General features: G+C 59.0%; 96 protein-coding genes, 2 tRNA genes, 8 pseudogenes and 1 riboswitch (2 of these 107 only partly in view). Of the genes and pseudogenes, 66 read left to right on the top strand and 40 right to left on the bottom strand.

Annotation, left to right across the window (positions count from 1 at the left end; translation table 11 throughout):
- From H4V98_RS12665 to H4V98_RS12640, 6 genes and pseudogenes are all read left to right on the top strand, one after another.
- Positions 1–1297: the 3' portion of a DUF3772 domain-containing protein gene (locus tag H4V98_RS12665; RefSeq protein WP_196863683.1), read on the top strand. Its footprint begins 1178 nt before the window's first position; only the last 1297 of its 2475 coding nucleotides appear in the window; its start codon lies off the left edge, out of view; the stop codon is at positions 1295–1297.
- Positions 1298–1394: 97 nt separating this feature from the next.
- The gene (locus H4V98_RS12660; RefSeq protein WP_196863682.1) at positions 1395–1697 is read left to right on the top strand and encodes a hypothetical protein; all 303 of its coding nucleotides are present in this window, start codon (positions 1395–1397) and stop codon (positions 1695–1697) included.
- A 71-nt stretch (positions 1698–1768) separates the two neighbouring features.
- A pseudogene (locus H4V98_RS12655) lies at positions 1769–3464 on the top strand (thiamine pyrophosphate-binding protein).
- 189 nt (positions 3465–3653) lie between these two features.
- Entirely contained in the window at positions 3654–5756 is a 2103-nt protein-coding gene (gene ppk1 / locus H4V98_RS12650) for a polyphosphate kinase 1 (protein ID WP_196863680.1), read from the top strand.
- Positions 5757–5762: 6 nt separating this feature from the next.
- Positions 5763–6236, top strand: coding sequence for a histidine phosphatase family protein (locus H4V98_RS12645; protein ID WP_196863679.1), 474 nt, complete (start codon positions 5763–5765; stop codon positions 6234–6236).
- 266 nt (positions 6237–6502) lie between these two features.
- Positions 6503–7204, top strand: a complete 702-nt coding sequence (locus H4V98_RS12640; RefSeq protein WP_196863678.1) for a VIT family protein — start codon at positions 6503–6505, stop codon at positions 7202–7204.
- A 141-nt stretch (positions 7205–7345) separates the two neighbouring features.
- On the opposite strand, the gene H4V98_RS12635 is transcribed toward H4V98_RS12640, so the two are convergent.
- Genes H4V98_RS12635 through H4V98_RS12625 form a run of 3 tightly spaced genes read right to left on the bottom strand, consistent with a single transcriptional unit; the run spans position 7346 to position 11595 of the window.
- Complete coding sequence (locus H4V98_RS12635) at positions 7346–8821, bottom strand: DUF3482 domain-containing protein (RefSeq protein WP_196863677.1); 1476 nt, start codon at positions 8819–8821, stop codon at positions 7346–7348.
- Positions 8818–10296, bottom strand: coding sequence for a DUF2868 domain-containing protein (locus H4V98_RS12630; protein WP_280757527.1), 1479 nt, complete (start codon positions 10294–10296; stop codon positions 8818–8820). The genes H4V98_RS12635 and H4V98_RS12630 overlap by 4 nt, the downstream gene beginning before the upstream one ends.
- Positions 10297–10350: 54 nt before the next feature.
- On the bottom strand, positions 10351–11595 hold the full coding sequence (locus tag H4V98_RS12625) for a nitronate monooxygenase (protein ID WP_196863675.1): 1245 nt from the start codon (positions 11593–11595) through the stop codon (positions 10351–10353).
- A 308-nt stretch (positions 11596–11903) separates the two neighbouring features.
- Here H4V98_RS12625 and H4V98_RS12620 point away from each other — a divergent pair, with 308 nt between their 5' ends.
- A complete protein-coding gene (locus tag H4V98_RS12620; protein ID WP_196863674.1) occupies positions 11904–12452 on the top strand; it encodes an NAD(P)H-dependent oxidoreductase in 549 nt (182 codons plus the stop codon).
- Positions 12453–12536: 84 nt separating this feature from the next.
- Here H4V98_RS12620 and H4V98_RS12615 read toward each other — a convergent pair whose 3' ends face one another.
- Positions 12537–13190 carry an NAD(P)H-dependent oxidoreductase gene (locus H4V98_RS12615; protein WP_196863673.1) on the bottom strand — a complete coding sequence of 218 codons (654 nt, stop codon included), beginning with the start codon at positions 13188–13190 and terminating at the stop codon, positions 12537–12539.
- 154 nt (positions 13191–13344) lie between these two features.
- Between H4V98_RS12615 and H4V98_RS12610 the strand changes: the two genes are divergently transcribed.
- From H4V98_RS12610 to H4V98_RS12580, 7 genes are all read left to right on the top strand, one after another.
- Positions 13345–14274 carry a LysR substrate-binding domain-containing protein gene (locus tag H4V98_RS12610; protein WP_196863672.1) on the top strand — a complete coding sequence of 310 codons (930 nt, stop codon included), beginning with the start codon at positions 13345–13347 and terminating at the stop codon, positions 14272–14274.
- 215 nt (positions 14275–14489) lie between these two features.
- Positions 14490–15131: a peroxiredoxin gene (locus H4V98_RS12605; RefSeq protein ID WP_196863671.1), complete on the top strand. Its 642-nt coding sequence runs from the start codon at positions 14490–14492 to the stop codon at positions 15129–15131.
- A 53-nt stretch (positions 15132–15184) separates the two neighbouring features.
- On the top strand, positions 15185–16177 hold the full coding sequence (locus H4V98_RS12600; protein WP_196863670.1) for a sulfate ABC transporter substrate-binding protein: 993 nt from the start codon (positions 15185–15187) through the stop codon (positions 16175–16177).
- Between the two features lie 2 nt (positions 16178–16179).
- Complete coding sequence (gene cysT, locus H4V98_RS12595; protein ID WP_196863669.1) at positions 16180–17073, top strand: sulfate ABC transporter permease subunit CysT; 894 nt, start codon at positions 16180–16182, stop codon at positions 17071–17073.
- A gap of 83 nt (positions 17074–17156) precedes the next feature.
- On the top strand, positions 17157–18062 hold the full coding sequence (gene cysW, locus H4V98_RS12590) for a sulfate ABC transporter permease subunit CysW (protein WP_196863790.1): 906 nt from the start codon (positions 17157–17159) through the stop codon (positions 18060–18062).
- 22 nt (positions 18063–18084) lie between these two features.
- Positions 18085–19173: a sulfate ABC transporter ATP-binding protein gene (locus tag H4V98_RS12585; RefSeq protein WP_196863668.1), complete on the top strand. Its 1089-nt coding sequence runs from the start codon at positions 18085–18087 to the stop codon at positions 19171–19173.
- 276 nt (positions 19174–19449) lie between these two features.
- Positions 19450–19956 (top strand): disulfide bond formation protein B, encoded by a 507-nt coding sequence (locus H4V98_RS12580; RefSeq protein WP_196863667.1) that lies wholly within the window; start codon positions 19450–19452, stop codon positions 19954–19956.
- A gap of 163 nt (positions 19957–20119) precedes the next feature.
- Here the strand turns inward: H4V98_RS12580 and H4V98_RS12575 are convergent, their stop codons facing one another.
- A complete protein-coding gene (locus H4V98_RS12575) occupies positions 20120–21316 on the bottom strand; it encodes an amino acid aminotransferase (RefSeq protein ID WP_196863666.1) in 1197 nt (398 codons plus the stop codon).
- Positions 21317–21487: 171 nt separating this feature from the next.
- Between H4V98_RS12575 and uvrB the strand changes: the two genes are divergently transcribed.
- The 18 genes from uvrB (at position 21488) to H4V98_RS12485 (ending at position 37384) form a co-directional block, all read left to right on the top strand.
- Positions 21488–23596 (top strand): excinuclease ABC subunit UvrB, encoded by a 2109-nt coding sequence (uvrB, locus tag H4V98_RS12570; RefSeq protein WP_231374760.1) that lies wholly within the window; start codon positions 21488–21490, stop codon positions 23594–23596.
- Between the two features lie 249 nt (positions 23597–23845).
- Complete coding sequence (gene iscR, locus H4V98_RS12565) at positions 23846–24382, top strand: Fe-S cluster assembly transcriptional regulator IscR (RefSeq protein WP_196863665.1); 537 nt, start codon at positions 23846–23848, stop codon at positions 24380–24382.
- A gap of 76 nt (positions 24383–24458) precedes the next feature.
- Positions 24459–25676: an IscS subfamily cysteine desulfurase gene (locus H4V98_RS12560; protein WP_196863664.1), complete on the top strand. Its 1218-nt coding sequence runs from the start codon at positions 24459–24461 to the stop codon at positions 25674–25676.
- Positions 25677–25745: 69 nt separating this feature from the next.
- On the top strand, positions 25746–26150 hold the full coding sequence (gene iscU, locus H4V98_RS12555; protein ID WP_196863663.1) for a Fe-S cluster assembly scaffold IscU: 405 nt from the start codon (positions 25746–25748) through the stop codon (positions 26148–26150).
- Between the two features lie 30 nt (positions 26151–26180).
- Positions 26181–26504: an iron-sulfur cluster assembly protein IscA gene (gene iscA / locus H4V98_RS12550; protein WP_036811265.1), complete on the top strand. Its 324-nt coding sequence runs from the start codon at positions 26181–26183 to the stop codon at positions 26502–26504.
- Positions 26505–26598: 94 nt separating this feature from the next.
- Positions 26599–27138 carry a Fe-S protein assembly co-chaperone HscB gene (gene hscB / locus H4V98_RS12545; protein ID WP_196863662.1) on the top strand — a complete coding sequence of 180 codons (540 nt, stop codon included), beginning with the start codon at positions 26599–26601 and terminating at the stop codon, positions 27136–27138.
- Positions 27139–27149: 11 nt separating this feature from the next.
- On the top strand, positions 27150–29009 hold the full coding sequence (gene hscA, locus H4V98_RS12540; protein ID WP_196863661.1) for a Fe-S protein assembly chaperone HscA: 1860 nt from the start codon (positions 27150–27152) through the stop codon (positions 29007–29009).
- A gap of 38 nt (positions 29010–29047) precedes the next feature.
- Entirely contained in the window at positions 29048–29386 is a 339-nt protein-coding gene (fdx, locus tag H4V98_RS12535) for an ISC system 2Fe-2S type ferredoxin (RefSeq protein ID WP_196863660.1), read from the top strand.
- Between the two features lie 26 nt (positions 29387–29412).
- A complete protein-coding gene (dnaQ, locus tag H4V98_RS12530) occupies positions 29413–30120 on the top strand; it encodes a DNA polymerase III subunit epsilon (protein WP_196863659.1) in 708 nt (235 codons plus the stop codon).
- Between the two features lie 38 nt (positions 30121–30158).
- Positions 30159–30233, top strand: a tRNA-Val gene (locus H4V98_RS12525).
- A 581-nt stretch (positions 30234–30814) separates the two neighbouring features.
- The gene (locus H4V98_RS12520) at positions 30815–31102 is read left to right on the top strand and encodes a hypothetical protein (RefSeq protein WP_196863658.1); all 288 of its coding nucleotides are present in this window, start codon (positions 30815–30817) and stop codon (positions 31100–31102) included.
- Between the two features lie 386 nt (positions 31103–31488).
- Positions 31489–31593: riboswitch (SAM-I-IV-variant riboswitch) on the top strand.
- A gap of 381 nt (positions 31594–31974) precedes the next feature.
- Complete coding sequence (locus H4V98_RS12515) at positions 31975–32733, top strand: hypothetical protein (protein ID WP_280757524.1); 759 nt, start codon at positions 31975–31977, stop codon at positions 32731–32733.
- Positions 32696–33322 carry a hypothetical protein gene (locus tag H4V98_RS12510; protein WP_196863656.1) on the top strand — a complete coding sequence of 209 codons (627 nt, stop codon included), beginning with the start codon at positions 32696–32698 and terminating at the stop codon, positions 33320–33322. Before H4V98_RS12515 ends, H4V98_RS12510 begins: the two co-directional genes overlap by 38 nt.
- Before the next feature lie 28 nt (positions 33323–33350).
- Positions 33351–33701, top strand: coding sequence for a hypothetical protein (locus H4V98_RS12505; protein WP_196863655.1), 351 nt, complete (start codon positions 33351–33353; stop codon positions 33699–33701).
- An 8-nt stretch (positions 33702–33709) separates the two neighbouring features.
- Positions 33710–33967 (top strand): hypothetical protein, encoded by a 258-nt coding sequence (locus tag H4V98_RS12500; protein WP_231376542.1) that lies wholly within the window; start codon positions 33710–33712, stop codon positions 33965–33967.
- A 161-nt stretch (positions 33968–34128) separates the two neighbouring features.
- Positions 34129–35319, top strand: coding sequence for a hypothetical protein (locus tag H4V98_RS12495; protein WP_196863654.1), 1191 nt, complete (start codon positions 34129–34131; stop codon positions 35317–35319).
- A 9-nt stretch (positions 35320–35328) separates the two neighbouring features.
- Positions 35329–36483 carry a serine protease gene (locus H4V98_RS12490; RefSeq protein ID WP_196863653.1) on the top strand — a complete coding sequence of 385 codons (1155 nt, stop codon included), beginning with the start codon at positions 35329–35331 and terminating at the stop codon, positions 36481–36483.
- A gap of 163 nt (positions 36484–36646) precedes the next feature.
- Positions 36647–37384 (top strand): ADP-ribosylglycohydrolase family protein, encoded by a 738-nt coding sequence (locus tag H4V98_RS12485; RefSeq protein ID WP_348535233.1) that lies wholly within the window; start codon positions 36647–36649, stop codon positions 37382–37384.
- Between the two features lie 427 nt (positions 37385–37811).
- Here H4V98_RS12485 and H4V98_RS12480 read toward each other — a convergent pair whose 3' ends face one another.
- The 5 genes and pseudogenes from H4V98_RS12480 to H4V98_RS12460 form a co-directional block, all read right to left on the bottom strand.
- Positions 37812–38684: a DUF3293 domain-containing protein gene (locus H4V98_RS12480; protein WP_280757523.1), complete on the bottom strand. Its 873-nt coding sequence runs from the start codon at positions 38682–38684 to the stop codon at positions 37812–37814.
- Positions 38681–39190, bottom strand: coding sequence for a transposase (locus H4V98_RS12475; protein ID WP_196863651.1), 510 nt, complete (start codon positions 39188–39190; stop codon positions 38681–38683). Before H4V98_RS12475 ends, H4V98_RS12480 begins: the two co-directional genes overlap by 4 nt.
- A gap of 143 nt (positions 39191–39333) precedes the next feature.
- Complete coding sequence (locus H4V98_RS12470) at positions 39334–40023, bottom strand: dihydrofolate reductase family protein (RefSeq protein WP_196863650.1); 690 nt, start codon at positions 40021–40023, stop codon at positions 39334–39336.
- Positions 40024–40475: 452 nt separating this feature from the next.
- A complete protein-coding gene (locus tag H4V98_RS12465) occupies positions 40476–41486 on the bottom strand; it encodes a zinc-binding alcohol dehydrogenase family protein (protein WP_196863649.1) in 1011 nt (336 codons plus the stop codon).
- A gap of 489 nt (positions 41487–41975) precedes the next feature.
- Positions 41976–43122: pseudogene (locus H4V98_RS12460) on the bottom strand (IS3 family transposase).
- Between the two features lie 394 nt (positions 43123–43516).
- Between H4V98_RS12460 and H4V98_RS12455 the strand changes: the two are divergent.
- Together H4V98_RS12455 and H4V98_RS12450 are read left to right on the top strand one after the other, a co-directional pair.
- Positions 43517–44563, top strand: coding sequence for a cyclase family protein (locus H4V98_RS12455; RefSeq protein WP_196865114.1), 1047 nt, complete (start codon positions 43517–43519; stop codon positions 44561–44563).
- 33 nt (positions 44564–44596) lie between these two features.
- Positions 44597–45811 (top strand): ABC transporter substrate-binding protein, encoded by a 1215-nt coding sequence (locus tag H4V98_RS12450; RefSeq protein ID WP_196865115.1) that lies wholly within the window; start codon positions 44597–44599, stop codon positions 45809–45811.
- A 222-nt stretch (positions 45812–46033) separates the two neighbouring features.
- On the opposite strand, the gene H4V98_RS12445 is transcribed toward H4V98_RS12450, so the two are convergent.
- The 8 genes and pseudogenes from H4V98_RS12445 to H4V98_RS12410 all read right to left on the bottom strand — a co-directional run.
- Positions 46034–47017, bottom strand: coding sequence for a tripartite tricarboxylate transporter substrate binding protein (locus tag H4V98_RS12445; RefSeq protein WP_196865116.1), 984 nt, complete (start codon positions 47015–47017; stop codon positions 46034–46036).
- Positions 47018–47073: 56 nt separating this feature from the next.
- A pseudogene (locus H4V98_RS12440) lies at positions 47074–47208 on the bottom strand (electron transfer flavoprotein subunit alpha/FixB family protein); the annotation flags it as partial.
- 7 nt (positions 47209–47215) lie between these two features.
- Positions 47216–48766: a class I adenylate-forming enzyme family protein gene (locus H4V98_RS12435; RefSeq protein WP_196865117.1), complete on the bottom strand. Its 1551-nt coding sequence runs from the start codon at positions 48764–48766 to the stop codon at positions 47216–47218.
- Positions 48767–49150: 384 nt separating this feature from the next.
- A pseudogene (locus tag H4V98_RS12430) lies at positions 49151–49825 on the bottom strand (IS6 family transposase).
- Between the two features lie 116 nt (positions 49826–49941).
- The gene (locus tag H4V98_RS12425) at positions 49942–50598 is read right to left on the bottom strand and encodes an SOS response-associated peptidase (RefSeq protein WP_196865118.1); all 657 of its coding nucleotides are present in this window, start codon (positions 50596–50598) and stop codon (positions 49942–49944) included.
- A gap of 245 nt (positions 50599–50843) precedes the next feature.
- The gene (locus H4V98_RS21600) at positions 50844–51062 is read right to left on the bottom strand and encodes a hypothetical protein (RefSeq protein ID WP_348535226.1); all 219 of its coding nucleotides are present in this window, start codon (positions 51060–51062) and stop codon (positions 50844–50846) included.
- A 230-nt stretch (positions 51063–51292) separates the two neighbouring features.
- Entirely contained in the window at positions 51293–52426 is a 1134-nt protein-coding gene (locus H4V98_RS12415; RefSeq protein WP_196865119.1) for a TauD/TfdA family dioxygenase, read from the bottom strand.
- Between the two features lie 231 nt (positions 52427–52657).
- A pseudogene (locus tag H4V98_RS12410) lies at positions 52658–52953 on the bottom strand (IS3 family transposase); the annotation flags it as partial.
- A 65-nt stretch (positions 52954–53018) separates the two neighbouring features.
- On the opposite strand from H4V98_RS12410, the gene H4V98_RS12405 reads away from it, so the two are divergent.
- From H4V98_RS12405 to H4V98_RS12395, 3 genes and pseudogenes are all read left to right on the top strand, one after another.
- Positions 53019–53399 carry a transposase gene (locus H4V98_RS12405; protein ID WP_231374933.1) on the top strand — a complete coding sequence of 127 codons (381 nt, stop codon included), beginning with the start codon at positions 53019–53021 and terminating at the stop codon, positions 53397–53399.
- Positions 53387–53749, top strand: a complete 363-nt coding sequence (gene tnpB / locus H4V98_RS12400; protein WP_196865133.1) for an IS66 family insertion sequence element accessory protein TnpB — start codon at positions 53387–53389, stop codon at positions 53747–53749. The genes H4V98_RS12405 and tnpB overlap by 13 nt, the downstream gene beginning before the upstream one ends.
- 285 nt (positions 53750–54034) lie before the next feature.
- A pseudogene (locus H4V98_RS12395) lies at positions 54035–54328 on the top strand (IS66 family transposase); the annotation flags it as partial.
- 40 nt (positions 54329–54368) lie between these two features.
- On the opposite strand, the gene H4V98_RS12390 reads toward H4V98_RS12395, so the two are convergent.
- Entirely contained in the window at positions 54369–54836 is a 468-nt protein-coding gene (locus H4V98_RS12390; protein ID WP_280757522.1) for an integrase core domain-containing protein, read from the bottom strand.
- Positions 54826–55218: pseudogene (locus H4V98_RS12385) on the bottom strand (transposase); the annotation flags it as partial. The pseudogene H4V98_RS12385 and the gene H4V98_RS12390, both read right to left, overlap by 11 nt.
- Between H4V98_RS12385 and H4V98_RS21595 the strand changes: the two are divergent.
- The gene (locus H4V98_RS21595; RefSeq protein ID WP_196864610.1) at positions 55209–55322 is read left to right on the top strand and encodes a DUF3024 domain-containing protein; all 114 of its coding nucleotides are present in this window, start codon (positions 55209–55211) and stop codon (positions 55320–55322) included. The pseudogene H4V98_RS12385 and the gene H4V98_RS21595 overlap by 10 nt on opposite strands.
- Positions 55315–55713: pseudogene (locus H4V98_RS12380) on the top strand (DDE-type integrase/transposase/recombinase); the annotation flags it as partial. The gene H4V98_RS21595 and the pseudogene H4V98_RS12380, both read left to right, overlap by 8 nt.
- A 185-nt stretch (positions 55714–55898) precedes the next feature.
- Here H4V98_RS12380 and ppx read toward each other — a convergent pair.
- Entirely contained in the window at positions 55899–57404 is a 1506-nt protein-coding gene (gene ppx / locus H4V98_RS12375; protein ID WP_196864663.1) for an exopolyphosphatase, read from the bottom strand.
- A gap of 644 nt (positions 57405–58048) precedes the next feature.
- Between ppx and pstS the strand changes: the two genes are divergently transcribed.
- The 7 genes from pstS (at position 58049) to phoR (ending at position 64678) form a co-directional block, all read left to right on the top strand.
- Complete coding sequence (pstS, locus tag H4V98_RS12370) at positions 58049–59092, top strand: phosphate ABC transporter substrate-binding protein PstS (protein WP_196864611.1); 1044 nt, start codon at positions 58049–58051, stop codon at positions 59090–59092.
- Positions 59093–59206: 114 nt separating this feature from the next.
- Positions 59207–60172, top strand: coding sequence for a phosphate ABC transporter permease subunit PstC (pstC, locus tag H4V98_RS12365; protein WP_231374866.1), 966 nt, complete (start codon positions 59207–59209; stop codon positions 60170–60172).
- Complete coding sequence (gene pstA, locus H4V98_RS12360; RefSeq protein WP_196864613.1) at positions 60169–61041, top strand: phosphate ABC transporter permease PstA; 873 nt, start codon at positions 60169–60171, stop codon at positions 61039–61041. Before pstC ends, pstA begins: the two co-directional genes overlap by 4 nt.
- A gap of 55 nt (positions 61042–61096) precedes the next feature.
- Positions 61097–61876 (top strand): phosphate ABC transporter ATP-binding protein PstB, encoded by a 780-nt coding sequence (pstB, locus tag H4V98_RS12355; RefSeq protein WP_231374865.1) that lies wholly within the window; start codon positions 61097–61099, stop codon positions 61874–61876.
- Positions 61877–61898: 22 nt separating this feature from the next.
- Positions 61899–62603 (top strand): phosphate signaling complex protein PhoU, encoded by a 705-nt coding sequence (phoU, locus tag H4V98_RS12350; RefSeq protein ID WP_196864615.1) that lies wholly within the window; start codon positions 61899–61901, stop codon positions 62601–62603.
- A 6-nt stretch (positions 62604–62609) separates the two neighbouring features.
- On the top strand, positions 62610–63335 hold the full coding sequence (gene phoB, locus H4V98_RS12345) for a phosphate regulon transcriptional regulator PhoB (RefSeq protein WP_196864616.1): 726 nt from the start codon (positions 62610–62612) through the stop codon (positions 63333–63335).
- Positions 63332–64678 carry a phosphate regulon sensor histidine kinase PhoR gene (gene phoR, locus H4V98_RS12340; protein WP_196864617.1) on the top strand — a complete coding sequence of 449 codons (1347 nt, stop codon included), beginning with the start codon at positions 63332–63334 and terminating at the stop codon, positions 64676–64678. The genes phoB and phoR overlap by 4 nt, the downstream gene beginning before the upstream one ends.
- Here the strand turns inward: phoR and H4V98_RS12335 are convergent.
- The 5 genes from H4V98_RS12335 to trxA form a co-directional block, all read right to left on the bottom strand.
- Entirely contained in the window at positions 64666–66033 is a 1368-nt protein-coding gene (locus H4V98_RS12335) for an MATE family efflux transporter (RefSeq protein ID WP_196864618.1), read from the bottom strand. The genes phoR and H4V98_RS12335 overlap by 13 nt on opposite strands.
- Positions 66030–67796 carry a hypothetical protein gene (locus tag H4V98_RS12330; RefSeq protein WP_196864619.1) on the bottom strand — a complete coding sequence of 589 codons (1767 nt, stop codon included), beginning with the start codon at positions 67794–67796 and terminating at the stop codon, positions 66030–66032. The genes H4V98_RS12335 and H4V98_RS12330 overlap by 4 nt, the downstream gene beginning before the upstream one ends.
- A 132-nt stretch (positions 67797–67928) precedes the next feature.
- A complete protein-coding gene (locus tag H4V98_RS12325) occupies positions 67929–68222 on the bottom strand; it encodes a type B 50S ribosomal protein L31 (protein WP_196864620.1) in 294 nt (97 codons plus the stop codon).
- 93 nt (positions 68223–68315) lie between these two features.
- The gene (gene rho, locus H4V98_RS12320) at positions 68316–69578 is read right to left on the bottom strand and encodes a transcription termination factor Rho (RefSeq protein WP_196864621.1); all 1263 of its coding nucleotides are present in this window, start codon (positions 69576–69578) and stop codon (positions 68316–68318) included.
- A 267-nt stretch (positions 69579–69845) separates the two neighbouring features.
- Positions 69846–70178 (bottom strand): thioredoxin TrxA, encoded by a 333-nt coding sequence (trxA, locus tag H4V98_RS12315; RefSeq protein ID WP_196864622.1) that lies wholly within the window; start codon positions 70176–70178, stop codon positions 69846–69848.
- A gap of 168 nt (positions 70179–70346) precedes the next feature.
- On the opposite strand from trxA, the gene H4V98_RS12310 reads away from it, so the two are divergent.
- The 4 genes from H4V98_RS12310 to H4V98_RS12295 all read left to right on the top strand — a co-directional run bounded on the left by H4V98_RS12310 (position 70347) and on the right by H4V98_RS12295 (position 78709).
- The gene (locus H4V98_RS12310) at positions 70347–72881 is read left to right on the top strand and encodes a PD-(D/E)XK nuclease family protein (RefSeq protein ID WP_196864623.1); all 2535 of its coding nucleotides are present in this window, start codon (positions 70347–70349) and stop codon (positions 72879–72881) included.
- Positions 72882–73156: 275 nt separating this feature from the next.
- Entirely contained in the window at positions 73157–76429 is a 3273-nt protein-coding gene (locus H4V98_RS12305) for a UvrD-helicase domain-containing protein (protein ID WP_196864624.1), read from the top strand.
- A 94-nt stretch (positions 76430–76523) separates the two neighbouring features.
- Positions 76524–77156, top strand: coding sequence for a hypothetical protein (locus tag H4V98_RS12300; RefSeq protein ID WP_196864625.1), 633 nt, complete (start codon positions 76524–76526; stop codon positions 77154–77156).
- 176 nt (positions 77157–77332) lie between these two features.
- Positions 77333–78709: a TIGR03862 family flavoprotein gene (locus H4V98_RS12295; protein WP_255532215.1), complete on the top strand. Its 1377-nt coding sequence runs from the start codon at positions 77333–77335 to the stop codon at positions 78707–78709.
- A 229-nt stretch (positions 78710–78938) separates the two neighbouring features.
- On the opposite strand, the gene H4V98_RS12290 is transcribed toward H4V98_RS12295, so the two are convergent.
- Together H4V98_RS12290 and argA are read right to left on the bottom strand one after the other, a co-directional pair.
- Positions 78939–79643, bottom strand: a complete 705-nt coding sequence (locus H4V98_RS12290; protein WP_196864626.1) for an alpha/beta hydrolase — start codon at positions 79641–79643, stop codon at positions 78939–78941.
- Between the two features lie 236 nt (positions 79644–79879).
- On the bottom strand, positions 79880–81229 hold the full coding sequence (gene argA / locus H4V98_RS12285; RefSeq protein WP_196864627.1) for an amino-acid N-acetyltransferase: 1350 nt from the start codon (positions 81227–81229) through the stop codon (positions 79880–79882).
- Positions 81230–81439: 210 nt separating this feature from the next.
- On the opposite strand from argA, the gene hrpA reads away from it, so the two are divergent.
- Entirely contained in the window at positions 81440–85387 is a 3948-nt protein-coding gene (hrpA, locus tag H4V98_RS12280) for an ATP-dependent RNA helicase HrpA (protein ID WP_231376561.1), read from the top strand.
- Between the two features lie 63 nt (positions 85388–85450).
- Here the strand turns inward: hrpA and H4V98_RS12275 are convergent, their stop codons facing one another.
- From H4V98_RS12275 to lptF, 6 genes are all read right to left on the bottom strand, one after another.
- On the bottom strand, positions 85451–85609 hold the full coding sequence (locus H4V98_RS12275; RefSeq protein ID WP_084181217.1) for a DUF3309 family protein: 159 nt from the start codon (positions 85607–85609) through the stop codon (positions 85451–85453).
- Between the two features lie 89 nt (positions 85610–85698).
- Positions 85699–86898 (bottom strand): pyridoxal phosphate-dependent aminotransferase, encoded by a 1200-nt coding sequence (locus H4V98_RS12270; RefSeq protein WP_231374864.1) that lies wholly within the window; start codon positions 86896–86898, stop codon positions 85699–85701.
- Positions 86899–86900: 2 nt separating this feature from the next.
- On the bottom strand, positions 86901–87845 hold the full coding sequence (locus H4V98_RS12265; protein ID WP_196864628.1) for a CysB family HTH-type transcriptional regulator: 945 nt from the start codon (positions 87843–87845) through the stop codon (positions 86901–86903).
- A gap of 63 nt (positions 87846–87908) precedes the next feature.
- A complete protein-coding gene (locus H4V98_RS12260; protein WP_196864629.1) occupies positions 87909–88325 on the bottom strand; it encodes a CbiX/SirB N-terminal domain-containing protein in 417 nt (138 codons plus the stop codon).
- 35 nt (positions 88326–88360) lie between these two features.
- Positions 88361–89494 carry an LPS export ABC transporter permease LptG gene (gene lptG, locus H4V98_RS12255; protein ID WP_196864630.1) on the bottom strand — a complete coding sequence of 378 codons (1134 nt, stop codon included), beginning with the start codon at positions 89492–89494 and terminating at the stop codon, positions 88361–88363.
- Positions 89491–90612 (bottom strand): LPS export ABC transporter permease LptF, encoded by a 1122-nt coding sequence (gene lptF, locus H4V98_RS12250; RefSeq protein WP_196864631.1) that lies wholly within the window; start codon positions 90610–90612, stop codon positions 89491–89493. Before lptF ends, lptG begins: the two co-directional genes overlap by 4 nt.
- A 66-nt stretch (positions 90613–90678) precedes the next feature.
- Here lptF and H4V98_RS12245 point away from each other — a divergent pair, with 66 nt between their 5' ends.
- The 4 genes from H4V98_RS12245 to H4V98_RS12230 all read left to right on the top strand — a co-directional run bounded on the left by H4V98_RS12245 (position 90679) and on the right by H4V98_RS12230 (position 94315).
- The gene (locus H4V98_RS12245; RefSeq protein WP_196864632.1) at positions 90679–92199 is read left to right on the top strand and encodes a leucyl aminopeptidase; all 1521 of its coding nucleotides are present in this window, start codon (positions 90679–90681) and stop codon (positions 92197–92199) included.
- Positions 92196–92636 (top strand): DNA polymerase III subunit chi, encoded by a 441-nt coding sequence (locus tag H4V98_RS12240; RefSeq protein ID WP_196864633.1) that lies wholly within the window; start codon positions 92196–92198, stop codon positions 92634–92636. Before H4V98_RS12245 ends, H4V98_RS12240 begins: the two co-directional genes overlap by 4 nt.
- The gene (locus tag H4V98_RS12235) at positions 92633–92977 is read left to right on the top strand and encodes a hypothetical protein (RefSeq protein WP_196864634.1); all 345 of its coding nucleotides are present in this window, start codon (positions 92633–92635) and stop codon (positions 92975–92977) included. The genes H4V98_RS12240 and H4V98_RS12235 overlap by 4 nt, the downstream gene beginning before the upstream one ends.
- Before the next feature lie 207 nt (positions 92978–93184).
- On the top strand, positions 93185–94315 hold the full coding sequence (locus tag H4V98_RS12230; protein ID WP_196864635.1) for a branched-chain amino acid ABC transporter substrate-binding protein: 1131 nt from the start codon (positions 93185–93187) through the stop codon (positions 94313–94315).
- A 569-nt stretch (positions 94316–94884) separates the two neighbouring features.
- Here H4V98_RS12230 and H4V98_RS12225 read toward each other — a convergent pair.
- From H4V98_RS12225 to H4V98_RS12210, 4 genes are all read right to left on the bottom strand, one after another.
- Positions 94885–94974: transfer RNA gene (locus H4V98_RS12225), tRNA-Ser, on the bottom strand.
- A gap of 65 nt (positions 94975–95039) precedes the next feature.
- Positions 95040–95414: a DUF2237 domain-containing protein gene (locus H4V98_RS12220; RefSeq protein ID WP_196864636.1), complete on the bottom strand. Its 375-nt coding sequence runs from the start codon at positions 95412–95414 to the stop codon at positions 95040–95042.
- 39 nt (positions 95415–95453) lie between these two features.
- A complete protein-coding gene (locus tag H4V98_RS12215) occupies positions 95454–96365 on the bottom strand; it encodes a stomatin-like protein (RefSeq protein ID WP_196864637.1) in 912 nt (303 codons plus the stop codon).
- A 73-nt stretch (positions 96366–96438) separates the two neighbouring features.
- Positions 96439–96867, bottom strand: coding sequence for an NfeD family protein (locus H4V98_RS12210; RefSeq protein ID WP_196864638.1), 429 nt, complete (start codon positions 96865–96867; stop codon positions 96439–96441).
- A gap of 311 nt (positions 96868–97178) precedes the next feature.
- Here H4V98_RS12210 and H4V98_RS12205 point away from each other — a divergent pair, with 311 nt between their 5' ends.
- The gene (locus tag H4V98_RS12205; RefSeq protein ID WP_196864639.1) at positions 97179–99467 is read left to right on the top strand and encodes an arginine/lysine/ornithine decarboxylase; all 2289 of its coding nucleotides are present in this window, start codon (positions 97179–97181) and stop codon (positions 99465–99467) included.
- 87 nt (positions 99468–99554) lie between these two features.
- Here H4V98_RS12205 and H4V98_RS12200 read toward each other — a convergent pair whose 3' ends face one another.
- Both H4V98_RS12200 and fabI read right to left on the bottom strand, forming a co-directional pair.
- A complete protein-coding gene (locus H4V98_RS12200) occupies positions 99555–100448 on the bottom strand; it encodes a DNA ligase (protein WP_196864640.1) in 894 nt (297 codons plus the stop codon).
- 82 nt (positions 100449–100530) lie between these two features.
- Positions 100531–101328 carry an enoyl-ACP reductase FabI gene (fabI, locus tag H4V98_RS12195; RefSeq protein WP_196864641.1) on the bottom strand — a complete coding sequence of 266 codons (798 nt, stop codon included), beginning with the start codon at positions 101326–101328 and terminating at the stop codon, positions 100531–100533.
- A gap of 112 nt (positions 101329–101440) precedes the next feature.
- Here fabI and H4V98_RS12190 point away from each other — a divergent pair, with 112 nt between their 5' ends.
- From H4V98_RS12190 to typA, 10 genes are all read left to right on the top strand, one after another.
- Positions 101441–103267: an extracellular solute-binding protein gene (locus H4V98_RS12190; protein ID WP_196864642.1), complete on the top strand. Its 1827-nt coding sequence runs from the start codon at positions 101441–101443 to the stop codon at positions 103265–103267.
- A gap of 15 nt (positions 103268–103282) precedes the next feature.
- Positions 103283–104317: an ABC transporter permease subunit gene (locus H4V98_RS12185; RefSeq protein ID WP_196864643.1), complete on the top strand. Its 1035-nt coding sequence runs from the start codon at positions 103283–103285 to the stop codon at positions 104315–104317.
- Between the two features lie 124 nt (positions 104318–104441).
- Complete coding sequence (locus tag H4V98_RS12180) at positions 104442–105479, top strand: ABC transporter permease (RefSeq protein ID WP_196864667.1); 1038 nt, start codon at positions 104442–104444, stop codon at positions 105477–105479.
- Positions 105476–107080, top strand: a complete 1605-nt coding sequence (locus tag H4V98_RS12175) for a dipeptide ABC transporter ATP-binding protein (RefSeq protein ID WP_196864644.1) — start codon at positions 105476–105478, stop codon at positions 107078–107080. The genes H4V98_RS12180 and H4V98_RS12175 overlap by 4 nt, the downstream gene beginning before the upstream one ends.
- A gap of 203 nt (positions 107081–107283) precedes the next feature.
- The gene (rimP, locus tag H4V98_RS12170; protein ID WP_196864645.1) at positions 107284–107892 is read left to right on the top strand and encodes a ribosome maturation factor RimP; all 609 of its coding nucleotides are present in this window, start codon (positions 107284–107286) and stop codon (positions 107890–107892) included.
- Positions 107893–107914: 22 nt separating this feature from the next.
- The gene (gene nusA, locus H4V98_RS12165; protein ID WP_196864646.1) at positions 107915–109435 is read left to right on the top strand and encodes a transcription termination factor NusA; all 1521 of its coding nucleotides are present in this window, start codon (positions 107915–107917) and stop codon (positions 109433–109435) included.
- Positions 109436–109463: 28 nt separating this feature from the next.
- Positions 109464–112454: a translation initiation factor IF-2 gene (gene infB, locus H4V98_RS12160; RefSeq protein WP_196864647.1), complete on the top strand. Its 2991-nt coding sequence runs from the start codon at positions 109464–109466 to the stop codon at positions 112452–112454.
- A gap of 78 nt (positions 112455–112532) precedes the next feature.
- Positions 112533–112898: a 30S ribosome-binding factor RbfA gene (gene rbfA, locus H4V98_RS12155; RefSeq protein WP_196864648.1), complete on the top strand. Its 366-nt coding sequence runs from the start codon at positions 112533–112535 to the stop codon at positions 112896–112898.
- A gap of 87 nt (positions 112899–112985) precedes the next feature.
- Positions 112986–114026 (top strand): tRNA pseudouridine(55) synthase TruB, encoded by a 1041-nt coding sequence (gene truB / locus H4V98_RS12150; protein WP_196864649.1) that lies wholly within the window; start codon positions 112986–112988, stop codon positions 114024–114026.
- A gap of 35 nt (positions 114027–114061) precedes the next feature.
- Positions 114062–114995 carry the 5' portion of a translational GTPase TypA gene (gene typA / locus H4V98_RS12145; protein WP_196864650.1) on the top strand. The gene runs 890 nt beyond the window's last position, so only the first 934 of its 1824 coding nucleotides appear in the window; it begins with the start codon at positions 114062–114064; the stop codon falls past the right edge of the window.

Here is a 114995-nt window from a genome sequence, read left to right as displayed (position 1 = left end):
CCTGCGCGACCCGAACACGGCTGCGAGCTGGCCGCCAAGTCCGCTGTGGCTGACAACGGTGTTCGGGCTGGCTTGTGTGGGCGTGGCGGGCAGCCTGATGGCGCTGCTGCTTGGCTACGTGGCACTGGGCAGCTTTGTGGTGCACCAGATGGCCTGGATGGCGGTGGTGCTGGGCTCTGCCTATTTGCTGGCGGTGCTTGTCGATGATGGTTTCATGGCGCTGCTGGGACCGAAGACCAGCCCGGCCAGCGACGCCAGCAATGCCAGCTCAACGGCAGACGCCGCTGCAGCCGCCGACATGCCGGCATCACGCTTTCTCAAGATGCGGGCGCAAGCCGCCGTGCTGCTGTCCGGTGTGGGCCGGCTGCTGGTGGTGGCGCTGGCCGTGCTGCTGCTGCTGGCGCCGTTTGGCGAAGGACCGTCCGAGCTGTTTGAACGCGCCGACAAGCTGCACCAGGGGATTTCGATTGGCGAATTTCAAATCTTGCCGGTGGCGGTGCTGCAGGCCGCGCTGGTCATCATCTTGTGCCTGGTCGTGGTGCGTATCCTCAGGCGCTGGCTGAAGGAAGAATTCCTGCCAACCACGTCGCTCGATGCCGGCATGCAGGTCTGGACGTCCACGCTGTTTGCCTATGCCGGCAACCTGCTGGCGCTGTCGATGGGAATGGCGGCCGTCGGCATCGGACTGGAACGCATTGCGTGGGTGGCCAGCGCCTTGTCGGTGGGCATCGGCTTTGGCTTGCAGGCGGTGGTGCAGAACTTTGTCTCGGGCATCATCATGCTGGCCGAAAAGCCGGTCAAGGTCGGCGACTGGGTGTCGCTGGGCGGTATTGAGGGCGACATCCGCCGCATCAATGTGCGGGCCACTGAAATCCAGATGGGTGACCGCTCGACAGTGATAGTGCCGAATTCGGAGTTCATCACCAAGACCGTGCGCAACGTCACCCACGCCAATCCGCTCGGGCTGGTCAAGATCCTGCTGCCGGTGCCGCTGGACGCCGACGCTGACCAGGTTCGCAGCCTGATCCTGGAGCTGTTTGCAGCGCATGCCGACGTGCTGAAGACGCCCGAGCCCAGCGTGCAACTCGATGCCATCGACAGCGCCGGCATGGTGTTCAACGCGACCGCCTTCGTCGACTCGCCGCGCATGGCTTACGGTGTTCGCAGCGCCTTGCTGTTCGACGTGCTCAGGCGGCTGCGCGAGGCCGATATTTCACTGGTCAAGCCGGCCGGACTGGTGCTGCGTGAAGCGCAGGACAAGGCACTCGATCAGCCTTTGCCGCCACCGCTGGCTTGAGGCGAAACGCTTACGGTTGCGCGGGCGGAGTTGCTGGCGTACATTGGCATTTTCTGACCACGCGACTGCTACCATGGCCTAACTTCAGGAGAATTTAATGACAGCTTCACAGACCCCTCCCGCTAACGACTTTGTCCGCTGGGTAGAAGAAAAATCAGACACTGTCATGGCCGACCTCGGCGACAAATTTCCGCCCGCCACCAGCGGGCTTGATGCGCTTCACGCCGAAACCTATACCCAGCGCATCGAGGAAGTGCTGCTTGGCCACGAGCCGCCTGACGAAGCGCTGCTCGAAGAGCTCGCCGCGCTGGAAGACGCGCCACCGCTGAGTGACGAGGAACTGGACCGCCAGGCGCTGGAAAGCGGTGGCGCAGACGCCGACCCGGCCACGCCGGAATAAGCCGGGCGCCGCCGCGTTTCGAGACGGCCGCGGCGGTTTGGTGCCGCATTCGCCAAGGCACAATAAAGCGCATGACCCAACAACTTGCCGGCCACCTTCTTGTCGACTGCCTTCTGGCCCAGGGCGTCACCCATGCATTCGGCGTTCCCGGAGAAAGCTACCTTGCCGTGCTCGACGGCTTGCATGCGCGCCAGGACCGGATCCGTTTCATCACCTGTCGCCAGGAAGGCGGCGCTTCTTTCATGGCCGAAGCGCATGGCAAGCTCACCGGCCGTCCCGGCGTGTGCATGGTCACGCGCGGGCCGGGCGCCACCAACGCTTCGATTGGCGTGCACACGGCGTTCCAGGATTCGACGCCCATGGTGCTGCTGGTCGGCGACGTGGCCAGCGATTGCCGCGACCGCGAAGCTTTCCAGGAAGTGGACTATTCCAGCTTTTTCGGCCCAAGCACGAAGGGCTTCGCCAAGCGCGTCGAGCGCATCGACGACGCCGACCGCATTCCGGAATACGTCGCGCGCGCCTTTGCCACGGCCATGAACGGCCGTCCCGGCCCGGTGGTGCTGGTGCTGCCCGAAGACATGCTGACGCGCATGACCGCTGCCCAGCCCTTGCCGCGTGTGGAGGCGACGCAAGCCTGGAGCGACCCCGGCGCTTTGCGCACTTTGCGCGAGATGCTGCTGGCGTCGAAGCAGCCGCTCATCATTGCAGGCGGCGGCGGCTGGACGCCGCAGTCGGCGCAGGCCTTGCAGCGCTTTGCCGAGAACTGGAAGCTGCCGGTCGGCAACGCCTTTCGTTTTCAGGACACCTTTGACAACCACCACCCGCTGTATGCCGGCGATGTCGGCATTGGCCTGAGCCCGAAACTGGCCGCGCGCGTCAAGGCCAGCGACCTGATCATCGCCATCGGCCCGCGCCTGGGTGAAATGACGACCGGCAACTACACGCTGATCGAAGCGCCGTGCCCCAAGCAAAAGCTGGTGCACATCCACGCCAGTGCCGAGGAACTGAACCGCGTGTTCCAGGCCGACCTAGCGATCAATGCCACGATGAATGCCGCCGCGCGTTCGCTCGAAGTGCTGACCGCGCCGGTTAACGTGCCATGGGAAGCTTGGACTGCTTCGGCCAACGAAGACTATCTGGCCAACCTGGTGCCGCAAGCTTTGCCCGGCGACATCGACATGCCGGCCATCGTCGGCCTGCTGCAGCAGCATTTGCCGGCAGACGCGGTGCTGACCAACGGCGCAGGCAATTTCGCCAGCTGGATTCACCGCTTCTTCAAGCACCACGGGCTGGTCAAGGGCCACAAGACGCAACTCGCGCCCACCGTTGGCGCGATGGGCTATGGCGTTCCGGCCGGCATTGCCGCAGCCATCACGACCGGACGCGTGGCGTTCACGATTGCCGGCGACGGCGACTTCCTGATGAACGGCCAGGAACTGGCCACGGCCGTGCAGCATGGCGCCAAAAGCATCATCGTGCTGCTGAACAACGGCATGTTCGGCACCATCCGCCATGCACCAGGAAAAAACCTATCCGCAGCACGAAAGCGGCTCGCGTCTGAACAACCCGGACTTTGCTGCCCTGGCCCGCGCCTACGGCTATGCCGGCGTGCGCATCACCCGCACCGGCGAATTCGAGGCCGAACTGCTGGCTGCGCTGGCCCGGCCCGAAGGCACGCTGATCGAGGTCATGCTCGACCCCGAAGTCATCACCACGCGCGCCACGCTGTCATCGATCACGCAGGCCGCACTGCAAAAGGGATTGTGAAAATGATAGCTGCTTGCGCCCGTGGGTATTGCGCAAACGGCTTTTTTTTCTTAAGAAATGATGTGAAATCAGACTTTTCAATTTGTCAGGCGGCGATGACAGTCGCTCCATAAAGGCTGCCAGCTGTCACAAGGCTGTCATCAAAGCAGACAACACTAGGGGCTATTTTTTTGACCACAAAGACCTGTCTTGTTACCTTCAGCCTCGACCTTATCTCCGGTCTCTGTCGCCGTGCCCGTCAAGTTTCTTGACCGCGACCACAGCATCCTCGCCTTCAACGAGCGGGTGCTGGACTGGGCGCGGCGCCCCGACGTGCCCTTGCTCGAGCGCTTGCGGTTTTTGTGCATCGTCTCGTCCAATCTGGACGAATTTTTTGAAGTTCGCGCGGTGGCGCACCTGACAGCGGCTCGCAACAACGAGTTGAAAGGCACTTGTTCGGTCGCGTCGTACAAGACGCTTTCTGCCATGGCGCACGACATGGTGGCACGCCAATATGCGCTTTATAACGACGAGCTGCTGCCAGCGTTTGCCCGGCACCGCATCCGCATCGTCTCGCATGGCGAGCGCAATGCAGTGCAGCGGCGCTGGGTGAGAACTTATTTTGAACGCGCAGTGCGGCCGTTGCTGGTGCCGGTCGGGCTTGATCCGTCGCACCCGTTTCCGCAGGTGGCCAACAAGTCGCTGAACTTCATCGTCCGGCTGGGCGGAAGCGACGCCTTTGGCCGCGAAAATGAAATCGCCATTGTCAAGGTGCCGCGTGTGCTGCCGCGCCTCATCCACATGCCGAGCCGGGGGGCTGAAAAGGGCAACAAGCTGTTCCTGTCGCTGTCCAGCGTGATTCGCGCGCATCTGGCCGATCTGTTTCCCGGCCGCAAAGTCGGCGAGTTCTCGCAATTCCGTGTGACCCGCCATTCCGACCTGGAAGTTGATGAGGACGATGTCAAGAACCTGCGCACTGCGCTGCGCCTGGGGCTGGAGCAGCGTCACTACGGCCAGGCGGTCCGGCTCGAAGTGTCAGCCGGTTGCTCGGAGTATCTGTCGAGCTTTTTGCTTGGACAATTCAGCCTGCCAACGCAGGCGTTGTACCGCGTGCATGGCCCGGTCAACCTGGTGCGGCTGACGCAACTGGTCGATCTGGTCAATGACCCCCAACTGCTGTTTCCACGCTACAAGGCCTGTTATCCGAAGCAACTGGTACCAGGCCAGTCGTTTTTCGATCGGCTTCGCCTGGGCGACGTGTCGATCCACCAGCCTTTTGAAAGCTTTGACGGCGTGCTGGCCTTCTTGCGCGAGGCGGTCAACGACCCGTCGGTGCTGGCGATCCGGCAAACCATTTACCGAACCGGTCCTGATTCAGAGCTGATGCTGCTGTTGCGCGAAGCGGTGCGGCGCGGCAAGGAAGTCATGGTGGTGGTCGAGCTGAAGGCGCGCTTCGACGAAGAGGCCAACATCAACTGGGCCGAGATGCTCGAATCCATCGGTGCGCAAGTGGTGTATGGCGTGATGGGCCTGAAGACACATGCCAAGATGCTGCTCGTCACCCGGCGCGAAGGGCGGCGTCTGGTGCGTTATGCCCACCTGTCCACCGGCAACTACAACCCCGGCACAGCGCGCCTGTACACCGACATCAGCTACCTCACGGCCGACCCGTTGCTGACGGCCGACATCGACCATGTGTTCGTGCACCTGGCGAGCCACAGCCGCCTGCCCAAACTGCACCATCTGCTGCTGGCGCCATTCCAGTTGCAGCGCAAGCTGCTGGAGAAAATCGCTGCGCTTGCCCAGGCAGCGCAGGCTGGCAAGGACGCGCGCATCGTCGTCAAGACCAATGCGCTGACCGACGAGGACCTGATGCGCGCGCTGGTCAAGGCCGGGCAGTGCGGGGTGAAGATCGACCTGATCGTTCGCGGTGCCTGCATGCTGCCAGCGCAGGTAAAGGGCGTGACCGACAACATCCGGGTTCGCTCGGTGATTGGCCGCTTTCTGGAGCACACCCGGGTGTTTTACTTCCGCTCTGGCGACGAAGAAACCTTGTTGCTGTCAAGCGCCGACTGGATGAACCGCAACATGCTGCGCCGCGTGGAACTGGCGTGGCCGGTGAACGACCCGGTGATTCGCCAGCGCATCATCGACGAATGCCTGGTCGCTTACCTTCACGACGGATGCGATGCGTGGGATTTGCAGGCCGATGGCACGTATGTGCTGGTGAACCCGGCAGACCCTGAAAAGCGCCATGGCGCGCAAGCCGCGCTGATGGCGCGCTACTCGGCCTTGAAACCCCGCGAAAGGTAGTCAAGCATGGACCTGATCCTGTGGCGTCATGCAGAAGCACACGCGCTGCCCGAGGGCACATCCGATGCGCGCAGTGACCTGGAACGTAAACTGACTGCGCGCGGCGACAAGCAGGCGGCCAAGATGGCCGAATGGCTGGACCGGCAACTGCCCGGCAGCGCCCGCATCGTGTCGAGTCCGGCGCGGCGCTGCGAGCAAACGGCCCTGGCGCTGGGACGAAAGTTCAAAATCCGGTCCGAGCTGGTGCCCGGCGCCATGCCCGATGCCTTGCTGGAACTGGTGCAATGGCCTCACAGCAAGTCGCTCATTCTGGTGATAGGGCACCAGCCCACGCTGGGCCAAACAATTGCCAGGTTGCTGGGCTTGCATGAAAGCGACTGTGCCATCAAAAAAGGGGCGGTTTGGTGGCTGCGTACCCGGGAACGCGAGGGCCAGATACAGACCGTTGTGGTGACCGTTCAGTCCCCCGAGATGCTTTGATTTCATTTTCAATTCTCAACTGAACTCCGCTGAGAATGCCGCTTCCCGGTAGTGGTGTCAACTTCCATGACCGGCGTGGATGTCGCGGGAAAAAGGATGAAAAAAACGGGTTGCAAAATGCAAAAACTTTCTAAAACTTTTTGCGAATGCCAGGCGAGCTCAAAAAGAGACTGCTTGAATGACTCAAATGCTTCACCCTGGTAAAGCGCTCAATAATTGGGCACCAAATCAGAAATGACTTTACCTATTACCGGAGTGTTGATTCCATGAAACCATTGAATCGCCACCAGGAGCGCCACCGGACCGACCGCATCGGCTGGCTGCGCGCCGCAGTGCTGGGCGCCAATGACGGCATTGTTTCCACCGCCAGCCTGGTGCTGGGCGTGGCGGCCGCCGGAGCCACCCCGCAGGCTGTTTTGGTGGCTGGCATGGCGGGGCTGATGGCCGGGGCCATGTCGATGGCGGCGGGGGAGTATGTCTCGGTGCATTCGCAGGCCGACACCGAAAAGGCCGAACTGGAACGCGAACGCCGGGAAATCGAGCTGCATCCCGAGGCCGAACATGCCGAACTGGCGGGCATTTACGTCAAGCGCGGCCTTACGCCTGAACTGGCGGACCAGGTGGCCGGTCAACTGATGAAACATGACGCATTGGGCGCGCATGTGCGCGATGAACTGGGTATTTCCACCGCCTTGCTTGCCAACCCAATCCAGGCCGCCATCGCATCGGCGGCGAGCTTTGCCGTAGGGGCGGCGCTGCCTTTGGCGGTCACGGCTTTGGCGCCTGTCAATGCCTTGAGCGCCTGGGTGCCCGTCACTTCACTTGGATTTTTGGCCTTGCTCGGGGGCACAGCGGCGCGTGCGGGCGGTGCCGGAATCCTGGGCGGCGCCTGGCGCGTGACTTTCTGGGGCGCGCTGGCCATGGCGATCACCGCTGGGGTGGGCGCGCTGTTCGGGGCTGTGGTTTAGCGCGAAAGCAGAGCGGCTTTCCCCGTGTCGAATCCGTCTATGGCGATTTTGCTATCGAATAAATAGCTGATAAAGCAAGACAGATAAGCGCAAAAGCCATTTTTCATGTCTAAAGTTTGTTTGAACTGAAATCCGTACGCGCTAAGCGCGATGCGGGAATGCAGCGTCCGGATACAGCTGACGCAGCACGGACGAGTTGATGCGCATCAGCAGCGCCTGCGCAGAACTGACCGATGTGTCTGCAGATGAGGCCGGTTGCCGCAGTGTCTGCCACAAGCGGCCCACGGCAGCTTCTTCGGTGGCGACGGCCCGTTCAACTTCAGTTTGCCAGAAAGCCGGGGCTTCGCTTTGTGCAAAATGGCCACGCCCGCGCCCAAAGTGCGCCACGGTCAGGTAGCGCAACACGCTGGTCACCAGCAGCGTGCGCATGAATTCATCAGTAAATTGCACCGTGGTCTGTTCGCGGTCGGTGCTTGAATTGAAACCCCAGGCCGCACCGGCAAATCCCAAGGCACCGACCACGCTGCCCAGCAGGGCACCGGCACCCAGGGTGAGGCCACCCGCCATGAGGTCCGCCGACAAGCCGGTTGCCGCGCCCGACAGCACTGCGCCGAGCATGCCCGCCTGCGCCTTGTCAATAGGCGCACGAACGGCAAAATTCTCGCGCACCCGCTGGTTGATGCGCGTCGCCTCGCCGGGGTCGATCCGGTGCAGGGTCAGCAGCTTGCGTGTGGTTTCGGCAATGCTGTCGTTGAGCCGCTCGACCAGAATGCCCATGGCCTGGTCTTCGCGTTTGAGCTTGAAGCTCTTACGCAAGCCGGTTGCCTGTAATGCTGAATTAAGCAACGACCGGCTCTCGGGATCGACCGCCTGGCGGTCCTGCGCTGCCGTCGCCAGTTGTTGCGCCGCCAGCTGCATTGACGCCTGAAAGCGTGCTTCATGGCTCGCGTCCCAGGCTGCCAGCAGGCGGGCATAACCGGCGGCCTTGTCAGGTTCGACCCACTGGCCGACGGCTTCATAAAACACCCGTTCATGCACCCAGCAGCGGGCAAAGGCGTCGAGCGCCAGCACCTTGCGCACGATGGGAAAGGCTTCCAGGTGACGGCTCCAGCGCATCAGTTCTGCCTGCTCTTCGGGCGCCGGACGCGGCGGTCCTGTCTGGTTGAGCAGCACCATCACCGGCTTGCCCAGCCACTGCAAAATATTCATCTCAGCCGCCAGATAGCCGGCGTCGCCCGGATGCTCGGCCGAATTGACCAGGTACAGCACCACATCGGCCGCATCGCGGGCGGTGCGCAATGCCTGCTGGCTGAGCCAGAACGGCCGGTCACTGTAGCGGTCCAGCACTTCCCGCAAAAACCAGCCAATCGGGTTGTCGGCCATACCGAGCCGCTTGAGCAGCCGCACCGAATCGCCAAAGCCGGGCGTGTCCCACAACAGCAGGGCATCGCCAATGCCTGTCGTCAGCAGCGGATGCGCTTCGGATGTCAGGGTGACATGGGCGGCGTCGCGCACTTCGCCGACATCGGCGCCCAGCAGCGTCCGGGCCAGCGTGGTCTTGCCATTGTTGGTGTGCGACACCAGCGCCAGCTGGATCTGGACCGGGGCGTCGGTCATGTGGTTGCCGACAAGGCAAGGCCAGCGCCGTCGTCCAGCGTATGGGCATCGGGATGGAGCAGGTTGACAAAGGTGGCGGGTGCCTGGTGAAAGCGGCAGAACTGGCGCCACAGGTCAATGCGTTCAGCCATTCTTTCCTTGCCACCGGCTTGCGTGCCGACCCGTTCCAGGTAGCCTGATTCATCAATCAGCACCGCAATGCCGCGCGCCGATGCCCGCACCAAGTGGTCGAGCAGGGCGCCATGGTTTTCCTTTTCAGGCGTGGCTGCCAGGCTGAACAGGACCGCCGTGACGGTGGCTTCGCTGTCGTTCAGCTTGAACTCGCGCAGCGCATCGTGCGGTTCGTCGCCATAGGCCACTGATGGACGAAGCATGAGCCGCGCATGCTCGCCCAGCAGTCGGACCGCCAGCTGGCTCAAACCCTTGTCTCGCGCTTCATCCACCGCAAAACTGTAGGGCAGCACCCGCAGCATGCCGGGCGCACCGCCAAGTGCTTTCAGCAGCTTGCGAAAATAGGGCTGCTCCAGGTTCAGCGGAAAATTCCGGGTTTCTTTATTGACGCGCCATTGGGCAGCGCCGGCCAGCAGCACACGCGGCAGCACAACCAGCAAGAAGAGCGTGGCGGCATACAGATGCACCCAGCGCGCGCCACCCAATGAAGACGAAGGCGTCTGTCCAAAGTGAAGGGCTTCAATGTCGGCCAGCGAAAATCCCTGCAGCGGAAAAATCGCCATGGCGGGCATGAACAGCGCCGACAGCAAGGCATGAACCTGGCCCGCATCCAGAAAAGTGCTTTCCCAGCCTGCCGAATACTGCGCGACATAACCGCGCGCATACAGCGACAGCACCGCACCGATGGCAAACAGGGCCGAACCCAGGTGCAGGGTGCGGGCCAGCCGGTCCAGCGTCAGCCGCCGGCTGAGCTGGCCCCACTCGGCCAAGAAGGCCAGCAAGGCATTTGCCAGCACGGGCGGCAGCTTGCGCGGCAGACGCGTGCGGCCCATGCTGAGCAGGCGCACCAAAGTCGATTCGGAATTCTTCAGCTTGCCAAATGGCAGCCAGCGCCAGACCAGCAGGCTTGCGTAGACCGCCAGGTTCCAGCCGATGATCAGCAGCAATGGCGGCGACAGCAGGTCAACCCGGTGCGCGTCAGTGATCCGGTCCATGAAAATTCCGGCCAGCAGGGCCACGACCGGTAGCCCGGTCCAGAACAGCTTCAGAGCCCCGGACCGACGAAGCATGGCGCCGAACGCCGCATGCCGCTCGGACAGGCGCTGGAGAATCTGTCCGGCGCGCTGCTGCAAAAAGGTGTCTGCCGTCACGGGCAAGCCCGCGTGGGACGCCTGCCACTGCGCCAGTTCCGTGGCGCTGCGGCTTGCATGGCGGCGGTCGTCCTCACTCAAAATTTCGCGCGCGTGGTCAGCCGTTTCAATGGCGCGAACCAGAACCACGTCCCGGGCCGCCTGTTCATTCATGCATTTCTTCCGTGGCGTGCGGCATGGCTGAAGTGGGCGGCGGCATTTGGGCGCTTAGGCGGGCAGCATCACCTGGTGGTCCACGCTGAACTGGTAGTCCCGGAAGATGTGTTCAGCGCTCAGGCCCAGGTAGGTGCCGTCGGACTGAAGGTGTGTTGTGTCCTTCAGGCGGTAGGTGCTGCTGCCACAGGTCCAGACGTTGTAGTTGCGCATGTGGGTGCACAGGCAGGTCTTGTCCATGACCACGATGTTCTTGCCGTCCGGATGCAGGGCAATCTGCTCGTTGTAGGCCGTGATGTAAGCGCAGTTGCCGTTGCCGTCGAGCAGGTAGCCGTAGGACTCGCAATTCGGCCGGATACCCGAGCCAATGGCTGGCGAGCTTTTCAGCATGCGCATCGGGTAGCCGGTCGGCGAAATGGTGTTGACCGTGATGTCCGCTTCGCTGGCGCGAAAGTATTCCTGCTTGTCTTCGGGCGGCAGGCCGCATTCGTTGGACACGGTGAAGCGCGTGGCCACCTGCACACCCGCCGCGCCGTTTTCAAGGAACCCGACCGCGTCACTTCCGGTGAAAATGCCGCCGGCGGCAATCAGGGGAATGTCAAGCTGCTCGATTTTCAGGAAAGCCGAAATCTCACTCACAATGGTGGCCAGGTCATATTTTTCCCAGTCCATGCCAAAGCCCAGGTGGCCGCCGGCCAGCGGACCTTCAACGATCACATAATCCGGCAGCCGGCCCAGGCGGGCGGTCTTGCGCAGGAACAACTGCAAGGCACGCACCGACGACACGATGATGCCCATCTTGGCTTCGCGAAAGCGCGGGTGCTCGGCCATCAGGCCGAACGAGCCTAAATGCAGTCCGGCGCTCAGGGTAATGCCGTCAATGCCTGCGTCCAACGCCGAATTGAGCCGAACCTGCAGCGTGTCGCGCGGCGAATTCATGGTCAGCTTTTCCATCACGTTGACGAACACCATGCCGTCGCCGCGCTTGGCTTCCATGGTCTTGCCGACATGCAGCCGGGTGGCCTCTGCCAGTTCGCCCAGGTCGAACTGGACGCTGCTCTTGTCTGAATTGGTGATGTTGCTCTTGTAGAACTTGGTCTTGCCTTTGACAAACGAGGTGTCAAAACGCCGGTCGGACACGTCATGCACCAGCGCGTCGGAGATATGGCCAATGCCGCCCAGGCGCGCCGCTTCCAGTGCCAACTCGGCAGTGGATATATCAACCCCCATTCCGCCAATCATGATCGGCACCAGTTCCTTTTGGCCGAATTTCAGGCGGAAATCATCAACTCTTTTCATCGGAATCCTTGTAGCTAGGGAGTGACGGCGCTTTCCTGCGCTTCGGCATTTCCTGACGATTTACGTCCCTGGAGGAATGCACTTGTCAATACCCATAATGTTAATGCCTTGGCCGGCCCGAGTTGGGTCAGCAGTGCAGTAAACCGTCACGGGCAACAGGATTTGGATCAATGTCCGTGCATTGCGTGGCCGGGATGCAGGTCGGCCGGCCAAAAAATTTGGCAGAACTTTGCATAATAGGCTGCTCGTGCCGCCTTTTTTTATAAACCGTCTTGCCGGATTGCCGGTGGGTTTTCTGGAGGTATTTCATGGCTCAATACCAAATCGCCGTCGTGGTCGGCAGTCTTCGCAAAGACTCGTTCAACAGGAAACTCGCCGGGGCACTGGAAAAGCTGTTTCCGGCAGATTTCAGTTTCATCCAGGTCCGCATTGACGACTTGCCGCTCTACAACCAGGACGACGACAGCCATCCCTGCGCGCAGGTGACGCGCCTCAAGGGCGAGATTGCGGCCGCGCAGGGCGTGCTGTTTTTCACGCCAGAATACAACCGTTCCATCCCCGGCGTGCTGAAAAACGCGATTGACCATGCCTCGCGTCCGTATGGCAAAAGCAGCTGGAACGGCAAGCCAGCCGCCATCATGGGCGCGTCGGTCGGCCCGATCGGCACGGCCATGGCGCAGCAGCACCTGCGCAATATCCTGGCTTATCTGAACATGCCCACGCTTGGCCAGCCTGAAGCCTTCATCCACAACAAGGAAGGGTTGTATGACGCCGACGGCAACATCGCCGAAGCCAGCCAGAAATTCATGCAGAGCTGGGTGGATGCGTACGTGGCCTGGGTTAAGCGACACGCCTGAAGCCTTGCCTTCACCAATGCAAAAAACCCGCGCCTGCGGGTTTTTTGCATCCAGGCCGAAAGGCCGGCCAGGCCTGTAACCGTTTCAAGCCACCAGGACTGCCTGGGGCTGGTTGTCGGCAAGGCGGGTTTGGGCCAGGATGTCAAGCCCGGCGGAGGCCAGTGCAGCCGACTTGGCGGCTTCTCCCATGGCCAGGCCCTCGGCGCGCACGATGCGTACATCGGTCACACCGAGAAAGCCGAACACTGTCTTCAGATAGCTTTCCTGGTGCTCCATTGCAATGCCGGCATCGCTGGTGGAGTAGATGCCGCCGCGGGTGGACGCCACAATCACCGTCTTGCCGCCTGCCAGGCCGACCGGGCCTTTTTCGGTGTACTTGAAGGTACGGCCAACCTGCGCAATGCGGTCAATCCAGGCCTTGAGCTGGGTGGGAATGGAGAAGTTGTAGAGCGGCGCGCCAATCACCAGCACGTCAGTTTCCAGAAACTGCGCCACCAGGGCTTCAGATAATGCGTTTTCATTCTTTTGCACATCGCTCAACGTGGCTGAACTGGGCGGCAGGCGAAAACCCATGGCATCGGCTGAGAAGTGGCCCGGCGTATCGACCGCCAGGTCAAGGTAGCTGATCTCGGTGGCCGGGTTGGCGGCACGCCAAGAGGCCACGATTTGCGCCGTCAACAGGCGCGAAACGGAGTTGGTTCCAAGGATGCTGGAGTCGATGTGAAGAAGCTTGGTCATGATAAAAAATCCCCGGTTTTGAAGAGTTTGTGAAGGTGACAGTCTGGTGTTGACCATGGATAGATTGTCCAGCTAGGCCAATGCCTTGATAAGACGGCAAAATCGCGATAGATTGTTCTGCATGCAGGACAATGGTCGGTACGGAGGAACCCGCATGGAAGACCTGAACGACATGTTGTACTTTGCCGAAGTGGCCGAGCGGGGCGGTTTTGCCGCTGCCGGGCGGGCGCTTGGCGTGCCCAAGTCCCGGCTGTCGCGCCGGGTCGCCGAACTGGAGGCGCGCCTGGGCGTTCGCCTGTTGCAGCGCACCACGCGCAAGCTCTCGCTGACCGAAGTGGGCGACATCTACTTGCGGCACTGCAGCGCCATGCGCGACGAAGCCATCGCCGCCGCCGATGCCGTGGCGCAGTTGCAGGTCGAGCCGCGCGGCCTGCTGCGCGTGACCTGTCCGGTGACACTGGCCCAAAGCACGCTGGGCTATTTGATTCCCCGTTACCTGGCGATGTTTCCGCGCGTCAAACTGGACCTGCGAGTGACCAACCGGGTGGTTGATCTGGTGGAGGAGGGCGTTGACGTCGCATTGCGCGTCAGGCCAACGCTGGACGACAGCGGCAGCCTGGTCGTCAAGCAGCTTGGTGCGACTTCCGGGCACCTGCTGGCCAGCCCGGTGCAGTTGCGCCGCCAGGGTATGCCGGCTACGCCAGCAGACCTGGCCGGGCTGGACACGCTTGCCATGTCTTCGGCAGACGGCAAAAGCGCCTGGGTGCTGATGGGGCCGGAAGGGCAGGAATTTACCTTTCATCACCAGCCACGCTATGTGGCCGACGACCTGCAAACACTCAAGCTCGCGGTGCTTGCCGGCACAGGCGTCAGTTTTTTGCCGGACAGCATCAGCCAGGCCGAATTGCAGGCGCAATTGCTGGTGCCGGTATTGCCCGGATGGGTGCCCAAGCCCGGCATGGTGCATGCCGTGTTTCCTTCACGGCGTGGCCAGATACCCGCTGTACGCAGTTTTCTTGATTTTCTGGGTCAGCACATGCAGGGCGATCAAGTCATCGGAACGGTCCTGCAAGACGCTGGTTGAAGGAGAATTCCTCATATTGAATTGACATTTTGCGCAATAGATACATGCGCAGAATGCTATTAAAAAATGAGTAATCGACATTGAGAAGCCATTTTTCAATTTTTCAATAGGCTTGTCTTATTCGATTTAATTAATAAATTAAGAAGAATGTATTCTTTTGAGTTTTAAGTTTTTGTGTCCACAATGATTTTTTTGAATAATCCCGGGAGCACACCATGACCACTTTGAGACTCGGCGACACGGCACCTGACTTCACCCAGGACTCGACCGAAGGCCCTATTGCATTTCATGCCTGGGCGGGCGATGCGTGGGTGGTGCTGTTTTCACACCCGGCCGACTTCACACCGGTGTGCACCACCGAACTCGGCAAAACCGCTGCACTCTCCAGCGAATTTGCCAAGCGCCATGTCAAGCCGATTGCCATCAGCATCGACCCGCTTGACTCGCATGGCAAGTGGGTCAGCGACATCAATGCAACCCAGAACACGACGGTGAACTTCCCGATCCTGGCCGATGCCGACAAGACCGTGGCCAACCTGTATGACATGATTCACCCGAACGCCTCGACCACCGCCACGGTGCGCAGCGTGTTCATCATCGACCCGAAAAAAATCATTCGCACCTCCTTCACCTATCCGGCCAGCACCGGCCGCAATTTTGATGAAATCCTGCGCGTGATCGACTCGCTGCAACTGACCGACAGCCACAAGGTGGCAACGCCGGCGAACTGGAAAGACGGCGACGACGTGGTCATCGTTCCCAGTATTCAGGACCCGGCCGAGCTGGCGCAGCGCTTTCCCAAGGGCTTCACCGCCGTGCGTCCTTATCTGCGCATGACGCCCCAGCCCAACAAGTAAGCATTGCATCAGCTATCATTTCCGATTTTTCCCTTTGCTTTTCTGGACCCCGCATGACTTTTAAACTCAAGATTGCCCTGGCAACCCTGGCCCTGGCCGCCAGCGGTATCGCTTCAAGCCAGACCCTGCTGAATGGCTCGTACGACGTGGCACGTGAGTTCTACAAGGACTACAACGCAGCGTTCATCGCCCATTACAAGAAAACCACCGGCAAGGACGTGAAGATCGACCAGTCGCATGCCGGATCCAGCGCCGTGGCGCGATCGGTGGCCGACGGACTGGACGCCGATGTCGTGACCATGAACACCTCGACCGATGTCGAGTTTCTGGCGAATGCCGGCGTGGTGGCCAAGGACTGGGCCAAGCGCTTCCCCGGCAATGCCTCGCCCACCACCTCGACCATGCTGTTTCTGGTGCGCAACGGCAACCCCAAGGGCATCAAGGACTGGGACGACCTGACCAAGCCGGGCATTCAAGTGATTGTGGTTAACCCAAAAACTGGAGGCAACGGCCGCTACACCTACCTGGCGGCCTGGGGCTACGCCAAGAAAAAGGGCGCCACCGACGCGCAGGCTGCCGAGTTTGTTGGCAAGCTGTACAAGAACGTGCCCGTGCTGGGCAAGGGCGGACGCGATGCGACCACGGCCTTCTTGCAGCGCAACATTGGCGACGTGCTGGTAACGTTCGAATCGGAGGTGGTGTCGGTGAACAAGGAGTTTGGCGCAGGCAAGGCGGACGCGGTATACCCGTCCATCAGCATCCTGGCTGAAAACCCGGTGGCAGTGGTGGAACGCACCGTGGCCAAGAAAGGCACGGCGGTTCTGGCCAAGGCTTACCTTGACTACCTGTATTCGGACGAAGGCCAGGAAATTGCAGCCAAGCACGCCATGCGTCCGTATTCGCAAGCCATCCTCAAAAAGTATAGCGACACCTTCAAGCCAATCCAGCTTTTCACGGTGCAGGAAATGTTCGGCTCACTGAGCGAAGCGCAAAAAGTCCACTTTAATGACGGTGGCCAGTTCGACAAGCTCTACACCGTCCGGTAAGCATGCGTGCCTTGACTTCCGGGGCGTCATCCGCTGGGGTGGCGCCCCCTCTTCGTTCCGGCCCCAAAAGAACCCCGCAGCGGGTGTTGCCGGGCTTCAGGCTGACGCTGGGTTACACGATCCTATACCTCAGCCTGATCGTGCTGATTCCGATCACCGCGCTGTTCTTCAAGACCTTCACGCTGACTTGGGAGCAATTCATCTTCGCCGTCACGTCGCCGCGCGTCATGGCGTCTTACCGGCTGACCTTTGGCGCGTCGCTGATTGCCGCGCTGGTGAACCTGGTGTTTGGCCTGCTGCTGGCCTGGGTGCTGGTGCGCTACAAGTTTCCGGGCAAGAAAATCGTCGATGCGCTGGTGGATTTGCCGTTTGCGCTGCCCACGGCAGTCGCCGGCATTTCCCTGACAGCGCTGCTGGCCGGCAATGGCTGGCTTGGCCAGTACCTTGAACCCATGGGCATCAAGCTGGCTTTCACGCCTGCAGGCGTGGTGATTGCGCTGATTTTCGTCGGCATGCCGTTTGTGGTGCGCACGGTGCAGCCGGTGCTCGAAGACGCCGAAAAAGAGCTTGAAGAAGCCGCGACCGCGCTAGGTGCCAACCGCTTGCAGATTTTCACCAAGGTGATCTTCCCGCATATCGCCCCGGCCCTGATGACTGGCTTTGCCATGGCGTTTGCGCGGGCGATTGGCGAATACGGCTCGGTGATCTTCATTGCCGGCAACATGCCGATGATTTCCGAGATCACGCCGCTGATCATCATCGGCAAGCTGGAGCAATACGACTATGCCGGTGCCACAGCCGTGGCGGTGGTGATGCTGGTCATCTCGTTCGTCCTGCTGCTGGTCATCAATGCGCTGCAGACCTGGCAGCGAAAAAACACCGGAGCCTCGTCATGAGCGATAAAAAAGCCCCCATGCTTGTCGCTTCGCGTACTGCGCTGCCCCCCGAGGGGGCGGTGCTTGCTAGGGGCGGCCCGTCGCTGCACACGTCTTCGCAACTTATTCGCCGCGCCAGGGCTGGCACGACCGAAGCGCCGTGGGTCCGCTACCTGCTCATCACGGTGGCGCTGCTGTTCGTGCTGCTGTTTCTGATTTTGCCGCTGGCGGCCGTGTTCACCGAGGCGCTGCGCAAGGGTTTTGGCGCCTATCTGGAAGCGCTTAAAGAGCCCGACGCCTGGTCGGCCATCCAGCTCACCCTGATCGCTGCGGCGATTTCCGTGCCGTTGAACCTGGTGTTTGGCGTAGCCGCCGCCTGGGCGATTGCCAAGTACGAGTTTCGCGGCAAGTCGTTTTTGACGACGCTGGTCGATCTGCCGTTCTCGGTGTCGCCGGTCGTGGCTGGGCTGATGTACGTGCTGCTGTTCGGCGCGCAAGGCTGGTTTGGGCCCTGGCTGCAGGCGCATGACATCAAGATCATCTTTGCCGTGCCGGGCATCGTGCTGGCGACCGTGTTTGTCACCTTTCCCTTCATCGCGCGGGAGCTGATTCCGCTGATGCAGGCGCAGGGCAACGACGAAGAGCAGGCCGCCATCGTATTGGGCGCCACCGGCTGGCAAACGTTTTGGCGCGTCACGCTGCCCAACATCAAGTGGGGCCTGATCTACGGCGTCATTCTGTGCAATGCGCGCGCCATGGGTGAATTTGGCGCAGTGTCGGTGGTGTCGGGCCACATTCGCGGCCAGACCAACACCTTGCCGCTGCACGTGGAAATCCTCTACAACGAATACCAGTCGGTGGCTGCGTTTGCCGTGGCATCGCTTCTGGCTATCCTGGCGCTGGTCACGCTGGCCATCAAGTCGGTCGCCGAATGGCGACACGACTCTGAACTCAAGTCTGCGGCCGAGTTACCGCCCGAGCGGCCGCAGGCGCTGGCTGCCGTTCGCTGAAAACACGCAGGAAAAATAAATCATGGGTATCGAAATACGCAACGTCAGCAAGCAGTTTGGCAACTTCCAGGCCTTGGGAGACGTGAGTCTGGACATTGAAGCCGGTGAACTCGTCGCCTTGCTCGGCCCCTCGGGCTGCGGCAAGACCACGCTGCTGCGCATCATCGCGGGGCTGGAAACGCCCGACCAGGGCAGCATTTTCTTCAGCGGCGAGGACACCACCGACGTGCATGTGCGCGAGCGCGGCGTTGGCTTTGTGTTCCAGCATTACGCGTTGTTCCGGCACATGACGGTGTTCGAGAACGTCGCCTTCGGCCTGCGTGTCAAGCCGCGTGGCCAGCGGCCGAGCGAAGCGCAGATCAAGGAGAAAGTCCATTCACTGCTCGGTTTGGTGCAACTCGACTGGCTGGCCGACCGCTTTCCGTCGCAGCTGTCCGGCGGGCAGCGTCAGCGCATTGCCCTGGCGCGCGCGCTGGCGGTCGAGCCCAAGGTGCTATTGCTCGACGAGCCCTTCGGTGCGCTCGACGCCAAAGTGCGCAAGGAATTGCGCCGCTGGCTGCGGCGCCTGCATGACGACCTGCATGTCACCAGCATTTTCGTCACGCACGATCAGGAAGAAGCGCTGGAAGTCGCCGACCGCGTGGTGTTGATGAACCAGGGCAAGGTTGAGCAGATTGGCTCGCCGCAACAGGTCTGGGACCATCCTGCGAGCCCGTTTGTGTATGGCTTCCTCGGCGACGTGAACCTGTTCCATGGCCGCGCCCATGAAGGCGAGGTGCATCTGGATGGCATGAAGCTGGACTCGCCCGAGCACAGCGGCGCGCAAAACGCCAAGGCCTTTGCCTATGTGCGTCCGCACGATTTTGAGGTGGCGCGTTATGCGCCTGGCGCCGACGGCATTGTCGCGATGCTGGACCGCGCAATTGTCATCGGCCCGATTGCCCGGCTGGAACTGGTTCCGGTCGATTCTGACAAACCGTCGGCGGAATCCCTGATCGAAGTGCAAATGCCGTCGCACCAGTTCAGGGACATGGGTCTGAAGGAAGGCGAAAAGCTGGTGGTCACGCCCCGCAAGGCACGTGTCTTCGTTGAGGCAGGCGAGGGAATTTGACGACAAGCACGGCTAACGCGCGTCAGTTCTGACAAAAAAATAGTGTTTTGTTGCTGAAAAGGGTCTCATGCGCAGGCTGGTTAAGCGCTTGATGCTATTTTTTCAGTAGCAAAAATGCTGATTCTTATTGGTAGTCGTTTCCGGTCACGCGGGTTGCGCTCTTACCCTTGCAGGCCTTCTAAAGCGCGACCAAGTCGATTTTTGCAGGAACTAATCCGGGGCGGTTTCAACGAACCATCGGACAATCCTTAAATTGATCAACCAAGAGGGAATTGAATGTTTTTGACGTATTTCGACACCATGCCGCGCCGCTTGCTGGCATTGACAGCCGCAGTGTGTGTTGCGCTGCTGGCTTTTGGTCTTTATTTGCAGCATGTGGTGGGGCTCGAGCCTTGCCCCATGTGCATCGTGCAGCGCTATGCCCTGGTGCTGGTCGCCATCGTTGCAGGCGTCAGCGCCTTGAGCGCCCGGCGAAATTTCCTGATCACCGGTGCCAGCTTGCTTTTGTTGCTGTCGGGCTTTGGCGCCTTTGTGGCGGCACGGCAGAGTTTTTTACAGTGGTATCCGCCGGAAATCGTCTCGTGCGGCCGTGACTTCTACGGAATGATCGAAACTTTTCCGCTCAAGCGAGCGATTCCCATGATTTTCAAGGGCGGCGGCGACTGCACCGCGATTGACTGGACCTTTCTGGGCGGCTCGATTGCCAACTGGTCTTTTGTCTGCTTTGCGCTGATTGCTGTGATGGCGTTGACACTGGTTGTCAGGCAGTCCCGTCAGCGATGATTCGGTCAAGCGCTGCCATTTGCTTTAATTGCTATTGAAAATATAGCTGTAACTGAATATGAGGCAAGCGCGAAAGGCTGATTTGATGAAAAAAATGCCAGTCAGCGCAGTGCTGACTGGCATGGGTTTGAAGCGGCGTCTTTTCGGCCCGCCCGCGATGGCTTTAGATCACCTTGGCAATCGATGCGCAAACATAATCGATGTTCTTGCTGTTCAGCGCTGCCACGCACATGCGGCCGGTGTCAGTGCCATAGACGCCGAATTCATTGCGCAGGCGAACCATCTGGTCTTTGGAAAGACCTGAGTAGCTGAACATGCCGATCTGCTTCGTGATGAAGCCCATGTCCTCTTTCACGCCAGCGGCCTTCAGGCCATCGACCAGCTTTTGGCGCATGGCCTTGATGCGCACGCGCATCTCGCCTAGTTCTTTTTCCCACAACGTACGCAGCTCGGGCGTGTTCAGCACCGTGGCGACCACCGTGCCGCCATGGATCGGCGGGGTGCTGTAGTTGGTGCGGATGACGATCTTGAGCTGGCTCAACACGCGTCCGGCTTCTTCCTTGCTCTCACACACCACGCTCAGACCGCCAACGCGTTCGCCGTACAGGCTGAAGCTCTTGGAAAAAGAGGTGGAAACAAAAAAGTCCAGGCCGGCAGCGACAAACTTGCCAATGGCAGCGCCGTCTTCTTCAAGACCGTAGCCAAAACCCTGATAGGCCATGTCCAGAAACGCCACCAGCTTGTTGGCCTTGACGGCGGCAACGACTTGGTCCCACTGGGCAGCGGTGATGTCATAGCCGGTTGGGTTATGGCAGCAGGCGTGCAGCACGACGACAGTGCCGGCTGGCGCGGCATTCAGCTCGGCCAGCATGCCGTCGAAATTGATGCCGCGGGTTGCCGCGTCGTAGTAAGGGTAGCTTTCGACGGTAAAGCCCGCGTTGGTGAACAGGGCACGGTGGTTTTCCCAGCTCGGGTCGCTGATCAGCACCTTGGCATTGGGGTTCAGGCGCTTCAAAAAGTCGGCCCCAACTTTCAGCCCGCCGGTGCCGCCGATGCACTGCACCGTGGCAACCCGGCCCGAGGTGACGGGTTCGCTGTCGGCGCCAAACACCAGCCCCTTGACGGCCGAGTCGTAGGCGGCAATCCCGTCGATGGGCAGATAGCCGCGTGCCTTGGGCGTTTCCATCATGTGTTTTTCAGCAATCTGCACGCATTCGAGCAAAGGCAGCTTGCCGTTGTCATCGTAGTAGACGCCTACGCCGAGATTGACCTTGGCGGCATTGGTGTCGGCGCCAAATTGTTCGTTCAGGCCCAGGATCGGGTCACGCGGGGCCATTTCGACGGCGGTAAACAAAGACATGGAATATCCTTAGAAGTGAAAAATTTGCCTTGGGCAAGGCGGATGGCGCCGGGTTATGTCCCGGCAAAAGGTCTGATCAACGGACGGCGGGGATTGCAATTTACGCCTTCGCCCGAATGTCATAGTGTGTTTAGTTGCCCTGGATTTTAACGGGGCTTGAATAGGGTTTTTATGCCAGAAATCATGGAAGTGACGGCCGATGCGACGGATTCCGCCGGCGTCGGCCAGTTTGTCCGTTATCCGGATTCGCCTTTTGAGCTGTTTCAGCCCTACCTGCCAGCGGGCGACCAGCCGCAAGCTATCGACAAGCTGGTCGAAGGGGTCAGGGACGGTGAAGTCTTTCAAACCCTGCTCGGCGTGACCGGCTCGGGCAAAACCTTCACCATGGCCAATGTGATTGCCCGGCTGGGCCGGCCCGCCATCGTGTTTGCGCCGAACAAAACGCTTGCTGCGCAGCTGTACAGCGAATTCCGGGAGTTTTTTCCGAAAAATGCGGTCGAGTATTTTGTCAGCTACTACGACTACTACCAGCCTGAAGCCTATGTGCCGCAACGCGACCTGTTCATTGAAAAGGACTCGGCCATCAACGAGCACATCGAGCAGATGCGGCTGTCGGCGACAAAAAGCGTGCTGGAGCGGCGCGACACGATCATCGTGGCGACCGTGAGTGCGATCTACGGCATTGGCGCCCCGGAGGACTACACCCAGATGCGGTTCATTGCCCGGATTGGCGACAAGATGGGCCAGCGCGATGTGATTGCGCGACTCATCCGCATGCAGTACAGCCGCAATGATGCCGACTTTGCACGCGGCACTTTCCGGGTGCGTGGCGACGTGATTGATGTATTTCCAGCCGAGCATTCGGAACTGGCCATACGCATCGAACTCTTTGACGACGAGATCGAGACGCTTTCGCTGTTTGACCCGCTGACAGGACGTATCCGGCAGAAAATCCCGCGTTTCGTGGTGTATCCGAAAAGCCATTACGTCACACCACGCGACAAGGTGATGACGGCAGTGGAAACCATCAAACTTGAATTGTCCGAGCGGGTAGGGCAGTTCATCGCCGACGGCAAGCTGATTGAAGCCCAGCGCATTGAGCAACGCACCCGGTTTGACCTCGAAATGCTGGGTGAGATCGGCCACTGCAAGGGCATCGAGAACTACACCCGCCACCTGAGCGGCGCGCCACCCGGTTCGGCGCCGTCCACGCTGTGCGATTATTTGCCGAAGGACTCGGTGATGTTCCTGGACGAGAGCCATGTCATGATCGGCCAGCTCAACGCCATGTACAACGGCGACCGGGCACGCAAGACGACGCTGGTTGAATACGGCTTTCGGCTGCCCAGCGCGCTGGACAACAGGCCACTGAAATTCGAGGAGTTTGAAACCAAGATGCGCCAGGCGATTTTCGTCTCCGCCACGCCGGCGGCTTACGAGAATGAGCATGCGGGACAAGTGGTCGAACAAGTCGTGCGGCCGACCGGGCTGGTCGATCCGCAGGTCGAGGTGCGGCCTGCCACGCATCAGGTTGATGATGTGCTGCAGGAAATCCGCATTCGCGTCAATATCAACGAACGGGTCTTGATCACCACGCTGACCAAGCGCATGGCCGAGCAGCTGACCGATTACCTGAGCGAAAACGGCGTGAAGGTGCGCTACCTGCACAGTGACGTGGAAACCGTCGAGCGGGTCGAGATTTTGCGTGATTTGCGACTGGGCGCTTTCGATGTGCTGGTCGGCATCAACCTGTTGCGCGAAGGGCTGGACATTCCGGAGGTGTCATTGGTGGCGATTCTGGATGCCGACAAGGAGGGTTTCCTGCGGTCCGAGCGCAGCCTGATCCAGACGATTGGCCGCGCTGCCCGCAACATCAATGGCCGCGCCATCTTGTATGCCGACCGGATCACCGATTCGATGAAAAAAGCGATGGGCGAAACGGAACGTCGGCGAAACAAGCAGCTGGACTTCAACACCCTGCATGGCATCACGCCGCGCAGCATCGTCAAGCGCATCAAGGACCTGATTGATGGGGTGTACAGCGAAAAATCCGGCAAGGATGCGCAAAAGCTGGAATTGCAAAAAGCGCTGGTCGAGGACATGAGCGAAAAAGATGTCTCGCGTGAAATCAAGCGCCTCGAAAAGCAGATGGTCGAGCATGCGAAAAACCTGGAGTTTGAAAAGGCAGCCCGGGTGCGCGACCAGTTGCATGTACTGAAGGAGCAGGCTTTTGGCGCGCCCGGTAGCGACAATGTGGTGCCAATTTCATCGGCGGCCTGACTGTGACTTTGGTTGCCGCCAGCCTTCGGGATGTTGTTTTGATTGGGGTTATTGCCCTGCTTCACAGAACGCTGACATGCTAAAAATGACCTCGCGTGCTATACTTGACGAAATTAGTCAAGAACCTTGCAATATTAGAAAACTCCTGCTAGCAACATTGATGCTAATCAGAAAACCGAGAAAAAGTTCCCTGATAGTCACAAGCTTTCGGGGTCAAACGACAGTCAAGCACACTTGAAGGAGCTTGTTATGCGTCTTACAACCAAAGGCCGCTTTGCGGTCACCGCGATGATTGATCTGGGGTTACGCCAGAACAACGGCCCGGTCACGCTGGCAGCGATCAGCCAGCGCCAGCAAATTTCCCTTTCCTATCTAGAGCAGTTGTTTGGCAAGCTGCGTCGCCATGAACTGGTCGAGTCGACCCGTGGGCCCGGTGGCGGTTACACGCTGGGTCGCAAGGCGTCTGAAATTACCGTTGCCGACATCATTGTCTCGGTAGACGAGCCCATCGATGCCACTCAGTGCGGTGGCAAGGAAAATTGCCAGGATGACGGCACGCGGTGCATGACACATGACCTCTGGTCTTCTTTAAATACCCGAATGGTCGAGTTTCTTGACTCGGTCAGTTTGCAAAAGCTGGTCGATGATCAACTGGCCAAAGGCGTGATGGTTGAAAGTACGCCGCAGGTTAAAAAAGCTGTTTTTGCATCCCCCATCGTCAAGCCGATGCGTGTGAATGCACCCAATTCGGTTTTTGCACTCGGCAACGCTTTTTCCAAATCTTGACGGGTTTTCGAAACCCATCGCCGCAACGCAATTATTTATCAAGTCGTCCGCCACTAAAAACAAGAGAGCCTTCCCAATGGAAACCCCACACTTCCCGATTTACATGGACTACAGTTCCACCAACCCTTGCGATCCGCGGGTAGTGGACGCAATGATCCCGTGGTTGCGCGAGCATTTCGGCAATCCTGCATCCCGCAGCCATGCATGGGGCTGGGAAGCGGAGGCCGTGGTGGAGAAATCCCGCGAACAGGTGGCTGCATTGATCGGTGCCGACCCGCGCGAGATCGTCTGGACCAGTGGCGCCACCGAGTCAAACAACCTGGCTTTGAAAGGCGCAGCCCATTTCTACAAGACCAAGGGCAAGCACCTCATCACGGTCAAGACCGAGCACAAAGCGGTGCTCGATACCTGCCGCGAATTGGAGCGTCAGGGCTTCGATGTCACCTATCTGGATGTTCAGGCCGATGGTATGCTGGACCTTGAGGTTCTAAAGGCAGCGATTCGCCCGGACACCATCATTGTGAGCGTCATGTTCGTCAACAACGAAATTGGCGTGATTCAGGACATGGTTGCCATTGGTGAGATATGCCGCGAGAAAGGCATTATTTTCCACTCTGATGCAGCGCAGGCCACTGGTCGAGTTGACATCGACTTGGCAACTTTGCCGATCGATTTGATGAGCCTGACCTCGCACAAGACTTATGGTCCCAAAGGTATTGGCGCACTGTATGTACGCCGCAAGCCGCGCGTTCGCCTTGAAGCGCAAATGCACGGTGGTGGCCACGAGCGCGGCATGCGTTCGGGTACTTTGCCGACCCATCAAATCGCTGGCATGGGCGAGGCTTATCGCATCGCCAAGGCCGAGATGCATGAAGAGAACAAGCGCATCCGAATGTTGCATGAGCGCATGCTCAATGGTCTGAAGGACGTGGAAGAAGTCTTTCTCAATGGCCATGCTGAAAAGCGCGTGCCGCACAACCTGAACATGAGCTTCAATTTCGTCGAAGGCGAGTCGTTGATCATGGGCATCAAAGGTTTGGCGGTGTCGAGTGGTTCAGCCTGTACTTCGGCAAGCCTGGAACCCAGCTATGTGCTGCGTGCCTTGGGCCGCAGCGACGAACTGGCGCACAGCAGCCTTCGCATGACGATTGGCCGCTGGACCACCGAAGAAGAAATTGACTACGCCGTGGCCACCATCAAGGAAAACGTGGCCAAACTGCGCGACTTGTCACCTCTTTGGGAAATGTTCAAGGATGGTGTTGATCTGTCCACCATCCAGTGGGCAGAGCATTAATCAAACAGGCATTCAGGTGACTTTGAACCAGTCATCTGCCCTATAACCAGAATTCAAGGAGTTAATTTAATGGCTTACAGTCAAAAAGTGGTCGACCACTATGAAAATCCCCGGAATGTCGGTTCTTTTGAAAAGGGCGACGAAACCGTGGGCACCGGTATGGTCGGTGCGCCGGCTTGCGGCGACGTGATGAAGCTGCAGATCAAGGTAAATCCGCTTACTGGCGTGATTGAGGATGCTCGCTTCAAGACTTACGGCTGCGGCTCGGCCATTGCCTCCAGTTCACTTGTGACTGAATGGGTAAAGGGCAAGACGCTGGACCAGGCGGCTAGCATCAAAAACAGTGCTATTGCCGAGGAACTGGCGTTGCCCCCAGTAAAAATTCATTGCTCTATCTTGGCAGAAGATGCCATTAAGGCAGCAGTGAACGATTACAAGAAAAAGCATCTGACTGCCGCTGCAACTGCACATTGACCAACCATCTGTTTACTTCGAGCGATTGATATGTCCGTTACCCTTACCGACGCTGCCGCCCGCCACGTGACCCGCTATATGAGCAAGCGTGGCCGGGGTGTGGGTGTCCGCCTGGGCGTCAAGACCACCGGCTGCTCAGGACTGGCTTACAAGCTGGAATACGCCGATGAAATCGCGCCTGAAGATGTCGTGTTTGAAGACAACGGCGTGAAGGTGCTGGTCGATCCCAAAAGCATGGCCTACATTGACGGCACCCAGCTTGATTTTGTACGCGAAGGCTTGAATGAAGGCTTCAAGTTCATCAATCCCAATGAACGTGACCGCTGTGGTTGCGGGGAGAGCTTTCGCGTTTGAGCGGCAGGCAGGCGATATTTTGTACGGCGCAATATTGCGTATCGATTTTTTCAAATGCCGCCTTCACTAACCGTGCCGGCGGCTTTTTCATTTCATGAATCTTCAATCCAACGATTTTGAGCTTTTTGGCGTTCCTGTGCAGTTCGCCCAGGACAAGCCGCAACTCGACGCGCGCTGGAAAGAATTACAGCGCGAAGCCCATCCAGACAAGTTTGCCGCGCAGGGGCAAGCCGCTCAGCGTTTGGCCATGCAATGGTCTGTCCGGATTAATGAGGCCTATCAGCGGTTAAAAGATCCACTTAAGCGCGCGAGTTATTTGTGCGAATTGCATGATGCGCCGATCAATGCCGAAAACAATACGGCCATGCCATCCGACTTCCTGATGCAGCAAATGGAATGGCGTGAAGCATTGGAAGATGCCCAAAGTATTAATAGTTTGAATGAAATTTCTCTTCTGGCCAAGGTGGACGGGCATGAACAGCTATTAAAAATTGAGCAAACACTGGATCAGAAAAAAAATTTCCCTGAAGCCGCACAACAGGTCAGAAGCCTCATGTTCATTGAACGCTTTGCCCGTGAGGTCGATGCCCGCATTGATCTGCTGGAACAACAAAACACCCAAGAAACTCAGTAAAGAACCGCGACATGGCACTTTTGCAATTATCCGAACCCGGCCAGACGCCAGATCCGCACCAGCGGCGCATCGCCATTGGCATTGACCTCGGCACCACCCATTCGCTGGTGGCCAGCGTACGCAACGGGTTGTCTGAATGCCTGCCTGATGACGAAGGACGGGTGTTGCTGCCAAGTGTCGTGCGTTATCTCGCAGGCGGAACAAAAATCGGCTTTGATGCCCTTGCGGCCCAGGTCGATGATCCGTACAACACGATTTCTTCGGTCAAACGGCTGATGGGGCGGGGTATCGACGACATTGGCAACCGTCAGCAAATGCCTTATCGCTTCATCGACAAACCGGGTATGGTCACACTGCAAACTGTAGCCGGTGAAAAAAGTCCGGTCGAAATCAGTGCTGAAATTCTGGCGTCACTACGACAGCGTGCCGAAGATACCTTTGATGACGATATCTATGGCGCCGTGATTACCGTGCCTGCTTATTTTGACGATGCCCAGCGCCAGGCAACCAAGGATGCCGCGCAACTGGCCAGGCTGAATGTGCTGCGGTTAATTAACGAACCCACTGCAGCAGCCATTGCCTATGGACTGGACAATGCCAGCGAAGGTGTTTTTGCTGTCTATGACCTTGGAGGCGGAACATTTGATATTTCGATCCTGCGCTTGTCGCAAGGTGTGTTTGAAGTGGTCTCCACAGGTGGAGATTCTGCCCTCGGCGGCGATGATTATGATCGCGCACTGGTTGACTGGATACTGACCAAGTGCGGGGTAACACCGGACAAGCTCAGCGCATCGGACAAAGCTAATTTACAAAAAACTGCACGCGCTTGCAAAGAGGCTCTGTCTGAGGCGTCATCGGTGCCATTTTCTGTTAACTTGTCCAACGCCTACATTGCTTTTGAGGTGACGGCAGCAGATTTTGACGCCGCTTCGGCGAATCTTACCCAGCGTACGCTGACTGCTGCGCGCAAGGCTCTGCGTGACGCTGGGCTCAAACATGAAGAGATTGATGGTGTGGTCATGGTGGGTGGTTCAACGCGCATGCCGCAGGTACGCAAGGCTGTTGCAACTTTTTTCGGACGTGAACCGCTGGTCAATCTCAATCCTGACGAAGTGGTGGCGCTGGGGGCGGCCATTTCTGCCAATCAACTGGCAGGAAACAATACCGGTGACGACCTGTTGCTGCTTGATGTGATTCCGCTGTCGCTGGGTGTGGAAACCATGGGTGGGCTGGTAGAGCGTATCGTCCCGCGCAACCAGACCATTCCCACGGCCATGGCTCAGGACTTCACCACTTATCAGGATGGCCAAACTGCACTGGCGCTGCATGTGGTGCAGGGCGAGCGTGACCTGGTGGCTGACTGCCGCAGCTTGGCGCGTTTCGAGTTGCGCGGAATTCCGCCGATGGTCGCTGGCGCTGCGCGCATTCGTGTGACGTTCACTGTAGATGCCGATGGCCTCCTCAGCGTCAATGCCAAAGAACAGATCAGCGGGGTCGAAACCCAAATTGACGTCAAGCCTTCTTATGGTCTTTCGGATGACGAAATCGCCCGCATGCTGCAGGATAGTTTTGCAACTGCCCATCAAGACATGCAATCGCGTGCATTGGTGGAGGCGCAGGTGGACGCGGATCGCATGATTCTGGCAATTCGAAGTGCGCTGGAAGCTGATGCCGACCTTCTCAGTTCAAGCGAACGTGTGTCGACTGACGGCTTGATGGCTGAGCTGGTTGATGCGCGTACCAAGGGCAATACTGTTTCCATCGAAGCTGCAACGCAGGCGCTTGCCAAAGGCACGGAGGCCTTTGCAGCCCAGCGCATGAACCGTGGAATTCAAAAAGCACTGGCCGGAAAAAACATCGAGTCGGTCTGAACATCTCTCCGCATTTATATTACCTACAGTTCGACACCATGCCCATCATCAAGATTCTTCCCCATCCTGAATACTGCCCACAAGGTGCCGAAATATCGGCCCCTGCAGGTACCTCCATCTGCGAAGCGTTGCTCGACAACAAAATAAATATCGAGCATGCCTGTGACCTGAGCTGCGCTTGTACAACGTGCCATGTCGTCGTTCGTGAGGGGTTCAGGTCACTCAACGAGATGGACGAAAGCGAGGAGGATTTGCTCGACCGTGCCTGGGGTCTGGAGCCCAATTCGCGCCTCAGTTGCCAAGCCTTTCTGGCACAGGCAGATGTCACCGTAGAAATTCCAAAATACTCCATCAACCACGCCAAGGAAAATCATTAAATGTGCCTTGGTCGGAAATTCTGAACATGCGCCAAATTTTTCTGGACACCGAGACAACAGGTCTTTCTGCCGAAAACGGCGACCGCATCATCGAAATCGGATGCGTAGAACTTGTCGCGCGCAAGTTGACCGGAAGAAATAAGCACTTCTATCTCAATCCAGGTCGTGATAGCCATGAAGATGCACTGAAGGTTCACGGCATCAGCAATGAATTCCTAAAAGACAAGCCAAGGTTTTCAGCCGTAGTGGACGAACTGCTCGACTACCTGCAAGGTGCCGAGGTCATCATTCACAACGCACCGTTTGATGTGAGTTTCCTGAACAAGGAACTTGAACTGATTGGCAGGGAACCTGTAATGCGTTGGGTGGACAAGGTCACCGACAGCTTGATAATGGCCAAGGAAATGTTTCCGGGCAAACGAAATTCTCTCAATGCCTTGTGCGATCGGCTTGAAGTCGACAATTCGGGACGAACCCTGCACGGAGCATTATTGGATGCTGAATTGCTGGCAGATGTGTACATCAACCTGACACGCGGCCAGAACAGCCTGATGATGGACATTGCTGGCCCTGTAGAGGCGGACCAAGACGAACCTATCATCGACCTATGCATTTTTGATCTTCCTGTGGTTTCGGCCAATGCCACGGAAATGGATGCACATCAAAAATTCTTGGTAATGCTCGACAAGGCTAGTCGTGGAAAAACTGTCTGGCGATCTGAGCGTACTCAATAATTTCTGAAAAGCAGCATATAATCTAGAGCTAATCAATAGGGCGGTTAGCTCAGGGGTAGAGCACTGCATTCACACTGCAGGGGTCGCAAGTTCGAAACTTGCACCGCCCACCACAATAAATAATAAAATAAAGGACTTAGCTTTGCGGCTAAGTCCTTTATTTATGTCTGTACGGAAATAGTACGGAAAAGCCATATCTGCTTTGCGCACTATTTGTCTCGTCGTTGATTCGAAGAAATAGCGTGAAACGCCTTAGTGCTAGGTTTGTAAAGGACCGCACTGCCATCACTTAAAAGGTCAAGGACGGCGTCCTGACATGATGGGCGACCCGTCGGCAAAACGGGCGCAATGGCCGGCTTTGCTAGCTTAGTCAACTCGAACCTGATCACCGAGTACCTAACCGCGCAGGTTTCCTTAACACAGGCGTACGCCCTGCAAACGGCCATCGGCATGGCTCTGGGACCAGGACTCGGTAGCGCTGGTCGACAAGCGCGCCGGCTCCAGCAACAGCCTTGGTGTGGCTCAAGCAGTTGGTCAGGTCCGACAAGTACGCCAACCAGATCCTGACAGCCATCGAGTCCGTAGCCGTGGGTCTCAGCATCCAGCAACAACATTGATGCCCTGAACTTCACGAACATGACAACCGAGGAGTTGTCAGGCAAAATCAACCACGACATCGACGGCCTGGACTCCGATGCAACCGTCATTTTTGGCGGCGCACAATCAGAACTGGCAGAAAAGGATTCGTATGAAGGGCACATTCAAGGGCTACGACCCGGAGCTGGGCAAGAAGTTTATGGAAGAGTCGAACGGGCTCGTGATCGGGCGCGCGCGATCGTCGCCGAAAAAGTCCGAGGCGGAGGTGATTGAAGCAGAGGCGATCGAGGTGGAGGCCATCGAGGCGCAGGCAATCGAGGAGTACAGCCAAGAGCACGGAAGGGCGCCGGACGTGCAGCAACTGCATGACTGGATAAATAGATGATTAGGTAAATGGATGACAGCAGCATCCAGCGAAGCCTCTCAAGGGATGGGCAACCGGTAACTGCCGGCACCGACGCGCAACCAGTTCAAGAGCCAATAAGAGTCCGAGGAGGACTTGGGCTATTGGCAGGGACACGTCGGCCGTATCAAGGGCCTGGTCGCGAGGGCCGCACTCTCAAACGCTCCCGGCCCGAGTAAACGTCGACGCCATGCCGGTTGACTTTGCCGGCTTCAAGCCTGCGCTGGGCATGTCAGCTGCCTACAGGCCGAGGCTGGCCTGATTGTTCAGTTCACTGATGGCGCGGATACGCATGGCAACCGGACTGTAGTTTTAGGCGTTGAGCTCCATAAATAATTGACCTGCTAGTCCATTGGCCTGCATAATAAGCTTGACATTAAGAGTTGGGCCAACGCCCACGCCAACCTGCTTTCCGGGGCAAGGTGGCCGCCAAGCGCGATGTGGTGCCTTCGGGCGCAACCAAGCCGGCAGCTCACCAATGGTGGGCTTTTTTTTTGCCCACGCGAATCGTTTTGGATATTGATCATGGCCTGGCCGGCCGGCCCTTCGCGGGGTCCACCGCTTGGGGGCTTTGACTGATTGCCGCCCCAGACATCTTTGTCGAAGCGGCTAAACCAGGAGCGCCACATGGCTGCATTCGAGACGACCCCGGTCACTATTTTCAGGGCTGACCCGCCCACCATCGTTCAGCGGTTCCTTGCGACCTCGGAACGTTTTTTGTTCTATCCCCCAGCCGATGCGCTGGTTCAGGTCCGAGCGCCTTTGCGGTGCGCTGGCGTGCTTCATGACGAGGGCAGCTTTTGCTGGCCATCGCCGCGCTGCAGCCAGCCAGGAGAACAAACGAGGGCCGCAGCATGAAATCCTCGCGCAAATCATCGTCCCGCGTGGTCCCCCTGCCCGGGCCTTTGTTCTTTTACGAGGTCGCCGAGTACGGTACCGTTTCAGACCCCAGTGTGCCGGCGCTCAAGCTGCGGGCCGAGGTGTTCCACTGCGTTTCACCGGCGTTTATTCACTCCACGGATGACCTCGTTTCCGAGGTTGAGGGTTGCTCCCCGCTCGCCAGCCATTTCTCGATCCTGGCGGCCGATCATTTGTCTGACATTGAAGACGAACTCGACGCCGATGACGACGCACTCGGTTTTGTCGAGCGTCGCCGCCTTGCATTTTTAGCTGCTGCGCTGCAGGATGACCCGGATACGGGCTGGCGCGACTGGGTGGAGCACGAAGGCGATGCGGGCCTGGCCAACTTCAAGGAGATCATCCAGGACTGGCTGGACGAAGATGTTGACTGGGGCGAAGCCGAGTGGTTTGACAGCGGCTGGAGTGGGCAAAGTGCTGCCTTGGGTTTTTTTCCGATCTGGACGCCAAGGTACTTGATGCGCTGGGCGTGGAGATCATCGAGGGCGAGCATCCCGGCAGCAGCTACTACGCGGCTGAATTGCGCAACGAGATCGCCAGCGCCAACCAGGCCGCCCAGGCACTGGGCTTGGCGTTTCGGTTTCGAGCAGAGGGCGAAGGCGCTGCGGCGGACCCTGCTGCGAGTACTGTCGTCGGACTCTACAAGAAGACCGGCGTATGAGGGAACTTTTTCCCCCATCGCCAGCGGCGGGTAAACGCCTGGATTGGCTGCTGCGCTACGCCAGGCGCTGCCAGGTCAAGCTCGATGCCAGCGAGGTGACGGCCCATGCCATCAAGGGCCGGTTCACCCCGGCCGCCTGGCGATTGCTGTGCCGCAGTAGCCGGGACAGCTTCATCCCCATCCTGCGCAACCGGCGCCTGGCTTTTGACAGCTTGGTCCACTACGCCCAGAGCCTGGTCGAGCACGGTTTTCAGCTCGCCCCGGATCCCAAATTCCTCGACTACTTCATCCAGTCGAGTTATCTCTTTTTTGACCGCATGCCCGGCGTGCCGCATGAAGCCGACGAGATGACCCTGCTGCGCCTGGCAACACGCTGCGGCGGCGTCTCCAGGGCGCAGCTTCGGCGTGTCTATGAATGGCTGACCTGGGGTCACAGCTCGGTCACGACCCGCATGACGTGGCGCGCCGTGCTACGCCGGGCCGACGAGTGGCACCGGCGCCAGCAGGCGGTCGTTGAGCAGGCCAGGACAAACCATGCCAGCGCCCAAGCGCCCCCGTGCTGGGACTTTGCCTGCGGGACTTTGCACTGGGAAGTGCTACGACATCATCCCCCTGGTCAATGACATCGACCTGTGGGATGAGGGGCAGGCTATGTCAAGTTGCCTGTACAAAATCCGCCGGTTCTGCAACAAAAGCACTGAGCCCAGCCGGTTCTTCTCCGTCCGAAAGAACGGCCTGCGCTGCGCCACGCTCGAACTGGTCCAGGGCAAGCCCTGCGAGAGCCGCCATGGGCTGGGGCTGATGGACGGGCTCTGGCAACTGCAGGACTGCCGGCTGTCGCACAACCGGCTGCCAACAGACGAACTGGTCAAGCTGCTGGATGACTTTGGCAGGCATTACGACACCCTGTCCCAGCAGCTGGCAGATGCAGTCCCTGCGGCGGCGCCGATGCAACAAGACCGGCGGCACTGGCCAGCGAAGAATGCGCTTCGGTATCCGTAGGAACAACCATGAAATCCAAGCCGACACAACCCGCAAGTTTGCAGGCCCGACGACTCAGGCAACGCGTCAGCGCTGCGATCGGGGATTACGAGAGCCACCTCGGGCCGATACCGCTCTGGTTTGCAGAGCTCGATTCCGATGCCGCCTTGCGCCTGATGTCTGCCTGCCTGAGGATAGGCCTGAGGCTGCCCCCTGAGGAAACCCTTCAGGCCGACATGATGGAACGTGCGCAAGCTGCGCGTGGTATCAGACGCCCAAGCGCGTAAAACGGAATTGTTGATCATGGACAGATCGGAAATTAGCGATGTCGCGCCGTCCGAGGAAATAGAAGATTGGAAGAATTCAATATTTTTGCCTCGGCCTTCCAACTGCAAGTTCAGAGAAATTCTGATGTCATAGACTGACAAATAATAAAAAAAAACAAACCATGAAAACTCCCGAACCCGAGCGATTCACTACGGCCAGTTCAGAACAAATGACACTGACGCCGGACCATCGAATGGTCTATGCACCCGGGATGAAAGCTTCGAAGCCATGGATCGGTGCGGGGCCGATGATGCTGATCGGTGCCGTCGTGCTGGCGTCGCTGTGGTTCATCTCATCAGACAACCAAAAACCCCTGCTTTCGCCCACGCCCTCCGTTCCCCTGCAGGCTCCCAATGCCTCACCTGTGTTGACATCGCCTTGGGCTGCTATTGCAGAACCATCGCCAGAGTGGAGGACTGCATTCAACGCAGTGATGCAATCGGCCGCCAACTCGGACACGGCTTCAACCATGCTTTCGATGTCCCAGCTCGTTCGACTTCAACCCCGCCGAACGGTCATTGCCGCGCAACAACGCACCGCCGCGCGTGCGCACAATGCCAAAGGATTGGCGGCCATCAAGGCGTCCGATTTTCGGCTCGCCGCCGATCAGTTCCTGGCGGCTTATCAAATTGACGCCTCTGATGCCGAGGTCGCTGAAAACCTGGGCTACGCGCTTTTCAAGGATGGAAAAACCGAGCTTGCCACGCGTGCGTTGCTTCAGTCGCTGGTCGCCGGGCCGCGCAGGGCGACTGCCTGGGGCAACCTGGCCGGCGTGTATGTCCAGGGGGGTGAACCGGTCCAGGCCGCTGCTGCCTTTGGCCTGAGTCTTCGGTATGCCACGTCGCCCAGCCGCGCCCGCCGCCAGCTTGTCGCCCTTTACCAAGAAGATGCCTCGCCCGTCATGCGCTCAGCGGCAGGAAGTGCATTGGCCAGCCATTACACAGAGCTGGTCGATCCGGCGCTGCGCGGCCAGCTCGGCGCGCTTTCTTCGTTTCCTTTTTCTGCGCTCTTGCCTTCGAAAATCCCCCGGATCGGTGACGCGCCGGAGAAGATCGTGCGAGTGCATGCGCTGAACAACGCCGGCTTCCCCCTCAAGGCAGACGCCGCCGAGTACGCCGTCTGGCTGGGCTCGGACAAGGATTGCCGCGTGCAGGCCTGTATCGTGGGTCTCATCGCGGGCATGAAATCGCAGCCGCAGGTCGAAGGGGAGGGTGTTGCCGTGGAACTAGCTGGCGGCGCTCGGGGAGTGCTCTACAAGGCTGCCGAAAACAAACTGGGATTGCTGTTCACTGAACGCGATGGCATCGCCTAGCGCTTTGCGTTGGGCAACGATACCGATCTGGTGTCCATGGCCAACTCGGCCCTGGGTCTTGGTTTCTTTCCGGTTTCTGTCTTCGCTGACAAGAACATCAGCCGCCCAGGTCTGGAAAATGCAGCCTCCCCCGAGAACGCACCGCAGGGAATAGCGTTTTCTGCGGCAAGCGCCCTGGTGGGCTTGCTCAACATCAGTCCCAAGGGGCCTCCACTGAGCTCCGAGCAGATCTACAAGCAGGCGTCTAATTCAATCGTCATGCTCAAGACCCCGGAAGGCTCTGGTAGCGGTGTCGTGGTGGCGCCAGGGATTGTGCTGACCAACTGCCATGTCACCCAGCGAGGACCCGTCGCGGTTTATTACCGTAAAACACAATACGCCGCCGTGGTGGTGGCAGGCGATGAAGAAAAAATGGACTATTGCATCGTCAAAGTGGCGGGCTTGCCAGCGGCGCCGGCGCCGATGGGGCCTCTGGGTGACGTGGCCCCTGGGCAGCGTGTGTATTCGCTGGGATCTCCGCGTGGCTTGGAGTTGACGTTCGCCGAAGGAATGGTGTCTGCGCTTCGGTCAATACCAGGCATGCCTTTGCCGATCATTCAGACGACGGCGCCCATTTCACCGGGATCGAGCGGCGGCGGGCTGTTTGACGAGTTCGGGCGAGTCATTGGCATCACGACAATTTTTCTCACCGAATCGCAAAACCTGAACTTCGCCATGCCCGTGGAGCTTTATCGTCATCTGATTGCAGCGCCTGCGCCTGCGCCTGATCCATCGCCATCGCCGGCAACGCCAGCCGTTTTACCGATCCCTGCATACCCCCCAAGCGCCCGGCAAACGCCAGCCCCGAGCAGTCAGCCTTGGCCGGCTTCAGCTTGCAATATCGATTACGACATTGAGCTGCAAACGTTTGGCGAGCATGTGTCCGTCGAATTGCGAAGCGGCGCGCTCGGCGCCTCCCGTGTCGTCAAAACCCGACCGAGCCAGGGAGGCCGGGTGAGTTTTAGCAGCCTGTGCCCCGGGAACTACTTCGTGGCCATTGGCAATGACGACTATGTCAGCGTCACGCCAGTCCGGCAATTTGTATCAGACCATAGATATACGAGCCAGCTTACCCTGCAGCGGGGCGCGGGCAACGTCTCCAGGCAAAGCCGTAAAACCCTGTAGTCACCACCAGGTAACTGGTATTTTTTGGAAAGCACTTCATGCTCGGAGCCATCGCATGCGACATCGTGGGCTCGTGGTGAGAATTCAGGAACTTCAAGTCCAAGGACTTCCAGCCGTTGTTCCACCAGGGCGCCAAGTTCACGGACGACCTCCTGCCTAGGCGCTGCAGGACTGGGGCCGGCGCTACTGGAGCAACGGTGGCTGGGGGCAGCACTTCAACCTGTGGCTGGCCGATGACGACCCGCAGCCCTACAACTCCTGGGACAACGGCGCGTCCATGCGGGTCAACGCGGCAGTCCTGCTGGCGACATCGCTCGACCACGCCCTGGAGCTTTCCAAGCGAGTAACGGTCATCACGCACAACCACCACGAGGGCATCAAGGGCGCTGCGGAAACGAGCGTGGCCATCTGGCTGGCCCGCCAGCGCACGTCGGCCGCCGACATCCGGCAGGAACTGATGGCATGTTTCGGCTACGACCTGGACCGCACGGTCGACGGGATCCGGCCGGGCTACCGCTTCACCGAGGCCAGCGCCGACTCGGTGCCTCAGGCGCTGGTTTGCGCCCTGGAGGCCATGAGCTACGAGGACGCCCTGCGCAATGTCGTCTCCATCGGTAGCCGAGGCGCGCTTTGGCATTCCGCACGAGATCGCGGCCAAGGCCTGGTCCGACCTGCCGCGCGACATGCGCCAGGTATTGACGGCGCTTTATGCGCAGGAAAATTCTCTCGGTGCCTGAGCCCGATCACATCCACCACCTGCGGGGAATTTAGCTGGGCGATCCTGTTCGATGGGGCAACACGCGGCTGTAGACGGCCGCATGCGAATCCTGCGCCGATGGATAAACAATGCCTATGCCGTCCTGATCAAAGACGGTGGCCAGTTGCGCGGCCAAACCCTTGAACTTTTCTGGTTCCCGGGTGGCGACCTGGAACACCAGGCTGTCTTCGCGCTGTCCCCGTAAATAACCTTCTGCCCTGCTGAACGTGAACGAGGCGAAAATGGCTGCACACAAATGCACGGCCTGCTGGCGGTATTCGTCTGAAATCCGCCCCGAAGCGGGAGACCCAGGATGATGCTGTACATGGGCCCGATCTCTTCAAGCCGATAGGCATGGGGTACTGGCAGACTCATTTTTTGGTGCTCCCTTGACCATCTTTGTAACTCATCCGGCACATGAGGTGCGAAGGGGCGCTGGACGCGCTAGGATCGGTTGTGTTGGCCGCCAAGCGGTCCTGCTGCTGGCTGAGTTGGAAGGGGTATTAGGTGGCGCTGTGGACCAGGTCACCTATGCATTTTCGCCAAACGAGACATGCCATCGATCGACAAATCATCGCAACAAAATCAGTTGTGCCACGGCATCCTTGTCGCACCACACTACGGCATTTTGTTCATACTTGCTCGCCAGTACCCGGGTTGCTTCAAGTGAAAGATTCATGACCAGGAAGCTCGCCTCACCAGGCCACTTGCTCTTGCTATCGAGCCCGACGCCGTTAATAAACTTCAGACTGCGAGCTGTTAATTCGTTTAGAAGTGCGGCTTGGCGAGCCGTATTTTCTGCATCACTCAGGCTGCGGCCCAAAGGATTGCAGGCGGTTATGTAGGCCGCGCAGTCTGACCGGTATTGCGAATAGAGCTGACGCAGCGGCTCGCTGGGCACTCCAACCTTGATGACGAATGGGGGCACGGTGTAAACACCGTAATCCGTATCCAGGTAGTCTAGGTGCTGGGCACGCACCTGAGTGGGCAGGTATGTGATGTCCCAGCAAAAGACCTGATCGGGTCCGGTCGCTGCCAGGGCGCGTGGCTTGCTGCGCTGCTGCGCGGCACGCTCCAGGCGCCGGTGGGTGCGCTGGCCGTACTGCAGCAGCAATCGGTACATGGTCGACTCGGACGCCAGATAGATGCCGCTGTCAGCCAGGCGCGGCACGATCTGGCTGGGTGCCAGATCCTTGAATGCCTCGCTGTTGAGGGTGGCCATCACAACCTGGCGTTCTGCCTCGCCCAGCTTGTTAGGCGGGCACACGTAGCGCCGTCGGCCCGAGGGACGCCTATCTCCGTCGAGTGCATCCGTGCACTGCCAGCGCTGAACCGTGCGGCACGACAGGCCAATCTGGTGACATGCCACGCGCAGGCGTGCCCCGTCAGCACACGCTTTTTGAATCAAACCGAGCAACTTTTGGCGCTGCAGGACGGACGTCATTTGTCCGCGCCCTCCAGCAACGCCTGGAAGTTTTTTTGCAACACCAGCAGCGCAGCCACCTCGGCCAGTGCCTTTTCCTTGCGCTGGAGAAGATCGTGCTGGCGCTGCAGTTCCCGAAACGCGCCCGGTGCTTCGCGTACAGCGGACACGCCTGCAGCGCAGAAGTCGTCGTGCCACTGGCGCAACTGATGCTCGAACAAGCCGTGCTCGCGGCACCATCCTGCCAGGGCTTCACCGCTGAGCGAGTAGCTTTCGTGCAAGGCGCCCATGCGCTGTGCAGACGACCAGGAGGCCACCGGGCCCTCCAGTAACGGGTGCGTTGCCTGTGCCTGCGGACCTGCAGGACCTGCCGGACCAGCAGCCTTAAGCCAGTTCTTCAAAGTGCCATGGGACATGTTCAGATCGCCAGCAACGCTGGCAAGTGAACGCGCTCCGCGACCTCGGGCTTTGAGCAGTGCCTGCTCCTTGAATTCGGGGGAGTGAAGGGAATGAAGTGTTCTGGGCATGAGATGTCCCTCTGATTGCGGTTAACCCGCGAGAAATCGGAGGCGTCAACTAGTCTGACAGCTGGGGCTATGGGGTGCGGACAAAACCGTGTTGGCGCCAACAATCTGGATCTTCGTATGCAGCACTTTCACATTCGGCACCCTCAGCGGGGGTTCGTGTACCGCAGCCACACCCCGCCGCCCTGCTGGATATCTGCCGAAGTCAAGGTAAGGTAGGTCGGCTTGGTCCAAGCATCTTTGGGAATCTCAAACGATGCAGGATGGTCTCCACGCCCGTCGATCACCGGTAAAATGAGAACACTTACCTCATCGACAAGTCCGGCATTTACAAATGATCCGCTTACAGTGGGGCCGCCTTCAACGATGAGACGCTTTGTACCGAGTTCATCCACAAGGATTGCAATAACTTGGCCCAAATCAATCTCTGTCTTGCCACCAAAAATGTAAGACACGTCAATGGATTTCAGATAGGCCAGGTAGTCGTCCGACACCGCTTCTGACACCACTGAAACGACGTGCGAATTGAGCGCTTCGTTGCATGTCCAAGCCACTTTTCCATGGGGATCAATTGAGACGGCGTAGCAGTCCGCATCACGCTTGGCAAAATAATGAATGCGTGGAACCGGCGCTTTGGCCAATCCCCTTGGATAGTCATCGCCGTGCGCGATTTCCTGCATGGTGACCCTGCCGCAGATCCAGGCATCGAACTTAAACTGCTTAGCAAGCTTCTCGTACAGATCCCCGGCGTCCTTCTTGAAGGGGCGGGCCCAGCCATCCGTGAGCGCGTGTCCATCGATAGAGGACATCATGTGGCAGACAACATAGGGTTTCATTGAAAACTTTCCGACATCGTTGATGGTTAATAACTTTTGACCATTTCGGTTCGCCTATAAGCAAGCAATTCCATTAAATTGATACTACTACTACACCTGATTTTCAGCAAAGGCACCATTGCATCTGACAATTTGGCAGATTCAACGGTTTCAAGCAAGAGGCTGTGGTCGCTTGGTGGAGAACGGCTAAAGCACCGCGGCGATGGTATGCACGTTAAGCGTGGTTGGCCAGACACTGATTAATTGGGTTGACCATTAATCCCATTCATAACTACACAAAAGCTGTACGAAAATCGAGTTTGATAGGTTTGATGGCTGAAATTGTCCTTTTCAAGATTTCCCGCCATAAATGGCCGTTGCAGATACGACTGCTCGTTCTACCGCCCACTTGACAACCGATCACTGACACTACCTGGAGCCGCACGAACAGATCTCAACTGCGCCGCGCTGCTTTAGAAGCCTTCGAGTACCACTTTTCCCTGCGCCTTGCCGCTTTCGATGAGCGCATGCGCCCGGCATAGGTTGGCCGCGTCGATGCGGCCGAAGTTGGCATTGAGCGTGGTGCGCAGCCGGCCGGCATCGACCAGCCCGGCCACCTCGGCCAGCAGCCGGCCTTGTGCGGCCATGTCGGGCGTTTCGAACATCGAGCGCGTGAACATCAGCTCCCAGTGGAGGGACAGCGACTTTTGCTTGAGCGGTACGGCGTCGAGAGAAGGCGCGTCGTCGATCACCGCCAGCGCGCCTTGTGGCTTGAGGCTCTCAATGATCTGCGCGTAGTGGTGCTGCGTCTGCGTAAGCGCGGCTACCCAGTCCACTTGGCCGAAGCCGCCGGCTTGCAGCTCGGCGGCCAGTGGCTGGCTGTGGTCGATCACGCCGTGCGCGCCTAGATCCATGCACCACTGGCGTGTCTGAGGCCGCGAGGCTGTGGCCACCACACGCAGCTGCGTGAGCTGGCGCGCTAGCTGGATCAAGATGGAGCCTACGCCGCCGGCACCGCCGACTACTAGCAGCGTCTGACCCGCGCCGCCGCCAGCAGGTACCCCGAGCCGGTCGAACAGCAACTCATATGCAGTGATTGAGGTCAGCGGTAGGGCAGCGGCTTGCGCATCGCTGAGAGAAGCCGGTGCGTGCGAGACAATGCGCTCGTCCACTGCGTGCAGCTCGCTGTTAGCGCCTGGGCGGGTAATGGAGCCGGCATACCAGACGCGCTCGCCGGGCCTGAAGCCGGTGACATCTGCGCCTATCGCCTCGACCGTGCCGACCGCGTCCCAGCCCAGTACCCGGGCTTGGCCGGGCACGGGCACGCCGCTATTGCGTACCTTGGTGTCGACTGGATTAACCGAGATTGCCCGGACGCGTACTAAAAGGTCGCGTGCCCCCGGTAGCGGCGCAGGCAGCTCCAGGTCTTCAAGCGCGTCGGGATGATCAATGGGCAGGGGTTGGCGATAACCGACGGCTTTCATGTATAGAATCCTCTAAAGGGTTAGGAAATTATCAGACCACCGCTGTAAGCTTCGCTTGCAGCACCTGTGAGGATAGGAGCAACACCGCACTTCGCGGATGCCGTGGAATCAAGACGATTACTGGGCGTGGTAAAGATGCGTACCTGCACGACACCGCCGTGAAGACCTGCTGTTCGTTTTCCGTACCCTTACCGTGAAGAGAGTGGAAATTGCCAGAATTGGGCACGCCGGTCACTTGAGCGACCCCATCCCCCTGACGCTGTCGCTTGAGCAGTCGCTGATTTCGTAAATTTTACGCCCTCTTATCGTCAGTCTTTTCTCAATGCGCGGCTGAGGATGCTTTGAACTACTCCGGAATCACATAAAACGGTACCCAGGTTTTCATCCATCTATTCCTGACATGAACCAAAGAGGGGTCGTCACAGAAAATGTACGCGAACTGACCTTGCCCCTGGATTCCGTATCCCATAACCGAGCTCATGAGTTGGCTTACCTGGCAAGCCATTCGCTTTCGAATTGCATCGGGCTGACATATGCCAGCGTTGAATGAAGCCGGACTTTGTTGTACCAGAGCAGCCACGCGATAGTTTCATCCTTGGCTTGGCGCCGGGTCACGAAGCGTTGCCCGTGCAAGCGCTCGACCCGCAGCGAGCCGATCAGCGTTTCGCTGCAGGCATTATCCCAACAGCTGCCACGCCGGCTCATGGAACTTGTGATGCCGTACTCTTTGAGCGCGTCCCTGAAGGCGCCGCTGGCGTACTGGCTGCCCCTGTCACTATGAAACAGCACCCCGGCGTGCTTGCCCGGGTGGCGCTTGAACCAGGCCATGCGCAGCGCGTCGATGACGATGTTCGACGTCATGTCCTCGCGCAGTGACCAGCCCACCACCTGGCGGCTGAACAGGTCAATCACCACGGCCAGAAACAGCCAGCCCTCATCGGTCGCGATATATGTGATGTCGCCGACCCCGACTTTGTCGGGTTCGGCCACGCTGAACTCGCGGTTCAGCAGGTTTGGCGAGATTGGTAACTTGTGATTGCTGTCGGTGGTGACTTTGAAGCGCCGTTTGCCTTTGGCGCGAATGCCGTGCAACTGCATGAGATTTTGCACCCGCTCTTTGCCCATTGACACACCGCGTGCCACCAACTCGCGCCAGATGCGCGGCCCGCCGTAAGCACCACGTGTCTCGGCGTGCAGGGCCTTGATATGCACCAGTGGCGCCTCGGCGCACCGCTGGCACGGCGAAAGAGGTACGCGTGGTAGCCGGCCGCGCTGACCTGCAGCACCCGGCATTGCACCGAGACAGGCCACGCAAACCGGTGACGCTGGATGAAGGCGTACTTCAAATCGATCCTCTTGCGAAGTACGCCGTCGCTTTTTCCAAAATATCGCGCTCCATCTTCACGCGCGCCAGCTCAGCGCGCAGCCGGCTGATCTCCATCTGCTCGGCACTTACCGGCTTGCTTTCTGCGCCTGTGAGCTTGCCTTGGCGATGGGCCTTGACCCAGTTGAACAGCGTCTGGTCAACCACTCTCAGCGTTCTGGCTGCCGCTGCGATGCTTTGGCCACCTTCAACGAGCCTGACCGCCTCTTGCTTGAATTCGAGCGTGTAGCGCGCCCTTGATGTTTTCGTCATTTCAGTTTTCCTTGTCTGAATTGAAGCACTCAGCAAGGGATACGTTTTTCAGGGGCAAGGTCAGATCGTTCATGCCAGCGAAGTTTTGTCGCTTGGCGGTCAGCGAGCCGGCTAATGAAAGTGACAAAAAGGATGCCACAGCGGGGCGACCAATCCATCGCCCCATAAGATACGCGGTATGCAGCGGTCTATTGAACTTTAAGGAAAAAACGACAGCTGATCGCAAATTTGGAGGTGTGTACTTTAAACATTTTGGAGATATTTTTCCATTTCCAATTCATAACTGACCTAATGCACTCTTCAATGAAGTAAATTTTTTTACTAAATTTGTTCTTTATTGGAAAACAACACGTTTTTTGCATAATGTCAGTTCTTAACTATAACGAGACAAAGTATGCGCTGGAAACATAGACCAACCGGCTCCACGTGGGGTGATTTCGGAGTCGACGATCAACTGGGCCGCGTCAACTTAATAACCCCCGAGCAAGTTCTCAAAGGCGTTGCCGAGGTGCGTGCTGGCCGCAGCTTTTGCCTGTCGCTTCCACTGGATTTGCCCGGTGGCAATGCGCTTAATTCACGTCGTTTTCCTCCGCAGTTGTCGCCTACTTATCGCGACCATAAGCCGTTCGTTAATTTTCCTTTGTCACGTCTGGATGCTGACTCCATCGACGTGCTGAGCGATGACCAGGCGCTGATCTCGCTTCAGTATTCAACTCAGTGGGACTCACTGGCACACGTTGGCGCCCGCTTTGATGCCAATGGCGACGGCGAGGCAGAGATGGTTTACTACAACGGTTATCGTGCCGAACTGGATGTGATCGGTCCGGTTGTTTATGGTGACGACGGCAGTGAATGCGCTTGCGAAAAAGCAGGCGGCGGATCGCGTGCATACGCCCTTGGTATTGAGAACATGGCTCATCACAGCATGCAGGGGCGGGCCGTGCTGGTTGACCTCGCTCGTCATTTCGGTCGATCCCGCCAGATGATTGGTCGAACCGAACTACTCGCGGTCATGCAGGCCGATGGCGTGGTGGTCGAATACGGCGACATGCTGGTGATTCGGACCGGTTTTGCCGAGCTCATTGTGGAGATGGCGGGCCAGCCCGACGCAAAACTCCTGGCCGAGAGTTGTGCAGTGCTCGATGGGCGTGACGACGGTTTGCTGCAATGGATCACCGACAGTGGCATCACTGCTCTGTGTGCTGACAACTATGCGGTCGAGGCGTACCCGGCGCGACCGGCCCCTGCGCCTGCATCGTTGCTGCCTTTGCACCATCACTGCCTCTTCAAGCTCGGCCTGCCACTGGCTGAACTTTGGTACCTTGGGGAGCTTGCCGACTGGCTGCACGCAAACGGCCGACACCGCTTTTTGCTTACGGCGCCACCGCTGCGCTTGCCGGGTGCCGTCGGTTCCCCGACCACTCCGATCGCTACCGTCTAATGTGCCACTTGCAACCATCGAAGAAAATAACCTATGAAGCTTAAGCCACTGGCCGCCATTGGTCTGATTACCCTGTCCGGCTCTATTGCTGCTCAGCACTCCGGCGTTTCGGACAATGTTGTAAAGATTGGCTTGATTCTGGACATGTCCAGCCTTTATGCGGATATTACTGGTATGGGCAGCGTCAATGCAGCAAAGATGGCCATCGAGGATTTTGGTGGCAAGGTAGTGGGTAAACCGATTGAGTTAGTCTACGCCGACCATCAAAACAAACCGGACATTGCAGCGAGCAAGGCGCGCGAGTGGTTTGACCGCGAAAAGGTCGATGCCATACTCGACGTCGCTGCGTCGGCCCCCGCACTTGCAGTTGCCGAGGTTGCACGAGAAAAAAACCGTGTCGTGGTCTTCAGCGGACCAGGCTCGGTGCGCCTGACCAATGAAGCCTGTACGCCCAGCACTGTGCATTACGTTTATGACACTTACGCCCTAGCCCATGCCACGGGCCGTGCAGTGGTTGGCAAGGGAGGCGATACCTGGTTTTTCCTCACCGCCGACTATGCCTTCGGTCAGGCACTGGAAAAAGACACTACGGAGGTCGTCAATGCCAACGGTGGCAAAGTGCTCGGGGTCATGCGCCATCCACTCAACACCTCAGATTTCTCGGCTTTCCTGCTGAAGGCGCAGGCCTCTGGCGCTAAGGTAATTGGCTTGGCCAATGCCGGAGGCGACACCATCAATGCAATCAAGGCTGCCAATGAATTCAAACTGACCGCTAGCGGCAAACAAAGCATCGCCGGCTTGCTGGTTTACATCAACGACATCCACAGTCTGGGCCTGCCGCTGACCCAGGGCATGATGCTCACTGAGGGTTTTTACTGGGACCTTAATGATGAAACTCGTGTGTGGTCGCGCCGGTTTTTTGAACGTACCAAGAAAATGCCCAATATGAGCCAGGCGGGTGTGTACTCTTCGGTAATGCATTATTTGAAAGCAGTGCAGGCCATCGGCACCGACGACACGGCCGCCGTGATGAAACAGATGCGCGCGCAGCCGATCAATGACTTTTTTGCTAAAAATGGCCGCATCCGTGAAGACGGGCGCATGGTGCACGACATGTACCTTTTTCAGGTCAAGAAGCCCGCCGAGTCGAATTACCCTTGGGACTACTATAAGCTAGTGGCCACCGTGCCAGGCGACCAGGCTTTCCAGCCGCTGGCGAAATCGGCCTGCCCCTTGGTCAAGAAGTAGATGTAGAAAACCGCCGGTGGAGTGCGGGGAATGTTTGAGTGATCAAAACCCAAAGCATACTTAAAACAGCTACGCACGGGAAGACATGCATGATGGCCGATGCGATTCCCGACCGGGCAGGTGTGGCAGCGACAGCGCAACGGTCTGTGTCACAAAGCTGTTCCCGCGCAGTTCGCTCGTGTGTTTTGAGCGTTATCCAGAGCAAGGTGCTTCTGCGCTTTCTCAGTCGGCGGTGACGCCTGCGTTTTTAATGACCGTGGCCCATTTTGCGGTTTCCGAGGCGATGAAAGCATCGCAGGCTTGCGGCGAGGTGCCTTCGGCAAATGTGCCCATGGCTTCTAACCGGGCTTGGGTTTCTTCGCTGCGGATGATGCGGTTGACCTCGTCCGACATGCGTTGCACCACGTCGCGCGGTGTGCCGGCGGGGGCAATTATGCTGGCCCAGGTGCTGCCGGTGAATCCCTTGAGCCCTTGTTCGATGAAGGTCGGCACATCGGGGGCTGCCGGCAGGCGTTTGTCGCTGGCCACCCCGATCAGGCGCACACGGCCCATTTTGCCGGGCTGGATCAGGTTGGTCGGCGCGTCAAAGAACAGCTGGATATGGCCGCCCAGCAAATCAGTCAACGCAGGTGCTGAGCCCCGGTAGGGAATGTGCACCATGTAGGTGCCGGTCACGGCCTTGAGCAACTCGCTGGTCAGGTGCGCGGCCGACCCATTGCCCGAGGAGCCAAAACTGACTTTGCCGGGATTGGCTTTGGCATAAGCCACCAATTCGGTGACGTTCTTGAACGGCGCGTTATTCGGCACGGCCGCCAGCAGCGGGGACACGCCCAGCAGGGACACCCCGACCAAGTCCTTCGCCGGGTTGTAGGGCAGCTTGGGGTACAGCGTGGTGTTGGCCGCATAGGCTGCAATCACGACGCCGAAGGTGTGCCCGTCCGGGGAGGCTTTTGCCACGGCGTTAACGCCGATGATGCTGTTGGCCCCGGGCATGTTCTCGACGACCACGGGCTGGCCGAGCCGGCTTTGCAGGCCCACCTGCACCAGGCGCGCCATCTGGTCGGTGAAGCCGCCAGCCGTGTATGGCACGATGAGTCGGATCGGGCGATTTGGCCAGGCCGACTGGGCCATCGATGGCAGTGTGGCAGTGGCCAAGCCTGCGCTGGCGGCCTGGATAAGGGTGCGGCGTGAAAGCGAATTGGACATGGTTGTCTCCTGTCTTATGGTTAACATGATTAATAAAAACGATCGAACAAGGCACCTTACAGCGTAACGATTAGTTCTAGCACGGTGCTGGACAGGGCCGCTTCCATACCGTAGTCGGCAACGCTAAAGGTCGCCGCTTCAGCGTACCTGTTGATCGACACGATAACCTTGTAGTCCTTCATGTCCGCCAGATCATGGTCAGTTTGAAATGTTCAAATACAGTACGCGCAGTTCGCGCTTGAGCACTTTGCCAATCGGACTGCGGGGCAATTCTTCAATGAAATGCAGCGCCGTCAGGCGCTGTGTCTTTCCGGCCCGGGTGTTGTACCAAGCCATGATCTGCGCGGCCTCGTCGCACGCGCCAGGCCGCAGCCGCACAAAGGCGACCGGCGTTTCGCCCCACCGTTCGGACGGTACGCCCGTCACTGCCACGTCCTCGACAGCCGGGTGCAAGCGTAGCTCGGCTTCTAGGTCAGACGGGTAGATGTTGAAGCCGCCACTGATGATCATGTCTTTTCGGCGGTCCAGCAGCGTGAGGAATCCCTCGGCGTCAAAGCGGCCCACGTCCCCAGTGCGGATGAAGCGCTTGCCCCCGACGTCAAACCATTCGGCCTCGCGCGTCAGGTCCGGACGGCCGTGGTAGCCCGTCATCATGCCGGGCGAGTGCCCCACCACCTCGCCGGTCGCGCCCAGAGGCAGTTCACGGCCGTCTTCGTCGATCAGCCGTATGTCGCTGGTGGCGGCGGGCTGGCCTACGGTGTGGAGCTTGTCGGGGTGCTCGTGCGCGACAAGAATGCAGGTGCCGCCGCCTTCGGTCATGCCGTAGAACTCGACCAGGCCGCCTGGCCAGCGCGCCAGCACATCTGACTTGAGCACGGCGCTGAACGGTGCGCTGGTGCAGAACTTGTATTGAAACGCCGACAGGTCGTGCTCGCCAAATTGCGGCAGTGCCATGATGCGTTGGTACTGGACCGGCACCAGCATGGTATGCGTCGCACGGCGCTGCTCGGCCAGTTGAAGATAGCGCGCCGCATCGAACTTGGGCATCAGCTCCACGCAGCCGCCAAAGCCGAGCGTGGGAAAGAACACCACCAGCGTGGTGTTCGAATAGAGCGGCGTGGCCAGCAGCGTAGTGCCTTCAGGGCTGTAGCCGTAGGCGCTGCCCCGCTGGACATGCGCCCAGCGCATGCCGTGAGACTGCACAATACCTTTGGGCGTGCCTGTGGTACCCGACGAATAGATGATATTGAAAGGGGCTTCTGGCAATAGGTCGACTGGTTGCGGCTGCACGCCTTCGGCGGCCAGCCAGTCTTCGAAGCGAATGCCCGCCGGTGCCCCGTCGAGGCGCACACAGCGGGTCGCCGCCAGGTCCGGCGGTACCATGTCGTGCGCGGCGCTGTCGAGGAACAGCCACTGTGCCCCGGCGTCCTGCAGCATGGCAGCCAGGCTTTCCTGGCTGGCCGAGGGGGCCAGCGGAGCTACCACGATGCCAGCCCGCAGCGCCCCGAGGAACAGCGCGGCGTAATGCACCGAGGAATGGGCGCAAATCGCAATGCTTTGGCCGGGCCGCACGCCGTCTCGCTGCAGGGCTGCGGCGATGCGGTTCATGAGGGCGTCCAGTTGGGCGTAGCTCAGTTCACCTTGATCGTCACGTAGGGCCGTTCGCTGTGGCTGGTGCTGGGCATGCTTGCGGATCAGCGCGGAAACGGTGCGAAAAGTCGTTTCGGGCAATGTCGTGATGAGGTTCATGAGCGTGTCCGGGCCGCTGCAACAGCGGTGGTGATTTCAATTGAGTGTTGTGGTTGGATCATCGTTAGGTTACCGAAAATAACAGCTATTTGGGTATGCTGGGAGGCTTGAAATTTCCCCCCCCCTTTTTTTCCTTCCAAAAAAGTAAACCTTCGGGGGTGTGCGGACAATAACTTGGACTACTTGAAAGTAGTTCATGTACTCATACTAAGACCGCATTCGAGCTGTCAAGCGCTCTATAAAAATCGGCAAACGCACTGGCGCGACCATTCGACCATTGGGATACCAGACGAAGCACGCGCTCAAGAGTTGGTTCTGTCGCGATGCCGGCTGATGAACGTGCTTGGCGTAGGAACGCATGCCAATTCCTCAAACGGGACGGATTTATTCTTCCAACGCATAAAACTGATCGGCAAAATACAGCTCAGTGCTGCCTTCAAGCACGAGCTGCCCCTTGCGGATCATGTGCATGAGTTCGATGCCGGTCAGGACATTTTTGGCGGCTCGAATGACTTGAAGTTGAGCATCGGTTTGCTGACCCGTTTGACAGCCCAATGGTCCTGTTCCACGATGTTGTTGAGGTACTTCACTTGCCGAACCACGATCGGGGTTTCCTGGCCGGCATTGATGGCATCAATCGCCGCCTTGTTGGCGCCGCTCTTGTCCATCGTGACCTTCTCGGGAACACCGCTGGCCCTCATGGCTTTGTCAAAGAAGCGCAAGGCTGCGGCCCTGTCGCGCTTGGCAGTCAACAAGAAGTCGACCGTTTTACCCTGATTGTCTACCGCGCGGTAGAGATACTTCCAGGCGCCTTGACCTTGATGCAAGTTGCGTCCATTCGCCAGCTGCTGCCCACCGGGCGCTTGTGTCTGCGGAACACTTTTTCAAGCAAGGGCAGAAACCGGATGTCCAGCGGTTGATTGAAGAATGGTCAGCACACACACCGCGTTCTTCCACCATTTCCTCAAGATCACGGTAGCTCAATGGATAGGCCGCGTACCAGCGGATGTAAACCAGAATGACGTCGATTGGGACGCGCATTCCTTTGGTAGTCAGCATCGCGTTTCAAGCCTTTTCAGTCAAATCGTTCAGCATAGACCAGCAGGCGGCTTTACCGCTAACGCGACAGAACCCATGACATTGCGCGAGTATCGCGCACCAGGCGTTCACACCGATCAAAGAATTGGCAGAGCCATCGCCACCAGCGCGTCGGCAGGGTAGGGCACCAGAAACTCGCCAACCCGCTTCAGCGGCGCCTCCAGCCAGTCCTGGTAAGTCCCCTCCGTCAGGATGATGACCATGCGCTTTTTGTCGGTGGGCTTGTGAAACTGGTTCATCAGCCTGTGTTCAGCCGCATTGATAGTCAGCATTGCAAAACTGTGGACGAGCTCGCCCTTGGGTGACTTCCACCAGGACCACAGCCCCGCAATTCCCAAGGGCTCGCCATCGGCGCGGGCAATGCGGGTCGGCACGGCCTTGCCGCTTCGCCAGTCCGGCTCATAAATCGCTTCAGCCGGAATGATGCAGCGCTGGCCGTGTTTCCATGCATCGCGGAAACTCGGTTTGGTCGCAACCGTTTCGCTGCGAGCGTTGTAGGTATGGCGGGCGATGGCGGTGTCGCTCGCCCAATGGGGAATCAGCCCGAACTGGCCGGCCAGGGCTTCGCGCTCCGGCACAGCCTCATCACCCACATCGGCCTCACGCGGACGCCGGATGAAGCTGGCTGCATACATGGGCCAGACATCGAACTTGCCCAGGTCGTCAGGCGGCTCGACGCCAAAGTGGCGCCGGTAGCGCTCCCTGTCCTTCATGGCTTGGTAATGGCTACACATGGCGCAAATGGCCTATTTGCCTGGTTACTGAAATGAAACCCACGACACCTTCCCAGGAGGCATTGCTTTTCTTCCTGCGGGCCATTGAGCCTCCTTCCTTAAGCGGCATACGCCAGTATTTGTTTGAACTCGCCGCTGTCAATCATGGCCTTTAAATCACTGGCGCCCCCAATCAGCGTGCCTTTGACGAAAACCATAGGAAAAGTCGACCAACCAGGCCACATTTTGAGTGCGTTACGTTCGCGTCAAATATTGAAATAGTTGCCGTACTCCAGATACTTGTAAGGCTGGCCAATGGCGTCCAGCGCCTTGCACGCCTGCTTGGGGAAAGGGTTCAAACCCATTCCCACCACCACATCGTTGTCTCTGATTGCTGCAATGGCCCCCTGCACCATCGCCTGCTGATGCCCCGCAACCTTGCTGCGAATGGCTGGATGAATGCACAGCAGAATGATTTCCTTCATCTTCAACATCGCCCGTCCCAACCATTGAATTTCAGGCTGTCACATAACGCCATCCTTGGCTGGGACTGCTAATGCGACAAAACCGCAGAACTCGGGCCAGTACGCAGCGAAAATTTACTTCGAGTCCCCGGCTGACCAATGTCGTAATGCAAACGAATGGCGGCTTTCGGCGCCAAAGGCAAAGGTAATTCATCCGATCTTGAGTGACTTTAGTATGTTTGCTTCGGGAATTACGCCGCGATGGCGACGTCAGTTTCGTGCACCAATAACCGCAGACGCGAAAAGAATTCACCTCGGTCTACATAGCATCCATGAAGATGCCGAAATCCTGTGGAGGGATCAAAGGCCTCCCGTCCGTGCAGAACGCGCCGGTTGTCGAATACGACCATCTCGCCCGCTTTCAATTTCAACGTCAGGCGGTATTTTGGATCTCGTGTTTTGGCCATGTAGGCTCGGTAGGCACGGTAATAGGCCGGCATGATCTCAGCAGACATATCAAAAATACCAGCCAAATGCGCGTTATAGCGGATCTCGATGACTTCGCCTTTGTATCCAAGCGTGATGACTGGTTTGTAAACTCTAATATCCGCGCTTTTGTCATGAAAACGGAAAGGAATGGCGATGTCACACAACAGCTGAAACGCATCTTGATCTTCAATCCTAAGGTCCTCAGCCATCGCGAAACCGTCCGCAAACAGCGATCCACCTCCTACAGCTTCGTTGGCCAAGCAATGTAAGAATTGATAACCTGGAGGCACCTCTTGGTTAGGCAAATCTGTGTGGAGAGGCAAAGCAACCGAGGTGTAAGCAAGGTTATTTGGATCGGGTTTGTTGACGACCTCAAATGTGGAGCCGAAGTTTGTGGCCCGCAAAAAGCCGATCCGCTCAGCAATCTCGACACCTGCATCTGTATGATCTTGTAAGTGGTCAACGATTGTTAGACCAAATGTTGCGGTGTCTTGCATCCAGTTTTTCAGCGCAAAATCGTCTGCAAGAATGGAGTTGGCCGCGTGACGTGAGATGTTTGCCGCACCATGATCTGCACGCCAATGCTGCGCAGATATGTCGCCAGCGTCAAAGCTTGATTGGCCCGGACGATGCGCGCTCAACAGTGAAATAGGCATGTGGCTGATATGGCCATCTGTATAGCTCAGCACGGCTGTTTCGCCGTCAATTGCGGCAGACCTCAGGATTGGTGCTTCGTCAATTGACAACAGATCGAACAAGCGTTCATGGGTTTCTGGATGCAAACCAGAGGGGCAATTATCGCGCAGCCAGATTGTTGGAAAAGGAGTGGTGGTAGTGCTGTCCGTCCAAGTCACGACAAGCGTGTCAGTGCGGACCGTAAGGGTCGCTAAAGTCATAGGGATACATATTCATTTGGTGTTGTAGGAAATTATTCAATGGGGATTAACCGTAGGGCGGCGGCCACCAATCCTGCGTCTTGCCGTAATGCGATCCAGCGGCGTGCCTTCTGGACAACTGATCTTGCCCCTGTTTTCCATACTTCATAGCTGCCTATTATGCGGATTTCCTGTCTTGCTGCTGGGCCGCGATCCAGCGTTGCTCAAACATCATTGGGCTGACGCAGCCCATTTCATGGATGCGGGAGCCTCAGTACCCAGTAATTGATTTTTCCATTGGTACAGCGTCGGCCTGCTCACGGCCAGCTTTTGTGCAATGGCTTGCGCACTTGTCTGCCGGGTGCACAGCTCGATTGAACAGCTGTCTGCTTTAGCGCTTGAGGGCGCGGCACGCTGCGCGCTTTGCCGACAATGCGTTTCCTCGTTTCGGGATGCAGCTCGTTGAGCCAGGCTGCGAGCGTTTTGCGGCACGGGTATCCCAGTGCCTTCAGGGTTCCAGCCAGGCAGCGATCATGGTCCAGGTAGTGCCGGGCGGTATGCGTCCGGCAAACACACATTGAAGGCTTGCTGACATTCAGAGATAGTGTGCGCGATGAACATCATGCACACCATTGCGAGCGAGACTCGCACCCCCCAAGTCCCCAAGCGACGGTTCTACAGTCCCGAACTCAAACTGCAAGTTGTCGGAGCCTGCGCCCAGCCCGGCGCGTCCATTGCCGGGGTGGCAATGCAGCACGGCATCAATGCCAACATCGTGCACCGCTGGTTGCGAGAACACAGCCAGGGCACACTGGTCAATCGGCCACAGACCTTTGTGCCTGTCACATTGAATTGGGCTGCAGAGCCGGCAACCGTGCAGCCCACTGCTGACATCCGCGTTGAGGTCAAACGCGCCAATACCACCATCGTCGTGCACTGGCCACTTGCCGGTGGCGCCGCCTGCGCGCAGTGGCTGCGCGAGTGCTTGAAGTGATTCGCATCGACGCGGTATGGCTGTCCACCGTACCTCTGGACATGCGCGCCGGCACGGACACGGCGCTGGCCCGCGTGGTGGGTGTATTCGGTGCCGCCCACCCCCATACGGCCTACCTGTTTGCCAATCGGCGTGCCAACCGCATGAAGGTGCTGGTGCATGACGGTATCGGCATCTGGCTGGCAGCAAGGCGGCTGCACCAAGGCCACTTTGTCTGGCCCCAGACCCGTGCTGCAAGTGCGCCCGGTGGCGTCAATCGTGTGAGTTTGAGCCGCGCCCAATTGGATGCCTTGGTACTGGGCTTGCCCTGGTCACGCATCGGCGAGGGCGGCATTATCAGCGTGGTGTGATTCTGGATTACGAGGTGCGTTTGCGTCTATTGGGGGATGCGCCAATAGGCAATTTTCGGGGGCACGGGCACACTTGCGTTCATGGTTGTCGCACCCGAATCACTGTCCGGCTTGAACGCAGATCAACTGCGCGAACTCGTCACTGATTTGATCGCACAAGTTGCTCGCAATGATCAGGAGATCGGTGCGCGCAGTCTGCAGATCAATGCACTCGACCAGCAAATCGCCAGCCTGGACCAAACCATCTCCAGCAAAGACCGCGAGATCCTGTACCGCCAGACCAAGATCGACCAGCTCACGCATGAGATGGCAGTGCTCAAGCGCTGGAAGTTTGGTCGCAGCCGCGAACAACTCGACGCTGGCCAGGCTAGTCTGCTTGATGAAACCATCGATGCCGACATCGCCGCTATTGAGCAAGAGCTTCAGGACCTGGCGCCACCGGCCAACGCAGCCAAAGAACCCCGCCAGCAACCTAAGCGCGCAGCCTTGCCGCCAGAGCTGCCCCGCGTTGAGCTGCACCACGAACCCGACAGCACCACCTGCACCTGTGGCTGCCAGTTAAAGCGCATCGGCGAAGACGGTGGCTGTCAAGGAAGTTGTCGCCTAAAGTGAAGTGGAGTCAGGCTGCTTTTTGCGTGTGTTGAGACTCCTTGATTTGCGGGGTTTCTGGGTTCAGGTGCACGACATCGACATACGTCCACTGGCGAGGCTGCCCTGACCAGCGTTGGGGGTTGTTCTGGCGGGCTCGTTCATAGACGAGCTTGCGCTCCTCAAGCAGTGCCAGGTCTAAGCCGGCATGGCGCTGCGCTGGCGTCACGAAGGCAATCGCGCTGTGGCGATGCTGATCGTTGTACCAATGCGCTAGCTCCGTAACCCAGCGCCGCGCAGCCAGCAAATTTTCAAACGGCTTGACGGGTAGCTGGGGGCGGTACTTCAGGGTTCTGAAGGCCGCTTCCACATATGGATTGTCATTGCTCACGGACGGACGGCTGCGCGTGTGGGCCACTCCCAGGCGCTGCATGGTTGCCAGCATGGTTTCGCCCTTCATGGGCGCGCCGTTGACGCCCTTCTGTTTGTCAAGCGGCAATTTGAGATTGCGCAATTTCTTTTGCGCGTTGACGGATCAGGCCAAATACCTCCCGAGCAATGAAGCGTTTGAGGCAACGGATCGCCTCCAGCTTGGAGTGACCTTCAGCGACTCGGCGGGCGACATAGGCCTGCGAACGCGGATCAGTGCGAAGCCGTCCAATGGCAATGATGTGCAATGCGCTGTTCGCGGCTCGATCGCCGCCGCGATTTAGGCGATGACGCGTGACCTTGCCAGACGAGGCCGGCACCGGGCTGACGCCGCACAGCGCGGCGAAGCTCGCTTCAGAGTTGATTCGTTCAGAATTGTCGCCAGCGGTCAGCAGGAGTTGGGCAGCCGACTCCTTTCCAATCGAGTTGCACGCCAGAAGATTTGGGGCCAGCAGACCTGAAGTGGCACCGCTATGGGCCCAATGCTGGGGTCAACACGTTGAAAGAGTTCTTGTGTACTGTTGACCGTGATGAGCACGAATGCTTTTTTTGCTGACCGAGTCGTGGGCTGGCGCAATAGCAGTTCCATGCGAACAGACTTTGTTTTCTGCACGGGCACATTGGAGCAGGCCTTGTATGACCGCCAGCCTGAGCGCGCCGGCGCGCTGATTCACCATAACGACAGGGGTTCGAAATACGTGTCCATTCGGTACAGCGAGCGGCTTGCAGAAGCAGGCATTGTGCCCTCTATGGGCAGCAAAGGCGACAGTCATGACAACGCTTTGGCTGAAACCAGCAACGGCCTGAACAAGACCGTATTAATTCACCTTAGGGCGCCTTGGAAAACCAAGCAATCACTGGAACTTGCCACGCTTGATTGGGTGTCCTGGTTTAATCATCACCGACTACTGGAGCCTATCGGATACATTCCCCCTGCCAAAGCTTAAGAAAACTACTCTCAGCAATTAGCCTGTCAGGCCGTCATGTAGGTCTGAATTACCCCAACGGGCCTTCACGAAACTGAACTGACCCCCAGAAGTTGGACAAACTTCAAAGGGGTTTATGAGGAAGTACAAAACGGAGTTCAAGCTTCAGGTCGTTAATAGCTTTTTGGCCGGTGAAACCGCTCCAATCAACATTGCAATCCGGAAACGAGCAGTGACCAGGGTGTTTTTTGCCACGCCAGAACTTCTTCCTGGAGCAAATACGCAGATTGAGGAAAAGCTTGAACCCAACCTGCGCGGCACGTCAGGCAAAAGCGTCGACCTGGCTCGTCATCCCATTTGAGTTGCAGTCCCTTGAGATCTGGATCTCGCCTGGCATGGCACAAAATCACCGCCAGGCGCAAGCAAAGCAATTGCTGGACGAACAGCCTGTCATCGAAATCAGCTTCCAGCTTGCGCAACTTACCCCGGTGGCCAAGCACCAAAAGGCTCAGGCGGTGCATTTCATGCACTGCAAAGCCTGGTGCATCGGCGTTATCAAGAATGTATGCGCCGTGCTTGTGGTAATAATTGTGCGAAATCTGGCAGCCAACTTCATGCAGTTGCGCCGCCCAGCCCAAGTTGCGCTGGGCATGCTGTAAGTGGACATCAGGCATGCCAGTACTCGCCAGTTTGAACAGGTGCAACGCCACCTTGCTCAAGCGCGCCGACTGCACAGTGTCAGTGCTAAAGTTGTGGGCCAGCCTCTGCACACTCGTGCTGCGCACATCCGCAACGCCTTCATCACGGTCAACCAGGTCATAAAGCACACCATGACGCAGTGCACCTTGCGCAGCTACCATCTGGTCAATGTCCAGCAGGTCGAACACTGCCCTGAGTACACTGATTCCACCGCCTATGACGGGCCGTCGGTCTTCCTTCATGCCTTCAAGTTTCAGACGTTCGGCTGTTTGTGCCTTGATCAAGCGATCCAGCAGCCAATCGAGGCCTGCGCGCGTTACGACACCGGGCGGCCAGCCTGCAGCAGTGAGCATCTCGCAGACCGCGTTTATTGTTCCAGACGAACCATATGCCGTATCCCAAGCGCCTGAATGGTATGTGTTTATGGTTTCATCAAGTACCGCCTTGGCGGCAATTTGAGCCTGTTCGAAGGCGCTTGCAGTGAACTGGCCTTCAGGGAAATAGCGCATCGACCAGGCCACACTGCCTACTTGATATGACTCCAGGATATGGGCTTGCAGGCCCTGACCAAGAATCATTTCGGTCGAGCGTCCGCCAATATCGATCACCATGCGGCGCTCGTCTGACTGGGACAGCAAATGTGCGACACCTTGATAAATTAACCGGGCTTCCTCGCGGCCAGCAATCACGTCGATTGGAAAACCAAGCAGTTTCTGGCCGCGTTTGATGAAGTCGTCGCGGTTGACGGCTTCGCGCAGCGTCTGCGTGGCTACTGCGCGGACCTGATCTTTTTCGAATCCTGCCAGGCGCTCACCAAACCGAGCCAGGCAGTCCCAGCCACGTTGCATGGCGTCTTGTGACAGCCTTCGCTCGGCGTCCAGTCCGTTGCCCTGGCGCACAGTTTCCTTGAGGTATTCAATGCGATGGATACGGCCATGGTCTAACCTGCCGATTTCAAGGCGAAAGCTGTTGGACCCCAAGTCCACAGCGGCAAGCAGTGTTCCGTTTTGCATGTTCAGGTTTTTTGATGAAAAGTCAGCATAGCATTCAGGCGACGGCCATTTTTGCTCCGTCACGCGGGCATGAAGCGGGTTGTCTGCCGATCAGGGGGCCATCCGGTGTCAGGATGCGTCGCATGGCTGCAACCCATTGGCACCGCTTGATGATGCAAGACGGCAGGGGCATGATGATGTCTCAGTGATTGGGAATGCGTATTTATTTGCTATAAATTAAGTAGCTTAAAGTGTAATTCCATTAAGCGCTTAGCCCATAAATCATGATAAAAAGGTGTGTCTAAAACCGCCTCTGCCTGCTACGACTGTTCGTAGTCGTTAGACAAGCATGATGCCATTTGGTCGCCACAATGTCGTGTGTCTGCGTCAGCGCTTTACCGCACGTCACAAAGTTATTCGTCTTGAATATTAATAGCGCAGCTCGACTGCGTGACTTGTCACTGCGGTTTTACATCATTGCCATGAAGCAGGGCAGCCAAAAGTTTAGGCAGAATTCATGACCGCGCGATGACAAAAATTTGACAATTTCAAGATACGTATTTGTTGCGCCAACGCGCGCAAGGCGACTGCACGGCTGTCACAAATTTGTCACACAAGGCTTTTAAAGTGAAGACATCTTTCTTACCAACTGCAAAGGTGTTCTGATGAAATCGACTTTCAAAGCTTCCGTGACCCTGACCATGGGCGCCGCCCTGATGTCATTTGCTGCATTTTCAGCCGCACAGAATGTGACCGGTGCAGGCGCTACCTTCCCGGCGCCCCTGTACTCCAAGTGGGCTGCCGATTACAACAAGGCCACCAATATCAAGATCAATTACCAGTCAGTCGGTTCGGGCGCTGGAATTCGACAGATCGAGGCCAAGACTGTGGATTTTGGTGCGTCGGACATGCCGTTGAAGGACGAAGAACTGGCCAGCAAAGGCCTTATGCAATTTCCTACCGTGATTGGCGGCGTGGTTCCCGTGGTGAACATCAAGGGCATTGCGCCTGGCCAGCTGAAATTGACTGGTCAGGTGCTGGGCGACATCTACCTGGGCAAGATCACCCAATGGAACGATCCGGCCCTGAAGGCGCTGAACCCGGGCCTGGCTTTGCCTGACGCGGCCATTGCACCGGTGCGACGCGCCGACGGTTCTGGTACCAGTTTTATCTTCACCAACTACCTGAGCAAGGTCAATTCCGAGTGGAAGTCCAAGGTGGGCGAGGGCACGGCGGTCAACTGGCCTGTCGGTGCCGGTGGCAAGGGCAACGAGGGCGTTGCCGCTTTCGTTGGCCGTTTGCCGAACTCGATTGGCTACCTGGAATATGCCTACATCAAGCAAAACAAGCTGACGTATGCACTGATGAAAAATGCAGACGGCAATTTTGTGTCACCCGATGATGGCTCGTTCAAGGCCGCCGCCGCGGGTGCCCAGTGGGCCAAGAGCTTTTACCAGATCCTGACCGAGCAGCCTGGCAAGGACGCTTGGCCCCTGACCGGCGCCACGTTCATCTTGATGCACAAGGCGCAGGACAAGCCGGAGCAAGCCGCCTCGTCGCTGAAGTTTTTTGAATGGGCCTATAAAAATGGCGACCAGACCGCTGCCGCGCTTGACTATGTGCCAATGCCTGACAGTGTGAAAAGCGTTATTGCAAAATCCTGGGCCGAGGTGAAGGACACGTCTGGCAAAGCCATTGCCTATAAATAAGTAAAAAAAAAACGGTTTCGCGCCTTTACCAATACAGGGGTTTATTTCGTGTCCTCTACACTTCCGGCACACCGGGCCACTTTGGAGTTTCCGGCAACAGCAACCGGACGCGCCATGACCAATCCTCCCCCTGTCAGACCTTTAAAGCGAAGCCCGCTGCCCGACAAAATTTTTGGCTGGGCAGCGCTGGGCGCCGCATTGATCACGCTTGCTTTGTTGTTTGCCATTCTGTTGTCACTGGTCATTGGCGCCTGGCCGGCCATCAGCAAGTATGGCCTTGGTTTTCTGACCAGCAGCGTCTGGGACCCGGTTAAAAACGAGTACGGCGGGCTGGTGATGATCTATGGCACGCTGGCCACATCCTTCATTGCGCTGTTCATTGCAGTGCCGGTGAGCTTTGGCATTGCACTGTTCCTGACCGAGCTGTCGCCGGCCTGGCTCAAGCGTCCGCTGGGAACGGCCATCGAACTGCTGGCTGCCGTCCCCTCAATTGTCTACGGCATGTGGGGGCTGCTGGTGTTTGGCCCGATCCTGGCGACGTATGTGCAGCAGCCGCTGCAAGCCATGTTCAGCGACGTGCCTTACCTGGGCGCCCTGTTTTCAGGTCCGCCGGTTGGCATTGGCATTTTGTCTGCCGGCATCATCCTGGCGATCATGATCATCCCGTTTATCGCGTCGGTGATGCGTGACGTGTTTGAGGTCACTCCGGTGCTGCTCAAGGAATCAGCTTATGGCCTGGGCGCCACGACTTGGGAAGTGGTGTCCAAGGTCGTGCTTCCCTACACCAAGGCTGGCGTGATGGGCGGCATCATGCTGGGGCTTGGCCGTGCATTGGGCGAAACCATGGCGGTGACGTTTGTCATCGGCAACTTCAACCAGCTCGATTCCCTGAGCCTGTTCCAGGCAGCCAACAGCATCACGTCGGCGCTGGCCAACGAGTTCGCCGAGGCCGGCGAAGGCCTGCACCAGGCGTCATTGATCTATCTGGGGCTGGTGTTGTTCTTCATCACTTTCGTGGTGCTGTCGCTGTCCAAGCTGCTGCTGTCGCAGTTACAGAAAAATGAAGGAGTCAAGACATGAGCGCCGTCATGCAAAACCCTGCGCAGGCCGCGCGCCTGGCGCGGTTTGCCCAGCGCAAGCGCGTCAATCAGGTTGCGCTGGTGCTGTCGTTCGGGGCCATGTGCTTTGGCCTGTTCTGGCTGTTCTGGATACTGTGGGAAACCGTCAGGCTGGGTATCGGCGGCATCACGTTGGCCACCTTTACCCAGATGACGCCGGCGCCGAACGAGGAAGGTGGAATTGCCAATGCGATTTACGGCTCGTTTTTGATGGTGATGCTTTCGACCTTTGTCGGCACACCGATTGGCATCATGGCTGGCATCTACCTGGCCGAGTACAACACCAAGGGCTGGCTTGCGTCGGTGACGCGCTTTGTCAACGATATTTTGCTATCGGCGCCATCCATCGTCATCGGCCTGTTTGTCTATACGGTTGTAGTGTCGCGCTTTCATTCATTTTCAGGCTGGGCTGGCGTCATCGCGCTGGCACTGATCGTGATTCCGGTGGTGATCCGTACCACCGAGAACATGCTGCAGCTGATTCCACCGGGGCTGCGTGAAGCCGCCTACGCGCTGGGCGCGCCGAAGTGGAAAGTGATCACCCAGATCACCTTGCGTGCGGCCCGGGCTGGCGTGGTCACCGGCATCCTGTTGGCCGTGGCGCGCATTGCCGGTGAAACCGCCCCCTTGCTGTTCACCGCGCTGAGCAACCAGTTCTGGACCTCGAACCTGAGCGAGCCGATGGCCAGCCTGCCGGTGACGATCTTCAAGTTCGCGATGAGCCCGTATGAAAACTGGCAAAAACTGGCCTGGGCCGGTGTGTTCATCATCACTATGGCGGTGTTGGGCTTGAATATCCTTGCGCGCGTCCTGACGCGCAAAAAAGACTGATTGTCCGGCCAACCCCGGCCCGGCGTTGAACAAGCTCTCCAAGACTAGGCAAATGATGGAAACCCTGAACGCAATCCGCGAAAAATCAAAAATTTCAGTCAAGAACCTGAATTTTTACTATGGCAAATTTCATGCCCTGAAGAACATCAACCTGGAAATCCCCGAGCACAAGGTCACCGCCTTCATCGGTCCTTCGGGCTGCGGCAAATCGACGCTTCTGAGGGTTTTAAACCGGATGTACGCGCTTTACCCGGAGCAGCGCGCGCAGGGCGAAGTGCTGCTGGACGGCACCAACCTGCTCAGCTCCAAAGAGGACGTGGCACTGCTGCGGGCCAAGGTCGGTATGGTGTTCCAGAAACCCACGCCCTTCCCGATGTCGATCTACGACAACATCGCCTTTGGCGTAAAGCTGTTTGAAAGCCTCAACTCGTCCGACATGGACGAACGGGTCGAATGGGCCTTGCGCAAGGCAGCGCTGTGGAATGAGGTCAAGGACAAGCTCAACCAGAGCGGCTCCAGTCTGTCGGGCGGACAGCAGCAGCGGTTGTGCATTGCCCGGGGCATTGCCATCAAGCCCGAAGTGCTGCTGCTCGACGAGCCGTGTTCGGCACTGGACCCGATTTCCACCGCCAAGATCGAAGAGTTGATTTCCGAACTTAAAAACGACTACACCGTGGTCATCGTGACGCACAACATGCAGCAGGCGGCGCGCTGCAGCGACTACACCGCCTATATGTACCTGGGCGACCTGGTGGAATTCGGCGTTACCGAAGACATTTTCTTCAAGCCAAAGCGTCAGGAAACCGAAGACTACATCACCGGCCGTTTCGGCTGAACACACGCACAGGAACTGCATCATGGTTGACAAACATTTATCCACCCAGTTCGACAGCGAACTCAACGCCGTCTCATCCCGCGTAATGGAACTCGGCGGGTTGGTGGAATCGCAGCTACGGCTGGCGATTCATGCGCTGTCCCAGTACAGCGCCGAATGCGCCAACCAGGTCATCGAGACCGAGCTTCGCGTGAACAGCATGGAACTCGACATCGACCGCGAGCTGTCTTCGATCATCGCCCGGCGCCAGCCAACGGCGCGCGACTTGCGCCTGCTGATCGCGATTTCCAAAACCACTGCCAACCTGGAGCGTGCCGGAGACGAAGCCACCAAAATCGCGCGCATGGTCAAGTCCATCATGCAGAACGGCGCGTCGCGCACGCTCCCGTCGTCGGATTTGAGAGTCGCTGCTGACCTGGCTTCGGGTCTGCTGCGCAAGGCACTGGATGCCTTTGCCCGACTGGACACGACGGCGGCGGTGTCCATCTTGAAGGAAGACGACCTGATCGATGCCGAGTTCGATGGTTTCGTACGCAAGCTCATCACCTACATGATGGAAGACCCGCGTACTATTTCGGCCAGCCTGGACCTGTTGTTCATTGCCAAAGCCATTGAGCGCGTGGGCGACCATGCCAAGAACATCGCAGAATTCATCATCTACATCGTCAAGGGTGCCGATGTGCGGCACAGCCCGATGGAGCAGGTCGAGTCAGTCGTCAAGTCCTGAGCCACCATGAAGCACCTGCCCCGCGTATTGATCGTCGAGGACGAACCTGCCATTGCCGAACTCATCCAGGTCAATCTGAAGCATGGCGGTTTCATACCGGTACTGGCCTACGACAGTGTGGCCGCGCAGCGGGAACTCGACGCCGAATTGCCCGACGTGATCCTGCTCGACTGGATGCTGCCTGGCCAGAGCGGCCTGAGCCTGGCGCGTCACTGGCGCAAGCAGGAGCGCACCAAAAGCATTCCTATCCTGATGCTGACCGCGCGCGGCGATGAACCCGACAAGGTTGCCGGGCTGGACGCCGGCGCCGACGACTACATCACCAAGCCCTTTTCAACGCAGGAACTGCTGGCCCGCATCCGCGCCGTGCTGCGCCGGCGTGCGCCCGAAGCACCAGGCGACCGGGTGACCGTGGGAGCGTTGGTGCTTGACGCTGCCACGCACCGCATCGCCTGGCAAAGCCAGGAGCTCAAGCTGGGGCCGACTGAGTTCAAGCTGCTGCACCACCTGATGAAACATCCGGAGCGGGTTCACAGCCGCGCCAGCCTGCTTGACAAGGTTTGGGGCGACCATGTGTTTATCGAGGAACGCACGGTTGATGTCCATGTCAAGCGCCTGCGTGAAGCGTTGGGACAGGCTGGCGCCATGGTGGAAACCGTCCGGGGGGCGGGCTACCGGCTGACCGGTAGCATGGCCAAACCTTCTGCTGCTCTGGCATCCCCGGAGTCATGATCGGCCGCTGGATTGTCTGGATGGTTTTTGCGCTGGCGGGCGGGACACTGGGCTGGTGGCTGGCGTCGCGCGAAGGTCTGGCCTGGGGATTGCTGCTGGGCGCTGCTGTCTGGCAATTTATGGACAGTTTTTATGCCCGGCGACTGTTGAACTGGCTTCGCTCTGAGCAAAGCAACGAAATGCCAGTGCTGATGGCCGGTCCCCAGCCGCGACTGCCCGGTGTTTGGGGCGAGTCGGCCGACCGGGTACGCCGCCTGCTGAAAAACCGCCACCAACAATACCGCGAAAGCCAGGCCCGTCTGGATGAATTCCTGGCGGCCCTGCAGGCGTCGCCCAATGGCGTGGTGTTGCTGGACGCCGAAGGGCGCATCGAATGGTGTAACCAGACGGCGGCTCAGCATTTCGGTTTTGATGCCCGGCGCGATCTCCAGCAGCATATTGCCAACCTGGTGCGCGACCCGGCTTTCAGTGCCTACATGACGGCTGCCAGTTTCGCGCATGAAGTACAGTTTCCGGGAAACTTCAACACCGCCGGCCGGCCGGTCAGGCTGTCGGTGCATGTGCATCCTTATGGCAAGAACAAGAAACTGCTGGTGTCGCGCGACATTACCGCGCTTGAGCAGGCCGAAGCCATGCGGCGCGATTTCGTTGCCAATGTGTCGCATGAAATCCGCACACCGCTGACGGTGGTAGCCGGTTTCATCGAGACGCTGCAAAACCTGCCACTTAAAAAACCCGAGCGTGACCGTTGCCTGGCGCTGATGGCCCAACAGTCGCAACGCATGCAGACTTTGGTAGATGATTTGCTGACACTGTCGCGGCTGGAGGGTAGTCCGCTGCCTGGTACCCATGAATGGACCGCTGCCCACTTGTTGTTTTCGCAGTGCGAGCAGGAAGCCCGGGCGCTGTCCAGTGTGATGTCGCCGCAGGGGCATCAAATGGTGTTCGATGTCGGTCCAGCTTGCGACCTTGCAGGCATCGGGCGCGAACTCGGCAGCGCCTTGTCGAATCTTGTAAACAATGCCGTTCGCTACACGCCTGAGGCCGGTTTGATCCGCGTCACCTGGACGCTGCTGCCGGATGGACGCGGCAGCTTTTGCGTCAGGGATTCAGGACCGGGTATTGCCGCTGAACACCTGCCGCGGCTGACTGAACGGTTTTACCGCATTGACCGCAGCCGTTCACGAGAGACTGGCGGAACTGGCTTGGGGCTGGCCATTGTCAAGCACGTAGCGCAGCGGCATGGGGCTGAACTGCAAATCGAGAGCCAGGTGGGGCAGGGTTCACGCTTTTGCATCATTTTTCCTGCAGCCCGGGTGCGTCGGCATCTTCAGCCAGTCTGAAGTCTGTCTGGGTAGCTTTGCTGGCTGCGGCTTACCGCCTGCATCAGAATGCCCAGCAATGCCATGGCCACCAGACCAATGGCCACGGTGCTGGCAACCCAGAAACTGCTTGCGGCCTGTGTGGCCGGGTGCCCGGCCAGACCCACGTAAGCCAATTGGTAGCCGCCATACAGGCCGAGTCCCCAGAGGAGCAGCCCGTATAGCGCCAATGGTGCAATGGTGATGCGGTAGCAACGCAGCAAAAAGGCACACAGCGCTTGCAAGGCATCGGCGACATGGTAAAGCGCCACCCACGGCAATAACACGGATGCCAGGGCCACGACTGCAGGACTTGCTGAATACCAACTGGCCAGCGTGGGTGTTGCTATGTAAACAGTAGCTGAAAACGCAAGCGCAACAAGCGCTGTAAGCATAAAACCTATATAAACTGCATGTCTTGCCTGGTCTGGACGGTCCGCGCCCAGCCAGAAGGAAACGCGGGCGCTGCAGGCCACCGCTATGGACAGCGGCATCATGTACAGCACGGTAGCCACGCTGGCCGCAATCTGGTGGCTGGCTGACGCAACAGTACCCAAGCGGGCGATAAACAGAGCCATCAGGGTGAACGAAGTGACTTCCACCAGATAGGCCAGACCCCCGGGCAGGCCGAGCCGCAGAAAGGCGCCGAGTTGTCGCCAGTCGGGTCGTTCCATGCGCTGCCAGAGCTGGAACGGTTGGTAGATATCTTGTGTGCGCAGCATCACCACGGCAAGCACCAGCAGCACGTAGTTGACAACCAGGGTTGCCCAGGCGCAGCCGACCACTCCCATGGCCTCGACGCCAGCGCCGCCCGAGACCCACCAGATTGACAATGGAATCTTGATTGCCAGCGCGCTAATCTGCAGCCACGTCACCAAGCGCGGCTTGCCTAGTGACTGGTTGAACGTGGCGTAGAGCTTGAATAGGAGCGAAGGCGCGAAGGCAAAGGCCAGCACGCCCAAGTAGCGCTGGACTTCGTCCAGCATCGCCACCGGCACCTCAGCCCAGCGCAGCAGCGGTCCTGGAAACAGAAGGGCGGTCATGCCTATAAGGCTGATGACGCCACACAGATAGACGCTTTGGCGCAATGAAGGGCCAACGGCCGCAGGCCGCCGCGACCCCAGCATTTCAGCCCATATGGGGAGCAGCGCCTGCACAATCCCCATCAAGCCGACATACACACTGATGTAAATTGCCGAGCCGACAGAAAGGGCAGCCAACGCTGCTTCGCTGTGTCGCCCGGCAATCAAGGTGTCGGCAACGCCAAAGGCCATCACCGCCAACTGGCCGACCAGGATGGTTCCTGCATGGCGGCCGATGCGCCGCATCTCACTCATGGGCTGCGCGGGACAGCCGCTGTTGCAGGGGCTGCCCCGACGCTGACGCGCTTGTACACCAGCATGTTTTCGGTCTTGTCGGTTGGTTTGCGCACCGTCGCCTGGAACGCCCAGTCGGGCAAGTTGACGGCGCTGCCCAGACGCGCCTGGGCGTTGACGTCCACCACCAGGTAAGGGCAGCTTGCTTGCGGCGTTGCCTGGCGCAGTTCAAGCTTGCCGTGGTATTGCAGGGCCGCCGCTTGGGCGCTTTCGACGCCGAAAATTTCAACACACTCATTTTTGTCGACCAGGCTGGCCACTTGCCGCGACAGCGGCGCAAAGCTGCGCGCATAGTCCAGCAAGGGCATCCAGAGGGTCATCAGCAATAGCCAGCACAGGGTAGTACCGCCGGCAGGCAGCACGAGCGATTTCCAGATGGCGGCCCGATGCGCGCCGGTGCGCCAGCGCACCAGCCAGGCCCAGGCCAGTGTGGCCGCTACCGCGCTGACAAATGCCAGCAGCGAAAAGCTCGGCTCAAAGCCTGGCGCCAGTTTGACGACATTTGCCGCCGGTTGCCGGGGAAAGCCGGTCTGCATGGCAATCCAGATCACCCAGATGGCAATCGCACACGTAGTGAAAAACAGCAATGTGAACCAGTCGATCAGCGAAGCCACACTGCGCTGGAGTGTCGGAAGGGCAAAAGCGGCCAGCGCTGCCAGCGGCGGCAGGCTCAACAGCAGGCTGCGGTCTGAAGCATCAGTGGTGAACGCCGACACCACAGCCATGCCGGCAAACCACATCGGCAGTGCCACATGGCGGCTGGTGAGTTGCCGGCGCCAGCGCCACAGAGTCCACAAGGCCAGCGGTCCGGCGGGCCAGGTAAACCACAGCAGCAGGCGTCCCAGGCTTTCCCAGTCGCTCCAGGTGGACTGGCTGTTGGAGCCTGGCAGTTCGATCCGCCAGCGCCACAGATTCAATCCGGAGCTCATCAGCAAAACGGCCACTGTGATGCCGGCGATCAGCAGCACCCAGTGCCAGGACTGCTGGTCGCTCGCGGCGTCCGAATGCGATGAAGGATTCCATCGCTTGTGCGACCATTCAACCAGCGTGCCACCCACGCCCAGTAGCAGGGCCAGCGTAGGCGCACCACTCAAGGCCAAGCCTGCCAGGCCGATCAGCAGGCCCAGCGCCGGACCGGCAAGCCGTGTGGCGCGGCGGTACGGGCTGGCGGCCATGGCGTAGAACGCCAGCGACGTAAACCCCAATTGCGCCAGGGCAGGTGTGGTTTCGTGTGAAAACTGCGCCAGGCCCAGGCAGGCAATCAACGCCAGCACACCACCGTCGGCAATCGCCCTTGCATAGTCCACTGGATTGGCTTCGCCGCCAAAGGCAAACGCCACGGGTTGCGCCTGCGGGCTTTTGGCCAGGTAATACACCGCATACCAACTGGTCAGCAGTGTCAACGCCAGCAGGAGCATGTAGGGAATGCGCACCGCCATGGCAGGATCAAGAAAAGGCTGCAGTTTGATGGCCAGCGCGCCAAGCCAGTAAGGCAGCAATGCATCAAAGCCGGTGAACTGGCCGAGAAGTTGTGGTTGCAACCAGTTGGCGGCCGAAGAGGCGAGTTCGCGCATCACGCCAAAGGCTGTGATGTCCTCGTTTTTCCACGGGCTGCGTCCAAGGAACCCCGGAAGGATGTAGGCCGCGCAGAACAGCAGCAGTGCCCGCCGCGGCAGGCGCCGCACGGCAGACTGGGCAATGATGGCAGGAGAAGGTTTGTTCAAAACAGCTTGACGATGGAGCTAGACGGTGGAAAAGGGCCGAATTCAACGCGGCCGAAGCAGGAAATTTAGCCGAAAAAAAAGCAGCCTGAACCTCAGGCTGCTTTTTTGCTGGCGGGCAGTAGCTGGAGCAGCTTACTCGGCAGCGGCTGTTGCAGCTTCGGGAGCGGTTTCCTTGGCGGCAGTTTTGCCGAAACGGTTGCGGAAACGCTCGACACGGCCACCCATGTTGTCCACGGATTTTTGCGTGCCGGTGTAAAACGGATGCGATTCGCTGGACGTGTCAAGCTTGTACAGCGGCAACTCGCGGCCGTCTTCCATTTTCACCATTTCTTTGGTGCTGGCGCATGAGCGGGTCACGAACTTGAAGTTGTTGGACATGTCCAGGAAGCAAACTTCGCGGTAATTGGGGTGAATGCCTGTTTTCATGATTTTTCCTTTTTCATTGTTTTGGTAGCCACCCGGACCAGTTCCAGGCACTTTCCATGAAGCCCATTATTATCACATTAAATGGCAACAGAGTCAGCCGCCCCGGCGCATCATGTCGAAGAACTCATGGTTGTTTTTCGTGGCTTTCATGTTTTTCAGCATGAGTTCCATCGATTCGATCTCGTCCATGTTGTACATGAACTGGCGCAGGATGCGTGATTTTTGCAGGATTTCAGGCGCCAGCAGCAACTCTTCCTTGCGGGTGCCGCTGCGGTTGAGGTTGAGCGCCGGGAACACGCGCTTTTCATACAGGCGGCGGTCCAGGTGGATCTCGCAGTTGCCGGTGCCCTTGAATTCTTCAAAGATCACTTCATCCATGCGGCTGCCGGTATCGATCAGCGCGGTGCCGATGATGGTCAGGCTGCCGCCTTCCTCGATCTTGCGGGCGGCGCCAAAAAAGCGCTTGGGGCGCTGCAGTGCATTGGCATCGACGCCCCCGCTCAGCACCTTGCCCGAGGAGGGCAGCACGTTGTTGTAGGCACGCGCCAGACGGGTGATGGAGTCAAGCAAAATCACCACGTCCTTGCCGAGTTCGACCAGGCGCTTGGCGCGCTCAATCACCATTTCGGCCACATGCACGTGGCGCGCGGCGGGCTCGTCAAACGTTGATGAAATCACTTCGGCGCGCACGCTGCGCTGCATTTCGGTCACTTCTTCCGGGCGTTCGTCCACCAGCAGCACCATCATGACCACTTCGGGGTAGTTGGCGACGATGGCGTGGGCGATGTTTTGCATCATCACGGTCTTGCCGGACTTGGGCGGCGCCACCAGCAGGGCGCGCTGGCCTTTGCCGATGGGCGCGATGATGTCGATGATGCGGCTTGTCAGGTTTTCTTCGGCCTTGATGTCGCGCTCAAGCTTGAACTGCTCGCGCGGGAACAGCGGCGTCAGGTTCTCGAACATGACCTTGTGCTTGTTGTCCTCGGGCAGGCCGTCATTGATCTTGTCGAGCTTGTTCAGCGCAAAGTAGCGCTCGCCGTCTTTCGGCGTGCGCACTTCGCCTTCGATCATGTCGCCGGTGTGCAGGTTGAAGCGGCGAATCTGGCTCGGGCTGATATAGATGTCATCGGTGGACGCGGTGTAGCTCGAATCGGGCGCACGCAAGAATCCAAAACCGTCGGGAAGCACTTCCAGCACACCATCTGCGACGATGGTTTCACCAGTTTTCGAGCGCTTTTTGATGATGGCGAACATCAATTCCTGCTTGCGCATACGGCCGACGTTTTCGATCTCAAGGGCTTCGGCCTGCTTGAGGACTTCAGACACGTGCAGCGCCTTGAGTTCGTTTAAGTGCATGGGGGTGACTCCTCGCGGAGTTGATTTGGAAAAACGGGGGAGGTTTGAAAAGAAGCAGCTTCTTGACAAGAAGGCTGACAAACCGGGAACTCGAACCCGCTGGCAGCAACCGGCGGGTGAATAAAACTGATTATGACAGGAAATTTTTGCGCTGATGCCTGGGTTTGCCAACAACGTCAGCAGACAAGGGCAAATGGGATGATAAGAAAGAGTGCCTCATAAAACCGCTGGAGAAAGCCGTCAGGCCTTTTCCAGCGGTGAGAAAGATCAGGCCAGTTGCTGGTCGATGAAGGCGGTCAGTTGCGACTTGCTCAGCGCGCCGACCTTGGTGGCGGCCAGTTCGCCGTCCTTGAAGATCATCAGCGTCGGGATGCCGCGAATGCCGAACTTGGCAGGAATCTCGCGGTTCTCGTCCACATTCATCTTGGCAATCTTCAATTTGCCTTCGTAACCTGTAGCCACGTCGTCAAGAATCGGGGCGATCATTTTGCAGGGACCGCACCACTCGGCCCAGTAGTCAACCAGCACGGGGGTGGTGGACTTGAGCACATCGGCGTCAAAGGTGGCATCGGTGGTATGTTTGATCAGTTCATTGGCCATGATGGCTCCTTGGGTCTGGTTACGATAGGAAAGAGTAGAAAACGTTGCGTTTATTGTGGCAGAAACAAGGGCCAAGGGCGCTGTCCAGCCACTATCGCACCGATAGACTGCCGCTGCGGGGCCGCAGGCGGCTCTTTCGTCGATTGAAAAAACCCGGTTTCCTCTTTTATGACTACTTCACCTTCCCTTTCCGAGCGCTGCTGGTGTCAAGCCATCCAAGGACTGGCCGAGATCATAGCGTCGCGCGGCCTGCATCCTTCCGAGGTTGTTGTGCTGCTCCCTTATGCCCAGTTGATTCAGCAGGCGCGCCAGACCTGGGCTGAAAACGCTGGCGACACGTTTTTCGTGCCTCGCTTTGAAACCACCATGAACTGGGCCAGCGGCCTGGGCGGCACGCTGGGCATGTTCACGCCATCGGGTTTTGATCTGCGGATGGATGTGTCGGTTGACATGCTGACCGCCACATCGCTGCTCGGTCAGGCAGGGCTGGAGGCGCAACAGGATGCGCTTGCCGGCCGGCTGGTCGAGTCCGCCTGGAGCCTGAGCCGCGTGGCCGCCAGCGTGCTGCCCGCCGAACGCCAGGCCTGGAGCGCGTCGCTTTCCGAGGCCCTGGGCGTTGGGCTGGACTCGCCGGTGCTGGCGCTGGAAGCAGCCGTCGGGCGCATTGCGCTGGCCTGGGTGGCGGCTTCGAGTTACGCATCAGACAGGCTTTTCCAGGCCGCGCCGGCCCTGCTGGTGGTGGTCGAGGGTTTCCAGGCCGAGCCGGTGACCGAAGCGCTGCGGCTGCATTTTGGCGAGCGTGCATTGTCAATTGCGCTGTGCCTGCCCGAAGACGAACCCGAGGCCTCGGGCGCGCCGCTGCCCGCACTGCATGCGGCGCTTGACGCCGAAGACGAGGCATGTCGCGCCACGGCCTGCGTCCTGGCGCACCTGGCGCAAGGCCGCTGCCCGGTGGCGCTGATCGCCCAGGACCGGCAGTTGACCCGCCGCGTGGCCGCAATGCTGTCCGAGCGCGGCATATTCATGCGCGATGAAACCGGCTGGAAGCTGTCCACCTCGCGTGCTGCAGCCGGTCTGATGGTGCTGCTGCGCGCCTTGCCCTGGGACGTGTCCACCGACGCCGTGCTCGACTGGCTGAAAAATGCGCCGGCCTTTGCCCCTGCCACTGTCACGCAGGCGGAAGCCGAGGTGCGCAAGTTCGGTGCGCGCGCCTGGCGCGACCTGCCGACGGCGCCGATGGAGGCGCTGGCCATTGCCCAGCCTTTGGTGCGGGAGGTAAACCGGCAGCGCGATGCACTGGCTCGCCCCCGCTTGTTGGCCGCCTGGCTGCGCGACCTGCGCGGCGCGCTGCAATTGGCTGGCCAGTGGGACCTGCTGGCGCGCGATGAGGCCGGCCAGCGGGTGCTGGAAACGCTGCGCCTGCACGAAGGCGCCGACACCGAGTTTGCCGACGCCCCGGTGATGAAGCTCAGGGAATTCACCAGCTGGGTCAACCAAGCGCTCGAAGCGCAAACATTTTCTCCCGAGCACCCAACGCACGAGCAGGTCGTGATTTTGCCACTGGCGCAACTGCTGGGCCGCTCGATGCAGGCGGTTGTACTGCCCGGCTGCGACGAGGTTCGCCTGCCGGTGTCGCCCGACCCGCCAGGCCAGTGGACACCCAGCCAGCGCGAACTGCTTGGCCTGCCGTCACGCGATGCGCTGGCCCGTGTGTCGCGCCGTGCCTGGGCTTATGCCTTGCAGCTGCCGCATGTGGACCTGCTGTGGCGGCGCAGCGAAGCCGGCGAGCACCTGATGCCCAGCGGTTTCGTGCAGGAACTGCTGCTTGGTCGCCGGCTTGTGTCTGACCTGGCAGACGACCCGCGCAGCCTGCGTGCCGTGCCAGTCTGCCCGACGCCCCGGCCGCAGCCCACCGGCGAGGCGCTGCCCGTTACGCGGCTGTCGGCCAGCAGCTATGGCGATTTGCGCGCCTGTCCCTACCGTTTCTTTGCGCTGCGCCAGTTGGGCCTGCATGAATCGGACGAACTGGAAAGCGAGTTGGGCAAGCGCGATTTCGGCAACTGGCTGCACAGCCTGCTTTGCATCTTTCATGAAGCATTAAAAGAGGCTCCTGCGCACGACCAGCTTACACGAATAGCTATGATTAATGTAGCGGCGGAGCAAGCCAGGAAAAAGCTGGGCCTGAGCAGCAGCGAGTTTTTGCCATTTGCCGCCGCCTGGGTGCCGGTGCGCGATGGCTACCTGGCGTGGCTGGCCGCACACGAGGCCACCGGTGCCTGCTTCGACAGTGCCGAGCAGTGGCGCGAGATGCCTCTGGGCGAACTGACGCTGATCGGCCAGATCGACCGCATCGACCAGCCGGCAGGTGGCGGGCTGCTGCTGATCGACTACAAGACCGAGCCGCGCACCACCACCGCCGAGCGAATCAAGCATGGCATGGAAGACACGCAGCTGGCTTTTTATGCGGCCTTGACCGACGACGACACGCTGGCCGCCAGCTATGTCAACCTGGGTGAAAAGGAGCCGACCCGCACCTACGACCAGCCCGATATCGTCGAGTTGCGCGATGCACTGATCGACGGCATTCTGAGCGATATGGCCCGCATTGCCGAGGGCGCGTCGCTGCCAGCGCTTGGGGAAGGCAAGGCCTGCGACTATTGTTCGGCACGCGGCCTGTGCCGAAAAGACTTTTGGAGTGAGTAAGGCCCCCACGCTCCCCACTTCATGTGGTTCGCTGCCCCCCGAGGGGGCCGCCCCGCCTGCGGCCTGGCAGAGCCAGTTCCGCTGCGGGAACTTGCATGGACGGGGAGGATGACGCTCCCACGCTTGTCCTTTCGCATATTGCGCTGCGCCTGCAGCCCGGCGAAGCCGGTTCTGCGGCCCCCGGCTGGTTCGGATACTGTATGACCCACGCTTTGTGACCCGCGTTTTGTTTTTCCGTTTGATGCATGCTTTCCAATGACCAAGAGAGACCTTTCATGACCGCCGCCTACGAATGCAACGGCCAGCCCGTTTCCGCCGATGCCTTTTACGCCATTGCCTGCGATCCGCGCCGCAGTGTGGCGGTCGAGGCTTGCGCGGGTGCGGGCAAGACCTGGATGCTGGTCTCGCGCATCGTGCGGGCGCTGCTCGATGGCGCGAACGCCTCGGACCATGCCGACGGCACGCCGCGCGAGGCGGTGCGGCCACATGAAATCCTGGCCATCACTTTCACCAGGAAGGCGGCTGGCGAGATGCGCGAGCGGCTGGATGAATGGCTGAAAAAGTTCACCCATGCCGACGACGAAACCCTGCGCCAGGAACTGGTGATGCGCGGCGTTTCAAGCCAAAAAAGTTTGCAATCCAATGCCGACATGCGCCGGCAGCTGTCAAACTTGTACCGCTCCATGCTCGCCAATGGCCGTTCGGTGCAGATACGCACCTTTCATGGCTGGTTTGCTGCATTGCTGCGCAGCGCGCCGGTAGCCGTGCTGCACCAACTGGGCATGCCGGTGAATTACCAGTTGCTAGAAGACGATGCGCCTGCCCGGGCGCTGGTATGGCGCCGCTTTTATGCGGCGATGGCCGGCAATCCACCGCTGCAGGCTGACTTCGAGGCGCTGGTGCTGGGCCACGGCCGCTTTCAGGCCCACAAGGCGCTGCACACCGCACTGGACAAGCGGACCGAGTTCGTGCTGGCCGATGAAAAATGCGTGGTCGATGCGTCGGTACAGCCGTTTGCGCTGCAGTTTCCAGAGTTCGCCGAACTCGCCACGCCGCAGGACTGCCTGGCGCCTGCCGGTCGGGGCCACGCCTTGCTGGTCCATGCCGCCACAGCTCTGGGACGCGCCAGCGCGCCGTCGTTTTCCGCCAAGGGCGCCGAACTGGAGCAGGCCTTGAGCCGACTGGACCTGCCCGGCATCTTCAGCGCGCTGCTGACCGACAAGGGAACGCCGCGCAAGTTCGGCGAAAAAATCAACGGCATCGACACGGTGCGCCAGGCTCAGGACCTGGTGCTGCGGGTGCAGGCTGCCTGCCAGCAGCACGAGGCGTGGGTGCATCAGCAGCGCATGGCCCGGCTCAGCCGCTTGTTGATTGCACAGTACAACCAGCTCAAGCGCGAGCAGGGCTGGGTGGACATGAACGATGTCGAGCGCGCTGCGCTGGTCATGCTGGGCGACCCGGTGCTGGCCGGTTGGGTGCAGGAGCGGCTGGATGCGCGCATCAAGCACCTGATGATCGACGAGTTCCAGGACACCAACCCGCTGCAGTGGCAGGCGTTGTCGGCCTGGCTGAGCGGCTACGGCGGCGCGGGCTCGGCCCCCAGCGTGTTTCTGGTCGGTGACCCGAAGCAGAGCATCTACCGCTTTCGCCGCGCCGAGCCGCAGGTGTTTCGTGCCGCGCAGGTTTTCGTGGTCGAGGGGCTGGGCGGTGACTTGCTCAGTTGTGACCACACCCGGCGCAATGCGCTGGCGGTGATCGAGACAGTCAATGCGGTGATGGGCCATGCGCGCACGGCGGACGGCTACGACGGTTTTCGCGACCACAGCACCGATTCGACGAAAGCCGGTGCCACCGGCTGCCTGCCGGCGATTCCCCGGCTGGGGGCGAATGCCGATGCCAGCATGCCGCCCGGCGAAGGCTGGCGCGACAGCTTGACGACGCCGCGCGAATTGCCCGAAGAAACACTGCGAACGCTGGAGGCGCGCCAGGCCGCCGCCTGGATTTCCCGGCAGATTGCCAGTGGCCTGGCACCGTCGGATGTGATGGTGCTGTCGCGCAAGCGGGCCGGCCTGCTGCCGGTGCAGGAGGCCTTGCGGGCACTGCATATTCCCGCGCAGATAGGCGAGAAAACCGACCTGATCGACTGCTGCGAAGTACTGGACATGGTGGCGCTGCTCGACGCACTGGTGTCGCCGCAAAACGATTTGTCGCTGGCCAGAGCCTTGCGTTCGCCGCTGTTCGGCCTGCTCGATGCCAGCCTGGTGAAGATCGCGCTGCTGCAGCGCGAGCACAAGCTGCCGTGGCACGATTTGCTGCAAAAAACAGAGCTGCTGGCGCCTGAGCTGCAAGGGCTGTCGGCCAAATTGTCGCGCTGGAAGGGCTGGCTGGACAGCCTGCCGCCGCACGATGCGCTGCAAGGCATCTACGACGATGGCGATGTGCTGGCACGTTTTGCCGCAGCAGCCCCCGCCGCCCGGCGCCTGTCGGTGCTGGCCAACCTGCGCGCGCTGCTGGCCGTGGCGCTGGGTCGCGATGGCGGCCGCTTTGCCACCCCCTACGGCCTGGTGCGCGCGCTCAAGGCGGGCGGCCTGCTGGCGCCGGTAGCGGCCAACGACGCTGCGGTGCGTCTGTTGACCATCCACGGCGCCAAGGGGCTGGAAGCCGAAGCGGTGCTGCTGCTGGACACCGACACGGCCGAGCGCAACGCCGACAGCATGGGCGTGCTGATCGACTGGCCAGGCGAAGCCACCGAGCCGCACAAGCTGGTGTTCCTGGTCAGTGAAGCCAAGCCGCCGGCCTGCGCGCAGGACACGCTGGCCATCGAACAGGCGGCCCGCAAGCGCGAGGAGCTCAATGCCCTGTATGTCGCCATGACGCGCGCCCGCCACACGCTGGTCATCTCGTCGATCACGCCGCACCGCACGACCACCGACAGCTGGTGGCAGCGGCTGCAGGGCCTGCTGCCGCCGCTGGCCGCGCCTAGCCCCGCCGGCGAGTCCGCCAGCCAGGACACGCCCGGCGTGTTTTACCTGGCCGAGCTGGCGGTATTGCCCGACACACCGTTACCCAAGCCGCTGCCGGAAACACCGGCGGACGAAGACCCGGCGATTGCCCGCATCGGCAAGGCCATGCACCGCCTGCTGGAGTGGGGCGGTCCGACGTCGGCCGAGCATGTCGGCGCGGTGGCGCGCGAGTTCCGGCTCAGTCCGGCGCAGTCGGCCGAGGCGTCTGTCTTGGCCCAGCGCATCATCCAGGGCGACGGGGCCTGGGCCTGGCAAGAGGACATTCTGGCCTGGCAGGGCAATGAAGTGGACCTGGTGTTCCAGGGCCAGGCCTTGCGGCTCGACCGCCTGGTCCAGCGCAAGGACGCCGGCCATGAAGGCCAGTGGTGGGTGCTGGACTACAAGTCAGCGCCAAAGCCCGAACTGCAACCCGAGTTGCTCATCAAAATGCGGATCTACCGTGCCGCCGTGCAGCGAATCTACCCGGGCGCACCGGTGAAAGTGGCCTTCCTCACAGGGCAAGGAACTGTTGTGGCGCTTGACTGATCACAAAACAGCAGCGCTGGATGCAGCGTTGCTGTTGATTTCATGTTGCAACCCAGGCTGGCCAGGCCGGCTTATTTTTGAAAGTACCGGATTTATGTACAAATCGCTTGCTGTTTCGCTGGCGCTGCTGGCCTCGACCACTCTGGCGCTGGCCCAGATGCCTGCGCCTTCAAACCCTTCGGTGCGGTTGCGCGCCACGATCCAGACGGTCGAGGCCGGCAGCCTGACGGTCAAGGATCGCAGCGGCGAAGTCATCACCCTCGCGCGTCCTGCCGACATGGGTGTGTCCGAGGTGTTTGCGATCACCCTGGCCGATATCAAGCCCGGCAGCTATATCGGCACCGCCGCCATGCCGCAGGCCGATGGCAGCCAGCGGGCGCTCGAAGTGCTGGTGTTTCCCGAAGCAGCGCGCGGCACCGGAGAAGGCCACTTTGCGTGGGACCTCCAACCCGAAAGCACGATGACCAACGCCACCGTCGCAGACCTGGTCGAAGCGCCTTCCAGTGTTCCGGGCGGCAAAATGCTCAAGCTTAAATACAAGGACGGCGAAAAAACCGTCATCGTGCCATCTGGCACGCCGGTGGTCAGCTTCAAGCCAGCCAAGGACGATGAAAAAGCGCTGCTGGTGCCGGGGGCCAGAGTGTTGATCACCGCGCAGGAAAAAGAAGGCAAGCCGACAGCGCTGCGCGTGATCGTCGGCCGCAACGGGTTTGCGCCACCGATGTAACTGCAATAATCACTGTCCTCGCAAGCCGGCCTGAAGTCCGCTCCGCACATGAATTCCAGGCTATTGCACGGCCAGCCCAATATTGGCGGGCGTTGCCGGCTATTGATTACAGGGCACAGCTTGCCTGCTTGCCGGTTTTAACTTTTAATTGCACACAGGGTGCAGACGGATTTTTTTTGAACACTACAAGCTCTCCTGTCCAACCGCTACGCATAGCCGTCATTGGCGGCGGTCCCGCCGGCCTGATGGCAGCCGAAACGCTGGCCATCGCCGGCCCGGCGGTTTGCGTACAGGTGTATGACGCCATGCCGTCGGTTGGCCGCAAGTTTCTGCTGGCCGGCAAGGGCGGGCTGAACCTGACGCACTCCGAACCCGCAGAGATTTTCCTCAAGCGCTACGGCGAGCACAGCTTGCCGCTGCAGACGCTGATGGCCGCTTTTGGACCGGCCGAACTGCGCGCCTGGACCGAAGCGCTGGGCATCGAAACCTTTGTCGGCAGTTCGGGGCTGGTGTTTCCCAAAGACATGAAGGCCGCGCCGATGCTGCGCGCCTGGCTGCACCGTCTGCGCCAGTCAGGCGTGAAGTTTTCCATGCGCCATCGCTGGCTGGGCTGGGCCGACGACGGCGCCTTGAAGTTTTCAACGCCCACTGGCGAATTGCTGGTGCAGGCCGATGCCGTGGTGCTGGCGCTTGGCGGTGGCAGCTGGAAACGCCTGGGTTCGGACGGCGCCTGGGTGCCCTGGCTGGCCGAGCGCGGCGTGGCGGTGGCGCCGCTGCAGCCGTCGAACTGCGGCTTTTACGTGACGGCCCGCCCTGCGCTGGAGGCTGCCGGTCACGGCGAAACCCGGCGAGATTTTCTGCGGGAACTGGTCGGCCAGGCGCCGCAGCCGCAACCGGGCTGGAGCGAACACTTTGCCAGCCGCTTTGCCGGCCAGCCCTTCAAGTCGGTGGCGATCCGCTTCACCGACTCGCAAGGCCGCGCCTTCAGCCGCAAGGGCGAATTCGTCGCCACGGCTACTGGCATTGAAGGCAGCCTGGTGTACGCCGCCTCCAGTCTGCTGAGGGAAGAAATCGAAGCCCGAGGCAGCGCCACCTTGTTTCTCGATCTGCTGCCCGACAAGACGCCCGAACAGGTGCTGGTCGAAGTGCGTCATCCGCGCGGCTCTCGCTCGCTGTCGAGTCACCTGAAAAGCCGCCTGAATCTGGACGGCATCAAGGCCGGCATGCTTTACGAACTGCTGGGCAAGGAAGCCATGGCTGACCCGGTGACGCTGGCTGCCGGCATCAAGGCGCTGCCGCTGAAGCTGGTGGCGGTGCGTCCGATTGACGAAGCCATCAGCAGCGCCGGCGGCGTCCGGTTTGCGGGGCTGGATGCGAACCTGCAAATCGCCGTGCCCGCCGACCTCACGCCCCCGCTGTTTTGCGCTGGCGAAATGCTCGACTGGGAAGCGCCCACTGGTGGTTACCTGATGACGGCTTGCTTTGCCACCGGCCGTGCAGCCGGGCAGGGTGTTCTGCGGCATTTCGGCCAAGCGCTGCCGAACGGCGCCTGAACGGCTGGCGCCTTAGGTGCAGCAAAACTTGTTTGACTGGTTCTCACGCTTGCAGGATATTCAAGGTTTTGCTGTCACTGCCCGGTGCCCTTAAAGCAGCTGGGATTCACTTTTGTCACCGCGGACCTGATCTGCAATCCATGACCCTGGGGCAGAAGGCATGGTTCCCGGGTCGAGCCCGGGATGACAAAAAAGGTGAGAAACAGCATGAATTCCTTGATTTCCACCTTCAGGCCTTGACGGGTGGCGCATGTTCCGCTTCCGGTGCGCCCAGATGGGTCGCGAACCACTCAACCGCCAGTTTGACCACGGCTTCCAGTGTCCCTTTTTCTTCAAACAAATGGGTGCTGCCTTCAACGATCGACATGCGCTTTTCTCCGCGCAGGTGCGTCAGGGAATCCTCGTTGAACTGCATGACGCCCTGGTCGGCGCTGTCGGCGATTAACAGCGTTGGCGCGGTGACGGCCGCCAACGCCACCGGGCCGGCCAGGTCGGGCCGCCCGTCAAGCAACACCACGGCGGCAACCTGCCGGCCCAGCCGGGCAGCGGCAATGATGGCGGCGGCACTGCCGGTGCTGTCGCCGAAGTAGCCCAACGGCAACTTCGCCAGTTCGGGTTGCGCCGTGGCCCAAAGCGTGGCATCCTGCAGGCGCCCGGTGAGCAAGGCAATGTCAAAGCGGTGTTGGCGGGTGTGAACGTCGATTTGCTCTTCTTGCGCTGTCAACACGTCAAACAGCAGCGTGGCAATGCCGGCCTGCTGCAATTGTTCGGCTACCAGCCGGTTGCGCGCGCTGTGCCGGCCGCTGCCGCTGCCATGGACAAACAGCACCAGCCCGATGGCGCCGTCCGGCACCGTCAGATCGCCGTAAAGCCTGGTGTCGCCGCAGGGAATGCGGACTTCGAGCGCAGCAGAAACATGAAGAGGAATTTTCATGGAGGCCCTCCATCAAAAGCAAAGCACCAGCCTACAAGAAACCGGCGCGTCGTGGCATCAGACTTTGCCATTTTTCTTGTCATCCAGCACACGCAGGCAGATTTTTAAGTAAAAACCACTGCTTGTGCATGCCCAGCAAGCGCTGAATGCTATAAAAATAGCACCATATCAATACATTAGATCGCTTCGCGGTTTGCCGGGCTGCTCACCCCACACGGCGGTGTAATCGCTCTTGATCAACTCAGTTTCTTTACCAGCACCAGGCTCTTGCGGTCCCAGTTGTATTTGCGCTTGCGGGCGTCGGGCAGCCAGTCGGGCTCCATCTGCACGAAGCCGCGCTTGATGAACCAGTGCATGGTGCGCGTGGTCAGCACAAAAATGCTTTGCAGGCCGGCGGCTTTGGCGCGCTGCTCGATGCGTTTGAGGATTTTCTCGCCGTCGCCCTGACCCTGGCTTTGCGGCGACACCGTGAGGGCCGCCATCTCGGCGGTCCTGGCCTCGGGGTAGGGGTATAGCGCTGCGCAGGCAAAGATCACGCCGTCATGCTCGACGATGGTGTAGTGGTCAGCGTCGCGTTCGATCTCGGTGCGGCTGCGCTTGACCAGCGTGCCGTCTTTTTCAAACGGCTCGATCAACTGCAAAATGCCGCCTACGTCGTCGGCGGTGGCTTCACGCAGCTCTTCGAGCTTTTCATCGACCACCATGGTGCCAATGCCGTCGTGCACATAGATTTCCAGCAACAGTGCGCCATCGACCGCGAACGGGATGATGTGGCTGCGCTCGACGCCCGCCTTGCAGGCCTTAACGCAGTGCTGCAGGTAAAACGCCGTGTCGCTAGGGCGCTGGGCGGCCGGCACCTGGGCCAGCAGACTTTCGGCGGCGGCCAGTGGCAGTTCGGTGTCGATCGGGTTGTCTTCGCTCAGGGGCTCGTCCGGATTGCTGCGGATTCCGGGGATTTCGGTGACAAAAATCAGCTTGTCGGCCTGCAGCGCAATCGACACGCTGGTCGCCACTTCTTCCATGGTCAGGTTGAAGGCTTCGCCGGTCGGCGAGAAACCGAAAGGCGACAGCAGCACCATCGCGCCAAAATCCAGCGTGCGGGAAATGCCGGCCACATCAACCTTGCGCACCAGCCCTGAATGCTGGAAATCCACGCCATCGACAATGCCGACCGGCCGGGCGGTGATGAAGTTGCCCGAGATCACGCGAACCGTCGAGCCGGCCATGGGCGTGTTGGGCAGGCCCTGGCTGAAGGCGGCCTCGATTTCATATCGCAGCTGGCCGGCCGCTTCCTGCGCGCAGTCGAGCGCCACGCCGTCGGTGATGCGCATGCCGTGCGAGTATTTCGCCTCGTGGCCCTTGGCGCTGAGCTGCTCATTGACCTGCGGCCGAAAGCCATGCACCAATACCACCTTCACGCCCATGCTCTGGATCATGGCCAGGTCTTGCGCCAGGTGCGGCAGCTTGCCGGCCGCAATCGCCTCGCCGCAGACGCCGACCACGAAAGTCTGGTTGCGAAACTTGTGGATGTAGGGCGCCACCGAGCGGAACCAGGGGACAAAGGTGAAGTTGAATACCGTGGACATGGCGCGCTTTCGGGTTCGGGCATGGGCCGGTGAAACGCCAGGCAACACGCAAAGTCGACTGTCGCTGCATTTCACCGCAAACAAAAAAATAAGCAGTCAGTGTAAAGGCGTGCCCGGCGTCGACAGGCGCACCGGCGCCTGAAAGCCCGTCAGGCCAGTCCTGAGCGGGCAGAACGCCGATAATCAGCAGCTTTGACTGCTGGGTTCTCCTTGGCTTCCTCTGCTTCCTCTGCTTCCTCTGCTTCCACCTTGTCTCCTCTGGCCATCACCTTTCCCGAGTCGCTGCCGGTTTCCAGCCGGCGCGACGACATTGCCGCAGCGCTCACGGCGCACCAGGTCATCATCGTCTGCGGTGAAACCGGTTCGGGCAAAACCACGCAACTGCCCAAGATCGCCCTGGCGCTGGGGCGCGGCAAGCTCAACTACCCACCCGGCCAGGGCAAGCTGATTGGCCACACGCAGCCGCGCCGCATTGCCGCTTCCAGCGTGGCCAAGCGCATCGCCGAAGAATTGCAGACGACGCTGGGCGACGTGGTCGGCTACAAGGTGCGTTTTCAGGACCGGCTGAGCCGCGATGCGTCGGTCAAGCTGATGACCGACGGCATCTTGCTGGCCGAAACGCAAACCGATCCGCTGCTGCGCGCCTACGACACCATCATCATTGACGAGGCCCACGAGCGCAGCCTGAATATCGATTTTTTGCTGGGCTACCTTCGCCAGTTGCTGCCGCGCCGCCCGGATCTGAAGGTCATCATCACCTCGGCGACCATCGACGCCCAGCGGTTTGCCGATTATTTTGCGTCCAGCCAAGGGCCCGCGCCCGTCATCATGGTGTCGGGCCGGATGTTTCCGGTCGAGCAACGCTACCGGCCGTTCGAAGAGTCGCGCGAGCATGACCTGAATGATGCAATTGCCGATGCGGTCGATGAACTCTGGATGAGTCCGCACAGCGCTGGCGACATCCTTATTTTTCTGCCCGGCGAACGCGAAATCCGCGAAGCCGCTGACCATTTGCGCAAGCACCTGGCGCACCAGCCCCTGACGCGCAATGCCGAGGTGTTGCCGTTGTTTGCGCGACTTTCCCAAGCCGAGCAGGACAAAATTTTTGATGGCCACAGCGGCCGGCGCATCGTGCTGGCGACCAATGTGGCGGAAACGTCGCTGACGGTTCCAGGCATCAGATATGTCATTGACGCCGGCACGGCGAGGGTCAAGCGCTACAGTTTCAGGAACAAGGTCGAGCAGTTGATGGTCGAGCCGATCAGCCAGTCGGCCGCCAACCAGCGCGCCGGGCGCTGCGGCCGGGTGGCTGACGGCATCTGCATCCGGCTGTACGATGAAGCCGATTTTCTCGGCCGGCCGCGCTTTACCGATCCCGAGATTTTGCGCAGTTCGCTGGCCTCGGTGATCTTGCGCATGAAGTCGCTGCATCTGGGAACGATTGAGAGCTTTGCCTTCATTGAGCCGCCCCAGGGCCGCGCGATTGCCGACGGCTACCAGTTGCTGGCCGAACTCGGCGCGGTGAACGACGACAACGAACTCACGCCCGTTGGCTGGACGCTGGCCAAGCTGCCACTGGACCCGCGTGTCGGCCGCATGATCCTGGAGGCGAAAGACCGGCAGGCGCTCGACGAGGTGCTGGTGATTGCCAGTGCCCTGAGTGTGCAGGACGTGCGCGACCGTCCGATGGACAAGCAGACACAGGCCGACCAGGCGCATGCCAAGTTCGACGACGAAAAAAGCGAATTTGTCGGCTTTTTGAAATTGTGGAAATGGCTGGGCGACTCACGCGGCGGCCATGACGCGGTGCACAAGCTGACGAACCGCCAGTACGAAGGCCTGCTGCGCGAGAATTTTGTCAACATTCGACGCGTGCGCGAGTGGCGCGACATCCATTCGCAATTGTTGGCAGTGGTCAAGGAGCAGGGCTGGCATCTCAACACGCAGCCGGCAAGCTACGACCAACTGCATTTGTCACTGCTGTGCGGCTTGCTGGGCAATATCGGCCTGAAAAGCGAAGAAGACGACTGGTACCTGGGCGCGCGCGGCATCCGCTTTTATCGCCACCCCGGCGCACGGCTCAGCAAAAAGCCGGGCCGCTGGATCGTCGCCGCCGAGCTGGTCGAAACCACGCGTCTGTTTGGCCGGGGCATTGCCAATATTGACCCGCAGTGGATTGAGCAAGTCGGCGGGCATTTGCTGAAAAAGCAGTTGCTCGATCCGCACTGGGAGAAAAAAGCCGCGCAGGTCACGGCGCTGGAACGTGCCACGCTCTACGGCTTGGTGGCCTACAACGGGCGGCGCGTCAACTTTGGCCGCATTGATCCGGTCTCGTCGCGAGAAATCTTCATCCGCGAAGCGCTGGTGGCTGGCAATTGGGACACCCGGCTGCCTTTTCTGGCGGCCAACGACAAGATGATCAGGCATGTCCAGGAGCTGGAGCACAAGGCGCGCCGGCAGGACGTGCTGGTCGATGACGAGCTGATCTACGCGTTTTACGACCAGCAGTTGCCGGCCGATATCTGCTCAGGCGCCGGCTTTGAGAGCTGGTTCAAGGCCGAGGTCAAAAAGCAGCCCCAATTGCTGCTCTTGACACAAGACGAGCTGATGCGCCATGAGGCGGCCGGGATCACCACGCAGGCGTTTCCCAAGACGTTGCGGCTGGGCGGCGTCGATTGCATGGCAACCTATTTGCACGAGCCCGGCGACGCGCGCGATGGCGTGACCGTCGAGGTGCCGATTTTTGCGCTGAACCAGGTCAACGAGGAACGCTGCGAATGGCTGGTACCCGGCATGTTGAAAGACAAGATCCAGGCGCTGATCAAGACCTTGCACCAGCGCCCGCGCTCGCGCCTGGTGCCGCTGCCCGACACCGCCGCGCGGATGGCGCAGGAACTGCTCGCAGCAGAGAAATTCGGCGCGCTTTCGCTGACCGAGGCGGTGCTGAAATGGGTGCGCGACGCGACCTCGCTCGACATCAAGCGGGCCGACCTGAAGCTCGACATGCTGGCGCCGCACCTGTTCATGAACTTCCGCGTGGTCGACGAACACGGCCGCCAGCTGGGTGCAGGCCGCAACCTGGCAGCGCTCAAGGGCGAGCTGGGCTCGCAGGCGCGGGGAGCGTTTCAGGCCCTGGCGGGGCTGAAAAACCTGGGCCGGGCGATACCCGCTGCGCTTAATGTGACTCCGGCCAGTGCCTCGGACCGAAATAAAGCATTAAATAAGCCTCTAGCGCAGGCAGGACGGGCGCAAGCAGCTCCTGAAAAGATAGTGGCCAAGGCTGCTGAGCGCTACACCAGCTGGACGTTTGGCGAGCTGCCTGAACTGATGGAAATCGGCAAGGGCGCGCAGACGCTGATTGGGTTTCCGGCGTTGATCGACTTGGGCGATGCGGTGACGATCGAGGTGTTCGATGAGCCCGATACAGCAGCCATCAAGCACCGCGCAGGCCTGAGGCGGTTGTTCTCGCTGCAGATCAGGGATGCGCTGAAATACCTGGAAAAAAATCTTCCCGACCTGCAGAAAACCGCAACGTCGTACATGCTGGTCGGCCGCGCTGCCGACAACTCGGGCGGCGGCACGGTGGACGAGTTGCGCCAGCAGATCATCGAGGTCGCACTGGACCGGGCGTTCTTGCTCGATCCGCTGCCGACGAACGAGGCCGACTTCAAAAAGCGAATCGATGACGGACGTGGACGCCTGACGCTGATTGCCAGCGAAGTGGCGCGCCTGGCGTCCAGCGTCCTGATCGAGTTTGCCGCGGCGCAGCGAAAGATCAAGGACACCAAAAACGCCACCGATGCTGCGGCCGATGCGGCCCAGCAACTGCAGCGCCTGGTGCCCAAGCGTTTCCTGACGACCACGCCTTACGCGCAGCTCCAGCACTTTGCGCGTTATCTGAAAGCCATCACCCTGCGTCTGGAAAAATGGCGCGCCGACCCGGCCAGAGACGCCGCCCGGCTGGCCGAATTGCGCCCGCACGAACAGCGCTACTGGCGGCTGCTCGCCGAGCGCAAGGGTGCGGTTGACCCGCGCATGCAGGAATACCGATGGTTGCTCGAGGAACTGCGGGTGAGCTTTTTTGCGCAGGAACTGCGCACGCCACAGCCGGTCAGCATCAAGCGGCTGGACAAACTCTGGGCGCAACTCAACAGCTGACGCCGACAATAAAAAAAGGACCTTGCCAGGCAAGGTCCTTTTTTCAGGGAAACGGGGCAGGAACTAGATCCGGCCCATCAACAGCAGCACGATCAGAATGATCACCACCAGTCCGATGCCGCCGCTGGGGCCGTAACCCCAGTTGCGACTGTGGCCCCAGCTGGGCAATGCGCCGACCAAAATCAGGATCAAAACGATCAGCAAGATAAGCGACAGGGACATGAAAACTCCTTTTTGTATGTGCCTGTATTCTTGCCCTGCGCTTGCTCGCATCAAGCAGGAAAGTGGCTGATACAGGCGTCAGGAGGCGCCTACAGTCGGGCTAGGCGCTCCAGCGCCAGGTGCAGGGTTTCGTCTTTCTTGGCAAAGCAAAAGCGCACGACACGCTGGTCAAACCCGTCGCCGTAAAACGCCGACAGGGGAATTGCCGCCACGCCGATGTCGCTCGCCAGCCAGTGGCAAAAATCATTCTCGCCCAGGTCGCTGACCTCTGAAATATCGACGCACTGGAAAAAGCTGCCTTCACTGGGCAGCAGCTTGAAGCGCGTGTTTTCCAGACCGCTGCGGAATAAATCGCGTTTTCGCTGGTAAAAAGCCGGCAGTTCCAGGTAAGGCTGGTCGTTGGCCATGTACGTGGCCAGGCCATGCTGCACCGGCGTGTTGACGGTGAACACATTGAACTGGTGCACCTTGCGGAACTCTGCCATCAGGCTGGCGGGCGCCGCGACATAGCCTATCTTCCAGCCTGTGACATGGTAGGTCTTGCCAAAGCTGCTGACGATAAAGGCGCGCGCCGCCAATCCTGCAAAACGTGCGGCGCTCTGGTGAAGGTGGCCCAGGTAGGCGTCGAACACCATGTGCTCATAAACCTCGTCGCTGATCAGCAAGACATCAGTGGGGGCCAGGAGGTCCTGAAGCTGCAGCATTTCGGCCTCGGTCCAGACCGTGGCGCTCGGGTTGTGTGGCGAATTGACGATGATGGCGCGCGTGCGGGTGCTGAAGGCTGCCTTGATCTTGTCAAAATCCGGACGAAACGTTCCGGGCGTCAACGGCACGCGGACGACGGTGCCTCCGGCCAGTTCGATGTTCGGTACATAGCTGTCGTAACACGGCTCCAGCACGATGACCTCGTCGCCCGGATGCACGATGGCCAGAATGATGGTGAGGATGGCCTGGGTGGCGCCCGCCGTGATGGTGATCTCGCTGCCCGCGTCATAGTTGCGGTCGTACAGCGCCGCCAGCTTGGCCGCAACGGCTTCGCGCAGCGCCAGGATGCCGGCCATGGGCGGGTATTGGTTCAAGCCGCGCTGCATGGCGCCGGTGACGGCTTCGACCAGTTGTGGGTCGCAGTCGAAATCCGGAAACCCCTGGCCCAGATTGACCGCGCCTTTTTCAGCGGCCAGCGCCGACATGACGGTGAAAATCGTGGTGCCCACCCTTGGCAGACGGCTGTCAATCGCTGGTGTTCGCGGCATGCTGGCGTGTGAATGAATCGGTGAATTCGGCGTCATGTTCAAACCTCGTCGTCGTTGAGGCGACCTGCCATGGCCCTGGCCACCAGGTCGCGGTTGAGCTTGCCGCTGAGCAGTTCAGTGAACTTGTAGACAAAATTGCGCAAATAGGCGCTGCGCTTGAAGGCCACGCGGGCCACATTGACACCGAACAGATGCCCTGCCGGCAATGCAATCAGGTCGGCATTGGTGCCGTCATCCCTGACAGCCATTTCCGCCACGATGCCCACGCCGAGCCCCAGCCGTACATAGGTCTTGATCACATCGGAGTCGATTGCTTCCAGTGCAATACGCGGATGCAGGTGCCGGGCGGCAAAAGCCAGGTCGATCTTGGTGCGGCCGGTGAACGACGGGTGGTAGGTGATCAGCGGTTCCTGTGCAAGGTCTTCCAGCGTGATGTGTTCCTTGCGCGCCAGCGGATGGTCTTTAGGCATCACCAGCATGTGCTGCCATTCGTAGCAGGGCAGCGTCACCAGGTCGTCGTATTGTGTCAATGATTCAGTGGCAATGCCAATTTCGGCGACTTCTTCAAGCACCATGCGCGCCACCTGGTCGGGCGAGCCCTGGTGCAGGCTGACATTGACTTTGGGAAAGGCCTCGCGCAACCGGGCCACTGGCTGCGGCAATACATAACGGGCCTGCGTATGGGTGGTGGCAATCGACAGCGTTCCACTGTCCTGCGCCGAAAACTGCTCGCCGATGCGCCGCAGGTTGCCGACTTCCCGCATGATCAGCTCAATGCTTTTGAGCACATGTTCGCCGGGCTCTGTCACGCGTTTGAGCCGCTTGCCGTGGCGCGCGAAGATTTCCACGCCCAGTTCCTCCTCCAGCTCAATGATGGCCTTTGAAACACCGGGTTGCGAGGTGTGCAGTGCACGCGCGGTCTCGGTCAGGTTCAGGTTGCGACGGACAGCTTCCTGGACAAAGCGGAATTGGTGCAGATTCATATGAAATTAATACTTGTTTTTGATTTTATGGTGCGTGAAATTTACTAAGACAAGCGGGGCGAATCAAGCGTTTTTCGCCTCCTCAAGTGCTGCGCTTGCGCCGTCGGCCAGGGCAATGTCCGCCATCAATGCGGTCATCTGCGCATATTCCCCAGCCGCTGGCAGCAGTTCAATGGCGATATCGGGATGCGCGGATTTGAGTTGTTCGATGAGCAGCGGCAGGTCTTCACGCGCATGCTTGCCCACACCCAGAAACAGCGGAAAAACTCTCAACTGGCGTGCTCCTGCGGCGACCAGCAAATCGGCTGCTTGCGTCAGGGACGGCTCGCAAATTTCTAGGTAAGCGCAGCGCACCAGAGTACCGGGCTGCCTCTCGCTGATCTGCGCGGCAACCGCTTCGATCGGCAAGCGCCACAGCGGATCGCGCGAACCGTGGGCAAACAGGACAATGCCGCATGGCGCGGGTAGGGTAATGGTCATAGGTCGTTGGAAAAGTGAAAATAACTAACTCGATGTCATCGCCTGAGCACCAGCCAGCCGAAGGCACCCATGGAAATGGCCATGTAGATCAGCCCCGGGGTGGCCGCTGCCAGCCAGGGCTGCCAGTTGCGCAGGTTGCCGATGTAGCCGAACACATTGTTGAGCAGAAAAAAGCTGATGCCGATCATGACGCCGGCAAATACGTAAGCAGTGATGCCCCCGGAGCGGAAATGCAGGTAGGCAAAGGGCAGGGCCAGCATCACCATGACCAGGCAGCTGAGCGGATAAAACACCTTGCGCCAGAACTCGATTTCGTAACGCTGGGATGTCTGGCCGTTGGCTTCCAGATGGCGGATGTAATTGAACAGGTCGATCGTGGCCATCCCGTCGGGCCTCAGCAGCGCGACAGACACCATTTCGGTACTGATTTCTGTAGGCCAGCGAAAACTGGCAACAGTGGTGCGATTCACCCGGGCTTGCTCAGGAACTGCGTTTGCACCACTGGACACGGCGAACTCTGTCCGCATGGCATTGCTCAGCAGCCAAGCGGTGCCTGATGAGAACGCCGCTTTGGGTGCTTCGGTGGTCGAGACGATCAGTCCTTTGTTGTCGAACTCGTATACACGCACGCCACGCATCTCGTTGTCCGGTGACAACTCGCTGACGTTCACGATGAAGCTGCTGCTGGCCTGCTTTTCCTTTAGCCAGGCGCCCGTCTGTCCGACCGTGATCTTGCTCTGGTAACGCGCCTTGAGCAACTGCGCCGCTCGCTCGCTGGCGGGTGAGATGTAGTCGCCCACGACAAAGCTCAGCGCGACGAAAATGGCGCCAAGCCACAACAGTAATTTGAGCGCCCGCCATGGGCCAAGGCCACTGGTGCGCAAGATGGTGTATTCCGAGCTTTGGGCCAGTCGTGCCATGACGAAAATACTGCCAATCAGCACTGAAATGGGCAGAAGTTCATAAAGGTGGTTGGGAATCAGGAGGGTGACATACAACAGGGCATGCCTAATCTGGTAGGTGCTGTCACCCGCCAGCCCGTTGTTTTTCCCCAGATACTGCAGTTCGTCAACCAGGTCGAAGAAAAAGAACAGGGCCAGAAAACCCATGGCCACCAAGGCTATCGATGTCAGGACTTCGCGGTAGATGAGGCGGCGTATGGTCTTCATGCCCGGCCTCCGGCTTGGACTGGAGACGCCGCAACGCGTGCGCGGAGCCTGCGCCCGAAGTGCCAGTTCATGTGCCGCTTGGCCAGCCATGCCAGTGACAACAGAAGAACTCCGCCATGCAGGGCCAGCAAAAGAGGGCCAAAGCCGATCAGTCCGACAAAGATCCAGTTTTGTCCCAGATTGACCAGGTTGTTGTAAACCACAAAAGCCAGCACGACAAAAATCATGTTGATGCTGCGCCCGCCACGCGGGTTGACGTTGGACAGTGCCAGGGCAACGATCACCAGATTGATGGCGGAAAGTGCCAGGCCCAGTCGCCATGCTAACTCGCCCAGATTGCTGCGCGTCGGGTCCTTGATCAGTGCACGGCTGGACATCAGCTTGGCTTCTGGCAGCGTTTCGCCCAGCAGTCCGGAATCACCGGTCTTGACGCCATATTCCTTGAAGTCACTGATTTTGAGCGCTGAACTGCCAATGTCATTCTCAAGTCGCTGGCCATTGGAAAGCATCAGGAACTGCGCATCGCCACGGGTTTCAATGCGGCCGGACTGCGCGGTGGTAATAGAGGTTTTTCCCTTTTCGGTGGCGGCAATGAAAACATTGTTACTGGCCTGCTCGCCGGCCAGGTCACGGTCAATGAAAAACACCCGGTTGCCATTGGAGGACTCCTGAAAAACGCCGGGTGTGATGCGGTCCAGATCGCCGCGCTGCTGGTAGCGGCTTTGCATGTCCTTGGTTTGCTGGTTGGTCCACGGCCAGACAAAAACCGCCATCAGGCTGATGACGATCAGCACCGGCCATGAAAAGTGAAAAAGGGGCCGCAAAAAGCCGGCCAGTCCTTGGCCGCTGGTGAACCACACGACCATTTCGCTGTCGCGGTACATACGGCTCAAGGTGCTTACCAAAGCGATGAACAGCGCAAGCGTCAAGATGGTCGGCAGGCGGCCCAAACCTGAATATGCCATGTAAAGCATCACATCCTGTGGGCTGATGGAGCCGCGCGACGCTTGGCCCAGGGTGCGTATCAGCACGATGGTCATGACGATGGTGACCAGCACCACCAGCGTGGCACCAAAACTGCGCGCCAGTTCCTTGCGTATTGAAGATTGGAATAACATTGACTGAATGGCTGCCTTGCTAGGCTGTATTTTGTGTAAGCTGGTTTATCTACCTAACCCTGAATTATGGACTTTGAACTTAAAACCCTTAACCGCGCCCTTGCCTGCTGTGAAAAAACCGATGCGCTGATTGTGCTTGTCCCTGAAGGCCTTGCGGTCGGAGGCGACGCCTTGTCCGTCCTTGCCGCACTGGCCATCAATTCAGGCGATCTGGAATCCAAGCCAGGCAAGCTGCTGAATGTCTACCGCACGCCCGGCATTGAGGCTACGCGGGTGGTGCTGGTGGGCGCAGGCGATGCCAGCGAAAAAAACGTCCGTACCGCTGTCAATGCCGCCATAGGCGTGTTGAAGACCAGCAATGCCCAACGCGCCGTTCTTTTCCTCGGCTTGCTGGGCAATGTCCAGCCCGAGACGGTACGAGCTGCCGTCGTCGCGTGTGCCGACGCCAGCTATGCATACACCACGACAAAGTCCAAGCCCGTGGCGGCAAAACTGCAGAAGCTGGCAGTTGCTGTCGACAGTCTTGCCCTTGTTCAGGCAGGTTTTGACAAGGCCATCGCACTGGTCAAGGGTATCGAGCTGGCCAAGGAATGGGCCAACCGGCCTGCCAACCATTCCACGCCGATTTTGCTTGCGGGCGCTGCCAAGGAGCTTGGCAAGCTGAAACGCATCAAGACTGAAATCCTGGGCCACAAGGAAGTCGAAAAGCTCGGCATGGGCGCATTTCTGGCAGTGGCGCAGGGCACGGCCGAACCGCTGCGCTTCATCGTGCTGCGTTATGACGGCGGCTCCAAGGACGAAGCGCCCATCGTGCTGATTGGCAAGGGCATCACCTTTGACACCGGCGGCATCTCGATCAAGCCGGCCGCCGAAATGGACGAAATGAAATTCGACATGTGCGGCGCTGCCAGCGTGCTGGGTACATTCCGGGCCCTGGCCGAACTGCAGCCGGCCCTCAACGTGGTGGGGCTCATTCCGGCCTGTGAAAACATGCCCAGCGACAGGGCTGTCAAGCCCGGAGACGTGGTGACCAGCATGAGCGGACAAACCATTGAAATCCTCAACACCGATGCCGAAGGACGGCTGGTGTTATGCGATGCCTTGACCTATGCAGCGCGCTTCAAGCCCAAAGCCGTGGTGGACATTGCCACGCTGACGGGCGCCTGCGTGGTGGCACTCGGCGGCGTGCGCAGCGGGCTTTTTTCAAGCAATGAGCCACTGGCCGAATCGCTGGCCCGGGCTGGTGACACGTCGCTCGACCTGTGCTGGCGCATGCCGCTGGATGACGATTACGCCGATGGCCTGAAAACCAATTTTGCCGACGTCGCCAATGTGGCCGGGCGTGCCGGCGGCGCGGTGACAGCTGCCAAGTTTTTACAGCGATTTGCAGCTGACTTTGCCTGGGCGCACCTGGACATTGCCGGCACCGGCTGGAAAAGCGGCCAAGCAAAAGGCGCCACCGGGCGTCCCGTGCCGCTGCTGCTGGACTTTCTGCTGGCACAGGCAACGCCCGTCGCCACGTCGCCTGCTGCGTCCAAGGCAAAGGTGGCTAAAGCACGCGCAACCGTTGCCAAAACCAGGGCATGACCGACATTGCTTTTCATTTCAACACGGCCGACAAGCTGACCTATGGCTGTCGGCTGTTGCGCAAAATCTATCTGAGCGGCATGAAAGTCGCTGTTACGGCGGAACCAGCCGTGCTGGACGAACTCGATACGCTGCTGTGGACTTTTTCTGGGGCTGATTTCTTACCCCATTGCACGCCGGCGGCATCGCCCGCCACGCTGGCGCTCACCCCGGTCGTGCTGGCGGCTTCGCCAGCTGGTTATTTTCGACAGGGCATTTTGATAAACCTGGGTAATGAACTTCCTGCCGGATTTGAGGGATATGAACGGTTGATCGAAGTAATTTCTCTATCACCGGAAGATGTACAGGCGGGGCGCAGCCGTTGGAAACATTACGCAGCACGCGGCTATGCACTGAAAAGACACGACCTAGCCCACCGGGCAACGCGCGCGTCATGACACGTTTTCACGTGCCGTCCACGAACGTGCCCACGCTGACGGACATCGTGCATCCCGAAGTCGTCCCTTCTACTCTTTCCGGCACAACAAACGATGAAAGCGCAGAGGCCAAAATTGCCGCTGCAACAAACCTGCAAGCGCTGATGGTTCAGCGGGTTGTGGGGCATGCCAGCGGGGTGCTGGAGAAGCGCTTGCCTGAATTCACCGAGCAACTGATCCGCGCGCATGTCCAAGTCCTGATGCCTCTGTTGATCGTTGAAATTGAACGGGTCGTGCGAGAGTCGGTTAGCCAGGCATTTGAGCAAGAGGTGGCTGTGTCTCATGGGCAGAAAGAAACTTAGAAATCTATGTCGTCGCGGACCTTGCATGTATAAATTTCTTACATAAAAGTTACATAAAAGTTACAAAAAGTTAGGGTAAACCCTCTAATCAATCAGAACCTAGGGACGTTGCTATGGTGCAGGCCTAGAAATTGCGTTATGTTCTGCCCAGTTGAGTAAAAAAATGTTCTCAACATTCACAGGTAATTTTCTAACCGGAGTTTTTTTATGCAAATGAAATTGAAATTGACAGCGTTGGCAGCACTTGCGATGGTGGGCGGCTTGGCTTCAGCTCAGGATGCTGTCGTGAAAATTGGCCATGTGGCGCCGATGTCCGGTTCACAGGCGCATTATGGAAAAGACAATGAAAACGGCGCACGCATGGCTGTTGAAGAGTTGAATACCCAGAACATTGTCATTGGCGGCAAGAAAATCAAGTTTGAGCTGGTGGCGGAAGACGATGCTGCTGATCCAAAACAGGGCACAGCAGCTGCACAAAAACTGTGCGACTCCAAGGTTGCCGGCGTGGTTGGACACCTGAATTCGGGCACGACGATTCCTGCATCCAAGGTCTACAACGATTGCGGTATCCCGATGGTGACGGGTGCAGCTACCAACCCCAGCCTCACCAAGCCAGGTTACAAGACAACCTTTCGAATTATTGCGAACGACAACGCCCTGGGTGCGGGTCTGGCCTTTTATGCAGCCGACGCGCTGAAACTGAAAAAAGTTGCCATCATTGACGACCGTACGGCCTACGGCCAAGGCGTTGCCGAAGTGTTCAAGAAGACCGCCTTGGCCAAGGGCATGACCGTGGTCGACGAGCAGTTCACCACCGACAAGGCAACCGACTTCATGGCTATCCTGACGGCTGTGAAATCCAAGAATCCGGATGCTATCTTCTTTGGCGGAATGGACCCACAGGGTGGTCCGATGTTGCGTCAGATGGAACAATTGGGCATGAGCAATGTCAAGTATTTCGGCGGCGACGGTATCTGTACGGCAGAACTGGCTCGTTTGGCTGCAGGCGCAAAAACCATCGGCAATGTGGTATGCGCTGAAGGCGGTGCGTCCTTGGCGAAAATGCCTGGTGGCGAAGCCTGGAAAAAGCGTTATGACGCTAAATATCCCAACCAGTTTCAGGTCTACAGTCCATACACTTATGACGCAACCTTCTTGCTGGTCGATGCTATGAAGCGTGCCGACTCAACCGATCCCAAGGTTTACACGGCCGAGCTGATCAAGTCGAATTTCAAAGGTGTCACGACTACCATCGGCTTCGAGCCAAACGGTGAGTTGAAGAACCCTGCCATCACCTTGTACGTCTACAAAGACGGCAAGAAATCGGCGCTGAACTGACTTTTGTTCTGGCCTCCGGTGGCCAGTTGACCAGGATGAGGCAATAGTTCCGCCTTTCCAACGCCTTGTGCAATATTTTGCGCAAGGCGTTTTCAATTGCCTTTCTGCATATTTCACACTGTCATATGGATAGCTCTTTCTGATCACGTAAGTATCAGAAAAAAAATAATCAAAGATCGTAGACAGCCGCTTAACAAGGCGCCAGCTTTTCCCCATCAAAATGAAAGCTATTTCAAGCGCAGACCGTACCGTTATCAGAATCGCGAAATTTTAAGTGACAGGCAAGGCCAGCTTATTTCCCAAGCCGTCGTCACCAGTCCTTTTTGTCGAGTTCACTGGACCGAATTCCTAAAAAATGGCTCCTCGCTAACGTATATTACCGCTGATAAAAACCAAATTAAAAAGACTGATCCTGCTTGCTGTATATGCTCTAGTAGCTATTAATTAGATAGCAAAAAATGTTGAATTTATTGTGCCGAAATTTGGCGGCGCAGCTTGAAGCGTGAGCAGTTCAAGAATGGACAGGCAAGAAAAAACCCCAAGTAATTCAATTACTTGGGGCTGAATCGTGGCGGAAGAGGCGGGATTCGAACCCGCGGTAGGTATAACCCTACGCACGCTTTCCAGGCGTGTGACTTAAACCGCTCATCCACCCTTCCGCGAAGCTCTAAATTATAGCAGTCGCCCGGAGCGGCTTTGCCGGTCAGGTGCAGGAAATTGCCGGTTAATGCACCGTCCCTTGAAAGCGGTGCTTTTCGAGTTGCGCCATGGTCACGAACTGAAGTGCATTTGCATGCGTGGCATCCAGGATCACAGGCGGTGCCACACCGGCCTCCAGCGCTTCGCGCCAGCGCAGGGCGCACAAGCACCAGCGGTCCCCCGGGTTCAAGCCGGAAAAACGGTACTGGTGCATGGGCGTGACCAGGTCGTTGCCTGCAGCCTTCGAAAAATCCAGGAATTGCGCCGTCACCCGGACGCAGATCAGGTGCGAGCCGTGGTCGCTGGCGTCGGTGTTGCAGCAGCCGTCGCGTAAGTATCCAGTCAGCGGATCGTAAGAGCACGAAGCGAGTTCAGTGCCCAGAACGTTTTTTGCTTTCATCGTTGTTTCCCTTTCCAAAAAAACCTGGCCAGACAGCACTCAGGCCTGGCTGGACTGCACCATTTTCATGGCTGAGGTGATCAGCGTAGAAACTTCGGTCATATTGCTGGGAACGATCAGCGTGGTGGTTGCATCGCTGGCGACCTGCGAATACGCCGCGACTGCTTTTTCTGCCACTTTCAACTGCACAGCCAGCTCGCCGCCGGGTTGACGAATCGCAAGGGCAACGAGTTCGATGGCCCTGGCATTGGCTTCTGCTACAGCAAGGATGGCTGATGCCTCGCCTTGTGCGTTGTTGATGGCGGCCTGTTTTTCACCTTCAGAGCGGGCAATGAAAGCTTCGCGTTCGCCGGTTGCAATGTTGATCTGCTCCTGCTTTCGGCCTTCGGATGCGGCAATCAGTGCGCGTTTTTCACGTTCCGCCGTGATTTGCGACTGCATGGCGTGCAGAATTTCCTTGGGTGGCGTCAGGTCCTTGATCTCGTAGCGCAGCACTTTTACGCCCCAGTTCAATGCTGCCTCGTCAATCGCCGCGACTACCTGCGCATTGATGATGTTGCGTTCCTCGAAAGTCTTGTCCAGCTCCAGCTTGCCGATGACCGAGCGCAGCGAGGTCTGGGCCAGTTGGGTCACGGCCACAAGGTAGTTGGACGAGCCATAGCTGGCCCGCATGGCATCGGTCACTTGGAAATACAGGATACCGTCCACTTGCAACTGCGTGTTGTCGCGGGTGATGCAGACCTGACTGGGCACATCGAGCGGGATTTCCTTCAAGCTGTGCTTGTAGGCCACGCGGTCAACGAAAGGAATCAGAAAGTTCAGGCCAGGCGGCAAGATACTAAGGTATTTACCCAAACGTTCGACGACCCAGGCATTTTGCTGCGGCACCACTTTGATGCTCTGCACGACAAAGATGCCCGCCAGGATGAGAAAGACAATTGCAATTTCCATGAAATACCCTTTACTTTGAATTCAGGTGAGGGGCCTTCCGTGGGTGGCCCTGGATCCGACCCATATGCTTTTTTTACAGTGGTTCGATAACCAGGCGATTGCCGCGCATTTCCTTGATGCGGAAGTTTCCCGGGCTTGATGGCTCTCCGGGATCAGCAGCAATGGCAGTCCACTGTGCTCCGCGGAAATGCACAATGGCCGTGCCGTCTGCATTCCACCGCACCACGTGAACCGTTTCACCAATGTCCAGGTTAACGTCCTGATTGAACCTGGCCGCCAGGGGGGCAGGGCCCTGACGGCGGCTCCAACGCCATGCTGCCACAGCGCCGCCGCCAATGGCGCCCGCTATCAGCATCTGGCCTGTCAAGGCAATGCCCAGCGTTGCCGCCAGCGCACCAGCCACCAGTCCGGCGGCAAGCATCAGAAGATAAAACGTGCCTGTCATAAGTTCCACGGCGACCGCTGCGCCTGCCAACAGCCACCAGATGCCTGCTTCGCCCATGATGTTTCCTTTTTATCAGTTGTTCTCTCTATTTTGAGCCAGATCAACGCGGTGCAACCTGAAGGACACAATACATCCTTACACTTCGCAGTCTGAAAAAAGTCTTTTCATCTTGGAAAATTGACCACTCAAGAGATAAGCGAAAATTCAGCTTCTGCATGCACAAGGAATTGCGCGGCTTTCATTGCTTGCCCGTGTGCGCTTCGTGCTTTTCTCATCCAACCGTTCAGGCTCAACCTGTCTATGCCTTTTGAACGTTTATTTTCATGCCCTCCGACAGGTTCAGGGCACCCTCAACCGCTGCATACGCCATGAAATTTCGCTTTCCGATTGTCATCATTGACGAGGACTTCCGTTCCGAAAACACTTCTGGCCTGGGCATCCGTGCGCTTGCCCAGGCCATTGAAACCGAGGGCTTCGAGGTACTCGGTGTGACCGGCTACGGCGATCTGTCGCAGTTTGCGCAGCAGCAAAGCCGTGCCAGTGCGTTTATCTTGTCGATTGACGATGAAGAATTCACGCCCGGTCCCGACCTGGACCCTGCCGTGCTGGACCTGCGCAAGTTTATTGCCGAAGTGCGCCGTAAAAACCTGGACGTACCCATTTACGTCTATGGTGAAACCAAGACCTCGCGGCACATTCCGAACGACATCTTGCGCGAACTGCACGGCTTTATCCACATGTTCGAGGACACGCCCGAGTTCGTGGCGCGCCACATCATCCGCGAAGCCAAGAGCTACCTGGAAGGCGTGCAGCCGCCGTTTTTCAAGGCGCTGCTGGACTATGCCGAAGACGGATCATATTCGTGGCATTGCCCTGGCCATTCCGGCGGCGTGGCGTTCCTGAAAAGCCCGGTTGGCCAGATGTACCACCAGTTCTACGGCGAAAACATGCTGCGTTCGGACGTTTGCAATGCGGTCGAGGAACTGGGCCAGTTGCTGGACCACAACGGCGCCATTGGTGCCAGCGAGCGCAATGCGGCACGCATCTTCAATGCCGACCACTGCTTTTTCGTGACCAATGGCACTTCGACGTCGAACAAGATGGTCTGGCACCACACGGTGGCACCGGGCGATGTGGTGGTGGTGGACCGCAACTGCCACAAGTCGATTCTGCACGCCATCATCATGACCGGTTCAATCCCGGTGTTTTTGAAGCCAACGCGCAACCATTTCGGCATCATTGGTCCGATCCCGCAAAGCGAATTCGAGCCTGACGCGATTCGCGCCAAGATTGCGGCCAACCCCTTGCTCAAGGGCGTGGACGCGGCCACCGTCAAGCCGCGCGTGTTGACGCTGACGCAATCGACCTATGACGGCGTTCTCTACAACACCGAGACCATCAAGAGCATGATCGACGGCTACATCGACAACCTGCATTTTGACGAAGCCTGGCTGCCGCACGCTGCATTTCATCCGTTCTATGGCACCTACCATTCGATGGGCAAGAACCGCATTCGGCCGAAAAATGCTGTGGTGTACGCGACCCAGTCGATCCACAAGTTGCTGGCCGGTATCAGCCAGGCCAGCCATGTGCTGGTGCAGGACTCGCAAAACGTCAAGCTCGACAGGCACCTTTTCAACGAGGCTTACCTGATGCACACCTCGACGTCGCCGCAGTACAGCATCATCGCCAGTTGCGACGTCGCAGCCGCCATGATGGAGCCGCCCGGCGGCACCGCGCTGGTCGAGGAAAGCATTGCCGAGGCGCTGGACTTTCGCCGCGCCATGCGCAAGATCGCCGAAGAATATGGCAGCGACTGGTGGTTCAAGGTCTGGGGACCGGACAAACTGGTCGAAGAAGGCATTGGCGAGGCGAAGGACTGGATCATCAAGGGCGAGTCGCGCAGCGCCAAGACGGCCAAAAATGGCGCCAACAACTGGCACGGCTTTGGCCAGATGGCCACCGGCTTCAACATGCTGGACCCAATCAAGTCGACCATCGTCACGCCTGGCCTGGACCTGAACGGCAAGTTTTCCAAGACCGGCATTCCGGCCAGCATCGTCACCAAGTTTTTGGCCGAGCACGGCGTGATTGTGGAAAAGACCGGCCTCTACAGCTTTTTCATCCTGTTCACCATCGGCATCACCAAGGGCCGCTGGAACACGCTGCTGACCGCGCTGCAGCAGTTCAAGGACGATTACGACAAGAACCAGCCGATGTGGCGCATCCTGCCCGAGTTCTGCCAAAAGTTTCCCAAGTACGAGCGCATGGGGCTGGCAGACCTGTGTCAGCATATTCACACCCTGTATGCCAAGTACGACATTGCCCGCCTGACAACCGATGTGTACCTGAGCGACCTGGCGCCCGCCATGAAACCGAGCGATGCCTATGCGCACATAGCCCACCGCACGACGGACCGAGTTGAAATTGACCACCTGGAAGGCCGCATTACCGTTGGTCTGGTGACGCCTTACCCGCCGGGCATTCCGCTGTTGATTCCGGGCGAGGTATTCAACAAAAAAATCGTTGACTACCTGAAGTTTTCTCGCGAATTCAATGCGCAGTGCCCCGGTTTCGAGACCGATATCCATGGCCTGGTCGAGCAAACCGATGCCAAGGGCAAGGTCCGTTACTACGCCGACTGCGTCAAGTTGTAGTTAGGAGTGGCCCGCCAGATGCGCGGGTCAGGGGGGAAAGGTCGGTCCAGCGATGGCGCCAGCCTTTTTGTTGCGCGCCGGTTTTTCTTAATCTTCTCGAACCCGCATGAAGCTGGCAAAGCGCGGAATGCCGCTGTCATTGAGACCCCGAAAACGGTAGGTTATGCGTGCGCCGATGGCAGGCGGATTTTGCCGCTGGGCATCGCTGAAACCAGTGCCCAGCTTGAAGCGCTGCGCAGGTTTGTTGCCAGTCGCCGGAATTTCCACCAGCAATGCGCCCAGCTTGCCGGCATGTTTGCCTTGACCAGAAAGATGGGCCACGACACGTGCTTCGCTGTCTTCGTGGGTCTTGAGCTTGAGCAGGTCGTCGCTGCGCATCCCCTTGTAAAGCGAGGTGCCACGGTGCAGCATCAAGCCTTCGCCGCCATTTTTAACCGTTTTGTCCAGCAGCGCGCGAAGTGCCTGCGGGCTGGCCACTTTGGACTGTGCGACTGCCTGCACCCAGAGTTGGTCAATCCGGCTCACAACGCCGTGAAGGACCGGAATCCGTTCGGTGAAGGTGCCGGTTTGCGCGGGGAGGTCGAACACCATGAAACGCAGCTTGTGCCAGGCGGCGTCCTGGGGTGTTTGCTGGCGCACGGTGGAAACGGCTCTGGCGAACTGCCCATGCCCTGCCCAGAGTTCGCCATCCATGGGCTCTTTTGGCCAGCCGGCTGTGAACCAGGCCGGGGCAGCCACATGTTCACCGCCCCGTGTCCAGAGGGCCTGGCCGTCCCAGTAGCCACGAACACCGTCATATTTTTCACTGACCCAGTAATCGGCCAGGACCGTGCCGTCGCGATACACATTGGCCAGCATCAATGACGGCGCCGGTGAATGCACTGCCAAAACCGGGGTGGTTTGGGCAGGGGCCGCCGCAGGATACAGGAGCGACGCGGCAAGGGCCAGACTGATCAAGGACAAAAGGAAACGCCGCTGCATCATGAACCGTTTGATGAATGCTATGTATTAAATAGCTGTAAGCGCAGGCTGGACGTGCGCAAAAGGTCTATTTTATATAAATTCAGGCCACCGACTCGCTGTCGCGGCTGGCGCCTGCCGTGGCGTTAAAGCCGCAGTCCACATAGGTGATCTCGGCAGTCATGCCTGACGCCAGATCGCTCAGCAGGAACGCGGCCACATTGCCTACATCGTCGATCGTGACATTTCGGCGCATTGGCGAAGCCGCTGCCACCATGCCCAGCAACTTGCCAAAGTCCTTGATGCCGCTGGCCGCCAGGGTCTTGATCGGGCCGGCACTCAGGCCGTTGACGCGCATGTCCCGAGGGCCGAGCGATTCAGCCAGGTAACGCACTGATGCTTCCAGGCTGGCCTTTGCCAGGCCCATGGTGTTGTAGTGCGGAATGATCCGGTCTGCGCCCAGGTAGGTCAGCGTCAGCACAGCCGATTTCGGGTTCAGGTAGGGCAGAGCCGCCTTGGTCATGGCTGGAAAGCTGTAGGCGCTGATGTCATGCGCAATGCGGTAGTTCTCGCGCGACAGGCCGTCAAGGAAGTCGCCGGCAATCGCTTCGCGCGGCGCATAGCCGATGCTGTGCACAAAGCCGTCAAAGGTCGGCCAGGTCTTGGTCAGGTCGGCAAAAAGTTTGTCGATCTGCTCGTCTGAGCCAACATCGCAGTCAAAGATCAGGGTGGAGTCAAAATCGGCCGCAAATTCGGTGATGCGGTCCTTGAAACGCTCGCCCACGTAACTGAACGCCAGTTCGGCGCCCTGTGCGTGGCAGGCCTTGGCAATGCCATAGGCGATAGACCGGGTGGACAGCACGCCCGTGATCAACAGTTTTTTGCCAGCGAGAAAACCCATTTTTATGCTCCAGTGTGTGCGTGTGGTTCGGCCACAGTTTTGCGCAGGCTGGCGTTTGGCGCCTGCGCAGGCTGCAAAAAATTGGCCGACTTAAGTAGTGCAGAATTGTCGCATGCGGGATTTGATTTATTTACGGGCCTTGGTTCTGGTCTGCGTGGCTGGCCTTGCCCCGCAAAGCCGGGCCGCCCATGCCTATGCGCAGTTTGGCGACATCAAGTACCCGGCAGGTTTCACGCACTTCGATTACGTGAACCCGGCAGCGCCCAAAGGCGGCGAAATCCGCATGGTGCCGCCGACCCGTCCAACCAATTTCGACAAGTTCAACCCCTTCACTCTGCGCGGGACAGCACCCTATGGACTTGGCATATTGCTAATCGAAAGCCTGCTGACGGGAAATTCGGAAGAACCAACCACCGCCTACGGACTGCTGGCTGATGACGTTGCGGTCGCGCCCGACAAACTCTCGGTGACGTTCCGCCTGAATGGCAAGGCGCGTTTTCATAATGGCGCACCGGTGCTGGCGGCCGATGTGCTGCATTCCTTCACCCAACTGACCAGCAAGCTGGCCGCACCGCAGTACCGCACGATTTATGCACAAGTGAAGGGCGTCACTGTCGTGTCCGACCGGGTGGTGCGGTTTGATTTCCTGACGCCCAATCCGGAACTGCCGCTGGTGGTGGGCGGCATGCCAGTGTTCAGCCGCGACTGGGGAAAGGTCGATGGCCAGGCCAAGCCGTTCGACAAGATCGTGTCCGACATTCCCATCGGCTCGGGCCCTTACAAGATCGCCAACCCCGCCATGGGCCGTGACATCACCTATGTGCGCGACCCGGCTTACTGGGGCGCCGACTTGCCCAGCCGCAAGGGTCAGTTCAACTTCGACCGCATCAGCTTCAAGATATACCTTGACGAAACCTCGCGTTTCGAGGGGCTGAAGGCTGGAGAATTCGATTTCCTGCGCGAATTCATCTCGCGCAACTGGGCACGGCAGTACACCGGCAAGGCGTTCACGTCAGGCGAGTTGGTCAAGCGTGCCTTTGAAAACCGCAACCCCGGCGATTTCCAGGGCTATGTGTTCAACCTGCGAAACCCAAAGTTCCAGGATGTCCGGGTGCGGCGTGCCATTGGACTGGCGATGGATTTCGAGTGGATGAACCGGCAAATGTTCTATGGCCTGTACAAGCGCGTCAACGGTTATTTTCCCAACAGCGAGTTTCATGCTGAAGGCCTGCCCAAGCCTGATGAACTGGCCCTGCTGGAGCCCTTGCGCGCCCAACTCAAGCCTGGCGTCTTCGGCTTGGTTCCGGTTTCGCCGACGACCACGCCACCGGGCAGCCTGAGGGAAAACCTTCGCCAGGCGCAGGCGCTGCTGCGCGAGGCGGGCTGGACCTACCGCGATGGCGCGCTGCGCAATGCACAGGGTGAGGCTTTCACCATGGAATTTTTGAACGACCAGCCTTCGCTGGTGCGCATCGTCGGGCCGTTCCAGAAGGCGCTGGAAAAGCTCGGCATCACCATGACCTACCGCATCGTCGATTTCTCCCTGGGCAAGCAGAAGATGGATGCGTTTGACTTTGAGATCAGCACGCTGCGCCTGCCCGGCAGTACCGCGCCCGGCGGGGAATTGCTGGAATTGTTTGGCTCGAAGGCGGCCAGCACGCCGGGTTCTTCCAATGTTTGGGGCATTGCCGATCCGGCAGTTGATGCGCTGCTGCAAAAGGTCGTGACTGCCAGTACGCGTCCTGAATTGGGTGCGGCAATGCGGGCGCTGGACCGGGTGCTGACACATGGTTATTATTCGGTTCCACAGTATTACGGCGATGCTTTTTTAATCGGCTACCGGCCTCAGCGCTTCGTGTTGCCCGACTCGGTTCCGCCGTATTACCAGCCCGACACCTGGGCCATGAGTGCCTGGTGGGCATCCCCATCCAACAAGTAGGAAGCTAAACCTCCAATGGCCAGCTACATCTTCAAGCGCCTGCTGCTGATGATTCCAACTTTATTCGGGGTTCTGTTGCTGACCTTCGCCATGGTGCAGTTCGTGCCGGGCGGGCCGGTTGAGCAGATGGTTGCGCAACTGCAGGGCCGCGATTCGGGCGGTGAACGCGCTGTCAGCACCGGGGCTGGCTACCGGGGCCGGCAAGGCGTCGATGCCGAGCGCATCGAGGAGATCAAGGCGCTGTATGGATTTGACAAGCCGGTGCTTGAGCGCTTTGTTCAGATGCTGGGCCGCTTTGCCCGGTTTGACCTGGGAAACAGCTTTTACCAGCACAAGGATGTCTGGCAACTGGTCAAGGAAAAGCTGCCGGTGTCGGTAAGCCTGGGGCTGTGGACCTTTTTCCTGAGCTATTTGATTGCTGTTCCTCTGGGCGTCGCCAAGGCGGTGAGGGCAGGCAGCCGCTTCGACTTCTTGACCACGCTGGTGGTGCTGGTTGGCTATGCGATTCCAGGTTTCGTGCTGGGCGTGGCGCTGCTGGTGGTGTTTGGCGGACAACTGCAGTGGTTCCCCCTGCGCGGGCTGACTTCGGCCAATTGGGAAACACTTAGCTGGGGCGCCCGCATCACGGATTACCTGTGGCACATCACGCTGCCGGTCACGGCCATGGTGCTGGGCAGCTTTGCCGTGACAGCGGTGCTGACCAAGAATTCGTTCCTGGAGGAAATCCGCAAGCAGTATGTGCTGACGGCCAGGGCCAAGGGGCTGAGTGAACGCCAGGTGCTGTGGAAGCATGTGTTTCGCAACGCACTGATTCCCATCATCACCGGCTTTCCAGCCGCGTTCATCGGTGCCTTTTTTACCGGCTCATTGCTGATCGAAACCCTGTTTTCACTTGATGGGCTTGGCCTTCTCAGCTATGAAAGTGTTATCCGGCGCGACTATCCCGTGGTGCTGGGCACGCTGTATTTGTTTACCCTGATTGGCCTGGTGACCAAGCTGATCAGCGACCTTTGCTATGTGTGGGTGGACCCTCGTGTCAAATTCGACTGACATGGCCAGTACTTCCCATTCCAATACTGCGGTGGATCCCGCTTTAACCCAGCAGGGACCGCGGAACCGGCACAGCCGGGCCTCAGGCGCAGCAGCCCCCTCGGGGGGCAGCGAAGCACACGCAGTGGGGAGCGTGGGGGCAATATCGCCATCGCGCCGCGCCTGGCAACGCTTTCGGCGCAACCGACTGGGCTACTGGAGCCTGCTGCTGTTTTGCATGCTGGTGGTGCTCAGCCTGTTTGCCGAAGTCCTGTCCAACGACAAGCCGCTGGTGGTGCGCTATGAGGGAACGCTGTATTTTCCGATCGTCAAGGACTATTCCGAAAAAACCTTCAAGGGCGATTTTGAGACGCCAGCCGATTATCTTGACCCTTTCATCCGTGACAAGTTGACACAGAGCGGCAACTGGGCGATCTACCCACCCAATCCCTATGGGCCGCGCACCATCAATTACTTCGCCAAGGAGCCGAATCCTTCGGCACCGTCGCGCGACAACCTGTTCGGCACCGACGACCGGGGGCGAGACCTCCTGGCGCAATTGATCTACGGCTTTCGGCTCAGCGTGCTGTTCGGCTTGGCGTTGACGTTTATTGGTGTGGTGATGGGCGTGATGGCAGGCGCGATTCAAGGCTATGCCGGAGGCAAGACCGACTTGGTCGGCCAGCGCTTTATGGAAATCTGGGGCTCCATGCCCGAGCTTTACCTGCTGATTATTTTTAGCGCCATCTTCGCGCCCAGCGTGGGGTTGCTGCTGCTACTGCTCAGCCTGTTTGGCTGGATGGGGCTGTCAGACTATGTGCGCGCCGAGTTTCTGCGCAATCGCCAGATGGACTATGTGCGGGCGGCCAAAGCGCTGGGCGTAAGTAATCTACAGATTATGAGGCGACACATATTGCCAAACAGCCTGACGCCCGTGGTGACGTTTCTGCCGTTTCGCATGAGTGCGGCCATTTTGGCGCTGACCTCGCTGGATTTTTTGGGGCTGGGCGTGCCTCCCGGAACGCCGTCGCTGGGCGAACTGCTGAGCCAGGGCAAGGCCAACATTGACGCCTGGTGGATTTCGCTGTCGACCTTTGCCGTACTGGTCATCACCTTGCTGCTGCTGACATTCATGGGCGACGCGTTGCGCGATGCCCTGGACCCCAGAAAGGTGGACCAATGAGCCTGCCGCTGCTGGACGTCAAGGGGCTTCGCGTGTCATTTGGTGGCAAAGAGGTGGTGCGCGGCATCGACTTTTCCATCGCGTCCGGAGAAAAACTGGCGCTGGTTGGCGAGTCGGGTTCGGGCAAGACGGTAACAGCGCTCAGCCTGCTGCGGCTGGTTCAGGATGCGGCGATCAGCGGAAAAGCGGTCTTTGAAGCGCCCGGCGGCCAGGGTGATTTGCTGTCCATGCCAGAGCGGGCGCTGCTGGGGATTCGTGGCAGGGACATCGCCATGATTTTTCAGGAACCGATGACCGCGTTGAACCCGCTGTTCACCGTGGGTGAGCAAATTGCCGAGGTTTTGCAGTTAAAAGAGGGTGTTACGCAAGCTGCATCTGCACAGGCTGCTATTGAACTGTTAGCAAGCACCGGTATTCCAGAGCCTGAGCGGCGGGCCAGGTCTTTTCCGCATCAGTTGTCCGGCGGTCAGCGCCAACGCGCCATGATCGCCATGGCATTGGCTTGCCGTCCCAAACTTCTTTTGGCTGATGAGCCGACGACCGCGCTGGATGTCACCCTGCGCGGCCAGATTCTGGACCTGCTCGGTGATTTACAGCGGAAAAACGGCATGGCCGTGCTGCTGATCACCCACGACCTGAATCTGGTGCGACGGTTTGCCGACCGGGTGGCGGTCATGGAAAACGGCCACATCGTCGAGCAGGGCAAGGTTCTCGATGTGTTTGCCCGACCGCAACATGCCTACACCCGCAAGCTGATCGACAGCAAACCCGTGCGCGATGTCAATGAAGGCCGTCCGAAAGCCGAGCAGCTCCCGCCGATCATGCGGGCCAGCCAGTTGCGCGTTGCCTATCCGGTGGCGGTTCCCGGTATCCGGGGCTGGTTCAAGAGCGGCGAGTTTGTCGCCGTCAAGGAGGCAAGCTTTGTCATTGCACCAGGAAAAACGCTCGGTATTGTGGGCGAGTCGGGTTCTGGCAAGTCCACGCTGGCGCTGGCCTGTCTGGGGTTGCTAAAGTTTTCTGGCCAGTTGCAGGCGGCGGGGCAGTCGTGGAGCCGGCAGGCTGCCGGCAATAAAGCCATTCGCAAGGTGGTGCAGGTGGTATTTCAGGACCCGTTTTCCTCGCTGTCGCCGCGCATGACGGTTGAGGCGATCGTCGAAGAAGGCTTGCTGGTGCACGAGCCTTTGCTGAGCCAGGTCGAAAGACGAAAGCGTGTTGAACAATCGCTGGCCGATGTGGGCATGGACGAAGCGCAGTTTTCGGGGCTGCTGCGGCGCTATCCGCATGAATTCTCGGGAGGGCAGCGCCAGCGGCTGGCCATTGCCAGAGTGCTGATCATCAATCCCGGCCTGCTGGTGCTGGATGAACCTACCAGCGCGCTGGATGTGACGATTCAAAAACAGGTGCTGGGGTTGCTTCAGCGGCTGCAGCGGGAGCGCGGCCTGAGCTACCTTTTAATTACACACGACATCGACGTGATTCGCGCCATGGCCCACGATGTCATGGTCATGAAAGACGGGGAAATCGTTGAATCGGGTACTGTGCAGTCGGTGCTGGACCGGCCGCAGCATCCTTACACAAAAATTCTGGTGGCACAGGGTTGACACTTGGCCCGGGGAGCGAAAATTTTCTGAGTTTTGAAGGGGGAGAAGGTACAAAGTTGGTTGCATCACAGCGTCCTTTGCGCTAGAATACGCACTTCACACGACCAAATGGGCGGGTTTTTACCGCCCATTTTTTTTGGGCGTTTGTTTTTGCACAGGGCAGACGAGCAGCTGGCAAATCGCTAAAAGGAACGAAAGACTGAATGGCTTTGCAAGAGACGATTGAGCAAACGGTAACGGGGCTGGGCTACGAACTGGTAGAGATCGAGCGAACCAGCGGCGGCTTGCTGCGTGTCACGATTGACATGCCTTACCTTGCCGGAACGCCGGCCGAGGCCGTGCAGTTCATCAACGCCGAAGACTGCGAGAAGGTGACCCGCCAATTGCAATTCGTGCTTGAAGTCGAAGGCGCAGAGTATTCGCGCCTTGAAGTCAGTTCCCCCGGCATCGACCGGCCGCTGCGCAATGAAAAAGATTTTGACCGTTTTGTGGGGGAGTTGATCGACATTACCCTCAAAGCACCGATTGGCGTGGCTGCAAGTGCGGGTTCGACCGTTTCGGCCACCCGCAAGAAATTCCGCGGAACGCTCGAACAGGCTGAGCCTGTTGGCGCCCAACCGTCATGGCAAATCGTCTGGAGCGATGAGCCTGCCGTGAAGCCTGGGCAGAAGGTCAGCAAGAAACGAATTCCTGCACCCCTTCAGGCGCTGGGGTTCACGCTGGATGAAATCCAGCAGGCGCGTTTGGCGCCCGTGGTTGATTTCAAGGGCCGCAGACCCAAACCTGTTGACGATACATCCATAAAAATATAATTTAGAAAGGCAGGCTTGTGAAATGAATCGCGAACTGTTGATGCTGGTTGATGCCATCTCGCGTGAAAAAAACGTTGAGCGCGACGTGGTGTTCGGTGCTGTCGAGCTTGCGCTCGCTTCGGCGACCAAGAAAGTTTATGCCGATGGCGTGGATATCCGTGTCGTGGTGGATCGCGACAGCGGGACGTACGAAACCTTCCGTCGCTGGCTGGTCGTTGCCGACGAGGCTGGCCTGCAAAACCCCGAAGCCGAAGAGTTGGTGACTGATGCGCGCGACGAAATCGCCGACATCGAAGAGGGTGACTACATTGAGAAGCCGGTGGAAAGCCTGCCGATTGGCCGTATTGGTGCGCAAGCGGCCAAGCAGGTTATTTTGCAGAAAATCCGCGATGCCGAGCGTGAAATGCTGCTCAATGACTTCATGTCACGCGGCGACAAGATATTTGTCGGCACTGTCAAACGCATGGACAAGGGCGACCTGATCGTCGAGTCCGGCCGGGTTGAGGGCCGTCTGCGCCGCAGCGACATGATTCCGAAGGAAAACCTGCGCACCGGTGACCGTGTGCGCGCCATGATCATGGAAGTCGACACCACGCTGCGTGGCGCGCCCATCATCCTGTCGCGAACCTCGCCCGAATACATGATCGAGCTGTTCCGCCAGGAAGTGCCTGAAATTGAGCAGGGTTTGCTCGAAATCAAGACCTGCGCCCGTGACCCGGGTTCACGCGCCAAGATTGCCGTGCTGTCGCATGACAAGCGCGTCGATCCCATTGGAACCTGCGTCGGCGTTCGCGGAACCCGTGTCAATGGCGTGACCAATGAACTGGCTGGCGAGCGCGTTGACATCGTGCTGTGGAGCGAAGACCCTGCCCAGTTTGTGATTGGTGCGCTGGCGCCTGCCAACGTGTCGTCGATCGTGGTCGATGAAGAGCGTCATGCCATGGATGTGGTGGTGGATGAAGAAAATCTTGCAATCGCCATCGGCCGTGGGGGCCAGAACGTTCGCCTGGCGTCCGAGTTGACCGGCTGGAAGATCAACATCATGGATGCCAACGAGTCGGCCCAGAAGCAAGCCAGTGAAACCGACAGCAGTCGCAAGCTGTTCATGGCCAAGCTAGATGTCGACGAAGAAATCGCCGATATCCTGATTGCCGAAGGTTTTACCAGTCTGGAAGAGGTGGCTTATGTGCCACTACAAGAAATGCTCGAGATTGAGTCTTTCGACGAAGACACCGTCAATGAGTTGCGCACGCGCGCCAAAGATGCACTGTTGACGATGGAAATCGCCCAGGAAGAAAATGCCGGCGGTGTTTCGCAAAATCTGCGGGACGTCGAAGGCTTGACGCCCGAGCTGATTGCCAAATTAACCGAAGCGGGTGTTGCCACCCGTGACGACCTGGCCGATCTGGCCGTGGATGAGCTTACCGATATAACCGGCCAGTCTGCGGACGAGGCCAAAGCCCTGATCATGACTGCACGCGCCCATTGGTTTACCGATGACGCTGGCGACGCTGCTGCGCCCGCAGCAGCCCAAGAGCAATGATCATGGAGGCCAGTCAGGAAAACCAAATATGTCCAGTACCACTACCGTCGCTGAATTCGCAGCTGAATTGAATAAATCTCCCGCTACCCTGATCGAGCAATTGACCAGCGCAGGCGTTGCAAAATCGCAGGCCAGCGATCCCTTGTCGGAATCCGACAAGCAAAAGCTGCTCGGCTACTTGCATGCCAGCCATGGCACTGTCGCGGCCGATCGAAAAAAGATCACCTTGATGAAGAAGTCGACTTCGGAAATCAAACAAGCCGATTCCACGGGCAAGGCCCGCACCATCCCCGTTCAAACCATCAAGAAGCGCACCTTCATCAGACGTGAAGACGAAGCCGACCTGCCAGTTGAAAACGCCCAATCAAGCATGTCTGCAAATGCTCCGCAGATTCAGGCTGCCGAAGATGCCGAGCTGGTTCGCCGTGAAGACGAGGCTAACCGTAATGCCGAGCTATGGCGCCTTCAGGAAGAAGAACTGACGGAAAAGCGCCGTGTCCGCGATGAGCAGGCCGCGCAAGACGCAGCTCGCGAACAGGAACGCGAAGCCGCTGCACAGAAAGCTCAAGCCGAGGCGCAAGCCCAGCAGGCTCAGGCGCAAGCGGCGGCCCAAGCCGCTGCTGCTGCCGAAGCGGCAAAAAAGCCCAAGCCGACCATTGGCAAAATATTCAAGCCGGCGCCCGTTGCTCCGGTTGCTCCAACTGTTACCGAGGAAGCACCAAAGACCGTGGACACTGCCGCAGCAGAAAAAATCAGCAAGGCTGCCGAGGCTGCAAGCGCCAAGGCTGCTGAAGCCGCAACCCTCCAGGCGGCTGCCAAAGCCAAGGCCACTGCCGAATTCCAGGCGGATGCGGCCAAGGCCGTGGATCTGCAGGAACGCCGCCGCAAGGCCGAAGCAGAAGCTGCTGGCATTCGCGCCATGCTGTCTGCGCCCAAACGTGTGCTGGTTCCCCATGTCGACCCCAAGGTCGCGATGAAGGGAACGCTGCACAAGCCGGTGGTTGCCCCGGGTGCTGCCAAGCCTGCTGCTACGGGTGCGGCGGGTGCACCAGCTGCGCCAGGCGCCGCCGGGAAGAAGGAAGTCAAGTCAGAAAATTTGTCTTCGACTTGGAAAGACGACGCGGCCAAGAAAAAAGGTATTCCGAGCCGTGGCGCTCCGGTGGTACCGGGTCGCGGCAATTTCCGTCCTGGTGCGCGCGGCCGCCGCAGTGGTGGACGCGAGGTGCGTCCGGAATCGAATTTTGTCGCTCCGACCGAATTCAAGGTGATCGAGGTCCATGTGCCCGAAACCATCACCGTGGGTGAACTGGCGCACAAGATGAGCGTGAAGTCGTCCGAGGTCATCAAGCATTTGATGAAGCTGGGCCAGATGGTCACCATCAACCAGCCGCTGGACCAGGACACCGCCATGATCGTGGTGGAAGAAATGGGCCACAAGGCTCTTACGGCAGCGCTGGACGATCCGGAAGCCTTCACCGACGACGACGTGCAGGGCCAGCAGTCCGAGGCACTTCCGCGCGCACCGGTGGTCACCGTCATGGGTCACGTTGACCATGGCAAGACCTCGCTGCTCGACTACATCCGGCGCGCCAAGGTGGCCTCCGGTGAAGCCGGCGGCATTACCCAACATATCGGTGCCTATCATGTCCAAACACCGCGCGGTATGGTGTCCTTCCTGGATACCCCGGGCCACGAGGCGTTCACCGCCATGCGTGCCCGTGGCGCGCAGGCTACCGACATCGTGATTTTGGTGGTTGCAGCGGACGACGGTGTGATGCCGCAGACCAAGGAAGCCATCAAGCACGCCCGTGCCGCTGGTGTTCCGATCGTTGTGGCAATCAACAAGATTGACAAGCCTGGCATCAACATGGAACGCGTCAAGGGTGAGCTGGTCACCGAAGGCGTCGTCCCCGAAGAGTTTGGCGGCGACTCACCGTTTGTGCCAGTCTCGGCGCATACCGGTGCAGGTATCGATGAACTGCTCGAACAGGTGCTGCTGCAGGCTGAAGTGCTTGAGCTCAAGGCATCGGTGGACTCCCTGGCCAAGGGCCTGGTGATCGAAGCGCGTCTCGACAAGGGCCGTGGTCCGGTTGCCACCGTGCTGGTCCAGTCCGGAACCCTGAAGGCGGGCGACGTGGTGCTGGCGGGCTCGACCTATGGCCGCGTGCGCGCCATGCTCGACGAAAACGGCAAGCCGATCAAGACCGCTGGTCCTTCGATTCCCGTCGAAATCCAGGGCCTGACGGAAGTGCCGCAAGCCGGCGACGACTTCATGGTCATGACCGACGAACGCCGTGTGCGCGAAATCGCCACCTACCGTGCTGGCAAGTTCCGCAACACCAAGCTGGCCAAACAGCAGGCGTCCAAGCTGGAGAACATGTTCTCCGACATCAACGCTGGCGAAGTCAAGTTGCTGCCCATCATCATCAAGGCTGATGTGCAGGGTTCGCAGGAAGCGCTGGCGCAGTCGCTGCTCAAGCTGTCGACTGACGAGGTCAAGGTGCAGCTGGTGTACTCGGGTGTTGGTGGTATTTCCGAATCCGACGTCAACCTGGCGATTGCTTCGAAAGCGGTTCTGATCGGGTTCAATACCCGGGCCGATGCCCAGGCGCGCAAGCAGGCCGAGAACAACGGCGTTGACATTCGCTACTACCAGATCATTTATGACGCGGTGGACGAGCTCAAGGCTGCCATGTCCGGCATGCTGACACCTGACAAGAAGGAAGAAATCATCGGTAATGCCGAGATTCGCAACATCTTCAAGGTCAGCAAGATCGGCTCGATTGCCGGCTGTATGGTCACCGCTGGTGTGGTTCGCCGCACCGCCAGGTTGCGCTTGCTGCGCCAGAACGTGGTCATCTTCACCGGTGAACTCGACTCGCTCAAGCGCTTCAAGGACGATGCCAAGGAAGTCAAGGAAGGCTTCGAGTGCGGCTTGAACCTGAAGAACTACAACGACATCGAAGTCGGCGACATCCTGGAGTTCTTCGAAATCAAGGAAGTGGCCCGGACCTTGTAAGCACATGACCATTCGCCAGCCCAAAGGCTGGCGAATGGCCTGCTCGAAACAAGGACTGCAACTTCAGATTCCCAATACATGCGTAAAAAATCATCTACCCCCAACCGCAGCTTTCGCGTAGCCGACCAGATCCAGCGTGATTTGACGGAACTGATCGCGCGCGAGTTGAAGGACCCGCGCGTCGGCATGGTGACGGTCCAGTCAGTCGAGGTCACGCCCGACTATGCCCATGCCAAGATTTATTTCAGTGTGCTGGTCGGCGACCCGAAGGAGTGCGAAATCGCACTCAACCAAGCGGCAGGTTTCCTGCGCAACGGCTTGTTCAAGCGCTTGATGACCCACACCGTGCCGACGCTGCATTTCCATTACGACCAGACGACTGAACGTGCGGCCGACCTGAACGCCTTGATTGCCAAGGCGGTTTCCTCCCGCGCCCAGGACTAACTCTGCGCCGTTCCCCTTTGACAGGTTCGGGGGCAACGGTGCCACCGAGCGTTCGGGCCAGACCGTACGCCGAGCCTGTCAAAGCTTATGACGCAAACAACTTCTACCCGCCAGAAAATCCAGCGACGTCCCGTACACGGCGTGTTGCTGCTCGACAAGCCGCTGGGCCTGTCGAGCAACCAGGCGCTGCAAAAGGCCAAGTGGCTGCTGCGTGCGGAAAAAGCCGGCCACACCGGAACGCTTGACCCGCTGGCCACTGGCGTGCTGCCGCTGTGTTTTGGCGCGGCCACCAAGTTCAGCCAGATGCAGCTTGAGGCTGATAAAACCTATGAAGCCGTGCTGCTGCTGGGCCAGAAAACCAGCACGGCGGATGCCGAAGGCGAAGTGATTGAAACCCGTCCTGTTCCTGTGATCACGCCCGAACTGCTGGAAACAATCACCAGGCGTTTTACGGGGCCACTGGCGCAGGTGCCGCCGATGTATTCGGCGCTGAAGAAAGATGGCAAGGCGTTGTATGAATATGCCCGCAAAGGCATCGAGGTCGAGCGGGAAGCCCGTCACATCACGATTTTCAAGCTAAATATGGCGCTTGCGCATGACCCACGGGCACAAGCAGCTATTAAAATAATAGTGAGCTGCAGCAAGGGAACGTATATTCGCACGCTCGGTGAAGACATTGGCGAGGCCATTGGTTGCGGTGCCCACCTGGGTTCGCTGCGCCGGATCGAGACCGGCGGTTTTGTGGCTGCGCAATGCGTGACACTGGCTGCGCTCGAAGCGATGAACGAAGCCGAACGTGATGCCTGTTTGTTGCCCCCGCAGTCGCTGGTAGCGGATTACCCTTTTGTCACACTGGACGCCGACAATGCCGGACGTTTCCTGAGCGGCCTGCGTCGCCGGGGTCAGTGGGGTGCCGATGCACCACTCGTACAGGTGTATGGCAACGAGCCGGCTGCATTTCTGGGTTCTGCCCATATTTGTGCCGATGAGCTGATTCCCCAGCGTTTGCTGAGTCCGGTTGAAGTTCAGGACATCCTGCAATCATCCGGTCGCACTTATGAAGTTTTAACGCCAGTTTCCGTGGCCCTAGCCTCCGAACCCACGGAAGCCGGCTTTTTTCAACATTAATTTAATTACCGTTTCAAGTTCCCAGAAAGTCCACCATGAGTCACAAACAAATCCGAAATATCGCCATCATCGCCCACGTCGACCATGGCAAGACCACCATGGTCGACCAGTTGCTGCGCCAGTCCGGCACCTTTGCCGACCATGAAAAGGTCGTCGATACCGTGATGGACAACAACGCCATTGAAAAAGAGCGTGGCATCACCATCCTGGCCAAGAACTGCGCCGTGACCTGGGAAGGCACGCACATCAACATCGTCGATACCCCGGGCCACGCCGACTTTGGCGGCGAAGTCGAGCGCGCGCTGTCCATGGTTGATGGTGTAGTGCTGCTGATCGATGCCCAGGAGGGCCCGATGCCCCAGACGCGCTTCGTCACCAAGAAGGCGCTGGCCCTGGGCCTCAAGCCCATCGTGGTGGTCAACAAGGTGGACAAGCCCGGCGCCAATCCAGACAAGGTCATCAACGCCACGTTCGACTTGTTCGACAAGCTTGGCGCCACCGACGAACAGCTTGATTTCCCCGTGGTCTATGCCTCGGGCATCAACGGCTGGTCGTCGCTGGAAGAAGGCGAGCAGGGCGAACAGTGGGGCCCCGACATGTCGGCCCTGTTCAACACCGTGCTCAAGCACGTGCCTGCCCAGAAAGGTGACCCTGACGCACCACTGCAGCTGCAGATATCCGCGCTTGACTTTTCAACTTTCGTCGGCCGCATCGGTGTGGGCCGCATCAGCCAGGGCACGATTCGCCCGATGATGGACGTGGTCGTGATGGAAGGTCCGGACGGCAAGCCCGTCAAGGGACGCGTCAACCAGGTGCTGACATTCCAGGGTCTGGAGCGTGTGCAGGCGACTGAAGCCGGCCCCGGCGAAATCGTGCTGATCAACGGCCTGACCGACATCGGCATTGGTGTGACTATCACCGACCCGGTCAATCCTATGCCGTTGCCCATGCTCAAAGTTGATGAGCCGA

Source organism: Polaromonas sp. CG_23.6 (assembly GCF_029892315.1).
Taxonomy (GTDB): domain Bacteria; phylum Pseudomonadota; class Gammaproteobacteria; order Burkholderiales; family Burkholderiaceae_C; genus Polaromonas.
This window is presented reverse-complemented; position numbering and strand designations above follow the sequence as displayed.

What these genes read in the sequence shown, in the direction of transcription:
- H4V98_RS12660 (WP_196863682.1), top strand. Translation starts at nt 1,395, where the DNA reads ATGACAGCTTCACAGACCCCTCCCGCTAACGACTTTGTCCGCTGGGTA.
- H4V98_RS12645 (WP_196863679.1), top strand. Translation starts at nt 5,763, where the DNA reads ATGGACCTGATCCTGTGGCGTCATGCAGAAGCACACGCGCTGCCCGAG.
- H4V98_RS12640 (WP_196863678.1), top strand. Translation starts at nt 6,503, where the DNA reads ATGAAACCATTGAATCGCCACCAGGAGCGCCACCGGACCGACCGCATC.
- H4V98_RS12635 (WP_196863677.1), bottom strand. Translation starts at nt 8,821, where the DNA reads ATGACCGACGCCCCGGTCCAGATCCAGCTGGCGCTGGTGTCGCACACC.
- H4V98_RS12630 (WP_280757527.1), bottom strand. Translation starts at nt 10,296, where the DNA reads ATGAATGAACAGGCGGCCCGGGACGTGGTTCTGGTTCGCGCCATTGAA.
- H4V98_RS12625 (WP_196863675.1), bottom strand. Translation starts at nt 11,595, where the DNA reads ATGAAAAGAGTTGATGATTTCCGCCTGAAATTCGGCCAAAAGGAACTG.
- H4V98_RS12620 (WP_196863674.1), top strand. Translation starts at nt 11,904, where the DNA reads ATGGCTCAATACCAAATCGCCGTCGTGGTCGGCAGTCTTCGCAAAGAC.
- H4V98_RS12615 (WP_196863673.1), bottom strand. Translation starts at nt 13,190, where the DNA reads ATGACCAAGCTTCTTCACATCGACTCCAGCATCCTTGGAACCAACTCC.
- H4V98_RS12610 (WP_196863672.1), top strand. Translation starts at nt 13,345, where the DNA reads ATGGAAGACCTGAACGACATGTTGTACTTTGCCGAAGTGGCCGAGCGG.
- H4V98_RS12605 (WP_196863671.1), top strand. Translation starts at nt 14,490, where the DNA reads ATGACCACTTTGAGACTCGGCGACACGGCACCTGACTTCACCCAGGAC.
- H4V98_RS12600 (WP_196863670.1), top strand. Translation starts at nt 15,185, where the DNA reads ATGACTTTTAAACTCAAGATTGCCCTGGCAACCCTGGCCCTGGCCGCC.
- cysT (WP_196863669.1), top strand. Translation starts at nt 16,180, where the DNA reads ATGCGTGCCTTGACTTCCGGGGCGTCATCCGCTGGGGTGGCGCCCCCT.
- H4V98_RS12585 (WP_196863668.1), top strand. Translation starts at nt 18,085, where the DNA reads ATGGGTATCGAAATACGCAACGTCAGCAAGCAGTTTGGCAACTTCCAG.
- H4V98_RS12580 (WP_196863667.1), top strand. Translation starts at nt 19,450, where the DNA reads ATGTTTTTGACGTATTTCGACACCATGCCGCGCCGCTTGCTGGCATTG.
- H4V98_RS12575 (WP_196863666.1), bottom strand. Translation starts at nt 21,316, where the DNA reads ATGTCTTTGTTTACCGCCGTCGAAATGGCCCCGCGTGACCCGATCCTG.
- uvrB (WP_231374760.1), top strand. Translation starts at nt 21,488, where the DNA reads ATGCCAGAAATCATGGAAGTGACGGCCGATGCGACGGATTCCGCCGGC.
- iscR (WP_196863665.1), top strand. Translation starts at nt 23,846, where the DNA reads ATGCGTCTTACAACCAAAGGCCGCTTTGCGGTCACCGCGATGATTGAT.
- H4V98_RS12560 (WP_196863664.1), top strand. Translation starts at nt 24,459, where the DNA reads ATGGAAACCCCACACTTCCCGATTTACATGGACTACAGTTCCACCAAC.
- iscU (WP_196863663.1), top strand. Translation starts at nt 25,746, where the DNA reads ATGGCTTACAGTCAAAAAGTGGTCGACCACTATGAAAATCCCCGGAAT.
- iscA (WP_036811265.1), top strand. Translation starts at nt 26,181, where the DNA reads ATGTCCGTTACCCTTACCGACGCTGCCGCCCGCCACGTGACCCGCTAT.
- hscB (WP_196863662.1), top strand. Translation starts at nt 26,599, where the DNA reads ATGAATCTTCAATCCAACGATTTTGAGCTTTTTGGCGTTCCTGTGCAG.
- hscA (WP_196863661.1), top strand. Translation starts at nt 27,150, where the DNA reads ATGGCACTTTTGCAATTATCCGAACCCGGCCAGACGCCAGATCCGCAC.
- fdx (WP_196863660.1), top strand. Translation starts at nt 29,048, where the DNA reads ATGCCCATCATCAAGATTCTTCCCCATCCTGAATACTGCCCACAAGGT.
- dnaQ (WP_196863659.1), top strand. Translation starts at nt 29,413, where the DNA reads ATGCGCCAAATTTTTCTGGACACCGAGACAACAGGTCTTTCTGCCGAA.
- H4V98_RS12520 (WP_196863658.1), top strand. Translation starts at nt 30,815, where the DNA reads ATGCAACCGTCATTTTTGGCGGCGCACAATCAGAACTGGCAGAAAAGG.
- H4V98_RS12515 (WP_280757524.1), top strand. Translation starts at nt 31,975, where the DNA reads ATGAAATCCTCGCGCAAATCATCGTCCCGCGTGGTCCCCCTGCCCGGG.
- H4V98_RS12510 (WP_196863656.1), top strand. Translation starts at nt 32,696, where the DNA reads ATGAGGGAACTTTTTCCCCCATCGCCAGCGGCGGGTAAACGCCTGGAT.
- H4V98_RS12505 (WP_196863655.1), top strand. Translation starts at nt 33,351, where the DNA reads ATGTCAAGTTGCCTGTACAAAATCCGCCGGTTCTGCAACAAAAGCACT.
- H4V98_RS12500 (WP_231376542.1), top strand. Translation starts at nt 33,710, where the DNA reads ATGAAATCCAAGCCGACACAACCCGCAAGTTTGCAGGCCCGACGACTC.
- H4V98_RS12495 (WP_196863654.1), top strand. Translation starts at nt 34,129, where the DNA reads ATGAAAACTCCCGAACCCGAGCGATTCACTACGGCCAGTTCAGAACAA.
- H4V98_RS12480 (WP_280757523.1), bottom strand. Translation starts at nt 38,684, where the DNA reads ATGACGTCCGTCCTGCAGCGCCAAAAGTTGCTCGGTTTGATTCAAAAA.
- H4V98_RS12475 (WP_196863651.1), bottom strand. Translation starts at nt 39,190, where the DNA reads ATGCCCAGAACACTTCATTCCCTTCACTCCCCCGAATTCAAGGAGCAG.
- H4V98_RS12470 (WP_196863650.1), bottom strand. Translation starts at nt 40,023, where the DNA reads ATGAAACCCTATGTTGTCTGCCACATGATGTCCTCTATCGATGGACAC.
- H4V98_RS12465 (WP_196863649.1), bottom strand. Translation starts at nt 41,486, where the DNA reads ATGAAAGCCGTCGGTTATCGCCAACCCCTGCCCATTGATCATCCCGAC.
- H4V98_RS12455 (WP_196865114.1), top strand. Translation starts at nt 43,517, where the DNA reads ATGCGCTGGAAACATAGACCAACCGGCTCCACGTGGGGTGATTTCGGA.
- H4V98_RS12450 (WP_196865115.1), top strand. Translation starts at nt 44,597, where the DNA reads ATGAAGCTTAAGCCACTGGCCGCCATTGGTCTGATTACCCTGTCCGGC.
- H4V98_RS12445 (WP_196865116.1), bottom strand. Translation starts at nt 47,017, where the DNA reads ATGTCCAATTCGCTTTCACGCCGCACCCTTATCCAGGCCGCCAGCGCA.
- H4V98_RS12435 (WP_196865117.1), bottom strand. Translation starts at nt 48,766, where the DNA reads ATGAACCTCATCACGACATTGCCCGAAACGACTTTTCGCACCGTTTCC.
- H4V98_RS12425 (WP_196865118.1), bottom strand. Translation starts at nt 50,598, where the DNA reads ATGTGTAGCCATTACCAAGCCATGAAGGACAGGGAGCGCTACCGGCGC.
- H4V98_RS21600 (WP_348535226.1), bottom strand. Translation starts at nt 51,062, where the DNA reads ATGAAGGAAATCATTCTGCTGTGCATTCATCCAGCCATTCGCAGCAAG.
- H4V98_RS12415 (WP_196865119.1), bottom strand. Translation starts at nt 52,426, where the DNA reads ATGACTTTAGCGACCCTTACGGTCCGCACTGACACGCTTGTCGTGACT.
- H4V98_RS12405 (WP_231374933.1), top strand. Translation starts at nt 53,019, where the DNA reads ATGAACATCATGCACACCATTGCGAGCGAGACTCGCACCCCCCAAGTC.
- ppx (WP_196864663.1), bottom strand. Translation starts at nt 57,404, where the DNA reads ATGCAAAACGGAACACTGCTTGCCGCTGTGGACTTGGGGTCCAACAGC.
- pstS (WP_196864611.1), top strand. Translation starts at nt 58,049, where the DNA reads ATGAAATCGACTTTCAAAGCTTCCGTGACCCTGACCATGGGCGCCGCC.
- pstC (WP_231374866.1), top strand. Translation starts at nt 59,207, where the DNA reads ATGACCAATCCTCCCCCTGTCAGACCTTTAAAGCGAAGCCCGCTGCCC.
- pstA (WP_196864613.1), top strand. Translation starts at nt 60,169, where the DNA reads ATGAGCGCCGTCATGCAAAACCCTGCGCAGGCCGCGCGCCTGGCGCGG.
- pstB (WP_231374865.1), top strand. Translation starts at nt 61,097, where the DNA reads ATGGAAACCCTGAACGCAATCCGCGAAAAATCAAAAATTTCAGTCAAG.
- phoU (WP_196864615.1), top strand. Translation starts at nt 61,899, where the DNA reads ATGGTTGACAAACATTTATCCACCCAGTTCGACAGCGAACTCAACGCC.
- phoB (WP_196864616.1), top strand. Translation starts at nt 62,610, where the DNA reads ATGAAGCACCTGCCCCGCGTATTGATCGTCGAGGACGAACCTGCCATT.
- phoR (WP_196864617.1), top strand. Translation starts at nt 63,332, where the DNA reads ATGATCGGCCGCTGGATTGTCTGGATGGTTTTTGCGCTGGCGGGCGGG.
- H4V98_RS12335 (WP_196864618.1), bottom strand. Translation starts at nt 66,033, where the DNA reads ATGAGTGAGATGCGGCGCATCGGCCGCCATGCAGGAACCATCCTGGTC.
- H4V98_RS12325 (WP_196864620.1), bottom strand. Translation starts at nt 68,222, where the DNA reads ATGAAAACAGGCATTCACCCCAATTACCGCGAAGTTTGCTTCCTGGAC.
- rho (WP_196864621.1), bottom strand. Translation starts at nt 69,578, where the DNA reads ATGCACTTAAACGAACTCAAGGCGCTGCACGTGTCTGAAGTCCTCAAG.
- trxA (WP_196864622.1), bottom strand. Translation starts at nt 70,178, where the DNA reads ATGGCCAATGAACTGATCAAACATACCACCGATGCCACCTTTGACGCC.
- H4V98_RS12310 (WP_196864623.1), top strand. Translation starts at nt 70,347, where the DNA reads ATGACTACTTCACCTTCCCTTTCCGAGCGCTGCTGGTGTCAAGCCATC.
- H4V98_RS12305 (WP_196864624.1), top strand. Translation starts at nt 73,157, where the DNA reads ATGACCGCCGCCTACGAATGCAACGGCCAGCCCGTTTCCGCCGATGCC.
- H4V98_RS12300 (WP_196864625.1), top strand. Translation starts at nt 76,524, where the DNA reads ATGTACAAATCGCTTGCTGTTTCGCTGGCGCTGCTGGCCTCGACCACT.
- H4V98_RS12290 (WP_196864626.1), bottom strand. Translation starts at nt 79,643, where the DNA reads ATGAAAATTCCTCTTCATGTTTCTGCTGCGCTCGAAGTCCGCATTCCC.
- argA (WP_196864627.1), bottom strand. Translation starts at nt 81,229, where the DNA reads ATGTCCACGGTATTCAACTTCACCTTTGTCCCCTGGTTCCGCTCGGTG.
- H4V98_RS12275 (WP_084181217.1), bottom strand. Translation starts at nt 85,609, where the DNA reads ATGTCCCTGTCGCTTATCTTGCTGATCGTTTTGATCCTGATTTTGGTC.
- H4V98_RS12270 (WP_231374864.1), bottom strand. Translation starts at nt 86,898, where the DNA reads ATGACGCCGAATTCACCGATTCATTCACACGCCAGCATGCCGCGAACA.
- H4V98_RS12265 (WP_196864628.1), bottom strand. Translation starts at nt 87,845, where the DNA reads ATGAATCTGCACCAATTCCGCTTTGTCCAGGAAGCTGTCCGTCGCAAC.
- H4V98_RS12260 (WP_196864629.1), bottom strand. Translation starts at nt 88,325, where the DNA reads ATGACCATTACCCTACCCGCGCCATGCGGCATTGTCCTGTTTGCCCAC.
- lptG (WP_196864630.1), bottom strand. Translation starts at nt 89,494, where the DNA reads ATGAAGACCATACGCCGCCTCATCTACCGCGAAGTCCTGACATCGATA.
- lptF (WP_196864631.1), bottom strand. Translation starts at nt 90,612, where the DNA reads ATGTTATTCCAATCTTCAATACGCAAGGAACTGGCGCGCAGTTTTGGT.
- H4V98_RS12245 (WP_196864632.1), top strand. Translation starts at nt 90,679, where the DNA reads ATGGACTTTGAACTTAAAACCCTTAACCGCGCCCTTGCCTGCTGTGAA.
- H4V98_RS12240 (WP_196864633.1), top strand. Translation starts at nt 92,196, where the DNA reads ATGACCGACATTGCTTTTCATTTCAACACGGCCGACAAGCTGACCTAT.
- H4V98_RS12235 (WP_196864634.1), top strand. Translation starts at nt 92,633, where the DNA reads ATGACACGTTTTCACGTGCCGTCCACGAACGTGCCCACGCTGACGGAC.
- H4V98_RS12230 (WP_196864635.1), top strand. Translation starts at nt 93,185, where the DNA reads ATGCAAATGAAATTGAAATTGACAGCGTTGGCAGCACTTGCGATGGTG.
- H4V98_RS12220 (WP_196864636.1), bottom strand. Translation starts at nt 95,414, where the DNA reads ATGAAAGCAAAAAACGTTCTGGGCACTGAACTCGCTTCGTGCTCTTAC.
- H4V98_RS12215 (WP_196864637.1), bottom strand. Translation starts at nt 96,365, where the DNA reads ATGGAAATTGCAATTGTCTTTCTCATCCTGGCGGGCATCTTTGTCGTG.
- H4V98_RS12210 (WP_196864638.1), bottom strand. Translation starts at nt 96,867, where the DNA reads ATGGGCGAAGCAGGCATCTGGTGGCTGTTGGCAGGCGCAGCGGTCGCC.
- H4V98_RS12205 (WP_196864639.1), top strand. Translation starts at nt 97,179, where the DNA reads ATGAAATTTCGCTTTCCGATTGTCATCATTGACGAGGACTTCCGTTCC.
- H4V98_RS12200 (WP_196864640.1), bottom strand. Translation starts at nt 100,448, where the DNA reads ATGCAGCGGCGTTTCCTTTTGTCCTTGATCAGTCTGGCCCTTGCCGCG.
- fabI (WP_196864641.1), bottom strand. Translation starts at nt 101,328, where the DNA reads ATGGGTTTTCTCGCTGGCAAAAAACTGTTGATCACGGGCGTGCTGTCC.
- H4V98_RS12190 (WP_196864642.1), top strand. Translation starts at nt 101,441, where the DNA reads ATGCGGGATTTGATTTATTTACGGGCCTTGGTTCTGGTCTGCGTGGCT.
- H4V98_RS12185 (WP_196864643.1), top strand. Translation starts at nt 103,283, where the DNA reads ATGGCCAGCTACATCTTCAAGCGCCTGCTGCTGATGATTCCAACTTTA.
- H4V98_RS12175 (WP_196864644.1), top strand. Translation starts at nt 105,476, where the DNA reads ATGAGCCTGCCGCTGCTGGACGTCAAGGGGCTTCGCGTGTCATTTGGT.
- rimP (WP_196864645.1), top strand. Translation starts at nt 107,284, where the DNA reads ATGGCTTTGCAAGAGACGATTGAGCAAACGGTAACGGGGCTGGGCTAC.
- nusA (WP_196864646.1), top strand. Translation starts at nt 107,915, where the DNA reads ATGAATCGCGAACTGTTGATGCTGGTTGATGCCATCTCGCGTGAAAAA.
- infB (WP_196864647.1), top strand. Translation starts at nt 109,464, where the DNA reads ATGTCCAGTACCACTACCGTCGCTGAATTCGCAGCTGAATTGAATAAA.
- rbfA (WP_196864648.1), top strand. Translation starts at nt 112,533, where the DNA reads ATGCGTAAAAAATCATCTACCCCCAACCGCAGCTTTCGCGTAGCCGAC.
- truB (WP_196864649.1), top strand. Translation starts at nt 112,986, where the DNA reads ATGACGCAAACAACTTCTACCCGCCAGAAAATCCAGCGACGTCCCGTA.